Origin of the sequence: Cupriavidus cauae, assembly GCF_026210475.1 — a bacterium.
GTDB lineage: Bacteria > Pseudomonadota > Gammaproteobacteria > Burkholderiales > Burkholderiaceae > Cupriavidus > Cupriavidus cauae.
Genome location: NZ_CP080293.1, coordinates 509,547 through 622,807, shown reverse-complemented (window position 1 = coordinate 622,807; position 113,261 = coordinate 509,547). Strand labels below are relative to the sequence as shown.

Sequence of the window (113,261 nt, the reverse complement as noted above, 5' to 3'; positions counted from 1 at the left end):
CGCGCGGGAAATCGGTGCGCCCGATCGAGCCGGCGAACAGCACGTCGCCGACGATTGCCAGGCGGTGCGGCCGCGAGAAGAACACCACGTGGCCAGGCGTATGCCCGGGGCAATGGTAGACCTCGAGCGTTTCGTCGCCGAACTGCACCGTATCGCCCTGATCCAGCCAGCGATCGGGCTCGAACGCCTCCGCGTGGCCAAAGCCGAAGCGCTTGGTCTGCTCGGGCAGCTGGTCGATCCAGAACTGCTCGTCGCGATGCGGCCCTTCGATCGGCACGCCGAACTCGCGCGACAGCGCGGCGGCGCCGGCACAGTGATCCAGATGGCCGTGCGTCAGCAGGATCTTTTCCAGCGTCACGTCCTGTTCCTTCAGCGCGGCCTGGATCCGGTCCAGATCGCCGCCGGGATCGCAAACCGCGGCGCGCCCGGTGCGCTCGTCGATCAGCAGCGAGCAATTCTGTTGGAAGGGCGTGACGGGAATCAGCAGGACTTTCATCGTTGAGGGGTGTCGGACGATCGCCGGGGATGCGCGGCGTATGGGGTTGGATCGGCGTTCTGGTGGATGTGCCGGCCTATGTCGTCGCATTGTAGCGTCGGCCTTTGGTAGACATGGCGACGTACCAAATATGTGAACTGTGATGCCTTTTCGTTGCATCGACGTCAACGGCAGGGATAGTCCGGAGAATCGCCGCAATCCGTTGTCAGTTCGGGGATTGCGAGCAATTGCACGCCGTAGCCAGACAATTCGTAACAAAATCGCTGTAAATCGCGCGCGCGACCGATGTTAGACTCGCGCGATGCTTTGGCCGACCCACCCCCTTACCCATGCTCGCCGCGCGCTCCGCTACGGCTTTCACGCCGTCTGTGCGTTGACGCTGGCCGCCTGTGCGGTGTCGCCGAACGACGATCCCAACAGCGCCGCGGCCGATCAGAATGCGGCGCCGAGCGTTGCCACGCCCGCCGCAAAACAGGCACAGGCACGCAAGTCCAAGTCCGCGAACAACGACAACCGTGCCGACGCCCGCAACGAGGCGCCAGCTGTGGCAAGCACCGAGACGCCGGCCCCGACCGGCTCGTGGCGCCTGTTCAGCTGGGGCGACGACGACAGCAGCGACAGCGAATCGGCGTCCCGCGGCACGCCGCGCGGCTCGTCGCTGGAAGGCCTGCGCGCGGATATCGGCACGTTCGAGCAGCGCGGCACGGCGTCGTGGTACGGCAAGCAATTCCACGGCCGCAAGACCGCCAACGGCGAGCGTTTCGACATGGGCGCGATGACCGCCGCCCACCCGTCGCTGCCGCTGGACAGCTGGGTGCTGGTGCGCAATCTGCGCAACGACAAGGTGGCGGTGCTGCGCATCAACGACCGCGGCCCGTATCACGGCAACCGCGTGCTCGACGTGTCGTATCGCGCCGCCAAGCGGCTGGGCTTCGTCGACCGCGGGCATACCCAGGTCGAAATCCGCCGGCTGTCGCGTACCGAACTGGCCGCGCTGGGACCGCTGCGCGAGCCCGGCATGGACACGGGCGCCACCGACGGCGGCGGCGACGGTGTGGACGACGACGACACCGTGGCCAGGCCGGTCAAGGCCAAGCGCGTGGTACTCAAGACCCGCAAGACGGCCAGCAAGGCGAATGCGCGCTGAGGCCGGTTTCTCCTTCCTCGCCTCCTTCCTCGCGCATCGGCGCGACTCCGACTGCGCCGCAGTCAGAGCCATCGTCAGGGCCACGGTCCGAGCCCCTGCTGGAGCCACAGTCACCGCTCCAGTGAGCGGCTACACGGCCCGCTGCACAGCTCCCCGTTCCACCCGGCTTCCCCACCGGAGCGCCTGACCGGCGCCCACCCTGATGCCGGCGCGCATGGCTTCGCCCCGCATCTTCCCGGTCTGCATCGTTCCGGTCTTACTCCTGCTCGCGGCGCGCCAGCGCCATCGCATAGAGCGCCGCGGTATCGGCCCCGGTGATCGCCGCCGCGAGCTTGGCGGCGCGCTTGGCCGGCAACTCCTCCAGCAGCAGCGCCAGCACCCGCTGCGCGTTCGCGTCCAGCGCCGCCTCACCCTTTGCCGGTGCGCCTGCCCCTTCGATCACCAGCACGAACTCGCCCTTGGCGCGCGCCGGATCGGCCGCCAGCCAGGCCGGCGCGTCGGCGACCGCCATCGTCTGGGCCTGCTCGAACAGCTTGGTCAGTTCCCGGCCGATCAGCAGCCGGCGCGTCGGCGGCAATTGCTGCGCGAGTGCGGCCAGCGTGTCGGCAATGCGGTGCGGCGCTTCGTAGACGACCCAGGCATGCTCGAGCGTCGCCAGCGCGGCGATCGCCTCGGTGCGCGCCTTGGCCTTGCTCGGCAGGAAGCCGGCGAAGGTGAAGCGCCCCGCCCCGGTATCGAGCATCTCGCCGGCGACCGACAGCGCGGCCACCGCGGCGCTGGGACCAGGCAGCGGCACCACGCGATGGCCCGCCGCACGCACCGCCTCGACCAGCCGCGCGCCCGGGTCGGAGATGCCCGGCGTGCCGGCATCGGACACATAGGCGATGCGTTCGCCGGCGGCCAGCCGTTCGGCCACGCGCACGCCGGCCTCGCGCTCGTTGTGCTCGTGCACCGCCAGCAACGGCCGCTGCAGGCCCAGGCGCGACAGCAGCTGGCCGGTATTGCGGGTGTCCTCGCAGGCGATCGCGTCGGCAAGGCCGAGCACATGCAGCGCCCGCAACGTCAGGTCGGCAAGGTTGCCGATCGGCGTGGCGACGATGTACAGCGTGCCGGTGGGATAGGACTGGCCGGTTGCCAGCGAGATCCAGTCAGTCATGCTTGAGAACTTCCGTTGATGCGCACATTCAAAACCACGGCACGAGGCTCGGCACGCGACCTGGCGAAGGACTCGGCGAGGGATTCGGCGAGAGATTCGGCGAGAGATTCGGCGAGAGACACGTCGAACACCGGGACGAAGGACACGTCGAAAGCGCGCGGCGAACGCGCCGAGGCGCGGGCGCTGGCCTATCTGCAGGGCCAGGGTCTGGCGCTGGTGGTCCGCAATTATCGCTGCAAAGGCGGCGAGCTGGACCTGGTGATGCGCGCGCCCGACGGTACGCTGGTCTTCGTCGAGGTCCGCTCGCGCAGCAGCGACGCGTTCGGCGGCGCGCTGGCCAGCATCACGACGACCAAGCGCCAGCGCATCCTGCAGGCCGCCAATCACTATCTGGCGACGCTGGACCATGCGCCGCGCTGCCGGCTCGATGTGGTGGCGATCGGACCGCGACGGCTCGAATGGCTGCGCGATGCGTTCGGCGCGGGCGAGTCGGAATGACAGGACGGCGCCATCGACATCGAACCAGCGCATTCGCCAGGGGCCGCGGCCGCCAGGCTGTCCGTCATAATGCGCGTTGCCGCGAACGGCCAACTGGCATTGCCCTGGCGCGGCACAGGCTGCCCTGCCGACTGCCGATCCTCTTTCGCATTACCGCTACAGCAAGGAACGCATGAAGACTTCGCTTTTTTCGCGCGACGCGCTCGCTGAACCGACGCCGGTCCGCGCCCCCGCCCAGGCCCGTGGCGCCAGCCGGCTCGCCGCCATCGCCCGTGCCGCCGCCACCGCCACGCTGATGCTGACCGCCGCGACGCAGTTGAGCGGCTGCTTCCCGGTGATCGCCGGCGCCATGGGGGCCGGCGTGATGAGCGCCACCGACCGCCGGCCGACGTCGATCCAGGCGGTCGATCGCGGCCTGCAGCTCGAGATCGAGAACACGCTGGCGACGCGCTACAGCGGCGCCGCTCGCGTCAACGTCACCGTGTTCAACAAGAAGGTGCTGCTGACCGGCGAGGTCAAGGACGCCAATCTGCGCCAGCAGATCGAGCAGTACGTGCGCGGGCTGCCGAACGCGCGCGAGGTCATCAACGAGCTGGAGGTGGTGTCGTCGCCGTCGTTCGCCCAGCAGAGCCAGGACGCCTTCGTGACCAGCAAGGTCAAGACGATGCTGATGACCGCCGAAGGCGTGCCGTCGAATTCCACCAAGGTCACCACCGAACGGGGCGTGGTCTATCTGATGGGCCTGGTCACCCGTCCCGAGGGCGATCGCGCCACCGAGACGGCACGCAATGTCGGCGGCGTCAGCAAGGTGGTCAAGGTGTTCGACTACATCGACGAGGCCGAGCGCGCCCGCCTGGACGCGGCCGCATCGTCGCAGAACGCCGCGCCGGGCGAACCGGTCGGCGGCACGCCGGCGCCGGTGCAGAGCACCCCTGGCGCCGCGGTGCCGACCAACTCGACCCCCGCGCCCATCGGCCCCGATCTGTCTTCGCCGGTGACGGCGCCGACGACGGCACCGACGACCGCGCCGGTGCCCGGTGCGGTCGGCCTGCCTCCGGGCCGCAACCTGCCCTGATCCGCTCGCTCCGTCTCCCGACGTTCAGGCGCGCCGGCCATCCGGCCCGGCGCGCCTCCCATGCTCCCTCCACCCGCCTGCCGCTCCCCCGCGTCTTCCTCGCTCCCACCCGTCTGCCGCGCCCTCCGCGTCTTCCTCGCTCCCACCCGCCGGCCGCGCGCTCCTCGCCTTCCTTCCTCCACCGTCCGGCTGCTCCCGCCTTGCCCGCGGCTGACCTACGCTGATGTTGCGGCGGCCCAATGGCGTTCGCCGTCCGACCATCTGCGAAAACCGCAGTACGCCCGCGCCGGCCGATGTGATAGGGTTGCCCTGCCTTGCGCGTCACTCACGCGCCCTGGCCGGTCGCTCGTCCGGTCCGCGCCGTACGGCCGATCGATGCGCCGAAGTGCCGATCCCAGCGAGGAGCGAGACCATGAAAAACAACAATCCCCTGCGAAGCGCCGCGGCTGGTGTGGCCGCCCTCGCGATGTTCGTCATCGCGCCGGCCAGCGCCGCCGATCCCACCACCGAGCAGGCGCGCAACTGGGCCGCGGCCTGCGCCAGCTGCCACGGCCCCTCCGGCCGGGCGCCCGCCGGCAGCCCGGTGCCCGGTCTGGCGGGCCGGCCGCAGTCCTATCTGATCGAGCAGATGCAGGCGTTCAAGACCGGCAAGCGCGAGGCCACGGTGATGCACCAGATCGCCAAGGGCTATACCGACGAGCAGATCGCGGCGATGGCGAAGTGGTTCGCCGCGGTCAAGTAATACGCACAAGTCATGCGGTCCAGGGAACGCGATCCAGCGATGCGATCCAGTAGTGCGATCCAGTAGTGCGGTCAAACAAGCGAGGGGAAGCTGACATGCAACGACGCGAATTTCTCGGCGCGGCCGCGGCCGCCGCGGCCATCTGGCCGGCGGCCGTCGGCACGCTGCTCGGCGGCTGCGCCAGCGCCGGCACGGCGCGCGCCAGCGGTGGCAAGGTGGTGGTGGTCGGCGGCGGCTACGGCGGCGCGACCGCCGCGCGCTATCTGCGCGAATGGAGCGACAACACCATCGACGTGACGCTGGTCGAGCCAAATCCGACTTTCATCTCCTGCCCGCTGTCGAACCTGGTGCTCGGCGGCAGCAAGCGGATCGAGGACCTGACGGTGTCCTACGATGCGTTGAGCCGGCGCCACGGCGTCAAGGTGGTCCGTGACACCGTCGCCGCGATCGACCCGTCGAAGCGCCAGGTACGGCTGGCCGGCGGCGGCACGCTGCCGTATGACCGGCTGGTGCTGTCGCCGGGCGTCGACTTCATGCCCGACGACGTGCCCGGCCTGAAGCGGCCCGGCGGCGACCAGATCCTGCACGCATGGAAGGCCGGCCCGCAGACGGTGGCGCTGCGCCGCCAGCTCGAAGCGATGCGCGACGGCGGCACCTATGCGCTGACGGTGCCGCTGGCGCCCTACCGCTGCCCGCCGGGGCCGTACGAGCGCGCCTGCCAGGTGGCGCACTATTTCAGCCAGGCCAAGCCGCGCAGCAAGGTGCTGATCCTCGACGCCAATCCCGACGTGACATCGAAGGCCGCGCTGTTCAAGCAGGTGTGGGCCAGCAAGTACAAGGGCATCGTCGAATACCGGCCGCAATACCGCACCGTCGATATCGATCCCGCCACGCGCACGCTGAAGTTCGAGGTCCAGGACGACGAGCGGGTCGACGTCGCCAACGTGGTGCCGGCCCAGCGCGCCGGCGCGATCGCCGTCAACACCGGCCTCGCGACCGCCAATGGCCGCTGGTGCGAGGTCGACTTCCTGACCTTCGAATCGAAGGCCGTGCCGAACATCCACGTGCTCGGCGACGCCATCCAGATCGCGCCGCTGATGCCCAAGTCCGGACACATGGCGAACCAGCACGGCAAGATCGCGGCGGCGGCAATCGTCGCGCTGCTGTCCGGCCGGCAGCCCAATCCCGAGCCGCTGTACAACAACACCTGCTACAGCTTCACTTCCGATCGCGAGGTGATCCACGTCGCCAGCGTGCATCGCTACGACGCACAGAAGAAGACCATGGTGACGGTGCCGGACTCCGGCGGCGTGTCGACGGCGCCCAATACGCTGGAAGCGACCTACGCCTTCGCCTGGGCCAATGCGATCTGGGCGGACGCGCTGGGGTAAGCAATGACTCGGCAAGGCCGGCGTCAGGCCACCGCAAGCGACCGTGCCGCTGCCGCGGAACGACGCGGTGCGCTCCCCGCATCGGCCGGAATCTCCTCGCGTGCGCCATAGCGACTGGTCCATGCCCGGCCCCATGTGCCGATGACGGGCGAAATACGGCAGTACTGCGCGACGTAGGTCTTGTTCGGGTGCGTCCGCAGTAGCGGCTGCAGCGGTCTGATGTCGCCGCCGGCCGCCAGGGTGTCCCGCGCCGTCCGGTCGATGGCCGTCGCGATGACCGAGTGGCCCCAGACCAGCTGCAGCGCACTGCGCGACAGTATCGTGCCCGGTTGCGCCTGCTGGTCCACGGCAGTGCCCATCAGGAATGCCGCTACCTTGCGCCCGTTTTCCGGGCTGATGCGCCAGCCGTCGTCGGGCGGATTCATGTGGAGCAGGTCCAGCAGGGACAGCCGTATCCGATGGATGGCCGACTTGTCCGACAGCACGAAGTTCATCGCGCGGTGATATGCCCCAAGGCCGCAGGCGACGTGATCGTTCGCCAGGATGGCCGCGTCCTCGCTCGTCGCCACGGTGTCGCGCAGTGCGATCCACAATTGCGGAACGCGGTCGCGGCCCGCGCGATCCCTGGCAAAGGAGCTGTACCGCCCCTGGATCATGAAGGACAGCACCCGCTTGCGGGCATCGTGGAACGACATGCCGCGGATTTCGTTGGCAAGTGTGTCGGCGATGCACTGGACGGTGGCATCGTCATCGAGCATGCGGCTGAAGCCCGCCACGGCGCTCCCCTGGTGCATCGGATCACCGGTTCCCGCGAGGCAGAGGATGTCCCGGCTGGTGCCGCACAACGCCACGAGCCGCCGAATGGTGCCGGGGTCGCGCCACGCTGCCTCGGCGACGACCGGCACGGAGATCGACAGGGCGATACCCTGCAGCGCCGATTGATCGCCCTTTCTGGCGGCCGTCCGAATTCGCGCCAATGCCGCCGATGCATTCCTGAAGACCTCCATCGAGGAAGCCATGAACGCAATGTCCTCGCTTGCCTCGGCCCACTTCTGTTGCCCGAGCCAATTCACCGCAGTGTCATAGAGGCCGTCCACGTAGCGGAACGCGTGGAACTGTGTCTCGCTCAGCGATACCTGGCCGTCCAGGCCGATGCCACGAAACACCTTGTCGAACAGCTTCCTGCAGAGGCTGCGCTGCTTCTGCACCGCTTCGTCGAGCTCTGCAATCGCGCGCGTGGGCCGATTGGCACGCGGTGGGGTCAGATAGCGCAGATGGCCCGAATAGGGACCGATCTGCACGGAGCCCGTTGCTTCGAAATATGGCGCCGCGCAACGCATCGCGCCAGCAGCGTCCCTGGCCGCGGCCGCGCCTTCGGCGGCTGCCATCAGCGCCTTGTGGGAACAGAGGGTAGGAAAAACCGAGGCCATGCTTCGTTGCTCCTTCGTCGTGGTGGAGGGACGCAATGTATGGGCGCGGGCTATCCCGGCTCGATCGTCTAACGGCGCGGACTTTAGCAAGGTTGCGTGGGTGGCTCGCATTCTCACGTCGCTGCCAGGCGGCGCCAGACATGACGCCGACAGGACGCCGACAGGACGCCGACAGGACAGCGGCATGGCTCGACATGGTGCGATTTGGCGAGCGTGGCCTGCGCGCCGTCGTTGCCCGGAGCCGGGGGTAAACGATATATGCGTCCTCACGCATATACGCATATAGTGAATCGCATGAACGAACTGGATCGCGTCTTCGAACAGGTGTCGCACTACTTCGCGCTGCTCGCCGAGCCGACGCGGCTGAAGATCCTGCACGCGCTGTGCGACGGCGAGAAGCCGGTCGGGGCCGTGGTGGAGACCGTCGGCTCGTCGCAGGCCAATGTGTCGCGGCATCTGAACGCGATGTTCCGCTCCGGCGTGCTGGCGCGGCGCAAGGAAGCGAACCTGGTGTACTACGCGATCGCCGACCAGAGCGTGGTGGAGCTGTGCCGGACCGTGTGCGTGCAGGTGGCCGCGCGGATCGAGGACGACGCACAGCAGGTCGCGATGGTGGACCGCTTCATGCCCACCGAGCCGAAGCGGCGCAGCGCGTCGCCGCGCAAGACGGGCGGAGCCGGCGCGGCGCGCTGACAGCAGCACGAAGCGCGCATCGGTCGCCACCGGCGCGCGCTGAACCAGCAGCACGAAGCGCGCAGCGGTCCTCACCGGCGCGCGCCCCAATACGAACAGGCATGCCGACCGCGCCCGCACGGGAGCGCGGCGAGCGGCCGGAGGAGACCGAACGTGCCGGACCGCAGTCGCCCGGGTCGCATCGTGCCCGCGCCGGAACACTTCGTCAGTGCCGACCTGCGGCAGCAGATCGGGCGCCACGGCATCGACAGCCGCCGGCGCGATCTGCTGCGCGGCAGCTTTCTTGCGGCGGCGGGCGCCACCGCGGCCGCTGTGGGGCTGGTCAAGCCGGCCCGCGCCGCGACCGGCAATGCCGCGGCCTCTACGGCAACCTCTACGGCAACCCATACCGCCGCCGACGGCGATCCCGCGATCCTGAAACCCCAACCCTGGGCGACCTCGCTCGGCCAGCCGGTTGCCGCGCGCCCCTACGGCCAGCCCTCCAGCCACGAAACCGCGCTGGTGCGGCGCGAATCGCCGGGCTTGACGCGCGTGTCGGCGGCCTCGGTCAGCTTCGCGCCGCTGCAGGGCCTGTTCGGCATCATCACGCCCAACGGCCTGCATTTCGAGCGGCATCACCAGGGCTGGCACGACATCGACCCGACCCGCCATCGGCTGATGATCAACGGCCTGGTCAAGGCGCCGCGCGTCTATACGATGGACGAGCTGATGCGGCTGCCGTCGGTGTCGCGCATGCACTTCATCGAGTGCGGCGCCAATACCGGCATGGAATGGGGCAATGTCGCGGTGCCGACGGTGCAGTACACCCACGGCATGCTGTCCTGCTGCGAATTCACCGGCGTGCCGCTGCGCGTGCTGCTCGACGACGCCGGCGCCGACCAGCGCCGCGGCCGCTATCTGCTGGCCGAAGGCGGCGACGGCTCGGCGATGACGCGCACCATCCCGATGGAACTGGCCGACGAGATCATCGTCGCCTGGGGCATGAACGGCGAGATGCTGCGGCCCGAGAACGGCTACCCGTTGCGGCTGGTGGTGCCCGGGGTGCAGGGCGTGTCGTGGGTCAAATGGCTGCGCCGGCTGGAGCTGGGCGACCGGCCCTGGAACGCCAAGGACGAGACGCTGCACTACGTCGACATGATGCCGGACGGCATGCTGCGCCAGTACACGTCGATCCAGGAGTGCAAGTCGGTGATCACCACGCCGTCGGGAGGCCAGCGGCTGACCAGCAAGGGCTTCTACAACGTCAGCGGGCTGGCGTGGTCGGGCCGCGGCAAGGTGCGCCGCGTCGATGTCTCGGTCGATGGCGGGCGCAACTGGCGCACCGCGCGGCTGGAGACGCCGGTGCTGTCCAAATGCCTGACCCGCTTCAATCTCGACTGGGTCTGGGACGGCTCTCCGGCAATCCTGCAAAGCCGCGCGATCGACGAGACCGGCTACGTGCAGCCGACCATCGCGCAACTGCGCGCGGTGCGCGGCACGCGTTCGATCTACCACAACAACGCGATCCAGAGCTGGCTGGTCGCGGCCAGCGGCGAGGTGTCCAATGTCCAGGTGCGATAGCGGCGATGAGGGCGATCGCGGCAAGCGCGGCAATCGCGCCAGCGCCGGCGCCCGCCCGGGCCGGCGCCGTGGCGCCATGCTGGCCGGCCTGCTGATCGGCATCGCGGGCGGGGCGGCCCTGTCGATTCCGGCGGTGCGTGCCGCGCAGGCGGGTTCCAATGCCGCGGTCCAGGACGCGGCGCTTTCCGGGGGCGCCCCGGTCTCCAAGGGCACCCCGGTCTCCAGGGACGCCGCGGTTTCCAGGGACGCCAAGGCCGCCCGCGCCCAGCTCGGCCGCACCGCCACCTCCGCCGAAGTGAAAGCCTGGGACATCGACGTCCGCCCCGACTTCCAGGGCCTGCCGCCCGGGCGCGGCACCGTCGCGCAGGGCCAGACCGTCTGGGACGCGCGCTGCGCCTCCTGCCACGGCGACTTCGGCGAATCGAACGCGGTCTTCACGCCGATCGCCGGCGGCACCACCGCGGCCGATATCGCCAGCGGACGCGTCGCGGCGATGACCGGCTCCCAGCCCTACCGCACCTCGCTGATGAAGCTGAGCACCGTCAGCACGCTGTGGGACTACATCCACCGCGCGATGCCGTGGGACGCGCCAAAGAGCCTGACCGTCGACGAGGTCTACGCGGTGACCGCCTACATCCTGAACCTGGGCGACATCGTGCCGGCCGACTTCACGCTGTCGGACGCCAATATCGGCGAGGTCCAGCGCAAGCTGCCGAACCGCAACGGCATGACCACCGAGCACGGCCTGTGGCCGGGCCGCGGCAAGCCGGACACGCGCAATACCGCCTGCATGACCAATTGCGCCGGCAAGGTCGAGGTCAGTTCGCTGATCCCGGAATACGCGCGCGGCACGCATGGGGACCTGGCGGCGCAGCAGCGCGGCTTCGGCCCGGTGCGTGGCGTCGCGACCGGGTCGCCGGAGGACGAGGCGAAGGACAAGCCGGAGGGCAAGGCCGCGGCCGCGACTGTAGGCAACGCGGCGGCCAACCCGGCGGGCACCGCCGCGGCCCAGCCCCTCGGCGCCAGGCTGACCGGCCAGTACCAATGCCTGGCCTGCCACGCGCAGGACCGCAAGCTGCTCGGACCGTCGTTCCACGAGATCGCCCAGCGTTACAAGGGCAAGGACGCGCACGGTCCGCTGGCGCAGAAAATCCGCAGCGGCGGGCAGGGCGCGTGGGGGCCAGTGCCGATGCCGCCGCAACCGCAGGTTCCAGAATCGGATATTCAAGCCATGGTGAAGTGGATACTTGAGGCAAAATAGCGTATTGGGCCGCCTGGCGCCCCCATCGAAGGGGCCGGGCCGGACCAATACGCCGCCGTGCCGGGCAGATTCGCTGCCACACGGCCGTGCCGTCCCCACGGCTCATTCCAGTTCGGAGAGGAGAACAATGAAGCAGTTCGTGATTGCAGCCATGATGCTGGCCGGTGCGGCCTCCGCCCACGCCGCCGTCGACGCGGCCAAGGCCCAGGAGATCGCCACCAAGAACGCCTGCATGGGCTGCCACCAGGTGGACAAGAAGCTGGTCGGGCCGGCCTACAAGGAAGTCGCCGCCAAGTACAAGGGCGACAAGACCGCCATGGCTAAGCTGACCGACAAGGTCAAGAAGGGCGGTTCGGGCGTCTGGGGCCCGGTGCCGATGCCGGCCAACCCGAATATCAGCGATGCCGATGTGAAGACCGTGCTGGAGTGGATCCTGGCGGGCGCACCGGCCAAGTAATGCCTGGTGACGGGCCGTCGTATCGGCGGCAATCGTGATTGCGCCGATACGCCGGCCACTGCAAGAGAGCAACAGCAGTCATTGCAGCAACAACAGCAACACCGGCAGTAAGCGGACGGTCCCGGCGCCTCGCGTCAGGGGCCGCTCACCGGGCGGCGATGCACCGCCCGCGCCAGGCCGGCCGGCCTGGCGACCAAAACGAATACCGCGGGGCGGGTAGAAGCAGGAGTGCAGGACACCATGAACATCACAAGACGAGAGATGCTGCGCGTCAGCGCCGTCGTGTCGCTGATGGCGGCCGCCGGCCTGATCGGCGAGGCGCAGGCGGCCGAATGGAACAAGGCGGCCTTCGAGGGCAAGAGCGTCAACGACGTCATCAAGGCCCTGGGCGGCGGTGCGCCCGAGAAGAGCGGCTCGATCGCCTTCAACGCGCCCGATATCGCCGAGAACGGCGCGGTGGTGCCGGTGGCGGTCACCAGCAATCTGCCCGACACCGAGCAGATCGCGATCCTGGTCGAGAAGAATCCCAATACGCTGGCCGCGGACTTCGTGATCCCGGCCGGCACCGAACCGTTCGTCTCCACGCGCGTGAAGATGGGCCAGACCTCCGTGGTGCACGCGGCCGTCAAGGCCGGCGGCAAGTGGTATGTCGCCTCCAAGGAGATCAAGGTGACGCTGGGCGGCTGCGGCGGCTGACAAGCCGATCGCAGGCACAGGCGCCGTGCTGACCGCCGCGGCGTCCCGCTTTCCCAGACTGCCCATCGCAACCATCGCAACAGGAGAACGTCATGGCAGACCCGATGCGCGTACGCGCCACCGAGAACGGCGGCGTGGTCGACGTCAAGATTCTGATGAAACACGATATGGAAACCGGCCAGCGCAAGGACGCGTCCGGCAAGACCATCCCGGCCTGGCACATCCAGACCGTGATCGCCCAGTGCAAGGGCAAGGAGGTCTTCCACGCCAACTTCGGCCCGGCGGTGTCCAAGGACCCGTTCCTGAACTTCAAGTTCAAGGGCGGCGCCAAGGGCGACAAGGTCACGGTGACCTGGGTCGACAATCGCGGCGACAAGCGGACCGACGAGGCCACCATCTCGTGATGCCGGCGCGGACGGCAGGTTGCCGGCCGCTCTGGTAAGGTGCCCCTTCGGTAGCCGGGTCGGCGGCCGCGCACGAGGCGCGGCGGACGCGGCGGAAGGAAGATCATGCGTCGAGCATTCTTTGCAAAGGCGGCCGCCGCGCTGGCGGCGGTCGGACTCGGTAGCCGGGCCGCGGCCCAGACGGCGGGCGCGCCGCGGAGCGGGGGCGGACGCCACCGGGTGGTGTACCAGCTGTCGGAAGGCAACGACCAGGCGGTGCGCGCGATCGGGAATCTGCGCAACCATCTGGCCGGCGCGCCCAATACCAAGATCGTCGTGGTCGCGCTCGGCTACGGCGTGGATTTCCTGGTCGAGGGCGCCCGCGACGCGCGCGGCAACACCTTCGACGCCGCGGTGGGCGCGCTGGCCGGCATGGGCGTCGAGTTCCGCGTCTGCCGCAACACGCTGACCGCGCGCCAGATTCCCGAGAACAAGCTGCTGCTCGAAGCCAAGGTGGTCCAGGCCGGCGTGGTCGAGATCGCGCGGCTGCAGCAGGACGAAGGCTACGCCTATATCAAGCCGTAGCGTGATGCGCGGCACGACCCGCGCAGGAAAGAGCCGCGCATGGAACGATTCGCGCATAGAACAACAGCGGCCCGCCTGGTCGGCGAGACCGAGAGGAGAAACCCCATGAGACCGAACCGACGCCGTCCTCGCTGGGCCGCGCTGGCGGCCGCCGGCGCCGTCGCGCTGACGGGCGCGATGGCCGTGCAGGCGCAGGGCGAAAGCAATACCACCGACGAAATCGCCAAGTACCGGCAGATGCTGGCCGAGGGCAATCCCGCCGAGCTGTGGGAAGCCGCCGGCGAGGAACTGTGGAAAAAGCCGGCCGGGCCGAAGAACGTATCGCTCGAGCGCTGCGACCTCGGCAAGGGCCCGGGCGTGACCAAGGGCGCCTACGCCGAGCTGCCGCGCTATTTCGCCGACGCCGGCAAGGTGATGGACCTGGAGCAGCGGCTGGTGTGGTGCCGCACGACGCTGCAGGGGCTGACCGAGCAGCAGGCCAAGGCGACGCCGTTCTCGTCCTCGGGCAAGCGTTCCGACATCGAGCGGCTGGTGGCCTTCGTCACCGGCGAGTCGCGCGGCGTCAAGATGAACGTCAAGCTGGACCATCCGGAAGAGAAGCAGGTCTACGCGCTCGGCCAGAAGATGTTCTATTACCGTGGCGGCGCCTACGACTTCGCCTGCGCGACCTGCCATGCGGTCGACGGCCAGCGCATCCGCCTGCAGGACCTGCCCAATCTGCTGACCGACAAGGGCGCCCAGGCGGCCTACACCACCTGGCCGGCGTACCGCGTCTCGCAGGGCGAGGTTCGCACGATGCAGCACCGGCTCTACGACTGCCTGCGCCAGCAGCGCTTCCCCGAGCCCGCCTACGGCTCCGATGTGATCACCGCGCTCACGATGTTCCTGGCGCGCAATGCCAACGGCGGCACCTACGACGGCCCCGGCCTGAAGCGCTGAACCAGGGGGAGAGCACGACATGATCGAGACAAAACAATCGCGCCTGCGCGGCGCCGCGGCCGTGGCGGTCAGCGCCGCGCTGGCAGTGATCGCGGCGCCGGCGATGGCCCAGGAGCGCGCCGCGTCCCCGCGCGCGGCATCGAAGACGCCGGCGAAGGTCGCCGACATCCCGTCGGTCAGCGACGCCGACATGATGCGGATGATTGCAACATCGTTCAGCTCCAAGGGGCCGGCGACGGTCCAGGGCGTCATCGAGCGCGACGACATGCAGAAGGTCTGCAGCGACTATCCGGACCGCAGCAAGGTGCCGGCCGCGGTGGCGAAGAAGGTCGAGGCCGCCGAACAGCAGAAGATCCGCTATCCGGCCGACAACCGCTGGCTCGGCGACTGGAAGGAAGGCGAGAAGGTGGCCCAGCTCGGCCGCGGCATGCAGTTCTCCGACCCGCCCGGCGGCGTCAACGGCGGCAACTGCTATGCCTGCCACCAGATGACCAAGGCCGAGATCTCCTTCGGCAACATCGGCCCGTCGCTGTATCAGTACGGCAAGCTGCGCGGCAACTCGGAAGCGGTGCTCAAGTACACCTGGGGCAAGATCTGGGACTCGAACGCCTTCGCCGCGTGCTCGAACATGCCGCGCTTTGGCCATAAGGGCATCCTGACCGAGCAGCAGATCCGCGACGTGATGGCGCTGCTGCTGGACCCGGCCTCGCCGGTCAACCAGTAAGAGGGCGGGATGCGGGCCGCGGCGGTGGTGACGGTCGGCTGGAGGCAGGGGCCGCATCGCGCGATGCGCGCCGCGGCGTCGGGCATCGTCGCGGCCATCGCGTCCACCGTGGCGCTGGCGTTGGCGTTGGCATTTCCCGCGCCGGCCGCCGCCCTCGAAGTCGGCGACACCGTGCGCCTGCCCGCGGTCCAGCTGCTCGACGGCCGCACCGTGCCGCCCGAGCACTGGGCCGGCAAGCCGCTGGTGGTGCAGATCTGGGCCTCGTGGTGCCCGTTCTGCGCGCTGCAGAACCCGCGCCTGCAGAAGCTCTACGACAGCACGCGCGGCACGCCGCTGCAGGTGCTGACCATCAGCATCGACAAGGACCAGAAGGACGCCGTCGGCTATCTGCGCCAGCGCGGCTATACCTTCCCCGCGGCGATGGACACGCCGGCGCTGCGCGCCGCGATCGGTCCGCGCAAGGGCCTGCCCGAGCTGTACGTGATCGACGCCAGGGGCAAGGTCGTACAGAAGGAAGTCGGCGAGATGCTGGAGGAGGAAGTCGCCGCGCTGGCCAAGTACGCCAGGCCCTAGCGCGGCGGCAAAGCGGCCCGTCCCGGTCCTGCACCGATCCTGCCCGGACCGCGCGGCCGCCATCGAGAGGAAGACGACAATGAACCGACGCGAGTTCCTGCAGGTGCTGGCCATCGCCAGCGCCGCGGGCATGGCTTTCCCCACGCGCGACGCGCAGGCGGCCCAGGCCGCCGCCAGGCTGTACGACGTGCCGCGCTTCGGCAACGTGCACCTGCTGCATTTCACCGACTGCCATGCGCAACTGCTGCCGGTCCATTTCCGCGAGCCCAGCGTCAACCTGGGCATCGGCGACTATGCCGGCAAGCCGCCGCACCTGGTCGGCCAGGCCCTGCTGAAGCATTACCGGATCGCGCCGAGCAGCGCCGAGGCGCACGCCTTCACCTATCTCGATTTCACCGAGGCCGCGCGCCGCTACGGCAAGGTCGGCGGCTTCGCCCATCTGGCCACGCTGGTCAAGCAGCTGAAGGCCAGCCGCCCCGGCGCGCTGCTGCTCGACGGCGGCGACACCTGGCAGGGCTCGGCGACCGCGCTGTGGACGCGCGGCCAGGACATGGTCGATGCCGCGCTCGCGCTCGGCGTCGACGCGATGACGCCGCACTGGGAAATGACCCTCGGCGCCGAACGCGTGCGCGAGGTGGTCGACCGCGACTTCAAGGGCAAGGTCGCCTTCCTGGCGCAGAACGTCAAGACGAAGGACTTCGAGGACCCGGTCTTCGAGGCCTACACGCTGCGCGAGATGAATGGCGTGCCGGTCGCCATCATCGGCCAGGCCTTCCCCTATACGCCCATCGCCAACCCCGGCTACCTGGTGCCCGACTGGACCTTCGGCATCCAGGAAGAGAACCTGCAGCGCATCATCGACGAGGCCCGCGCCAAGGGCGCGCAGGCGGTGGTGCTGCTGTCGCACAACGGCATGGACGTCGACCTGAAGCTCGCCTCGCGCGTGCGCGGACTCGACGCCATCCTCGGCGGCCATACCCATGACGGCGTGCCGGCCCCGGTGCGCGTGCGCAACGCGGGCGGTACCACGCTTGTCACCAACGCCGGCTCGAACGGCAAGTTCCTCGGCGTGCTCGACTTCGACGTGCGCGGCGGCAAGGTCGCCGACTTCCGCTACCGGTTGCTGCCTGTGTTCGCCGACTACCTGCCCGCCGATCCGGCGATGGACGCGCTGATCCGCAAGGTCCGCGCGCCCTACGAGCAAAAGTTGGGGGAGGTGCTGGCGGTCAACAAGGAACTGCTCTACCGCCGCGGCAACTTCAACGGCACCTTCGACCAGCTGATCCTGGACGGGCTGATGGACGTGCAGGGCGCCGAGATCGCGTTCTCGCCCGGCTTCCGCTGGGGCACCACGCTGCTGCCCGGCGAGGGCATCACGATGGAAAAGCTGATGGACCAGACCGCGATCACCTACCCGTACACCACGGTGACGCAGATGAGCGGCGAGACCATCAAGACCGTGCTCGAGGACGTGGCCGACAACCTGTTCAACCCCGACCCCTACTACCAGCAGGGCGGCGACATGGTCCGCGTCGGCGGCCTGCAGTACACGATCGACCCGGCCGCGCCGATGGGCAAGCGGATCACCGAGATGCGCCTGAAGGGCAAGCCGATCGAGGCCGGCAAGACCTACAAGGTCGCCGGCTGGGCCCCGGTCGCCGAGGAAGCCCGCCACAACGGCGGCCCGCCGATCTGGGACCTGATGGCCGGCTGGCTGCGCCAGCGCAAGGAAGTGGCCGCGGCGCCGCTGAACCTGCCGTCGGTCAAGGGAATGGGCGGAAACCCGGGCATGGCGGCTTGAGCTGGCGTGAGGTGGCTTGAGGGCCTTGAGGCGGCTAGAGGCGGCGTCATGGCTGGGTCGACGGCGGTCACGCTAACCCGCCGCGACGGCTTGAAATCGCCGCAAAGCTCGCGCTATAATCGCCCGCTACGGGCCGATAGCTCAGCTGGGAGAGCGCTGCGTTCGCAATGCAGAGGTCGGGAGTTCGATCCTCCTTCGGTCCACCAAGATTCAAAGGCCAGAGCGTGCGCTCTGGCCTTTTGCTTTTTGGGGCCTTTGGGGCCGCCAGAACGCAGAATGCAAGAACCGACAGCTTGCTGCAGCGTTGAAGTCGACGCTGTGCAGCAGGCATGCTGATATGCGTGCCATGAAGCGAACCTCTTGCACCGGGCTCCGGCCCGCCCCTATACTACGCGGCAACAAAACCCGCCAAGGCTATGCGCGCGAGCGTACCCTCAAACCGGCGGGTTACTTTTTTGTGCGGCAGAGTCTGGCCAGGGCTGCATCGGAACAACGATGAAAATCCCCTTTGGCAAGCCGGCTACGACTCACGCGCAGCAGGTGGCCTTGCTGCAACGGCGGGGCATGATGATCGACGATCCGGCGGAAGCAGAAGCCTGCCTGCGACATCTGAATTATTACTGCCTCGCGGCGTACTGGCTGCCATTCCAACAGGACCACACCAACCATATTTTCAGGCCCGGCAGCCGCTTTGCTGACGTGATGAATCTCTACGCATTCGATCGCGCCTTGCGGCTGCATGTCCTCGATGCCATCGAACGCCTGGAGGTTTCCATGCGCAGCCAGTGGGCCTATCAATTGGCTCACCGATACGGGCCTCACGCCCATCTCGATGTCGCATTGGCGTTCAAGCCCCACCTATGGCGACTGAACCTCGATAAGCTTGCCGAAGAAGTAGGCCGGTCCGACGAAGTGTTCATCAAACATTTGAAAGCGACTTACGCAGAGCCCTTGCCCCCAGTGTGGGCGGTCTGTGAGGTAATGACGCTCGGACTGCTTTCTCGCTGGTACAACAACCTCAAACCGATGCCGGCCCGCCGGGCCATTGCGATGGAATATGGGGTGGACGAGAAGGTATGGGAATCGTGGCTGCGTCACCTTTCATTGGTACGCAACACCTGCGCGCATCACTGCCGGCTCTGGAACCGGGAGTTCACGATTACCCCGGTTTTGCCTCGGAACAAGCCCGCTGCGCTGCGCGATGGATTCCAGCATGGCTCCCGTAAGCTCTACAACTCCCTTGTCATCCTGACGCACTGTATGCGGCGGATTTCGCCCAAGCAAAGCTGGTGTGCCGATCTCAAGAAGCTGATTACCCAATATGCCGTTCCGGTACAGGCAATGGGCTTTCCGCACGGCTGGGAACGCATGGAAATCTGGCGTGAAATAACAGCTTGAGGTCGAACGAGTCGGACCTACTATACTTTTCCCATTGGAGGACAAGCGATGAAAGCCACTGTCAGGAACACGGTCAAGCTGATCCGCAGCGATCCCGAGAGCGACAAGGCGCTGCGCGAGTTCATTGCCACCGGGAAGCTGAACTCCACCAGGACGTTCAAGATCCGGGACGCCGCCAAGGGCGTTGAGCGCGAGGTCAAGCTGAAGCTGATTCCCGCCCAGGGCTGACCTTGAACATCGCGCTGCCCGCGATCCTGCTGTTTTTCCTGGTCGCGCCGGGCTTCCTTTACCACCACTACAGCCAGGCCAGAGAGGCGCGCGAAGCCGACATGACGCCCTTCGGGGCGACGGCGATCAAATCCATCGTGCTGGCGCTGATCGTGGATGCCGTGGTCGGCCTCGTCGCCAGCGAGCATTTCGGTTACCAGCTTTATCTCGGCGACGCCTTGCGCATGCTGTCGGGCGGTGCGGCGGCAGCCAGCGTCCCGCCGCACCGCTATGAATGGCTGAACGAACACCCTTGGCCGGTGTTCGGCTTCTTCGCCGGGACGTTTGGCCTCGCCTTCGCGCTGGCCATGCTGCGCCGGTGGCTGGTCAGCCGGTTCCATCTGGACCACCCGAACAGCTGGGCGAGCGGCTTTTTCCGGCAACAGGCGCCCTGGTACTACCTCTTCAGCGGCATCGATTCGGGCATCAGCGACGGCGCCATGGTGGTCGTCAGCGCCGTGGTGCCGATGAAGGACCAGTCCTATCTCTACACCGGCCTGCTGGAGGATTTCGAGTTCAAGAGCGACGGGGAGCTGGAGCGCATCATCCTGTCGGCCGCGTCCCGGCGCAAATTGACCGACGACCGTGGGCGCGGCCTGGAGGAGCACGGGCGCTTCTACCCGATCGAGGGCAATCGGCTGGTGATCCGCTCCAGCGAGTGGACGACCTTGAACGTCAAGTTCCTGGTGGAAGAAAAGGCCGAAGCTGCGGCTACGGCCCTCGCGGACGATTAGCGCATCTGCCTGGCCGAAGCCTCGGCTCCGGCCCTCGCGGACGATCAGCGCATCTGCCTGGCCGAAGCTTCAGCTCCGGCCCTCGCGGACGATTGGCGCATCTGCCTGGCCGAAGCCTCGGCTCCGGCCATCACGGACGACTAGCGCATCTGCCTGGCCGAAGCCGCCACGACCGGCCCCGCCTCCCGCACCTCTCCCGATCCCGACGAGCGCCCGATCAACGCGGCCGACACTGCCGACACCAGCCCGGCGAACATCACGTACGCACAGATCTGCCAAGGCTTGCCCTCGCCCGACTTCAGCAGCGCGGTGGCGATGATCGGCGTGATCCCCGACGCGAAGATGCCCGAGAACTGGTAGACGAAGGAGATGCCGGTATAGCGGACCTTGGCGTCGAACAGCTCGCAGAACAGCGCCGCCTCCGGGCCGTAGACCGCGGCGTAGAAGATGCCGAACGGCACGATGATGGCCAGCCACAGCAGCATCACGTTGCCGCCGCCGTTGAACATCAGCCAGAACGCGGGGAAGGCCGAGCATGCGGTAATCAGCGATCCCCAGAAGTAGACGCGGGTGCGGCCGATGCGGTCCGACAGGTGGCCGAAGAACGGGATGAAGAAACACATCACGATGGCTGCGGCCATCACGCCGGTCAGCGCCTCGGTGCGGCTGATCTTCACCGTCTGGGTCAGATAGCTGATCGAGAACACGCCGAAGACATTGAAGAAGACCCCGTCGATATAGCGCGCGCCCATGCCCTTGAGGATATTGCCGGGGTAGCGCCGCATCATGTCGACGAAGGGAATGCGCGTCTCGGCGTTGCGCTGCTTGACCGCGGTGAACTCGGGCGTTTCCTTGATCGACAGCCGGATATACATGCCGACGAAGACCATGCCGGCGGACACCAGGAAGGCCACGCGCCAGCCCCAGCTGAGGAACTGCTCGTCCGTCAGCGTCAGCGACAGCAGCGCCACCACGCCGGAGGCCAGGCACAGGCCGATCGACAGCCCGATCTGGGGCAGCGAGGCATAGAAGCCCTTGCGGCCCGGCGGCGCGTATTCGTAGGCCATCAGCACCGCGCCGCCCCATTCGCCGCCGAGCCCGATGCCCTGCAGCACGCGCAGCAACAGCAGCAGGATCGGCGCCCACAGCCCGATGCTGTCGTAGGTGGGCACCAGGCCGATCAGGAAGGTCGAGATGCCCATGATCATCAGCGTGATCACCAGCATGCTCTTGCGGCCGACGCGGTCGCCGAAGTGGCCGAAGATGACGCCGCCGAGCGGCCGCGTGACGAAGCCCACCGCGAAGGTGGTGTAGGCCAGCATGGTGGCGACCACCGGATCGCCGGCCGGGAAATACAGCTTGTTGAACACGATGCCGGCGACGACGCCGTACAGGAAGAAGTCGTACCACTCGATGGTGGCGCCGATCACCGATGCCATCGCGACCTTGCGTACCGCCTGCTCGTTGGGGCTTGCCATGCTTGTCTCCTTTGGATTGACGGCGCCCTTGGTGGAATGAGTATGCGGGCGCGCGCGCTGCTGGGCTCGGCCGTGGGTGGCGCAGCGAACCGAGCCCGGGTTCGCTGCCGCTATGCGTTGGCGGGGCGATGGCGGGCCGGGGTCAGACCGGCTCGGTGATGCCGCGCTCGGGTTGGTGAGGGGCCTGGTGCCGGGCCTGGTGCTCGCCTTGGCCCTCGGTATCGCGCTCGGTTTGGTGCTCGGTCTCGCGTGCGGTTTGTCGCTCGGTCTCGCGCTCGGTCTCGCGTTCATCCTGAACCGGCCCTACCGCCCCCGCGCCGACGATCTCGCCGACCGTCTCCGCGCGCGCATCCTCGCGAATGAAGTCCGCTGCGCGCTCGGCCATCATCACGACCGGCACATTGGTATTGCCCGACACCAGCGTCGGCATCACCGAGCAATCGACCACGCGCAGGCCCGCCACGCCATGCACGCGCAGCCGCTCGTCGACCACCGCGAACGGATCGCTGGCCGGCCCCATCTTGGCGGTGCCAGACGGATGGAAGATGGTGGCGCCGTACTCGCGGCAGAAATGCAGGATCTCGTCGTCCGACTGCACGGCGTCGCCGGGCCGGAACTCGGCCTGCATCAGCGAGCGCATCGGCTCGGTCTGCGCCACGCGGCGGGCGAAGCGGACCGAGGCGATCGCGCTGCGCCGGTCCAGCTCGGCCGAGAGATAGTTCGGCTGCATCGACGGCGGCGTGAACGGATCGGTCGAGCGGATCCGCACCGTGCCGCGCGACTCCGGCCGCAGCTGGCAGACCGAATACGTGCAGCCCGAGAACGGATGGACCTGGCCGCCCGCCATGTCGGCCGACAACGTGGCGAAGTGAAACTGCGTATCGGGCGTCGCGCTCTCCTGCGGCAGCACGCGGCAGAACATCGCGCCCTGGTTGATGCCGATCGCCAGCGGTCCCTGCCGCCACAGCAGCCATTCGAGCCCCATGCGGGCCTTGCCGAACAGCGAGCGCAACTGGTCGTTGGTGGTGATCGGCCGCGCCACCTGGTAGATCAGCCGGATCTGCAGATGGTCCTGCAGGTTCTCGCCAACACCGGGCAGCGCGTGCACCACCGGCACACCGAACTCGCGCAGCAGGCTCGCCGGTCCGATCCCGGACAGCTGTAGCAGCTGCGGCGACTGCAGCGCGCCGGCGCACAGCAGCACCTCGCGGCGCGCGCGCAGCACGTGCTGGCGGCCGTTCTGCATATAGCGCACGCCCACCGCGCGCCGCCCTTCGAACAGGATCGCGGTCGTATGCGCGCCGGTCTCGATGCGCAGATTGGGACGCGACTGCGCCGGCCGCAGATAGGCCACCGCGGTCGAGCAGCGCCAGCCCTTGCGCGTGGTCAGCTGGTAGTAGCCGACGCCTTCCTGGTCGCCGGTATTGAAATCGGCCTTGCGCGGCAGGCCGAGCGCTTCGCCGGCCTCGATGAAGGCATCGACCAGCGGATGACGCCGATCGATCGAGGTCGCGTTCAGCGGTCCATCGGTGCCGCGCGTCGGGCCGGGGCCGAGGTCGTTGTTCTCGAGCTTGCGGAAGTAGGGCAGGCAGTCGTCCCAGCTCCAGCCGCGATTGCCGAGCGCGGCCCAGTGGTCGTAGTCCTCGCGCTGCCCGCGCACGTAGATCAGGCCGTTGATGGCGCTGCTGCCGCCCAGCGTGCGGCCGCGCGGCCAGTAGATGCGCCGGTTCAGCATGTTCGGGTCGGGGTCGGTATGGAAGCCCCAGTTGACCTCCTTGTGAAACATCGTCTTGCCGTAGCCGATGGGGATATGGATCCACGGATAGCGGTCCGGCGGTCCGGCCTCGAGCAGGCACACCGCGTGGCGGCCGTCCTCGCTGAGCCGGTTGGCCAGCACGCAGCCGGCCGAGCCGGCGCCCACCACGATGTAGTCAACGGTTTGCGACATCGTCGCTGTCTCCTGATCGGGTGTTGCGGGCAGGGTTTGTCCGGGGCGCATTGGCCGCGGGTCCTGTCAGCAACGTTCTTATAATGGAACGACTTGTCCCGATTTTATTTGCCGACCCGGGAATGAAAAGGTAATACGCGTGGAGGCGCGGAAAGTGAAACAGAACGTGCAAATTCCGTTTCAGAATCGCAGTGCAGCAGAGAGTCCGGCAGACCCGCGGGTGACCGACGAGGACGCGCGCAGCCTGCGCGTGCTGATGGTGCTCGATGCGCTCGCCCGCGCCCAGCATCCGCAGACCCTGGCGCAACTGTCGCAGCGCCTGCACGTGCCGAAGACCACGCTGATGCGCCTGCTGGCGGCGATGGAGAGCGCCGGGTTCGTACTGCAGATGCCGGCCGAACGCGGCTTCGTGCCGGGACCGCGGGCCGCCGGGCTGGCGCTGCAGACGTTGCGCAGCCCGCCGGTGCTGCGCGAATGCCGCGCGATCCTGGGCCGGCTGGTGGCAGCCCTGGGCGAGACCTGCAATCTGACCGCGCTGGACGGCGATCGCGTGCTCTACGTCGAACGCGTCGAAACGCACGAGCCGCTGCGGCTGCAACTGTCGCCGGGCATCCATGTGCCGCTGCATTGCACCGCCAGCGGCAAGCTGTTCCTGTCGGCGATGAGCCGGCTGGAGCGGCAGCAGACGCTGCAGCGTCTGGTGCTGACGCGCAATACGCCGCGCACGCTGGCGGACCTGTCGCTGCTGGAGGCCGAGCTCGATCGGCTCGGCGCGCGCGGCATCGGTGTCGACAACGAGGAATTCGTGCGCGGCATGACCGCGGTGGCGGTGCCGGTGCGCGAGCTGGGGCCGGAGGCCAACGGTACGGCGGCGGCCAACGCGCGCCCGGTGCTGGCGGCGATCGCCTGCCACGCGCCGACCGCGCGCGTGCCGCTGGAAGGGCTGCTGCGCGCGGTGCCGGTGCTGCAGGAGGCGGCGCAGCAGATGGCGAGGGTATTACGGACCGAATGACCAGCGCCCAATGACGCGCGCGCCGAATGAACAGTGCGCAGAGGACCAGCGTCACGGGAGCAGGGTACCCGACGACGGGCGCCCCCAAACGACCAGCGAACGGCTACACACCCCCCTGCCGCGGCACCCACACCGTGAAGGTCGTTCCCGTCCCCTCGCGCGAAACGACTTCGATATCGCCGCCATGCAGCATCGCCAGCTCGCGCGCGATATGCAGGCCCAGCCCCAGCCCCTCGGATTCGGTGGCCGAGCGCCCCGAGCGGAAGGCGTCGAACAGATGCGGCAGCAGGTCAGGCGGGATCGCGCCGCCGTTGCTGACCGCCACCGTCACGCGCTCGTCCGTGCCCTCGACACGCACGCGCACCGGCACTGCCGGGTCGCCATGCTGCAGCGCGTTGCCGATCAGGTTGGCCAGCACCTGCGACAGCAGCCCGGGGTCCACCGTCGCCACCGTATCGCCGAAACGTTCCAGCAGCAGCCGGCCCTTGCCGTGCCGGCTCTCGTGTTCGTCGACGATCGCCGCGCACAGCGCATGCAGGTCCTCGCGCTGCACCGCGGGCTGCATGCGGCCGCCGTGCAGCCGTGCGACGTCGAGCAGCTGATCGACCATCCGCACCATGCGCGTGCCGCTGCGGCGGATGCGCTCGACCGCGGGCGCGGTTTTCTGGTCGTGGCAGAAGCGCTCAAGGAACGAGGTCGAAGCCAGGATCGCCGACAGCGGCGTGCGCAGGTCGTGCGCCAGCACCGCCATCAGCATCTCGTTGGCCTTCAGCAGCCGCTGCGTGGTGGCGAGCTGCTCGGCCAGCTGCTGCTTCTGCCGGGCCAGCTGCACGAACACATCGACCTTGGCGGCGAGGATGTTGGCGTCCAGCGGCTTGTAGAGGAAATCGACCGCGCCGGTCGCATAGCCCTTGAACGTGCGCTGGCTGTCGTAGCCGGCCGCGGTCAGGAACAGGATCGGGATATGGTTGGTTCGGGTGCTGCCGCGCATCAGCTCGGCCAGCTCGAAGCCGTCCATGCCCGGCATGTGCACGTCGAGGATGGCCAGGCCGAACTCGTGCTGCAGCAGCAGGTCCAGCGCCTGCGGGCCGGAGTTGGCGTGCACCAGTTCGACATCGGGTCGCGCCAGCACCGCATCGAGCGCGGTCAGATTGCTGGCGATGTCGTCGACGGTCAGGATCTTGATGGGATCGGACATGGCAAGGTTTCAGTGGACGGCGCGCCGCAGCCGGCTGCCGATCGCTTCCAGGGTCAGCACCTCGTCGACCGCGCCGCGCGCGATCGCCTCGGCCGGCATGGTCTCGGCCGACGCGGTGTCCGGGGCCTGCACCCAGGTTCGTCCGCCGCAGTGGCGGATGGTCTCGAGCCCGCGCGCGCCGTCGTCGTTGGCGCCGCTGAGCAGGATGCCGAGCAGCGCCTCGCGCCAGGCATGCGCGGCGGACTCGAACAGCACGTCGATCGACGGGCGCGAGAAGCGCTCGGGCGGATCGACCGACAGCGCGAAATGCACGCCTTCGGCGCGCTCGCTGCCGAGATTTCCAACGGGAGTACCGACGTGACTGCCGGAGTAAGCGCCACCGTGGCGGCTGTCGCGCTCGACCAGCAGGTGATAGTCGGGCGGCGCCAGGTACAGGTGGCCGTGCCGCACCGGCATCTTGTCCTCGGCCTCGCAGACCGGTAGCGCGCAGCGCAGCGAGAACAGCTGCGGCAGCAGGCTTGGCGTATCCGGCCGCAGATGCAGCACCACGATCAGCGCCGGACGGAAGGCCGCCGGCAGCATCGGCAGCAGCACGTTCAGCGCCTCGATGCCGCCGGCCGAGCCGCCGATGACGACGGCGTCGGGCGCGGGGGACGGGTTGGCGATGGAGGCGTTCATGCGGCGATAAGTCGTGTCAATGCGGTGGAGTCAATGCGGTGGTGTCAATGCGTCGATGTCAATGCGGTGATGTTGATATGGCGATGTCGATAGAGCGATGTCGATGCGGCGATGCCGGCGCGACTTCACCGCTTGCGATACAACCGGTCCGACGGCATCACCGCCTCGAACGCCTCGGCGTGCGCGCTGAACTGCAGCGTTTCCTTGCTGCCCAGCCCCAGAAAACCGTGGCGCACCAGCGCGTCGCGGAACAGCCCGAGCGCGCGGTCCTGCAGCGCGCGATCGAAGTAGATCAGCACGTTGCGGCACGAGATCAGTTGCGCTTCCTGGAACACGCTGTCGGTCGCCAGGCTGTGGTCGGCAAACACCGCGCGCGAGACCAGGCCGGCATCGAACTTGGCCTTGCCATAGGCGGCGTGATAGTAGTCGCCCAGCGAATGCCGGCCGCCCGCGGCGAGGTAATTGCGGCCGAAGCCGCGCAGCCGGCCGGCGTCGTAGACCCCGGCGCGCGCTTCGGCCAGGGCCGCCGGGTTGATGTCCGTCGCATAGAAGGTGGTGCGCTCGTGCAGGCCCTCCTCGGCGAACAGGATCGCCAGCGACCACAGCTCCTCGCCGGTGCTGCAGCCGGCGACCCACACCGTGATCGACGGATAGGTCTTGAGCACGGGCGCCACATGTTCGCGGATCGCGCGGAAGTACGAGGGATCGCGGAACATCTCGCTGACCTGCACCGTCAGGTACTGGAACAGCCGCCCGAACAGCGCGGGATCGCGCAGCATGCGGTCCTGCAACTGCGACAGCGTGTCGAGCCGCAGGTCGCGCAGCGCCTGCGACAGCCGGCGCCGCAGCGAGGCGCGCGAATAGCCGCGGAAATCGTGCTGGTACTTGCGGAAGATGCCCTCGAGCAGCAATTCGAGCTCGATCTCGAAGTCGTCGGCGGGCACGGCCGCGAAGGCGTCGTCGGCCGGCATGGGGCCGGTCGAAGGGCGGGCGGGAGGGGTCAGCGCGCGTGCAGCCATACCCGGCACAGCGAAAGCAGCTTGTCGATATCGATCGGCTTGGCGATGTAGTCGTTGGCCCCGGCCAGCAGGCAGGCCTCGCGATCGGACGACATCGCCTTGGCGGTCAGCGCGATGATCGGCAATTGCGCGTGGCGGCCATCCTGGCGGATATGCCGCATCGCGGTCAGTCCGTCCATCTCCGGCATCATGATGTCCATCAGCACCAGGTCGATATCGTCGCGGCCGTCGAGAATTTCAAGGGCCTGGCGGCCGTTGCGCGCGATCTCGACCTGCGCGCCGAGCGGTTCGATGACCTTGGACAGCGCGAAGATATTGCGCGCGTCGTCCTCCACCAGCAGCAGCCGGCGGCCCTCGAAGGCATCGTCGCGGCTGCGTACCGCGCGCAGCATGCGCTGGTGTTCCGGTGGCAGCGCCGATTCGACGCTGTGCAGGAACAGCGTGACCTCGTCGAGCAGCCGCTCGGGCGAGCGCGCGCCCTTGATGATGATCGACTTGGAATGGCGGCGCAGCTGCTGCTCGTCCTCGGCCGACAGCTGACGGCCCGTGTAGACGATCACCGGCGGCATCGAATACGAGGCATCGGCCGCCATCTGCTCGAGCAGGTCGTGGCCCGAGCCGTCCGGCAGCGCCAGGTCCATCACCACGCAATCGAAGCGGCGTTCCGACAGCCGCGCCAGCGCCCCCGACACGGTGTCGGCGGTGACGATGTCGATGTCGGCCGATTGCAGCAGCGCGCGGATGCTCTCGCGCAGCGTGGCGTCGTCCTCGACCACCAGCACCGTGCGCATGCCGCCTCGCGCCATGCGCGCTTCCAGTTCGCGGATCACGCTGGCGAGGTCGTCGCGGCCGCTCGGCTTGAGCGTGTAGCCGATCGCGCCGCGGTGCAGCGCCGCCTCGGCATGGTCGCTGATCGACACCAGGTGGGTCGGGATATGCCGCGTGGCCGGGTCGCGCTTGAGCCAGTCGAGCAGCGTCAGCCCCGAATGGTCGGGCAGCGCGACATCGAGCAGGATGCCGCAGGGCTGGTATTCGCGCGCCAGCTCCAGCCCCTGCTGCGCGGTGGTCGCGTGCAGGCAGTCAAAGTCGAGTTCGTGCGCCAGGTCGTAGAGGATCCGCGCGAAGGCGACGTCGTCCTCGATGACCAGGATCAGGCGGTTGCCGCGCGAGCGCCGGTCGCGGTCGTCGTCGATCGGCGCCGGGCCGAGCATGGTGTGCAGCGGCGGCGCGCTGATCGTGATCGGAGACGCGCTCTGCGCCGTGGGCGTGGTGTGCGACATCTGCGCCGTGTGCCCTTGTCTTGCGCCGGCGGCATGCGTCGGCGCGGACATCGCGGCGACCGCCTCGGGCACCGGCGCGGGTTGCGGCGAGGTCAGCGCCTCGGTCACGTCGATGCCGCCTTCGGCCGCGACCTGGGCCGCCGCTTCGAGCACCGCCGCCGGGGCAGGGGGGACCGACGAGACGGCCGCGGCCGGCGCGGCCGGTCCGATGAATTCCAGCGGCAGCGTCAGCGTGAAGGTGCTGCCGGCCCCTGGTTCGCTGTCGACCGTCAGCGTGCCGTTGAGCAGTTGCGCCAGCTGGCGCGAGATCGACAGGCCCAGGCCCGTGCCGCCATAGCGCCGGCTGGTGGTGCCGTCGGCCTGCTGGAAGGCCTCGAAGATGATGGCCTGCTTGTCGCGCGCAATGCCGATGCCGGTATCGCGCACGGCGAAGCGCATGCCGTCGTGGCCATCGCGCGTGACCGACAGCGTCACCTCGCCGCGCTCGGTGAACTTGAAGGCGTTGGACAGCAGGTTGCGCAGGATCTGCTGCAGCCGCACGTTGTCGGTCACCAGCGTCGCGGGCAGGTCCGGCGCGCGCTCGATGCGGAACTGCACCGACTTCTGCGCGGCGATCGGCGCGAAGCCTTGCGCGAGGCCGCCGACCAACGCCTCGATGTCGACCGGCTCGGGCTGCACCGTCAGATGGCCGGCCTCGATCTTGGACAGGTCGAGGATGTCGTTGATCAGGTTCAGCAGGTCGGTATTGGCCGAATGGATGGTGGCGGCATAGCGCACCTGCTCGGGCGTCATGTTGCCTTCCTTGTTGTCCTGCAGCAGCTTGGCCAGGATCAGCGCGCTGTTGAGCGGGGTGCGCAGCTCGTGCGACATGTTGGCCAGGAACTCGGACTTGTACTGGTTGGCGCGCTCCAGCGCCCGCGCGCCGGCGGCCAGCTCGGCCTGGTATTGCAGCAGGTCGCGCTTCTGCGCCTCCAGCAGCTGGGTGTGTTCCTCCAGCTGGACGTTGCTCTGCTCGAGCTCGGCCTGCTGCGTCTCGAGCCGCGCCTGCGACTCCATCAGCGCGCGTCCGCGTTCCTCCAGTTCTTCGTTGGAAACGCGCAGCTCCTCCTGCTGGACCTGCAGTTCCTCGGCCTGGCGCTGGGTCTGAGCCAGCAGCGTCTCCAGACGCGCGCGATAGGCGGAGGCGGTCAGCGCCACGCCGGCCGCCTCGGCAACGCGCCCGATCAGTTCGACGGCATCGTCCAGCTTCGGCTGCGCGCTGGCGAAGGCCAGCTCCACCACGCCGACCACATGGCCGTCCGAGGTCAGCGGCGCGGCCAGCACCGCCTGCGGCACGTCGCGCCCCAGCGCCGAGCCGATGCGCAGATAGTGCGAGGACAGCCCGCGCGCCAGCAGCGGCCGGTTCTCGCTGGCGGCCTGTCCGGCCAGCGTCTCGCCGAGCGCCAGGTTCTCCGGCGTGTCCGCCGGCGCGGCCCAGCCCGCCAGCCGCTTCAGGCTGGCGTCCTCGAGCCGGTAGACCACGCCGGCCTGGGCCTGCACCAGCGGCACCAGCGCGCGCAGCAGCGCGGTGCCGACCTCGGCCGGCGTATCGAGTCCGCGGGTCTGCTGGACCACGCGTACCTGGCCCTCCTGCAGCCAGACGAAGCGGCGCATCTGCAGCTGGCTCGCGATATAGCGGTAGATCGCCGCGGCGAGGAACCACATCACCACGGTGCCGCAGAGGCGGTTGATCAGGCCGATGGTCGGATCGCCCCCGCCCGGCGAGAAGATATAGCCGGCCGCCATCAGCAGGGTCGCCCCGGCGGCCGTCCATAGCGGCATCATCGGCCGGTCGACGAACACGCACAGGCAGATCGGCAGCAGATAGAAGATCCACTCGGCGACGCCGAGCGGGGTCAGCAGGTCCGCGACAAGAAGCGCCGCAAGCAGCAGGGGAATGACGAGCGTACGCAGCAGATCGCTGCGCGCAAGGGTTTGGGGCATGGGCGACCGGGTGGAATTGGGGAGAGGCGGGGGCGCCGGCGCAACAGCCGCCCGGTGCCTGCGCATGACGCCCCATGCTACAGATCCAAGTGACGTAAAAAAATCAGACAAAATCCGACATGCCCGCCATGCTGGAAGCGGGAGCGGCTATGGCAGTATGGCGCGATGGCGGCGCCACTCGCGGTCCCGGCCGCGGCCCGCGGCGCCTTGCCGATTCTCCAACCCCACAGGAGCCCGAACCATGCCGAGTTTCGATCGCCGTACCGTTGCAGGCCAGCTGCTGCAGGGAGGCCGCTGAGATGGCCGGTGCCAGCCTGCTTGCGCTGCTCGACGATATTTCGACGATCCTCGACGACGTCGCCACGATGAGCAAGGTCGCCGCGCGCAAGACCGCGGGCGTGCTCGGCGACGACCTCGCGCTGAACGCGCAGCAGGTGACCGGCCTGAAGGCCGAGCGCGAGCTGCCGGTGGTGTGGGCGGTGGCGCTGGGTTCGCTGCGCAACAAGGTGATCCTGGTCCCGGCGGCGCTGGCCATCAGCGCCTTCGCGCCGTGGGCCGTGACGCCGCTGCTGATGATCGGCGGCGCCTTCCTGTGCTACGAGGGCTTCGAGAAGCTTGCCCACCGCTACCTGCCCGGCCACGCCGAACCGACCGAGCGCGCCCGGGAGGCGGTCGAGCGCGCCGCGCTGCGGCAGGCGGCGGCCAATCCCGCGGTCGACCTGGTCGCGCTGGAGAAGGAAAAGATCAAGGGCGCGGTGCGCACCGACTTCATCCTGTCCGCCGAGATCATCGTGATCTCGCTCGGCACGGTCGCCAACGCGCCGTTCGGCACGCGGCTGGCGGTGCTGACCGCGATCTCGCTGCTGATGACGGTGGGGGTCTACGGGCTGGTGGCGGGCATCGTCAAGCTCGACGATGCCGGGCTCTATCTGAGCGGCCGCGGCAACGGCTTCGCGCGCCGCATCGGCGATGGCCTGCTGCGGCTGGCGCCGATCCTGATGAAGACGCTGTCGGTGGCCGGCACGATCGCGATGTTCCTGGTCGGCGGCGGCATCCTCGTTCACGGCCTGCCGTGGGCGCACCATCTGGAAGAGACCGCCGCGCAATGGCTCGCGGCCATCCCCGGCGTCGGACCCTTCCTGTCCTGGCTGGGGCCGCTGCTGATCAATCTGGTCGGCGGCGTGATCGCCGGCGCCATCGTGCTGGCCGGCGTGATGCTGGTGCAGCGCGGCCGGCGGGCGTTGCGGCCGAGTTCGCACTGATCCGCGCAAGGCGTTTTCACGGCGCCCTGGGGATAACTCCGGGGACAACCCTGTGCCCGTCCTGTGCGCCGCACAAGGGACAAGCGCTGGGCAGCCTGTGGGGCGCCTGTGGACCGGACGAACAAGTCCGGTGCGTTCCGAACCCGTTTCCGCGAGGGCATCGGGTTATCCCGTATACGTCGGGTTTTCCCCTAAGCCTTATACACTCCGCCAGCCCTTGTGCCGCAAGGGCGCGGCGGCCTTATCCACTGTGGAGGGCGCCGTTTACCTACTACTACTATCTACGTATACGTAAACAATCTTTAAAGACCATGGGGCACCGTTGCGCGGAGCGGCGGCTGGATGTGCGTTTACGTACGTAGGTACGTAGGTACGTAGGTACGTAGGCACGTCGGGCAGGTTGGGCACGTTCGGCAGGTCGGAGACGCCATGCCCCTTGGGACGTCCATGCGTCCCAGGCACGCAGCCTGGCCGCCCCAACCGCCCCAACGGCCCCGACGGCCGCGACGGCCCCGACGGCCCCGACCGCGCTCCTGCTACCGCGGCACCTTGAACGCCGCTCGTTTACGTTGCGCTTCCTCGCGCGCCCAGCATCCCTGCTGGTGGTCGTTGACCATGCCCATCGCCTGCATCAGCGCATACATCGTGGTCGGCCCCACGAAGCGCCAGCCACGTTTCTTCAGGTCCCTGGACAGCGCGGTGGCTTCCGGGCAGGTCGTCATCGTGCGCAGTACCTCCGGCGTCAGCACGGCAGGCCGGCTCTTCGGGTCGGGCTCGTAGCGCCACAGATAGGCGGCCAGCGAGGACTCGGTCTCCAGCAGTTCGAGCGCGCGCTGGGCGTTGTTGATCGCCGCCTCGATCTTGCCGCGGTGGCGCACGATGCCGGCATCGCCGAGCAGCCGCTCGATGTCTCGCTCGCCGAAGCGGGCCACCTTCTCGACGTCGAAGTTGGCGAATGCCTTGCGGAAGGCCTCGCGCTTGCGCAGGATCGTCAGCCAGCTCAGGCCGGCTTGGAAGCCCTCGAGGCACAGCTTCTCGAACAGGCGGCGGTCGTCGTCGACCGGATAGCCCCACTCGTTGTCGTGATAGTGGCAATAGTCCTCGAGCGTGCCGCACCAGCCGCAGCGCACCAGCGGCGTGTCGGGCGCCGGTGCGGCCTGCTTGGGTCGGGTGGTGGCGGGCATGGTGGTCATCGTGTCTCCGTTGTCTCGATTGGGGCCGGGGGGCAGGGTTGGGGCCGGTTTGGGCCGGTTTGGGCCACGTTGGGCCGGGTTGAGCCAAGTGGGGCTGGGTGGGGCCAGGTTGGGACGAGGTCGCGACCCCGCAAGCAAGCCGCCATGTTAGTGCGAGTTCGCCGCCGCTTGCAGGGGACAACGCCGCAACGCTGAATTTCAAAATATTTGACCGAGGCGTCCGCAACGCTTGACGCCGCGACGGTGGGGATTTGTCAAACTAGGCCCGTATTCCCCGCATCCACGCTGTCGAAGAAAGGATCCCCATGTTGCCCGCGCTCTATGTCTCCCACGGTTCGCCGATGCTGGCGATCGAACCCGGCCCGGTGGGCCCGGCGTTCGATGCGCTGGGCGAGCGGCTGCGCGCCTTGCGCCCGCGCGCGGTGCTGGTGATCTCGGCGCACTGGATCTACAGCACGCTGGCCGTGACGACGGCCGAGCGCCAGCAGGCCTGGCACGACTTCGGCGGCTTCCCGCCGGAGCTCTATGCGCTGCGCTACGACGCGCCAGGTTCGCCGGCGCTGGCCGGGCGCGTCAAGGCGCTGGTCGAGGCCGCCGGCATCCCGGGGGCCGGCTTTGTCGCGCTGGACGATGCCAGGCCGCTCGACCACGGCGCCTGGCTGCCGCTGCGGTATTTCTTCCCTGATGCCGACGTGCCGGTGGTGCAGCTGGCGCTGAATCCCTACCTGGACCCGGCCGTGCAGATCGAGATCGGCCGCGCGCTGGCGCCGCTGCGCGACGAGGGCGTGCTGGTGGTTGGCTCGGGCAGCTTCACGCATAACCTGCGCGAAGTGTTCGGCGGGGAACGGCCCGTGCAGCACGGCGGCGCGACCGAGCCCTATGTCGAGGCGTTTCGCGGCTGGATGGCCGGCGCGCTGGACGAGGCGCTGCGCACCGGCGATACCGCGCGCATTTCGCGTTATCGCAGCGAGGCGCCGCATGCGCGCCGGGCCCATCCGACCGACGAGCATCTGCTGCCGTTCTTCGTCGCGCTGGGGGCGGCGCTAGGCCCCGCGGCGGGAACCGCCGGCGCGCCTGTGCCGGCCAAGGCGGCCGAGGTGGCAGAGAAGGCAGAGAAGGCAGAGAAGGCAGAGAAGGCAGAGACGGCAGAGACGGCAGAGACGGCCGAGGTGGCAGAGGTGGCACAGGTCGCCAAGGTCGCCGGGGCCGCCAAGGTCGCGCGTGCGACCGATGCGGTCACCTACGGCGTACTGGCGATGGATACCTTCGTCTTCGAAGGCATGGGCGCGGCCGCCGCGGCGTGAGTCCGGCGGGGTACAGCTAGGCGGCCGCCGGCGGCGCCCCCAGCATGCCGCGCCGGCGCAGCGCATAGGCGAAGGCGCCGAGCGCCGCGATGGCCAGCACCACCATCACCCAAAGCATCAGCCAATAGCCGCCGGCCGCCGTCCACATCAGCGCGCCGAGCCACGGCGCGATCGCCTGCATCAACAGCACCGGCGTCATCATCAGCCCGTTCAGCGTCGCATAGTGGTGCCGCGAGATCAGCTCGGGCATCGCCATCGCACGCAGCATCGTGTTGATGCCGTTGGCGCAGCCGTAGAGCACCGCCGCCAGCATCAGCCATTTGCCGTGGCCCAGCGCCAGCGTCAGCAGGCCGAGGCTCATCACCAGATAGACCGGCATCGCGATCCGCACCGGCTGGCGCGACGGCATGCGTGCCATCGCCAGGCGGCCGATGACCTGCGCCGGGCCGATCAGCGCCGCCACCATCAGCTGCTCGCCGACCGGCAGGCCCTTTTCGTTGAGCATCGGAATCAGGTGCGCGCCCAGCAGCGAGGCTACCACCGCCAGCGCGGTGAAGGCCAGCACCACCGCCCAGAACACCGGATCGCGCAGCGCCAGCGTGGCGATGCCCGGGGAGCCGCCGCCCAGCGGCGCGACCGGCTGCACGCTGGCATAGGTCGGATGCGGCGTGAAGCGCAGCCGCGCATGCAGCGGCGCGCAGACCAGCAGGTTCAGCGCGGCGAAGATCAGCAGCGTGCCGCGCCAGCCGATATGCAACACCAGCCATTGCGCCAGCGGAATGAAAATGGTGCTGGCGAAGCCCGCCACCAGCGTCACGATGACGATCGACTTCTGGTAGCCGTCGCCATAGGCCTGGCGCAGCACGACGAAGGCCGGCTCGTACAGCGTGGTCGCCATGGCCAGGCCCAGCGGCACCCACATCAGCAGGAACAGCGTCGGGTTCGGCGTCCAGGCCCACAGCATCAGTCCCAATCCCGCCAGCACCGAGCCGGTGCCCATCACCCACCGCGCCGGCGCCCGATCGAGCAGCCGGCCGACGGCGAACGAGCACAGCGCCCAGACCAGCAGGCCGAGCGAATAACCGCCCGCCAGGAAGGGCTTGCCGTAGCCGAGCGTGCGGCTCATCGGCTCGATGAAGACGGTGAAGGCGAAGTACAGCGTGCCCCAGGAAATGGTTTCGGTCAGACCGAGTACCCAGGCCAGATGGCGGGGCGGTTCGGACCAGGGGGCGGATTGGGACTGTGGTTCGGTGGGGCCGGCGGCGTCGCTGTCGGCCGCCATGCCGGGGGCGGAGCCGGCGGTGTCGGGGCGGGGACCGGAAGAGAGGTCGGGTGTCGTCATGGCATGCGCCGGGAAGGCCGGCGCCGTGGCCGCCGATGCGATGCCGGCGGCGCATGGTTTGGGGAATCCCGATTGTAGCGGCGGCTCGCCGCCGCGTGCGCGGGGCGTTGCGCGGCGGCATCGCGCGCTCACCGGGCTTCGTGCCTTCCCCACGTATTCACACTTCCCGCGGGGCGTTGGGCCTTCCCCGGCCCTTCGCACTTCCCCCGGGGCTTTGGGCCTTCCCCGAGCTTTCGCGCTTTCCCGGAGCCGTCCTCCGGGCCTTCGCCCCTTCCCCCTGCCGGGCCTACACCCTGGCGTCGGGCGGTCCCTTCAGCTCGACCACATTCCCATCGGGATCGCGCAGGTAGATCGACGGCCCCGTGCCTTCGGCGCCGTAGCGCGATTCGACCGGCCCCGCCTCGACGCCGTGCGCGCGCAGATGGGCGGCGATGGCCTGCGCATCGAAGGGCTCGACGCGCAGGCAGAAGTGGTCCAGATTGCGGCCCTCCGGACCCGGTCCCGCGCCGCCCGCCTTGCCGAGCGGGCCGTCGAGCGTGACCAGATCGATCAGGCTCGCGCCGGCGCGCAGCTGCGTCAGCCCCAGCTTCGGCTGCTCGCGCTCGAGCGTGCAGCCCAGCACGTCCACGTAGAAGCGCAGCAGCGCGGGCACGTCGGCGCTGCGCAGCACCAGATGATCGATACCCCGGATCGACAGCATGGCGTCGGCTTGGCGGCGTTACAGGCGCCGCCCGTCGAACGGGATGACCTTCAGCTTGTCCAGGTCGATCCCCTCCAGGCAGCGCGCATTGACGGCCGCCGTCGGCTGGCCTTTCGGATCGATGGCTTCGCCGAACGGCCCGCAGCCGCACACCGGACAGAAATGGTGGGCGATCTTCATGGTGTGGAAGCGGTAGGTCGAGTAGTCGGACTCGGGCGTCTTCAGGTGGAACCGGTCGCGTGGCACGAACCACAGCAGATGGCCGCGCCGCTGGCAGATCGAGCAATTGCACGACAGCACGGCCTCGATCTCGCCCTCGACTTCGAATGCAATGCGGCCGCAGTGGCAGCTGCCCTGGTATGACATGGTGTTCTCCTCGGTTCGGTGGAAGGTGCCGCCGGTGCTCCAAGGGGGATGGCTTCGGCGCCTTGGCTTCGGCGACTTCGCTTCAGCGGGTTGGCTTCAGACTGGGGTTTGCTTCAGTATCCTGCCGGCGACTGTCGGTATCCTGACAGTGTAGCGGCATCAACCGATGTCACAATGCCGCAATCCCCAGAGCGCATCAGCGCCGACCCCACCAGGAGACCACCATGAGCGAATCCCACCCCGCGCCGCGTGCGCGCTTCAGCCATATGGAACAGGGCACCCGCGAGGACTGGGCCGCAATCTCGGCCGAGTTCATGCCCTATGCCGCGGCGCTGCCGGACCGCGTGCTGGCCCATCTGCGGCTGCTCGACGGCGACTGCGGCGGCTTTCCGGTCGACCGGCTGACCCACAGCCTGCAGACCGCCACGCTGGCCCACCGCGACGGCCGCGACGAGGAATACGTGGTCTGCGCGCTGCTGCACGATATCGGCGACACGCTGGGCAGCTACAACCATCCCGACATCGCCGCGGCGATCCTGAAGCCCTTCGTCAGCGCCGAGAACTTGTGGATGGTGGAAAAGCACGGCGTATTCCAGGGCTACTACTTCTTCCATCACCTGGGCCTGGACCGCAACCTGCGCGAGCAATTCCGTAGCCAGCCCGAGCTGTTCGAGCGTACCGCCGAGTTCTGCGCGAAGTACGACGCCGCGGCCTTCATGACCGACTACGACACGCTGCCGCTGTCGTTCTTCGAGCCGATGGTGCGGCGCGTGTTCGCGCAGCCGAAGAACTCGATGTATGTGAAGAAGGGCGAGGACAAGCTGGCGCAGGTGGAGTAGGGCGGCAAGCTGACTCGGAGAATAGGCGCCCCTCTCCCGCTGTGCGGGAGAGGGCAGCACACCGCAGGCGAGATCAGCCTTTCAAACTCACGCCGCCTGCTGCCCCGCCTGCGGATTCCTGAACTGCGCCAGCAGCGTCTGCCAGCGCGAGCGCGCCGCCTTCAGGTTGTTGGCCTTGACGTGGCCGAAGCCGCGGATGTCGTCCGGCAGATTGGCCAGCGCCACCGCGGTGCCGTGGTTGGCGGCATTGAGTCCCGCCACCAGTTCGTCGAGCAGCGCCCGGTATTCGCCGATCAGCGCGCGCTCGGTGCGGCGTTCCTCGGTCTTGCCGAACACGTCCAGCGGACCGCCGCGCAGTCCCTTCAGTCTCGCCAGCAGCTTGAAGATCGTCATCGTAGACGGGCCGAAGCGGCGCTTGATCAGGCGGCCCTGCTCGTCGTGCTTGGCGATCATCGGCGGCGCCAGCCAGAAGTTCAGCTGGTAGTCGCGGCCCGGCTCGCCCTCGAACTGGTTGCGCAGCTTGTCGAGGAAGACCGGATCGGTATAGAGCCGCGCGACCTCGTACTCGTCCTTGTAGGCCATCAGCTTGGCGAGGTTGCGCGCTACCGCCTCGGTCAGCGGCAGCGGCTTGCCGCTGCCCACCAGCGCGCTCTCGGCCGCGCGCACGCGGTTGACCGCGTCGCGATAGGTCTGCGCATAGGCGGCGTCCTGGTACGCGGTCAGGTGCTCGGCGCGATGGGCGATCAGCTTCTCCAGCAGCGCCCCCGACGAGGTCGGCAGCTTGACCACGTCGGCGCCCTCGGCGGTGCGCTTGAGCTCGCCGGTCAGCGACAGCACATGCTCGGGGTCATGCGCCATATGGCGGCCCCATTCGAACGCGGCCTTGTTCTTGTCGACCGACACGCCGTTCAGTTCGATCGCTCGCACCATCGCGTCCAGCGACAGCGGCACCCAGCCCTTCTGCCACGCATAGCCGAGCACCAGCGGGTTGGTGTAGATCGCGTCGCCGAGCAGCGCCACCGCCAGCGCGCTGGCATTGATGAAGTCGCATTGCTCGCCGACCGCGTTGCGCACGTCCTGCTCGGCCGACAGCCCGGGGAACTGCCACTTCGGATTGCGGATGAACTCGGCGGTCGGGGTTTGCGCGGTATTGACGATCGCGCGCGTGCGGCCCGCCTGCGCCTTGGACAGGACCTCGTCGGTCGCCGACACGATCGCGTCGCAGCCGATCACCAGGTCGGCCTCGCCCATCGCGATGCGCGTGGCGTGGATATCCTCCGGCCGCGCGGCGATCTGCACGTGCGACAGCACCGCGCCGCCCTTCTGCGCCAGGCCCGCCATGTCGAGCACGGTGACACCCTTCTGCTCCAGGTGGGCCGCCATGCCGAGCAGGCCGCCGATGGTCACCACGCCGGTGCCGCCGACGCCGGTCACCAGCACGCCGTACGGCCGCTGCAGCGCGGGCAGCGCCGGCTGCGGCAGCGGCGGCAGGTTCGCCATCGACACGCCGTGCGCCTCGGGCTTGCGCAGCTGCGCGCCTTCGGCGGTCACGAAGCTGGGGCAGAAGCCGTTCAGGCAGGAGAAGTCCTTGTTGCAGGACGACTGGTTGATCTTGCGCTTGGTGCCGAGCTCGGTTTCCAGCGGCTCGACCGACAGGCAGTTGGACTTGACCGAGCAGTCGCCGCAGCCTTCGCACACCGTGTCGTTGATGAAGACGCGGCGCGCCGGATCGGGGAAGCTGCCGCGCTTGCGGCGGCGGCGCTTCTCGGTGGCGCAGGTCTGGTCGTAGATCAGGATGGTGCAGCCCGGCACCTCGCGCAGTTCGCGCTGGATGCGGTCCAGCTCGTCGCGATGGTGAACCGTGACGCCCTGCGGCAGCTTGATCGCGCCGCTGTATTTCTCGGGCTCGTCGGTGACGATGTCGATCCGCTTGGCGCCCTCGGCGGCGACCTGGAAGGCGATGTCCTGCACCGACAGCTGGCCGTCGACCGGCTGGCCGCCGGTCATCGCGACCGCATCGTTGTACAGGATCTTGTAGGTGATATTGACGCCGGCCGCGATCGACGCGCGGATGGCGAGCAGGCCCGAATGGAAGTAGGTGCCGTCGCCGAGGTTGGCGAACACGTGCTTGTCGCCGGCGAACGGCGCCTGCCCGATCCACGCCACGCCTTCGCCGCCCATCTGGCTGAAGGTGCTGGTGCTGCGGTCCATCCAGACCGTCATGTAGTGGCAGCCGATGCCGGCCAGCGCGCGCGAACCCTCGGGCACGTTGGTCGAGGTGTTGTGCGGGCAGCCGGAGCAGAACCACGGCTTGCGCTCGGCGGCCACGCGCGGTGTGGCCAGCGCGCGCTCCTTGGCCTCGATCACCGCGATGCGCGCGGCGATGCGGGCGCGCACGTCGCTGGGCAGGTCGAACTTGTCCAGGCGCGTGGCGATCGCCTTGGCGATGATCGCCGGCGACAGCTCGTAGTGCGCCGGCAGCAGCCAGTTGCTCTGCGGAATCGACCATTCGCCGCCGGCATTGTCCTTCTCGTCGAACTTGCCGTAGACCTTGGGCCGGACGTCGTCGCGCCAGTTGTACAGCTCTTCCTTCAGCGCGTACTCCATGATCTGGCGCTTTTCCTCGACCACCAGGATTTCCTGCAGGCCCTCGGCGAAGGCGCGCGCGCCCTGCGCTTCCAGCGGCCAGACGCAGCCGACCTTGTACAGCCGGATGCCGATGCGTTCGCAGGTCTCCTTGTCCAGGCCCAGGTCGGTCAGCGCCTGGCGCGTATCGAGGTAGGCCTTGCCGCCGGTCATGATGCCGAAGCGCGCGTGCGGCGAATCGATTTCGATGCGGTCGATGCGGTTGGCGCGCACATAGGCCAGCGCCGCGTACCACTTGTAGTCGAGCAGCCGCGCTTCCTGTTCCAGCGGCGGATCGGGCCAGCGGATATTGAGACCGCCCGGCGGCATCGCGAAGTCCTGCGGCAGCGCGATCTGCACGCGGTGCGGATCGAGTTCGACCGAAGCCGACGATTCGACCACGTCGGTGACGCACTTCATCGCCACCCACAGGCCCGAGTAGCGGCTCATGGCCCAGCCATGCAGCCCGTAGTCGAGATATTCCTGCACGTTGGCCGGGAACAGCACCGGCAGCCCGCAGGCCTTGAAGATGTGTTCGGACTGGTGCGCCAGGGTCGAGGACTTGGCCGAGTGGTCGTCGCCCGCGAGCACCAGCACGCCGCCGTGCTTCGACGAGCCGGCCGAGTTCGCATGCTTGAAGACGTCGCCGGTGCGGTCCACGCCCGGGCCCTTGCCGTACCACATGCCGAACACGCCGTCATACTTGGCGCCCGGGTACATGTTGACCTGCTGCGAGCCCCACACCGCGGTCGCGGCCAGGTCCTCGTTCAGGCCCGGCTGGAACACGATGTTGTGGCCGGCCAGGTGCGACTTGGCCTTCCACAGCGCCTGGTCCAGCGCGCCGAGCGGCGAGCCGCGATAGCCCGAGATGAAGCCGGCGGTATTGAGGCCGGCGGCGCGGTCGCGTTCCTGCTGCAGCATCGGCAGACGAACCAGCGCCTGCGTGCCGCTGATGTAGATGCGGCCGCGTTCGAGCGTATATTTGTCGTCCAGGGTAACGTTTGCGAGCGCGCGACGGATGGCGTCGCTGACCGGGGCGGTCAGGGGGGCATTCATATGTGCTCCTCTTCGGGCATGTTGTCGGGATCGCCGACACACTTCAGTGGTGGGCAGCCGCGCAGGCCTCTTGTGAAGGCGGAAGCGACCGTGTCTCTGCCCGGCATGGTAGCACCGGCGGCGTTGACACGGCACCCTGCGGCGCAGCATCCCGGGCCCCCTCCGGGTCGGCGATTTCCCGAATGGACAAGCCCTGGCGTGTACACTGCACTGCATCCAAGCCCGGCAGCGGGCGGCGTCCAAGGGATGCCGCCCGGGCCGCGGTGGTGCAACCCCCCCACTGCTGGAGCGAGCGCTCCCCCAGGACAACCGATGAATACCAATCCCCGCCAGGGCACCGCGACCCTGGCCGTTCTGATCGACGCCGACAATGCCGCTCCCGGCATCGTCGAAGGCCTGCTGGCCGAAGTGGCCAAGTACGGCGTGGCCGCCGTCAAGCGCATCTATGGCGACTGGACCAAGCCCAATCTGGCCGGCTGGAAGGAGTGCCTGCTGTCGCATTCGATCCAGCCGATCCAGCAGTTCCGCTATACGGTCGGCAAGAATGCCACCGACAGCGCGATGATCATCGACGCGATGGACCTGCTGTACTCCGGCCGTTTCGACGGCTTCTGCATTGTCTCCAGCGACAGCGATTTCACGCGGCTGGCCTCGCGCATCCGCGAGCAGGGCCTGACGGTCTATGGCTTCGGTGAACGCAAGACGCCCAAGCCCTTCGTCACCGCCTGCGACAAGTTCATCTACTCGGACCTGCTGCGCGGCGACGTCGGCAGCGACGAAACCGACGAGGCCAGCGCGCCGGCCCGCCGCCGCAGCGGCGGCGAGCTGCGGCAGGACACGCGCCTGGTGCGGCTGCTGCAGTCGGCCGCGCAGGCGGTCTCCGACGAGGAAGGCTGGACCACGCTCGGCAGCATGGGCACCCACATCGCCAAGCAGGCGCCCGAGTTCGATTCGCGCAACTACGGCTACGGCAAGCTGTCGGAGCTGGTCGCCGCGACCGGCCTGTTCGAGGTCGAGACCCGCAACGGCGGCAACAACAAGACCATCTGGGTCCGGCTCAAGCGGCGCGGCGAACAGCGCGGTGGCGAGCAGCGTGGTACCGAACAGCGTGGTACCGAACAGCGTGGCGGTGAGCAGCGTGGCGGTGAGCAGCGTGGCGGCGAGCAGCGAGGTGCCGAGCAGCGCGGTACCGAACAACGAGGTGCTGAGCAGCGCGGTAGTGAGCAGCGAGGCGTCGAGCAGCGCGGTAGCGAGCAGCCAGGTGGTGAACAGCGCGGAAGCGAGCAGCGGGGCGACAGACAGGACCACGCGGGGCAGGGTGGCCAGCGTCAAGGCGGTCAGGGCCAAGGTGGCCAGGGGCGGGGCGGTCAGCGCGGACGCGGCAACGCGGCTCCGGCACCGGAACCGGCCGAAGCGGTGCCGGCCGTCAGCGAACCCGTGCCTGCGCCCGAGCCGGTGCAGTTCGACGAGCCGGCGGTAGCCGCCGCGGCCGAGCAGCCTGGCCATGGCGCCCATGGCAATCCCGAACCCGCCGCGCCGCCGCGCTCCTCGCGCGGCCGCCGCGCCTCGCGCCGTCCGGACGTGAAGCTCAGCGACACGCCATGGCCGATCGACAGCACGGTGTTTGCGGCACCGGCCGCGGCGAGCGAAGCGCTGGAGGTGCCGGGCGCGGAAGCGCCGGCGATGGCGGAGCCGGAAGAACCGGTGGAAACCGCCGAAGCGGTGCAGGCCGCCGAGGCCGCGCCGCCGGCACGCAAGCGCCGCAGCCCGGCTCCGCGCAAGCGCACGGCGAAGAAGACGGCGGCAGCGGAATAAGCAGTTCGGGGGCGAGCGCCGCTTGCCCTCTCCCCGGCCCTCTCCCGCGGACCTCTCCCGCGGACCTCTCCCTTCAGGTGGATCGGGAGACGGGGTTGCCCCGCGCTACCGCACCAGCTGATTGATCTCGATGATCGGCATCAGCACCGCCAGCACGATCAGCAGCACCACCACGCCCATCGTCAGGATCAGCAGCGGTTCGAGCAGGCTGGTCAGGAACAGCGTGCGCCGTTCCAGCTCCTGCGCCTCGCCCTGCGCGGCGCGCTCCAGCATCGTCGGCAGATTGCCGGTGGCCTCGCCCGAACGGATCAGGTGCACCAGCACCGGCGGAAACTGGTTCTGCGCGGCCAGCGCGCGGGCCAGCGACGAGCCCTCGCGCACGCGTGTGGTGGCGTCCTCGACGTTGGCGCGCAGCGCCTCGTTGCCCAGCGTTTCTCCGGCCGCCTGCAGGCTGCGCAGGATCGGCACGCCGGCCGACACCAGGATCGCCAGCGTGCTGGCAAAGCGCGCGGTGTTGTAGCCGCGGATCAGCTTGCCGGCCAGCGGCGCGGTCAGCAGCCAGCGATGCCATTCGAGCCGCACGCCGGGCTGGCGCAGCAGCGCGCGGATCGCCATCACCGCCAGCGCCAGCACGATCAGCGCGGCCCACCACCATTGCCGCACGAAGTCCGACAGCGCCAGCATCACCACCGTCAGCATCGGCAGCTTCTGCTTGGTGTTGGCGAACACGCTGACGACCTGCGGCACCACGTACGACAGCAGGAAGATCACGATCGCGAACGCCACCACCGTGACGATGGCCGGATAGGTGAAGGCCAGCCGGATCTTGGCGGTCAGCGTGTTGCGGGTCTCGATATAGCCGGCCAGCCGTTCCAGCACCAGGCCCAGATGGCCCGAGTGTTCGCCGGCCGAGACCAGCGCGCGATAGATATCGGGAAAGTCGCGCGGATGCTGCATCAGCGCGACCGACAGCGAACTGCCGCCCATGACCTCGGCGCGCACGCCGGCCAGCAGCTCGTGCACATAGGCGCGCTCGGCCTGGTCGGCCAGCGCCGCCAGCGCCTCGTCCAGCGGCAGGCCGGCGACGATCAGGCTGGCGAGCTGCCGCGTGAACAGCGCCAGCTCCTGCGTCGACAGCCGGCGGCCGAAGCCCACCGCGCTGCCGCCACGCGCGGCCTGCGCCGCGCTGCCGAGCGCGTCGACGGTCAGCGGGGTCAGCCCGCGGGTGCGCAGATGCGTGCGGGCCTGCTTCGGGCTGTCGGCCTCGATCACGCCGCGGTCGGTCTTGCCGGCGGCGTCGACGGCTTCGTAGCGATAGGCTGGCATGGCTCAGGTCACGGGGCTCGGTGGCGCGGAGTCCGGCACGGAACTCGACGGCACGTGGATCGAGGGCACGGAGGTCGAAGGCAGGGGGGCGAAGCCACGGAGGTCGAAGGCACGGAACCCGGCACGGGGCGCGATCGCAAGCGTTCCATCCCGGCTTCAATCGCGCGTCACGCGCAGCACCTCTTCCAGCGAGGTCGCGCCGCTGTCGATCCAGCGCTGCGCATCGCCGCGCATCGTATGCATGCCGTTGGCCAGCGCGGTCTGCTTGATTTCCGATTCGGGCGACTGGCGATGGATCATCGTGCGGATGCGGTCGTCGACCACCAGCAGCTCGTAGACGCCCATCCGCCCCTGGTAGCCCGACTGCCCGCACTTGTCGCAGCCGACCGGGTGCCACAGCTTCTGCAGCGGCTTGCCCTCGGCCAGCAGCGTGTCCGCCTCGGCGGGCGTCACCGCGATGGTTTCCTCGCGCTTGCAGTGCGGACACAGCCGCCGTACCAGCCGCTGCGCCAGCACGCCCAGCAGCGACGACGACAGCAGGAAGGGCTCGATCCCCATATCGACCAGGCGGGTCACGGCCGAGGCGGAGTCGTTGGTGTGCAGCGTCGCCAGCACCAGGTGGCCGGTCAGCGAGGCCTGCACCGCGATCTGCGCGGTCTCCAGGTCGCGGATTTCGCCGATCATCACCACGTCCGGATCCTGCCGCAGGATCGCGCGCAGCGCCTTGGCGAAGGTCATGTCGATGCGCGCGTTGACCTGGGTCTGGCCGATGCCGTCGAGGTCGTACTCGATCGGGTCCTCGACCGTCATGATGTTGGTGGTGCGCGCATCGAGCCGCGACAGCGCCGCGTACAGCGTGGTGGTCTTGCCCGAGCCCGTCGGGCCGGTCACCAGCACGATGCCGTGCGGCTGGCGGATCAGGTCGTCGAAGGCGGTCAGCGTGCCGGGCGCCATGCCCAGCTTGGCCAGGTCGAGCCGGCCGGCCTCCTTGTCCAGCAGACGCAGCACCGCGCGCTCGCCATGGCCGGTCGGCAGCGTCGACACCCGCACGTCTACCGGCCGGCCCCCCACGCGCAGCGTGATGCGGCCATCCTGCGGCAGCCGCTTCTCGGCGATATCGAGCTGCGCCATGATCTTGATGCGCGAGATCAGCGCGCCATGCAGCGCCTTCTTCGGCCGCACCACGTCGCGCAGCGTGCCGTCGACGCGAAAGCGCACCACCGAGGCCGATTCGAACGGCTCGATGTGGATATCCGAGGCGCCTTCGCGCGCGGCCTGCGTCAGCAGCGCGTTGATCATGCGGATGATCGGCGCGTCGTCTTCCGATTCGAGCAGGTCCTCGACCGCGGGGATGTCCTGCATCAGCCGCGACAGATCGACCTCGCCCTCGACTTCGCCGACCACCTGCGCGGCGGTGCCGTCCTGGCGGTTGTAGGCGTCGGACATCGCGTGTTCCAGCGCCTGCGGGTCAAGCACGCGCAGATGCAGCGGTCCGTGCACGCGCGCCAGCTCGGCCAGCGCCGCCGGCGAGGTCGAACGGCTGACCCAGACCTCGAGCCCGTCGGCGCGCTGATGCGCGACCAGCAGCTTTGCCTCGCGCGCGAAGCCGTAGGGCACCAGGCGCGCGGCGATCGGCGAGGACAGCGGCGTTTCGGCAACGGCAGCGGCAACTGCAGCGCCACCGGCACCGGCACCGGCACCGGCAAGCGTGCCCCCCACCGTGCCGGCCGGGGTATCGCCGAGGATATCGCCCGAAGTTGCGCCGGAAGCCATGCCGGAAGCTGCGCCGGGAAGGGAGGAGGGCAGTGTCGCCATCGTGGTTTGCCTCTGTGGTCGAGCCCGCCGCTCAGGCGCCCTCGCCCTGGTTGGGCGCGCGCGAGGTCGGGCCCGGCGGCGGCAGCGTCTGCTCGAGCGGCAGCGGACCGGGCACCGGGCCGTTGTTGCGCGGGTCGACGAACGGCGCGGTGGGCGCCTCGGCCGGCGGCAGCACCGGCGTCTGCGTGTCGCGCATCATCATGTTCGGCGAGACGAAGCCCTGCTGCTCGCCGCGGATATAGCCATAGCGGTCCTGCGTGATGCGGTCGGTCGCGCCGGAGGTGCGCATCACGTAGGGGCGCAGGAAGACCAGCAGGTTGGTCTTCGCGCGCGACTTGTTCTCGTAGCGGAACAGCCCGCCGATCCACGGCAGGTCGCCCAGGCCCGGCACCTTCTGCACGCCGTCGCCGTAGTTGTCCTCGATCAGGCCGCCCAGCACGATGATCTGCCCGTCATTGACCAGCACATTGGTCTCGATCGAACGCACATTGGTGGTCGGACCCTGGATCAGGTTGGTCGTGCCCGGCACCACCGACGACGACTCCTGGTAGATCTGCAGCTTGACCAGCCCACCGTCGGTGATCTGCGGCTTGACCCGCAGCGTGATGCCGACATCCTTGCGGTCGAACGTGTTGAACGGCGTGCCGCCGCCGACCGCGTTGTTCTGCGCGTACGAGCCGGTCGTGATCGGAATGTTCTGGCCGATCAGGATCTTGGCTTCCTCGTTCTCCAGCGTGATCAGGTTCGGCGTCGACAGCAGGTTGACGCTGCCCTGGCTGCCCAGCGCGCGCAGCAACGCGCCCAGGCCGAGCGCGCGGTTGACCACGCCCAGGTTCAGGCCGCCGATGTCGGGCACCAGTTGGGCCGCCCGTTCGATCCCCGCCGCGCCGTTCTGCGAGATGTCGTAGACCGCGCCGCTCAGGTTGATGATGTTGCTGCCGCCGGTGCCGAAATTGGTGCCGGCGAAGAAGTTGTTGTTGCCGCCCGAGGAGCTGAGGATGCCTTGCCACTGGATGCCGAGCTCGGCCGCCTGGGTCGAGGTCACCTCGACGATCATCGATTCGATGTAGACCTGCGCGCGGCGCGCGTCGAGGTCGTCGATCACCGCGCGCAGGCTGCGGTAGACCGCCTCGCTGGCGGTGATGATCAGCGAGTTGGTCGACGGATCGGCCTGGATGATGCCGCCGGTGGTCGGAATCTGGTTCGGCGCGAACGAGGCCGAGAAGGCCGAGCCGGTCCCGCCGGTGCCGCCGCCGAAGCCGCCGCCGGTGCTGCCGGTGCGGCCGTAGCCGCCCATCCCGCTGGTGCCGCCGGTGAACTGCCCGGTCGGCGCCGCGATGTTCTGCGTGCCGGCCATGCCGGCGGCCCCGCCCACGGCGCCCGCGATGCCGCCGATGCCGCCCTGGCCCTGCTGCGCGACATTGAAGCTGGCGTCGGCGGCGACGATCGCGCGCAGCGTCGGCGCCAGCTTGACCGCATCGGCGTTCTTCAGCGGCACCACCCAGATGTTGCCGGGGCGCGCGTGCGGCTGGTCCAGCTTCTCGATCAGCTGGCGCGCCTGCTGCAGGCGCGCCCGGCTGGTGGCGCGCACCAGCAGCGCGTTGCTGCGCGGCTCGGCGACCACCGAGGTGCGCAGGCTGGCATCGACGGCGGGGCCCGCCGCGCCGCCCGGCGCGCCGCCGGCCGCGCCCGGATCGAGCAGGCGCTGCAGCACCACCGCGGCGTCGCTCGCGATCGCGTACTTCAGCGGGATCAGCTCGACCTCGCCCGACGCGGGCGCATCGATCGCCGCGATGATCCGCGCGATGCGGCGCAGGTTGTCGGCATAGTCGGTGATCACCAGCGTGTTGTTGGCCGGATAGGCCGTGATGGTGTTGTTCGGCGCGATCATCGGCCGCAGCACCGGCACCAGCGCGTTGGCCGACTCGTAGTTCAGCCGGAACACCTGCGTCACCACCTGGCCGCCGCGGCTGGCGCCCGCGCCGACCACGGTGGGCGAGCCCTGCAGCTTGGCGTCGGCCTCGGGCACGACCTTGGTGAAGCCGTTGGCCTCGACCATCGCATAGCCCTGCATCCGCAGCACCGAGCCCAGCGTCTCCAGCGCCTGCGCCCGCGACACCGGCGCCTCGGTCACCAGGTTGACGGTGCCCTTGACGCGCGGGTCGATCACGAAGTTCTTGCCGGTGGCCTGGCCCACGGCGCGCACGACCGCCTCCAGATCCGCGTTGACGAAGTTGAGCACGACCTGGTCGCGGTTGCGCGGCGTGACGTCGGGCGGCGCCGGCACGGCGGGGCTCGCCGGTCCGGGTGCCTGCGCCCAGAGCGGGGCCGGCGCCATCAGCGACAGGGCGCACAGCGCCGTGACGGCGCGCGCGCAGGCGGTAGGCAGGATGGGGCGTCGGTCTGTTGTCGTCATAAGCTCGGTTGGTTGCGCGTTCCGGTGCTTGGCGGTGCCTTGCGCCGGGTCAGAAGCGCAGCCTGGTCACATTGTTCTCACGTCTTCCCAGCAGGCTCAATAGGGAGGCCAACTGATTGGCGGCGTCCGGGTCCGCGTGGGCGGTGCCCTCGAAGCGCGCCTGGCGGCCCAGCGGTCCGCCGCCCTCCAGGTGCAGCGGGCCGGCCACGGTCGACAGTCTGAGCATGCCGGTGGCGCCGCTCCAGTCGATTTCGGCGCGGTAGCTGCCGAGCGGCCGCAGCCGGCTGACGGCCGATGATACTTGGTCGATGCGAAGCGTCAGGTGGCCGTACATCCCCGCCGGCCGGCCGCCATCGGACTTGTCCCCGCGAAAGCGGCCCTCCAGCGCGCTCCAGTCCAGCCGCATCGCGCCGTCCGGGCGCAGCGTGTTGAACGGCGCGCCGATGCCCTCGAGCAGCGAGGCCGGCAGCCGCATCGAGCCCGACTGGGCGTGCCAGCCGGCCGGCGTCACCGTGACGGTGACCGGGGCGGGCATCGCCTCGGTGTGCTGCGCGACCAGCCGCAGCGAGCCGGTCAGCAGCGGCCAGAACGCGACCTGCCACTGCAGGCGGCCGGGCAGGACCGTGGCGGTGCGGCTGCCGGCGCCGGCCGACAGCGCCAGCGTGGCGCTGCCGCGCCAGAGCGAGCCGGCGGCATCGGCCAGCAGCACCCGGCCCTCGGTCCGGCTGGCGACGGTGTCGGCGATCCAGGCCGCCGGCAGCGCGGCGATCACCGTCACCGCGACCGTGGCCAGGCCCAGCAGCGCCCAGCGCAGCATGCCGCGGCGGCGGGCAGGCCGCGGCTCGCGTCGCCGCAGGCGCAGGGCTTCCAGGCGCGCCATCAGCCACGTCCACCCGGACGTTCGGGCCCGGCGGCGGGTCCCTGCAAGGTGGCGGTGACGTTGACGACGGCGGTGGCGCCGACGTAGACAATGCGGGCGTCGGTGACCTTCAGCCGCTGCTGCTGCCGCACGTCCGACAGCCAGGCGGCCACCGCGCCGAACGGCACCTTGTCGAGCTGGACCTGCACCGTGTTGTCGCCGGTCGGCGCGACCCGGCTGGCGGTCAGGCCATGCTGGGACAGGCCGTCGCGCAGCGCCTGCACCAGCGCCTCGCCGCGCAACGCCGGCGCGGGGCTTGCCGACAGGCCGCGCGCCTCTTGCGCCAGCGTTTCCATCTCGGCCAGCTCGGCGCGCAGTTGCGGCAGGCTCTTCCGCAGCCGCTCGCGGCCTTCGGCGGCCGGTTCCCACAGCACGCTGTAGCCGATCGTCAGCGCCAGCAGCGCGCCGCCGACCGCCAGCAGGGTCTGCTCGCGCGGGTTGCGGGCGGTCCAGAAGGCCTCGGCCTGCTCGCGCCAGCGGGCGGGCACGCGCGGGCGCAGCTTGCCGAGCCGCGCGGCCAGGCCGGCGGTTGAGCGGGTCCGCGAGGCGGCGGCGGACGTGGGCCGATCGTGCGCGCGGTCGTTCATGGTGTTGCCTGGTGAGCGGACATGGCCGGGAGGGCGGCCATGGCAAAAAGGCCGGCCATCGCAAAAAGGCCGGACATGGCGCGGAGGCCGGGCATGGCTGGGATGGCGGACATGGCGGGGAGGGAGCAAATGGCGCGCATCACGACAGCGCTCCCGGCTTGATGATCCAGCGCGAGCCGGCGGGCGCGGGGCCGCCGCCGGAGCGGCCCGTGTCGGCCGGCGCGCGGTCCTCTTCCATCGACAGCCCGGCCTGGCGCGCGGCCTGGCGCAGCGCATTGGTATCGGTGCCCGGCTTGAGCGTCGCGTGCAGTGCGCGGCCGCGGTACTCGAGGGCCAGCAGCGCGTCGGGCGGCAACTGGCGGCCGGCCTGGGCGAAACGGTCGGCCAGCGGCAGGAAATCGTCGGGCGTGCTGCGGCCGCTGGCCAGGCGCAGCTGTTCGACCTGGCGGCGCATCTGCAGCGGCGGGTCGACCACCACCGGCATGCGCGGGAAGGCGCTGCGCAGCAGCTGGGTCTGGGCCTGCTGCAGCCGCGCCTGTTCGCCGCGCAGCATCAGCCAGTGGATGTTCAGCGCGACCAGATGGACGACCAGCAGCGCGGCGGCCAGCGCCAGCGGTGCACGCCAGGCGCGCAGGTTCCAGCGGTCGGCGCGGCCCTGCGCGAAGTCGAACTGCGCCAGATCCAGCGAGGGCTCGCGCAGGCTCGCCTGCGCCCCTTCGATCCAGACCGGCCAGCCGAGCGGGCGTACCGAGGTCAGCGTCGGCAGCGCGGCCGCCTCGCGGTCGCCGTACCAGATGCCGGCCGGCGCCAGCGCCTGCCAGGCGGCCAGTGCGTCGTCACTGAGCAGCAGGCCGTAGCCCTGATAGCGTTCGGTGCGCACGGTCAGTTGCCAGAACGGCGCGGCATGGCCGGTGCCGGCGCCGGTGCCGTCGGTGCCCATTTCCCCTTCGAGCAGGGGCGCGGCAGCGGCCAGTGCGCTGGAGGCGGCTTCGAGCGCCAGCGTGGCGGGCGGCTCGGACGGGGAGGCGGCTTCGGGCGCAGCCGAGGGCTCGGCCGGACCGGATGCGTTGGCCGGGACCGCCGTGCCACCGCCCTCGGACTCGCTATCAGCCAGCGGCAGGCAGAACTGCGCGGGCAGCAGATGGCGGCGGCGATGGCGGTGTTCGGCGAAGGCGTCGAGCACCGCGCGCAGCCAGGCGCGTTCGGTCACCATCAGCAGGCGGCGGCGCGGACCGCGCGCGGCGGCTGCGGCGCTGGTGGCATCGGCGCCGGCTTGCGGGGCCTCAGGCCCGACCGCGATATGGCAGGCCTGCGCATCGGCCGCCAGCGAATCCTCGACCAGGTTCGGCAGCGCGAGCTTGAGCCGGTTTGGCGCCAGCGGCGGCACCGCGGCGGCGGTCACCAGCACGTCGGCGGCGGCGACGATCAGCACCAGCCGGTCGGCCGGCGGCAGCTCGGCGATCGGCGCGTAGCCCTCGCGCAACAGGTGGCCGGTGGCCGGGGTCCGCTCGCGCCGGCCCTGGGCGGCCGCGGCATCGCGCACCAGCGCGAACGGCAGCGCCCCGAAGCGCCAGGGCTGCGGTTGATCGTGGGGGCGATGCGGCAGGCGGACGAACAGGGTGGTGCTCAAGGTTTCCTTGGGGCTGCGCGGCAGTAAAGATGGACGGCGGAATCGTCGACGGCCCGGGGGCGCGTCTGCAAGCTGGTCCGGTTTCGTGCGAAGGCACGGGCCGGTCCGGTGTCGGCGGTGCCCGCTGTGCCGGCGGCGATCGCCGTGCCACAGCCGGGTGCCGGTAAATGCCTTTCCGCCAAGGCATCAGCATACCTTGCCTTTGTGGCGGATTCGCGTCAACCGTTTCGGCAGGGTGCGGCGGGCCGCAGTGCCGGCGGCGCGGGCGTTCCGGGCAAGGGATGTCGATCGGTGCCATCGCTTTCGTCGCCTTCATCGCCCCGCTCGTCGCCCGGTCGCCGCCCCGGTCGTCGCCCCGGTCGCCGCCCCGGTCGTCGCCCCGGTCGCCGCCCTCATCGCGCTCATTGCCATCATCGCCCTCATCGCAACTCCGGCATCCGCTCGAGGTCGCGCGTCCAGACCACCTGCGTCGCCTGGGCGCTGCCCAGGACCGCCGCGCGCCGCACCAGCGAGACCTGCATCCGGATCGCCCGCTCGTGGCGGATCAGGCCGTAGATCAGGAAGTAGTGCGAGCGCGTTTCCAGCGCGGTGCCGACGCTGGCATCGGCCTGCGGCGCGATCGCGCGCAACTGCGTCTGCAGGTCGCCCACGTTGTTGAAATAGGCACGATCGCGCTGGCGCACCAGTTCGCGGGCGCGGTCCAGCGGCAGCTTGTCGATGACCGCGGCCAGCACTTCCGGGTCGGCGGTGTTGGCGTTGACCGGCGTGCGGTCCGGCAGCAGGTCGACGAAGGGCTCGAGCACCGGCAGCATGTCGGGCTCGTAGCCGGGGATGGCCATCAGGTCCGCCAGGCTGTCGGGCGGCCGCAGCCCGGCGCGGCCGGCGCCGGCCCGCTCGGCCTGGAGCAGATGGCGCGCGGTCGCCTCCGCCAGCCCCTGGTTCAGGCCCAGCACGCGCAGCAGGCGCCGATAGGCCGCGAGCCCGGCCGGGTCGATGGTCACCGAGATGCCGCCGTTGGCGCCCGCGGTGGTGGTGATCAGATTGCGCAGGTTGAAGCGGGCCTGCGCGTCGAGGATGCGGCCGGACAGGAAGGAGGTCTCGCCGGCGCGGTCGGTGCGCAGCGCGGAGCCGAGGAAGTCCGACAGCCGCGTCTCGGCGATCGGCACGGCCCACGGCTCGCCGAGATGGTCGACGTTGGAGCGGCGCAGGTCGTCGCGCAGGATCAGCCGCGCCCAATCCACCGCGGCACGTTCGATCCAGGCGGCCTGGGCCACCAGGCGCTGGTTCTCGACCGAGCGGATCTGCACCTGCTGGCGCCAAAGCAGGCCGGACACCACCACCACGGCCAGCGTGACGATCAGCAGCGCGGTGACCACGGCCGCGCCGCGCTGGTGGCCGGCCCGCGGCCGGAGGGAAGGGAGGCGGGGGCTGCCGTTCATGGCGCGCTCATGCTCACTGGCCCGTCATGCACAGCTTGTCGAAGCGGCGCGGCGCGTCGCCGTCGCCCATCCGCGCCAGCACCACCAGCTCCAGCCCGCGCAGCGCGCCGGCCGGGACGCCGATCTGCGCATTGCTGGCCGGCACCGCGCTGGCCGCGCCGATCCGCAGCGCGGCGCGCAGCTCGCCGCTGGTATCGCGCCAGCCGCCGGGCTCGACCCAGGCGCGCGCGACCAGCCCTTCCGCGTCCGGCACCAGCGGCCGCACCAGCTCGCCGCCGCCGCCCGGCTGGCGCAGCGCGATCAGCGCCGCCTGCACGCCCTGGCGGTTGTCCAGCGGCGGGGAAGCGGCGCGCACCACGGCGCCGTTCTCGACCCGGTAGGCCACCACCTGCCAGGCGCCGGGCAGCCCCGGCTCGCGGCGGTCGCGCACCAGCAGCAGCCGGCCGTCCTCGAGTTCGACCGGGCTTTGCTGCAGCGCCTCGGGACGGGCCAGGTTCTCGCAATCGGTCTGGAACTGGCCGTACAGCAGCTTGAGCGCATCGAGCCGCTGGTCATGGTCGACCAGGCGCTCGCGGCCGCGCGTCATTGCGTCGAGACCGCGCCAGCCCATCACCGCCATCACGGCCAGCAGCGTGATGGCGACCAGCATCTCGATCAGCGTGAAGCCCCGCGCTTCAGAGCAGGTTGCGCGTTTCATTGGGGACGATGGTGACCAGCCAGGCAAGCCGCACCGAGCGGTCCTCGGCGGACGGATAGACCGCGATCTCGACGCGGCGGAAGGCGGGGTTCGGCGTCGGCGCGACGGTCTGCTCGCAATAGAGCACGATGCCGCCCTGCGGGCAGGGCGCGCCGCGCGTGCCGGGCTCGGGCCAGGTCTTGGTCAGGCGCAGCGCGACCAGCTGGTTGTCGGCGCTCCAGCCGGCCAGCATGCGCTGCTGCAGCGAGCCGCCGGCCTCGATCATCGAGCCCATCGCGCGCATCGCGGCGGTCAGCGCGACCGCCAGGATGGTCAGCGCGACCAGTACCTCGATCAGCGTGAAGCCGCGCGGGCGGCGGCTTGGCGTTCCCGCGCGAAGGCGGGCGCGGCGGTGCGGAGTCATTGCGCGCTGGCGAAATAGCGGCCGGTGCCGTCGCCGGTCACCTCGACACGGATATTGCCGCGTACCAGCACCAGCTGCCGCGGCGCGTCGATCCACTCGCGGCCGAATACCAGCCGGGCGCCGCCCTGGCCGGCGGCGCCGGCGGTCACCGCGACCTGGTCCAGCGGCAGCCGCCACTGGCCCGGCGCGAAGACGTCGTCGAGCAGCGGCATCCAGCCGGACGGCGTGGCCTCGAGGAAGCGCCAGCCCTGCGGATCGGCTTCCCAGGCCAGCGGCCGGGCGCGCAGCTGCGCCTCTTCCTGCGCGAGTTCGAACAGGCGGGCGACCTTTTGGCCATCGTCGAGGATGCGGCCGCGCTCATTGGGCGTGGCGTTGATCGCCACCATCGACACCACGATGCCGGCCAGCACCATCACCACCAGCAGTTCGAGCAGCGTGAAGCCGCGCGAGCCCTTCCGCGATGCACCCCGCGCACGGGATGCCCCCGCTAGGCACGGTGGTGGCGATGGATGCGAGCGGTGCGCGCCGGTGGCCATGATGAAGACGGGCGTCAGCCGGCGGCGGGACGCTTAGTCCCAGTTGCCGATATCGGCGTCGTTGCCGTTGCCGCCGGCCTGGCCGTCGGCACCGAAGCTGAACACGTCGATCTCGCCGCGCACACCGGGGTTCAGATACTGGTACGGCTGGCCCCAGGGGTCGCGCGGCAGCTTTTCCAGATAGCCGCCGCCCTTCCAGTTGTTGGGGATCGGCTCGGTGGTGGGGCGGGTGACCAGCGCCGCCAGGCCCTGTTCGGTGGTCGGGTAGCGGCTGTTGTCGAGGCGGTACAGCTTCAGCGCCTGCATGATCGACGAGATGTCCTGGCGCGCCGCGACGATGCGCGCTTCGTCCGGGCGGCTCATGATCTTGGGCACGACCAGTGCCGCCAGCACGCCGAGAATCACGATCACCACCATGATCTCGATCAGCGTGAAGCCGGCACGGCGGCGGCGCAGGCGGGCGGCGCCGGCGGGTTGGCTGGGTCGGGCGAGGGCGGAGCTGGACGGAGTGTTTCTGCGCATCGGGTTTTCAGGCCTAGGTTGTCGACGGAGTCGAAGCCGGCGCGGCGACCGCGTCGCGCACCGGTGGATGGTCGTCCAGTATACCCGCGGCTTGTGACGCCTCGGTACCGGACGAGCACCGACATCGCCGCCCCGTCGGCGGCCACGTTGGTTGCCGTGTCGGCTGCTACGTCGTTGCGGCCGCCGGCTGCCACGTCGGCTGCTGCGTCGTTGCCCCGCCGGCTGCCACGTCGGCTGCTGCGTCGTCGCCCCGCCGGCTGCCATGTTCGTTGCCGCGCCGGCCCCGACGGCCGCGGCCGCCGCCGTCATGCGGGTTGCAAGACAATCGCCATGACGCTCTGTTACGCTTGCCGCCATCGACAACCTGCGGCGGCCATCCCGGTCCGCCCGACGCGACCTCGTGCCACTGTCCCTGCCATCCGCTTTCCGTTTCGATGCCGGCGCCGCCTGGCTGCCGCGCATCGCCACGCTGCTGCTGTTCGTCGCGCTGTGCGCGCTGGCGACGCGATGGGTGCTGACCTTCAGCGCGATGGACACGATCCCCGTGCCGAAGACCGCGCGCGTGGCGCAGACCGAGGCGGTCGAGACCGGCGCCATCGCGACGCTGTTCGGCGGCAGTCCGCAAGCCGGCGTGCGAGACGTGCAGCTGCTTGGCGTGATCGCCGACCCGGTGGGCGGCGGCGCGGCGGTGGTGTCGATCGACAACGGTCCGCCCAGGGCGCTGCGCGCCGGCGCCGCGCTGTCGCCGCAGATCCGGCTGGTCGAGATCCGCGACCGCGCGGTCGTGATCGAGCGCGACGGCGCGCGCCAGACGATTGCCTTGCCGGCCCGGCCGCTGGCGGCGCGCGGTACGCTGCCGCGGGCGACGCCGGCGCCGTTGGCGACCCCGCCGTCCGGCGCCGCGGCCCCGCTGTCGACGCCGGCCACGCCGCCGATGCCGAATCCCGCGGCGAATCCCCCGGCCACCGCCGCGGCCCCCGCGGCGACCCAGCCGCCGGCCGGCATGGCGACGAATCCGGGCGTGGCCGCGCACGTTCCGCCGCAGCAGGCGCCCAATCCCGGCGCCAATCCCGGCTACAACCCGGGGGCCAATCCTGGCTACAACCCCGGCGCCAATCCCGGCATGAACCCCGCAGTGAACCCCGGCATGAATCCGGGCATGAGCCCAGGCATGGACCAGGGCGACGACGGGGCGATGATGTCCAAGGGCTGAACCGGGCTGAACGGGGCTGAACGGGCTGAACGGGCTGAACGGGCTGAACGGGCTGAACGGGCTGAACGGGCTGAACGGGCTGAACGGGGCTGAACGGGCGAAGGCGCGATGCGAACCGGCTTGCGGCGTTCTGTATCGCTTTCGTACCGTCCCCGTATTGGTCGCGTATTGCTCCCGTATTGCGGCCGTTTACAGCCCGGGGCCGTTTCTGTGAGCCGCGTAACATCCTATTAATCCGGCCAACTTCCCGCCATCGTCTGCGTTCTAATCGGTACATGGTCAATCCGACCAGTCGACCGAAACAAGGAAAACAGACATGTCACGAAACACCATCAAGCCGCGCCCTGTTCACCAGTTGCTGGCCGCTTCGGCGGTGTTCCTGGCGATCGGCGGCAGCGCGATCGCGCAGACTCAGGCACCGGCCCCCGTCACCCAGGCCGTGCCGCAAGCAGCCGCCGCTGCCTCCGCGGCGGAAGGCAAGCCGGCGCACAAGGGTCACCGCGCCGACGGCCACCACCACCGTCATCATCGCCACCACGGCCACCACGGCGGCATGTCGCTGCGCGCGGCCGATACCGACCGCGACGGCGCGATCTCGAAGGCGGAAGCCGATGCGATGTTCGCCCGCGTCGATGCCAACAAGGACGGCAAGATCGACCGGGACGAGATGCGCGCCTTCCACAAGGCCCAGCACGAGCAGCACCGCCAGCAGATGCGCGAGCGCTTCGATGCGCGCTTCAAGGCCGCCGACAAGGATGGCGACGGCGCGCTGAGCAAGCAGGAGGCCGAGGCTGGCATGCCGCGCCTGGCCAGTCATTACGACCGCCTCGATGCCAACAAGGACGGCAAGCTGACGCGCGACGAAATCGGCGCCGGCATGCGCCAGGCCCATCACCAGCGGATGGAGCGGATGCACCGCCACCACCACGGCATGAAGGGCGCACCCGGCGCGCCGGGGGCACCGGGAACCGCCGGCAATGCCGGCACCCCGCCGACGCAGCCGAACAACCCCGCGGTGCCGTCGACCGAGGGCGGTTGAGCGGTAATTCCCCGGCGCTCCCCCGGCGTCCCGCCGCAGCGCGGTGAGGCCGATACGGGGCAATAAGAAGCGCGCGGTCCGAAAGGCCGCGCGCTTTGTCGTTGGCGTTCGCCGGCGGCCGTACTCGGCCGACTCGCGGCGTGCTCGGCCGAGCCGTGCATTCGTCCGGCCGTCGTGGAATGGCGGCGGCTCGGCGCCGGAGGACACGTCATCTCACAAAAAATTGCAACCTTGTGCCCGTCTTGCTAAATTTGCGCAAAAAAATTGCTGGCTGTCTTATTGCGGAGCAACAATATCGTGAGCAAGGTGGAGCTGGACAAGATCGACCGGAAGATCCTCGAGGTCCTGCAGACCAACGGGCGGTTGACCAATCTCGAAGTCGCGGAGCGCGTCAGCCTGTCGCCTAGCCCATGCCTGCGGCGCATCCGCCGGCTGGAGGAGATCGGCGTGATCCGGCAGTACGCGGCGCTGCTGGAGCCGGGCAAGATCGGGCTGGGACTGCTGGCCTACATCAACGTACGCCTGGAAAAGCACGGCGGCGCGCCCAAGGGCAAGGCGCCGCTGGACCTGTTCCGTGCCGCCATCGCGATCTGGCCGGAGGTCGCCGCCTGCCATGCGATGACGGGCGAGATGGACCTGCTGCTGAAGGTCTACGTCGAGGACATGGACCACTTCGCCCGCTTCATGAAGGACCAGCTGCTGGCCCATCCGGCGGTAATCGATGTGCGCTCGAGTTTCGCGCTCGAATCGATCAAGGACACCACGGCGCTGCCGGTGGTTGGCGGCTGAGCAACCGAGCGGCCGAGCGAGCGGCGGACACACCGAGCGGCACGCCCCCGGGCAGCCAAGCGGCGGAGCGCCTTGACGACCGACCGGCCCGGCGGCGTTGCCCTGGCAGGCCCCAAACGAAAAACGGCGCGCCAGTCGGCGCGCCGTTTCCCTGTCGGCGGGTGTCGATGCCGATCAGGCCGTGCTCTTCTGCGGCATGATCGAGCGCCAGAAGCGCTGGCCGAAGCGGCGCGCGTCGCGCAGGTTGCGGCGCACCACGTAGTCCAGGTCCGCGACCTGTTCGTCGATCGCCTCGGTCAGGCGGCTGACCGTGTCCGCCGGCGGCAGCTCCAGGTAGGCATCGGCCTCGCCGTAGGCGTACTGGACCTTCATGCCGGCCTTCTTGGCGATGTGCATCATCGCGGCGTTGCGCGACAGGCAGTGCATGTACAGCGTGCGCACGTTCGTGTTGCGGCCATGGATGGCGGCGCGCTCGAACAGCGCGCTGCCGATGCCGCGCCCGCGCGCGCTCTGCGACACCGATACGCCGAACTCGGCCACGCGGCCCTGGGCGTTGTCGCGCAGGTTGGCGAAGTGGCCGACGCCGACCAGCTCGATATGCTCGTCGTAGACGCCGAACACCGTGTCGTGGTCGAAGTCGATGCTGTCGACATAGGCCTCGATCACGTGGTCGCCCACCGACTGGCCGAAGCGGAGCAGGCGATCTTCCTCCCCAAGGGCGAGAAAATGCTTCAGCAGGCGCGAGCGATGCTGGGCCCCCAGCTCGCGCACCAGAGTGGTCGGGCGCTGGGCGGCCTGCGAGGCTGCGGCTGCTTTGCGAAGATCTTCGTCGGTGAAGGCACCGACCGCCTTGCTCAGTTCGAGCGGATTCACTTTCTGTTCCTTGGGCGATTCAGGGTATAAACGTCACATCGCGGCAAGCAGACTTGTCAAAGTAGACCATCACAATGCAATTTCCTAATGGATGGGGCAAATCCTATCTTGCGGCAACGCGAAAAGTATTGTAGCGCATTTGTCAGTTTGGCGTAAGCATGGTGCGTCGCAGAGCGCCGGACGGCCGGACTGACATTCCAGTAATCCCTTAAAAATCAATATCTTGCTTGCCTATCCGGTGATTCCCGGGTGTGGAAATGTTGCAACGCCGCAGTCTGTTGCGGCGTTCCGCGCCATCCCGCCCTGCCGTTGAAAGTAACGCCTGCTACACACCATGCCCGCCCGACCCATCGTTGTGATCTATGCCAATGCGCGCGCGAAGCGCTCGCATGTGAACCGGCCGCTGGCCGAGGCGCTCGCCGCGCTGCCCGATGTCGACGTGCGCGATCTCTATGCCCGCTATCCCGACTACGACATCGACGTGGTGGCCGAGCAGCGCGCGCTGTCGTGCGCCGACACCGTGGTGCTGCAGTTTCCGACCTTCTGGTTCAGCGTGCCGCCGCTGCTGAAGCTGTGGATGGACGAGGTGCTCGAGCGCGGCTGGGCCCACGGCCCGGGCGGCACCGCGCTGCGCGGCAAGTCCTGCCTGGTGGTGGCCAGCACGCGCGGCACCGAGGAGGCCTACTCGGCGGAGGGCGTGCACCGGCATCCGCTGTCCTCGTTCCTGTTGCCGCTGGAGCAGATGGCGCTGGAATGCGGCATGACGTGGCGCGCGCCGATCGCGATCCACGACGCCTACCGGCTGGACGAGGCCGGTGTGCAGCGCGTGATCGCCGAGGTCATGGCCGCGCTGGGCCACGGCGACGAAGGCGGCTCGACCAAGGCGGCCACTGCGGCCACCGCGGCCGCCCGGCTGGAGCTCGCATGAATCCGCATGATGCGCTGCGCGTGGTGCTGGTGTTCCTGGTCGCCGCGGTGGTGGCGGTGCCGCTGGCGCGCCGTTTCGGCCTGGGAGCGGTGCTCGGCTATCTGCTCGCCGGCGCGGCGATCGGGCCCTGGGCGCTGCGGGTGGTCACCGACGTCGAATCGATCCTGAGCTTCTCGGAATTCGGCGTCGTGCTGATGCTGTTCGTGATCGGCCTCGAGCTGGCGCCCACCAAGCTGTGGGCGCTGCGCCAGACCATCTTCGGCTATGGCGCCCTGCAGATGGCCGGCTGCGCGTTGCTGATCGGCGCGCTGGCCGCGGCCTTCGGCGCCAGCTGGCAGGTCGCGCTGGTGGCCGGGCTGGGCCTGGCGCTGTCGTCGACCGCGATCGCGCTGGCGACGCTGGGCGAGCGCAATCTGTTCGCCACGCCGGCCGGCAAGGCCAGCTTCGGCATCCTGCTGTTCCAGGACATCGCCGCGATCCCGATGATCGCCTTGCTGCCGATGCTGACGTTCGACGGATCGCAGCCGGCCTTGGCCACGCCTGGATCGGCGCGGCCAAGGCGGTGGCGGTGATCGCCGCGGTGGTCATCGGCGGGCGCTACCTGGTTCGTCCGGCGCTGCGCTTCATCGCCCGCACCGGCATGCGCGAGATGTTCACCGCCTTCGCGCTGCTGCTGGTGGTCGGCATCGCCGCGATGATGGAAGCGGTCGGCATGTCGATGGCGCTCGGCACCTTCCTCGCCGGCGTGCTGCTGGCCGACTCGGAATACCGCCACGCGCTGGAGGCCGACATCGAGCCCTTCAAGGGCCTGCTGCTGGGACTGTTCTTCATGGCGGTCGGCATGTCGATCGACTTCGGCGTGATGGCGCAGCAGCCGTGGCAGGTGCTGGGGATGGTCGCCGCGGTGGTTGGCGCCAAGGTGCTGGTGCTGCGGCTGCTGGCGCCCCGCTTCGAGATCGCGCGCGGCCAGCGCCTGCTGTTTGCGTTGCTGATCTCGCAGGCCGGCGAGTTCGCCTTCGTCGTGTTCGGCGTGGCGCGCTCGGCCGGGCTGCTGCCGCCGGACATCGCCGCGCTGCTGGTGCTGGTGGTGGCGCTGTCGATGGTCACCACGCCGTTGCTGCTGCTGGCTTACGACCAGATCGTCGCGCCGCGGGCCGGCAAGCTGCGCCAGCGGGCGGACGAGACCATCGAACCGCAGGACAACCCGGTGCTGATCGCCGGCTTCGGCCGCTTCGGCCAGATCGTCGGCCGTCTGCTGTATGCGCAGGGCATCGGCGTGACGGTGCTCGACCACGACCCCGATCAGATCGATTTCCTGCGGCAGTTCGGCTTCAAGGTCTTCTATGGCGATGCCACGCGCATGGACCTGCTCGAAGCCGCGGGCGCGGCGAAGGCGAAGATCCTGGTGGTCGCGGTCGACGGCATGGACGAGAGCCTGGCGCTGATCGACCGCGTGCGCCAGCGCTTTCCGCATCTGCGCATCTACGCCCGCGCCCGCCATGTGTCGCACGTCTATCTGCTGAAGGACCGCGGCGTCGAGTTGTTCGAGCGCGAGATGTTCGAGGGCTCGCTGATGCTCGGCCGGCGCGTGCTCGAGGGGCTGGGGCTGGACCCGTCCGAGGCGCGCGCCGCGGCGATGAAATTCCGCCGCCACAACATCGCCGCGATCGACCGCTTCTACCCGCACTACACCGACCAGAAGACGATGGTGTCGCTGGCGCGGCAGGCGCGCGACGAGCTCGAGGAAATGTTCAGGCAGGACCGCGAGCAGCGGCGCCGGCGCGAGGAGGCAGAGTGGTCGTGACCCGCGCCGGGGTCGCCGCCCTCGTCGGCGCCTTCGTTGTCACCCTCGCCGTCGCGCGTGTCTCTGCCCCCGCCGCCGCCGGTGTCGCGCGCGCCGCTACGACGACAGCTTCAGGCCGACGATGCCGGCCAGCACCAGGCCGGCGCTGAACAGCCGCCAGAAGCTGGCCGATTCGCCGAACAGCAGGATGCCGACCGCGAACGAGCCGACCGCGCCGATGCCGGTCCAGACCGCGTAGGCGGTGCCGAGCGGCAGCGCGCGCATGGCGAGCGACAACAGCCAGAAGCTGACCACCATCGTCACGATGGTGAAGGCCGATGGCCACAGGCGGGAGAAACCTTCGGAGTATTTGAGGCCGGTGGCCCAGGCGATTTCGGTGAGGCCGGCGAGCAGAACGTAGATCCAGGGCATGGTGGGCTGCGATGGTGTCGAGGCATCGGGGCCGTCCCCGGTTGGTCGGGCGCCGCTGGATCGAATCTCGAAGCCGGAACGGCTTGCCGCGGCGGCGCGGGGTCGTCCCCGGCGCAGGCGGCATTCTATCGCGGGAGCGCCGCGGCGTCAGGCGCGCGCGTGTCCGGGCAGCCCGCCCGCCAGCAGGTCGATCACCATCTCGGCGAAGTCGGCGTAGGAGAGCTTGCCGCCCGGCTTGAGCCAGGTGAAGGTCCAGTTGATCATGCCGAACACCGTCATCGTCAGCGCGGTCTGGTTCTCGCGCGTGACCCGTTCCGGATAGGCCCGCCGCAACTGGCGCGAGAAGGCCGCGACCACATCGCGCTCGCGCTTCAGGATGATGTCCCGCTGCTCGGGCGCGAGGAACTTGACGTCGTTGATCAGCGCGATATGCCGGGTCTGCGAGGTCTCGTACTCGGCCAGGAAGGCGCGGATCAGATTGGCGAAGCTGTCGCGCTCGCTGTGGCCCTGGCGCTCGGCCTCGGCCTCGACCTCGGTGACGATCAGCATCAGCCGGCGCGTATAGCGATCGAGCAGGTCGAACAGGATCGCTTCCTTGCTCTCGTAGTAGTGGTACAGCCGCGCCTTCGACGTGCCGCAGGCCGCGGCCAGGTCGGCCATCGACGTGCTCGGATAGCTGCTGGCGGCAAACGCCGCCGCGGCCAGCTCGAGGATCTGTTCGCGTTGGGCCTCGAAGTCGGGCGCCTTGGTACGGGCCATCAGGAATCGGCCGTCAGGTTTCGCCGCAGCTCGCAGGTCTGCAGCGAATCGGCATTGCCACGCAGAACCATCTGGCCGGCGCCGATCAGTTCGCGGCAGCGCCAGAACACGAACCAGTCGCTGGCCAGCAGGCCTTCGATCGCGCCCATCACGCTGCCGACCACCTGGGCCGCGGGCGTCCATTCGAGCGGGGCGCGCTCCAGGATCACCTCGTCGACGGAGTGGTAGGCCGCCGGCACCAGCGTATTGCCCTTCCACAGCCGCACGTCGGCGTTTTCCTTGACGTTCTGCTGCCACTCGTAGCCGAGCCGGCCCAGCCGCAGCACCGAGACCGGTGCGATGGTGGAGAAGCGGCGCGCCAGCCGGGCGGCCGGATACATGCCGATCGCGGTCAGGTTGCCCTGGGTGGTGCCGTCGAGCTCGCGGCTGTCCATCGCGACCTCGTTGATCCGTTGCGGGCTCTGGTACAGGTGGAACACGACCCGGCGCAGCATCAGCTGGTCGGAGGCGCTCTGGCCGTGCCAGATCGCGACCTCGGGCTCGCTCTGGCGCAGGCCCTGCAGCTGGTCCAGCGCCTGGCGCATCTCGGCGGCGAAGTCGATCTCGCTGTGCGGGGCGACGCGCTGCCAGAAGCCGGAGCGGATCAGGCCGCTGCTGTCCACGTCGGCGATCGGGCCGACGGCCAGGTCGTCGCGCAGCACGACGACGGGGTCCGGACGGGCGGCTTGCGCCAGTGCCTGGCGCAGCGTGTTGCCCGCCATGTCACCGTTGACGACGTGGATGTATTGCATGGCCGTGATTGTATATGGATAAGACGGCTCAACAGCACCGCGCGGGCGGCGGGCGGCGCCGCATCCAGGCAGTATCCCGACACTATCCGGGCAGTATCTGGCCAGTATCCGGGCCGGGGCAGCGCGGTATCTGCGCGGGGGCGCCCGGGCGCGCGGTTTCAGGCAGCGGCCATTTTAACCATGCAGCGCGGCGGGACGGCGGCGGTGCGTGCGCCGCCGCGCGTTCGGCTCGTCCGGTCGCGCGTTTCGTCGCGCGCTGCATCCCGCGTTCGGCCGTGTTGGGTCACGGGGTTCGGCGGCGGCGCTGTCCCGCGGTCCCGCGGTCCACTTCCGGCCTATCGCTCGTCGTAGCTGACCACCACTCGCTCGGTCAGCGGCCGGGCCTGGCAGGTCAGCACGAAGCCCTTGTCCATCTCCCACGGCTCGAGCGTGTAGTTCTTCTCCATCTCGATCTTGCCCTCGAGCACCTTGGCGCGGCAGGTGCAGCAGACCCCGCCCTTGCAGGCATAGGGCAGGTCCAGCCCCGCGGCCAGCGCGGTGTCGAGCACGTTGGCGTCCTGCAGCGGGATGCGCATCGCGTGCTGCTTGCCGTCGAGCACCACCACCAGCTGCGCGGTGCCGGCCTCGTCCGTGGTCACCTTGACGGGCTGCCGGCGCGGCTGCGCCAGCGGCACGCCGAAGCGCTCGGCGTGGATCTTGTGCGGGTCCAGGCCGGCGTCCTTCAGCGCGGCCTCGACGTCGTCGATCATCGAGGCCGGGCCGCAGACGAAGGCGGCGTCGATGTCCTCGACCGGGATCAGCGTCTCGAGGAAGGCCTGCACCCGTGCGCGGTCCAGCCGGCCATGCAGCAGATCGACCTCCTGCGGCTGGCGCGACAGCACGTGGTACAGCGTCAGGCGCGACAGGTACTGGTTCTTCAGGTCGTCCAGCGCCTCGGCGAAGATGATGCTGTCGACATTGCGGTTGCCGTACACCAGCGTGAAGCGGCTGTTCGGCTCGACCGCCAGCGTGGTCCGGATCAGCGACATCACCGGGGTGATGCCGCTGCCGGCGGCGAAGGCCACGTAGTGGCGCGCCGCCTCGGGGTCGAGCGGGATATGGAAACGCCCGTCCGGCGTCATCACGTCGATCGTGTGGCCCGGCACCACCGCATCGTGCAGGAAGTTCGAGAACAGCCCGTCGTCGACCCGCTTGACCGCGACGCGCAACTCGCCCTGCTGGTCGTAGTCCTGCACGCCGCAGCAGATCGAATACGAGCGCCGTACCTCCTGGCCGTCGATCGACGTGCGCAGCGTCAGGAACTGGCCCTGCTTGAAGCGGTAGGCGTCGCGCAGCGCGGGCGGGACCTCGAAGGCGACGGAGACGGTGTCGGCGGTTTCGGGGCGGACCTGCGCCACGCGCAGCGGATGGAACTGAGGGGTCATGGCGGCGTGGGAACGGTGGGCCGCGGCGCGAGCCGGGCGGCCTGGCTGGTACGGTGGCTAGTACGGTTTGAAGTAGTCGAACGGTTCGCGGCAGGCGCGGCAGCGGTAGAGCGCCTTGCACGCGGTCGAGCCGAACTGCGACAGCGTCTCGGTGTCGGGGCTGCCGCAGTGCGGGCAGGTGACGTTGTCGGTGGCCCTGGCGCCCGTGGCACCTACGGCCCCCGTGGTACCTACGGCGCCCGTGGCACCTACGGCGCCCGTGGCACCTGCGGCGCCCGTAGCAACCCGAGCGCCCGTAGCGTTCGCAGCGCCAGTATCGCCGGGCGCGCGATGGCGCGGCACGAAGCGCAGCGGCCGGGTTGGCACACCCTGGTCGGCGCAGCGCGCCGGGGGCGCGATGCCGTAGGCCCGCAGCTTGTCGCGGCCCTCGGCGGTGATCCAGTCGGTAGTCCACGCCGGCGCCAGCACGGTGCGGATCTTCCACGGGCCAAGATCCGCCTGCTCGAGCGCGCGGCCGATGTCCTCGGCGATCTCCGCCATCGCGGGGCAGCCCGAATAGGTGGGCGTGATCACGATCTCCAGCGCGCCGTCGTCGGCGATCACCACCTCGCGCAGGATGCCCAGATCTCGGATCGACACCACCGGGATCTCGGGATCGGGCACCGCGTCGAGCACGGTCCAGGCGCGGGCCGCGCGCGCTTGCGCGTCGGCATCGGCGTGGACTGCGTGCAGGCGGGTGTCCGGGTGCCCGTTTGCGTGGGAATCCGCGTGGGAAGCCGCGTCGGAATCCGCGTGCATGCCCGGGAGGGTCAAGGTGGCTGGCATGGGATCGGCCTCGATATGCGCGGCGTCCGCCGTTACCAGTGCGCGCCGGGATGGGCGCGCGCCAGGCTCTGCATCTGCGCCAGCAGGTAGCTCATGTGCTCGGAGTGCAGGCCCTGCTTGCCGGTCGACACGAAACCGGTCGCGGCGGGCAGCGTCAGCGTGGCTTCGGCCACGGTCTGCTCGACGGTCGCCTGCCAGGCCGGCCGCAGTTCCGCGGTCGGCACCGCGATGCCCTGCGCCGCCGCTTCCTGTTCGACCGGATCCGGCACGAAGCATTCGTTCATATAGGGCAGCAGATGGTCCAGCGCGCGCTGGGTGCGCTCGTGCGACAGCTCGGTGCCGTCGCCCAGCCGCACCAGCCAGTCCGCGCCGTGATGCAGGTGGTAGCGCGCTTCCTTGATCGACTTCGAGGCGATCGCGGCCAGACCGGCGTCGCGGCTGCCTGCGAGCGCGCTCCACAGTTCGACCATCAGCGCGCTGTAGAGAAAGTTGCGCACGATGGTGACGGCGTAGTTGCGGTCCGACGAGGCGGTGCCGGCCAGCGGCCCGCTGTGCGGCAGCTCCAGCAGCGTCCAGTTGCGGAATTCTCGCTCGCCGCGCCAGTAGGCGTAGTCGTCCTCGTGGCGCGCCCGGCCGGTCAGTTCGGCCTCCAGTTCCCCGGCGCGCGCATAGAGCAGGCGCGCCTGGCCGATCAGGTCCAGGCTGATATTGGCCAGCGCGATGTCTTCTTCCAGTACGGGTCCGTGGCCGCACCACTCGGCGTTGCGCTGGCCGAGGATCAGCGCGTTGTCGGCCAGGCGCAGCACGTACTGCCAGCCGGCGGTGCGCGCCAGCGGCAGGTTGGACAGCAGCGGCGAAGGGGTGGGACTGAGCGTGGCGGTCATGCGCGGCCCTTCTTACATATGGTTGACTTCATCGGGCAGCTGATAGAAGGTCGGATGCCGGTAGATCTTGTCGGCCATCGGGTCGAACAGCTCCGCCTTCTCGTCGGGCACGCTGGCGGTGATCGCGGACGACGGCACCACCCAGATCGACACGCCTTCCTGGCGCCGCGTATAGACGTCGCGCGCCATGCGCAGCGCCTGGTGCGCGTCGGCCGCGTGCAGGCTGCCGCAATGCTTGTGTTCCAGGCCCTGCTTGCTGCGGACGAACACTTCCCACAGCGGCCATTCCTTTTGCGTCATCTTGCTTGTCTCCTGTCGGCGGCTTGCGGTCACTTGCCGGAGCCGTTGCGGCTCAGGCCGCGGCGCGGGCTTGCGCCGCTTCGCGCTGTGCCACCTTGGCGGCGTGGGCCAGCGCGGCCTCGCGTACCCAGGCGCCGTCCTCGTGGGCCTTGACGCGCGTCGCCAGCCGTTCGCGGTTGCACGGGCCGTCGCCGTTGATGACCCGCCAGAACTCGTCCCAGTCCAGCGGGCTGTAGTCGTAGTGGCCGCGTTCCTCGTTCCAGCGCAGGCCGGGGTCGGGCAGCGAGACGCCGAGTACCTTGGCCTGCTCGACCGTTGCATCGACGAATTTCTGGCGCAGGTCGTCGTTCGAGATCCGTTTGATGCCCCAGGCCATGGTCTGCGCGCTGTTGGTCGACGCCGCATCGGGCGGGCCGAACATCATCAGCACCGGAAACCACCAGCGGTTGACCGCGTCCTGCACCATCTCGCGCTGCGCGTCGGTTCCGCGCATCATCGCCAGCAGCGCGTCGAAGCCCTGGCGCTGGTGGAACGACTCTTCCTTGCAGATGCGGATCATCGCCCGCGCATACGGACCGTAGGAGCAGCGGCACAGCGGAATCTGGTTCATGATCGCCGCGCCGTCGACCAGCCAGCCGATCACGCCGACATCGGCCCAGGTCAGCGTCGGGTAGTTGAAGATCGACGAATACTTGGCCTTGCCGCGATGCAGGGCGTCGACCATCTCGTCGCGCGAGGTGCCCAGCGTTTCGGCCGCCGAATAGAGATAGAGGCCGTGGCCGCCTTCGTCCTGCACCTTCGCCAGCAGGATCGCCTTGCGCTTGAGCGACGGCGCGCGCGTGATCCAGTTGCCCTCGGGCAGCATGCCGATGATCTCGGAATGCGCGTGCTGCGAAATCTGGCGGACCAGCGTCTTGCGGTAGGCGGCAGGCATCCAGTCCTGCGGCTCGATCTTGCCGTCCGCGGCCAGGCGCGCATCAAACGCGGCCTGCGCCTCGGCGCTTTCGGCCGCGTTGCTGGGGGCATGCGCGCCTTCGTTGGCGGCGCGCTGCGCGTCGGCCGACAGGGGCTGTTGGGGCAGGTCCAGGCTTTGGGTGTACATAGCGCCTCCTCTGGCGGGTCCCGGCCGTGCGTGGGCCGGGCGGTAGGAAGCATTATATATAAACCGACCGTTCGGTCAATTAATTGGCGGGCGTGTTAGCGCCATGCCATTAGCGCGTCGGGATCAGGATTCGGGAACGAAGCGGACGTGCCCGCTGCGCAGCACGATATTGCGCGAACGGGTCATCTCGAACAGCGACTGCGCGATGCTTTCGATGCGTGGCCGATGGTCGGTGAAGGCACGTACCAGGTCTTCCTCGCGCGGCGAGCGCGCGCCGAAATGCGACTCGAGCGCTTCGGCGGTGATCGAATAGCGGGACGGTTGGCCGTTGACGGTGGCGGGGCACGACAGCGTCAGGCTGGCTGCGCAGTAGGTGGGGACGCTGCTGGGAAACAGGATCTCAGGCATGGCGTGCCTCGGCCGGAAAGGGACGGGAGTCACGACCATTCTAGGATATTGGGCGGCACACGCCAGCCGGGAGTCCTGGATCGGGATCCGGCCCCTGTTTCGCGTGCGGGCTTCCCTTCGATGGCGAGTGCTCGCTTACTTCATCGACTCGTTGATGCTGCAGCGCACCAACGCGTCGGAGCGGAGTAAGGCCGCCCCGCCAGGAAGCGCCGAAATGTGGACGAAAAAAAACCCGCGCAGGTTGTGCGCGGGCTGGAATCCACCGAGGTGGTGGAGGAGACAGACTTCACTATACGCGGCTTGTTGCGACGCACCAAGGTCCGCGTTCCAAAAAGCTGAAATCGGTACGATTTCGTTGTGTCAGTGCAACAGTAATCTGTCCCCGTAAGCCGCCAGCCCAGTCCTATCAATGGAAGAACAGGTAGGCGATGCCGATGGCGGCGACCAAGCCCACCGCATCGGCGAACAGTGCGCAGCCCAGCGCATGCCGGGTACGACGCACATTGACGCTGCCAAAGTAGACCGCCAGCACATAGAAGGTGGTTTCGGTCGATCCCTGGATGATCGCGGCCAGCTTGCCCTGGAAGGAGTCGACGCCGTAGGTCGTCATGACGTCGACCATCAGGCCGCGCGCGCCGGCGCCGGACAGCACCTTCATCAGGCCGACCGGCAGCGCCGGCACGAAGTCGGTATTCAGCCCGAGGCTGGCGACGGCGGCCGCCAGGCCTTGCATCAGCCAGTCCATGCCGCCGCTGGCGCGGAACAGCCCGATCGCGACCAGGATCGCCACCAGGTAGGGAATGATCTGCACCGCCACGCCGAAGCCTTCCTTGGCGCCGTCGACGAAGGCCTCATAGACGTTGACCCGCCGCGCCGCCCCGCACAGCAGGAACAGCACGATCAGGCCCAGGATAAAGAGGCTGCCCGCCAGCGCGGTCACGGTGTCGACTTGCGGCGCCGGCGCGCGGCGCAGCCAGACCGCCAGACCGCCGAGCGCGGCCACGATCGCCACCAGCGTGCCGAGGATGGCGGGTTTGAGCAGATTGAGCCGCTGAGTCCACGCCACCGCGACCAGCCCGGCGAGGCAGGACACGCCGGTCGCCAGCAGCGTCGGCAGGAAGATGTCGGCGGCGTTGAAGCCGACCAGACCCTGCTTCAGCGCGACCGCCTGCCGCATCGCGATCACCGAGGTCGGAATCAGCGTCAGCCCCGCGGTATTGAGCACGATGAACATGATCTGCGCATCGGTCGCGGTGTCGGGCTTGTCGCTCAGCGTCTGCAGCTCGCGCATCGCGTTCAGGCCCAGCGGCGTCGCGGCATTGTCCAGGCCCAGCATATTGGCCGAGACGTTCATCATCATCGCGCCCTGGGCGGGGTGGCCTTGCGGGACGCCGGGAAACAGGTGCCGCAGCACCGGATTGACCGCGCGCGCGAAGCCCTGCACCACGCCGCCACGCTCGCCGACCCGCATGATGCCGAGCCAAAGCGCCATGATGCCGGCCAGGCTCAGCGAGATCTCGAAGGCGGTGCGGGCGCTGTCGAACAGGCTCGCCAGCATGGCCGGAAAGATGGCGGCATCGCCATGTGCCAGCCGCACGCAGCCGATGGCGAAGGCGGACAGGAAAAAGGACAGCCAGACCAGGTTCAATGCCATGGGCGTAGTGGCAAATAAGCGGGCAAATAAGCGGGCAAGTCAGCGGGCAAGTCAGCGGGCAAGTCAGCGGGCAAATAAGCGGGCAATAAGCGGACGGATCAACGTACGGATCCGCGGGACCCGTGGGCGCAGCCCGCATGGCGAGTCGCAAAGAACGGCGTGGTGCGCAAGGCGCCTATCATAGCGTGGCCGCTGGCCGCTGGCCGCTGGCCGCTGGCCGCTGGCCCTTGGCCGCGGCTGCTCTAGGGCTGCCCGCCGTCACCGCAGTCCGCGCGGCGTGCCGCCGCTCTCGCCGCTTACCGCGGTCCCCGCCGCTCCGCACCGGCTCGGCCACTCCGCACCGGCTCCACCGCTTTGGCGTCGCGGGCCGCCAGCCTCCTTCAGGGAGACGACCTAGGCGAACGCCGCGCCGCGCTTGGCCAGCAGCTTGCGCAGGATCGACCGGTGGCAGCGCTGTTCGTCCTCGCAATAGCAGCCGATCGCGAAATTGGTCTGGTGCGACAGCGCGGCCAGCAGGTCGAGCGTGCGGCTGGCCTCGGGTTCGGCCATTTCGGCCTGGAAGCGCCGCTCGAAATGGCGCCAGGCCTTGTCGTCTTCCTCTTCCTGGGCATGCTTGGCTTCGGCGACCAGTTCCGGAGAGGGCGACAGCAGCGGGAACCAGACATCGTAGAAGTCCCGGCTGGCGTATTCGCTGCGCGGCACGCCGCGCGGCGGCCTGCGCACCGTGCCGATGCGCAGGCCTTCGCCGGCGCTGCGCGGGGTTCCGAGCCTGACGATGTGGACGGCCATGGCGGGCGCTCCTGTCTGCGGTCTGCGGTGGGGACGGCGGCAGCCGACGCCGAAGCGCCGGCCGTCACGGCGCAGCGAACGGTCAGGCGGTCGCTGCCGGCTCGAGCCCCAGTTCGCGAATCATGGTCTCCCGCATCACGAACTTCTGCACCTTGCCGGTGACCGTCATCGGCATGTCGTCGACGAAACGAACATAACGCGGGATCTTGTAGTGGGCAATCTGGTCGCGGCAGAACGCGCGGATCTCGTCCTCGGTCGCGCTCTGCCCGGGTTTGAGCACGATCCACGCGCACAGCTCCTCGCCATACTTGGGATCGGGCACGCCGAATACCTGCACTGCCTGCACCTTCGGATGGCGGAACAGGAATTCCTCGATCTCGCGCGGGTACAGGTTCTCGCCACCGCGGATCACCATGTCCTTGACCCGGCCGACGATATTGCAATAGCCCTGCTCGTCGAGCGTCGCCAGGTCGCCGGTATGCATCCAGCCGTCGCGGATCGCCTCGCGCGTGCGCGCGTCATCCTCCCAATAGCCCAGCATCACCGAATAGCCGCGGGTGCACAGCTCGCCGGTGGCGCCGACCGGCACGACCTGTCCGGTTTCGTCGACGATCTTGCACTGCAGATGCGGCTGGACGCGGCCGACCGTCGCCACCCGCTTTTCCAGCGGATCGTCCGTCGCGCTCTGGAAGGAGACGGGGCTGGTCTCCGTCATGCCGTAGGCGATGGTGACTTCCGCCATATGCATGTCCTTGACCACGCGCTTCATCACCTCGATCGGGCACGGTGCGCCGGCCATGATGCCGGTGCGCAGCGAGGTGAAGTCGAAGCGGGCGAAGTCGGGATGGTCGAGCTGCGCGATGAACATCGTCGGCACCCCGTGCAGCGCGGTGCAGCGTTCGTCGTGCACGGCCTGCATGGTCGCCAGCGGGTCGAAGGCTTCGCCGGGGAAGATCATGCGCGCGCCGACGCTGACGCAGGCCAGCACCGACAGGACCATGCCGAAGCAGTGGTACAGCGGTACCGGAATGCACAGCGAATCGCGCTCGGTCAGCCGCATCGCCATCGCCACGAAGCGGCCGTTGTTGACCACGTTGTGGTGCGTCAGCGTGGCGCCCTTCGGGTTGCCGGTGGTCCCGCTGGTGAACTGGATATTGATCGGGTCGTGCGGGCCGAGCGCCGAACCGATGGCGTCCAGCCGGGCGGTATCCGGCGTGGACAGCACTTCGGCATAGCGGACCATGCCGGCGGTTTCTTCCTCGCCCATGCGCACCACCCATTGCAGCGTGGGCAGCCGTGCCGCGCGCAGCGCGCCCGGCTGGCTGGTGGCCAGTTCCGGCGCCAGTTTCTGCAGCATCTCGATATAGTTGCTCGACTTGAAGCGCGCGGCGGTGATCAGCATCCGGACACCGGCCTTGTTCAGCGCGTACTCGAGCTCGGCCAGCCGGTAGGCCGGATTGATATTGACCAGGATCGCACCGATGCGGGCGGTCGCGAACTGGGTCACCAGCCACTCCTGCCGGTTCGGCGACCAGATGCCGACGCGGTCGCCGCGCGCGATGCCGCGCTGCAGCAGGCCGGTGGCCAGGCGGTTGACCTGCTCGCTGAACTGGCGCCAGGTCCAGCGGATGCCTTGTTCGCGGAAGACGACGGCTTCCGCGTCGGGGTGGGCCGCCACCGTGGCGGTCAGCAGTTCGGCGATGGTCTGGTCCGACAGCGGCACATCGGTGGCGCCAGTGACCAGCGACAGGCCGGCGTTCGGGATCAGCGTCATGGTTGTCTCCTTCGACTGATTGACTGGATCGTAGTCAGGGGTGTTCTTATCGGTATGGGCCGCCAGCTTAGGGGAAGCGTTCCGGCGAAGCTGTCACCGCTGCGACATTTGTTGTCTTTGAGGCACTTCAAGGCCGAATTCGGGTTTTTACTTAATTTGCTTGCCTTCGGCGGCGCCGTCCCTTAATATTCGCCCCCTCGCAGCCGAACGGCGGCGGGGTTGGCGGGGTTGGCGGGGAAGGCGAAGGCGCTGCGGTGCTGGAGCCGCAGCAAAAAAGTGCTGACAACCTGTTGACGAGAAGCGAAATGTTCTGCATAATCTCGTTTCTCTGCTGCTGACAACGCAGCGACGCGAACGGCAAAGCCGGCGCGTGAGTTCTTTAACAAACGAACAACCGATAAGTGTGGGCGCTCGATAGCGGCAGTCACAGTCGATTCTTCGGGATCGGCGACAGCTCAAAAGTTATCAAGTGCTCGCACAGCAAAACGTGGCTTCATCGGCGTCAAGACGATGGAGCCAGTCAGTTTTCTGAGAGTGAGCGACCGCTCGAAAGAGCGAGATCCTTCGGGATCACAAGGATTTGAACTGAAGAGTTTGATCCTGGCTCAGATTGAACGCTGGCGGCATGCCTTACACATGCAAGTCGAACGGCAGCGCGGGCTTCGGCCTGGCGGCGAGTGGCGAACGGGTGAGTAATACATCGGAACGTGCCCTGTTGTGGGGGATAACTAGTCGAAAGATTAGCTAATACCGCATACGACCTGAGGGTGAAAGCGGGGGACCGGTAACGGCCTCGCGCAATAGGAGCGGCCGATGTCTGATTAGCTAGTTGGTGGGGTAAAGGCCTACCAAGGCGACGATCAGTAGCTGGTCTGAGAGGACGATCAGCCACACTGGGACTGAGACACGGCCCAGACTCCTACGGGAGGCAGCAGTGGGGAATTTTGGACAATGGGGGCAACCCTGATCCAGCAATGCCGCGTGTGTGAAGAAGGCCTTCGGGTTGTAAAGCACTTTTGTCCGGAAAGAAATCGCGCTGGCTAATACCTGGCGTGGATGACGGTACCGGAAGAATAAGCACCGGCTAACTACGTGCCAGCAGCCGCGGTAATACGTAGGGTGCGAGCGTTAATCGGAATTACTGGGCGTAAAGCGTGCGCAGGCGGTTTTGTAAGACAGGCGTGAAATCCCCGGGCTCAACCTGGGAATGGCGCTTGTGACTGCAAGGCTAGAGTGCGTCAGAGGGGGGTAGAATTCCACGTGTAGCAGTGAAATGCGTAGAGATGTGGAGGAATACCGATGGCGAAGGCAGCCCCCTGGGACGAGACTGACGCTCATGCACGAAAGCGTGGGGAGCAAACAGGATTAGATACCCTGGTAGTCCACGCCCTAAACGATGTCAACTAGTTGTTGGGGATTCATTTCCTCAGTAACGTAGCTAACGCGTGAAGTTGACCGCCTGGGGAGTACGGTCGCAAGATTAAAACTCAAAGGAATTGACGGGGACCCGCACAAGCGGTGGATGATGTGGATTAATTCGATGCAACGCGAAAAACCTTACCTACCCTTGACATGCCACTAACGAAGCAGAGATGCATCAGGTGCCCGAAAGGGAAAGTGGACACAGGTGCTGCATGGCTGTCGTCAGCTCGTGTCGTGAGATGTTGGGTTAAGTCCCGCAACGAGCGCAACCCTTGTCTCTAGTTGCTACGCAAGGGCACTCTAGAGAGACTGCCGGTGACAAACCGGAGGAAGGTGGGGATGACGTCAAGTCCTCATGGCCCTTATGGGTAGGGCTTCACACGTCATACAATGGTGCGTACAGAGGGTTGCCAACCCGCGAGGGGGAGCTAATCCCAGAAAACGCATCGTAGTCCGGATCGTAGTCTGCAACTCGACTACGTGAAGCTGGAATCGCTAGTAATCGCGGATCAGCATGCCGCGGTGAATACGTTCCCGGGTCTTGTACACACCGCCCGTCACACCATGGGAGTGGGTTTTGCCAGAAGTAGTTAGCCTAACCGCAAGGAGGGCGATTACCACGGCAGGGTTCATGACTGGGGTGAAGTCGTAACAAGGTAGCCGTATCGGAAGGTGCGGCTGGATCACCTCCTTTCCGAGCACGACTTGCTCAAGTCGAGCGTTCACACTTATCGGTTGGTTCGAGTGTTACAGCCAAGGGTCTGTAGCTCAGGTGGTTAGAGCACCGTCTTGATAAGGCGGGGGTCGTAGGTTCAAGTCCTACCAGACCCACCAGTCTTAGATGAGGGGGATTAGCTCAGCTGGGAGAGCACCTGCTTTGCAAGCAGGGGGTCGTCGGTTCGATCCCGTCATCCTCCACCACCCGCCTGACAGCAAGCATTGCTGTTGGTGCGAGCCAGACCTGGCAGTCGTCAAAGGCAAGCGCTTGACTTGAGCGTTTGCCTTTGGCGTTGGCCAAGACGATGTGCGCATGCACGTTGGCTGTTCTTTAACAAAATGGGATGTAGTAAAGGTGTCGCGACGCGTTGATGAGGCGCGTAGACGATCGATTCTGATCGCGCGATACCGGGTTGTGATTGTATCAACCAAAGTATTTAAGTGATCGAAAGATGACTTGGAATACGGCACAAATGCGAGAACTCAACCTGTAGCGTAGGCGTTGTAGACGCACTCGTTATAGGGTCAAGCGAACAAGTGCATGTGGTGGATGCCTTGGCGATCACAGGCGATGAAGGACGCGGTAGCCTGCGAAAAGCTTCGGGGAGCTGGCAAACGAGCTTTGATCCGGAGATGTCCGAATGGGGAAACCCGGCCCGTATGGGTCATCCCACACTGAATCCATAGGTGTGGGAAGCGAACGCGGCGAACTGAAACATCTAAGTAGCTGCAGGAACAGAAATCAACCGAGATTCCCAAAGTAGTGGCGAACGAAATGGGATGAGCCTTGTACTTTTTAGCAGTGTGGTTAGCAAAACGGGATGGAAAGCCCGGCCATAGCAGGTGATAGCCCTGTATGCGAAAACCGCGTTGTGGAACTAGGGGTACGACAAGTAGGGCGGGACACGTGAAATCCTGTCTGAAGATGGGGGGACCATCCTCCAAGGCTAAATACTCGTGATCGACCGATAGTGAACCAGTACCGTGAGGGAAAGGCGAAAAGAACCCGGGAGGGGAGTGAAATAGATCCTGAAACCGCATGCATACAAACAGTCGGAGCCTGGAAACGGGTGACGGCGTACCTTTTGTATAATGGGTCAGCGACTTACATTCAGTGGCAAGCTTAACCGGTTAGGGAAGGCGTAGCGAAAGCGAGTCCGAATAGGGCGATTGAGTCGCTGGGTGTAGACCCGAAACCAGACGATCTATCCATGGCCAGGTTGAAGGTGCGGTAACACGTACTGGAGGACCGAACCCACTAACGTTGAAAAGTTAGGGGATGAGCTGTGGATAGGGGTGAAAGGCTAAACAAGTCTGGAAATAGCTGGTTCTCTCCGAAAACTATTTAGGTAGTGCCTCGTGTCTCACCTTCGGGGGTAGAGCACTGTCATGGTTGGGGGGTCTATTGCTGATTACCCCGCCATAGCAAACTCCGAATACCGAAGAGTGCAATCACGGGAGACAGACATCGGGTGCTAACGTCCGGTGTCAAGAGGGAAACAACCCAGACCGCCAGCTAAGGTCCCCAAGATTGGCTAAGTGGGAAACGAAGTGGGAAGGCTAAAACAGTCAGGAGGTTGGCTTAGAAGCAGCCACCCTTTAAAGAAAGCGTAATAGCTCACTGATCGAGTCGTCCTGCGCGGAAGATGTAACGGGGCTAAGCCAGTCACCGAAGCTGCGGACGCGCCTTGTGCGCGTGGTAGGAGAGCGTTCCGTAAGCCTGTGAAGGTGTCTTGTAAAGGATGCTGGAGGTATCGGAAGTGCGAATGCTGACATGAGTAGCGATAAAGGGGGTGAAAGGCCCCCTCGCCGTAAGCCCAAGGTTTCCTACGCAACGTTCATCGGCGTAGGGTGAGTCGGCCCCTAAGGCGAGGCAGAGATGCGTAGCTGATGGGAAGCAGGTTAATATTCCTGCACCGTCGTATGATGCGATGGGGGACGGATCGCGGAAGGTTGTCCGGGTGTTGGAAGTCCCGGTCCCTGCATTGGAGAAGGCGCTTTGGCAAATCCGGGCGCGGAATTCAAGGATGTGGGGCGAGCGGCCTAGTGCTGCGAAGCAATCGGAAGGGGTCCCAAGAAAAGCCTCTAAGCTTCAGTCATACGAGACCGTACCGCAAACCGACACAGGTGGGCGAGATGAGTATTCTAAGGCGCTTGAGAGAACTCGGGAGAAGGAACTCGGCAAATTGGTACCGTAACTTCGGGATAAGGTACGCCCTGGTAGCTTGACTGGCCTGCGCCAGAAGGGTGACGGGGTTGCAATAAAATGGTGGCTGCGACTGTTTAATAAAAACACAGCACTCTGCAAACACGAAAGTGGACGTATAGGGTGTGACGCCTGCCCGGTGCCGGAAGATTAAATGATGGGGTGCAAGCTCTTGATTGAAGTCCCGGTAAACGGCGGCCGTAACTATAACGGTCCTAAGGTAGCGAAATTCCTTGTCGGGTAAGTTCCGACCTGCACGAATGGCGTAACGATGGCCACACTGTCTCCTCCCGAGACTCAGCGAAGTTGAAGTGTTTGTGATGATGCAATCTCCCCGCGGCTAGACGGAAAGACCCCATGAACCTTTACTGCAGCTTTGCATTGGACTTTGAACCGATCTGTGTAGGATAGGTGGGAGGCTTTGAAGCGAGGACGCCAGTTCTCGTGGAGCCGTCCTTGAAATACCACCCTGGTTTGTTTGAGGTTCTAACCTAGGCCCGTGAATCCGGGTCGGGGACAGTGCATGGTAGGCAGTTTGACTGGGGCGGTCTCCTCCCAAAGTGTAACGGAGGAGTTCGAAGGTACGCTTGGTACGGTCGGACATCGTACCTAAAGTGCAATGGCAAAAGCGTGCTTAACTGCGAGACCGACAAGTCGAGCAGGTGCGAAAGCAGGACATAGTGATCCGGTGGTTCTGAATGGAAGGGCCATCGCTCAACGGATAAAAGGTACTCTGGGGATAACAGGCTGATACCGCCCAAGAGTTCATATCGACGGCGGTGTTTGGCACCTCGATGTCGGCTCATCTCATCCTGGGGCTGTAGCCGGTCCCAAGGGTATGGCTGTTCGCCATTTAAAGAGGTACGTGAGCTGGGTTTAAAACGTCGTGAGACAGTTTGGTCCCTATCTGCCGTGGGCGTTGGAATCTTGACGGGGGCTGCTCCTAGTACGAGAGGACCGGAGTGGACGTACCGCTGGTGTACCTGTTGTCTCGCCAGAGGCATCGCAGGGTAGCTATGTACGGAAGAGATAACCGCTGAAAGCATCTAAGCGGGAAACTCGCCTGAAGATGAGGATTCCCTGGAGCCTCGAGCTCCTTGAAGGGTCGTTCAAGACCAGGACGTTGATAGGCTGGGTGTGGAAGCGCAGTAATGCGTTAAGCTAACCAGTACTAATTGCCCGTAAGGCTTGATCCTATAACCAGTGCGTTTCAATCCGCTGGTGTTGCCGCATACGTGCCATACAGCACAACCCGACGCTACATCCCAATACGCCAGATTGGCCTCAAGCCAGTCCGGCAACCCTTTATGCCTGGTGACCATAGCAAGTCGGAACCACCCCTTCCCATCCCGAACAGGACCGTGAAACGACTTCGCGCCGATGATAGTGCGGACTACCCGTGTGAAAGTAGGTCATCGCCAGGCTCTCCATCCCCAGAACACCCCAGATCTCCCAGGTCTGGGGTGTTTTGCTTTGCGGCGGCGGAAAGCGGGCCGGTCCACCGCGCTCCCAGGTAGCTCAACCGCCATATCCCGGCTGCTGTGGACGCGTTCCAGGCCGTTTTGCGGGCCCCTATAGGGTGAGAGGACATCGTTTCCGATGTTCGCGAAGATGGTTCGCCACGGGCCGCCGCAGCCCGTTTCCGCCGATGATCGAACAAAGCCGTTTTCCTGGCAAAGCAGAGGGAAAGCGCTTGACAGGCGGGGGCGATTACACCATAATCGCAAGTTCTCTGCGGAGAGGTGCCCGAGTGGCTAAAGGGGGCAGACTGTAAATCTGTTGGCTTACGCCTACGTTGGTTCGAATCCAACCCTCTCCACCAGAATGCAATGCAGCAGCAGTCCGGCAATGTCGGTGAAGTGAAGTAACCCGGGCGGGTGTAGCTCAATGGTAGAGCAGAAGCCTTCCAAGCTTACGACGAGGGTTCGATTCCCTTCACCCGCTCCAGCAGGATTGCTGCAACGCAGTCATCAAGTTTCGCCCATGTGGCTCAGTGGTAGAGCACTCCCTTGGTAAGGGAGAGGTCGGCAGTTCGATCCTGCCCATGGGCACCAAATACCGCACTGGCAATATCGCTACCGAGACAGGAGTCGCGAAATGGCAAAGGAAAAGTTCGAGCGGACCAAGCCGCACGTGAACGTTGGTACGATTGGTCACGTTGACCACGGCAAGACGACGCTGACGGCGGCGATTGCGACGGTGCTGGCTTCGAAGTTCGGCGGTGCCGCGAAGAAGTACGACGAAATCGATGCGGCGCCGGAAGAGAAGGCACGCGGTATTACCATCAACACCGCGCACGTCGAGTACGAGACGGCCAACCGCCACTACGCGCACGTTGACTGCCCGGGCCACGCCGACTACGTCAAGAACATGATCACCGGCGCTGCGCAGATGGACGGCGCGATCCTGGTGTGCTCGGCCGCTGACGGCCCGATGCCGCAGACGCGCGAGCACATCCTGCTGGCCCGTCAGGTCGGCGTGCCGTACATCATCGTGTTCCTGAACAAGTGCGACATGGTGGACGACGCCGAGCTGCTCGAGCTGGTGGAAATGGAAGTGCGCGAGCTGCTGTCGAAGTACGAGTTCCCCGGCGACGACACCCCGATCATCAAGGGTTCGGCCAAGCTGGCGCTCGAAGGCGACAAGGGTGACCTGGGCGAAGAGGCGATCATGCGCCTGGCCGAGGCACTGGACACCTACATCCCGACGCCGGAGCGCGCCGTGGACGGCACGTTCCTGATGCCGGTCGAAGACGTGTTCTCGATCTCGGGCCGCGGTACCGTGGTGACCGGCCGTATCGAGCGTGGCGTGATCAAGGTCGGCGAGGAAATCGAAATCGTCGGCATCCGCCCGACGGTCAAGACCACCTGCACCGGCGTGGAAATGTTCCGCAAGCTGCTGGACCAGGGCCAGGCTGGCGACAACGTCGGTCTGCTGCTGCGCGGCACCAAGCGTGAAGACGTCGAGCGCGGCCAGGTGCTGTGCAAGCCGGGTTCGATCAAGCCGCACACGCACTTCACCGGCGAGGTGTACATCCTGTCGAAGGACGAAGGTGGCCGTCACACCCCGTTCTTCAACAACTACCGTCCGCAGTTCTATTTCCGTACGACCGACGTGACCGGCTCGATCGAGCTGCCGAAGGACAAGGAAATGGTCATGCCGGGCGACAACGTGTCGATCACCGTCAAGCTGATCGCCCCGATCGCGATGGAAGAAGGCCTGCGCTTCGCCATCCGTGAAGGCGGCCGCACCGTCGGCGCCGGCGTCGTCGCCAAGATCCTGGACTAAGCAGTCACGACAGCAAACGCGGCACCAACCGGCCGCGTTTGCCGCCAGTGGGGTTGGCTCCAGCCGACCCCAAAGTTGTTTTAGGGGTATAGCTCAACTGGCAGAGCGTCGGTCTCCAAAACCGAAGGTTGGGGGTTCGATTCCCTCTGCCCCTGCCAATTCAATCAGCCGCGTCGGGCGGATCCACAGAGGATCCATCGTGACGCGGCTTAGTCTCGTTTGCGAAACATGGCCAATCCCAACGTCGAAACCGTCAACACCTCCAGTGGCAAGTGGCTGCTGGGCGTGGCCGTGCTGCTCGTGGTGGCCGGCGTGATCGGTTTCTACGCGCTGGCGCAGCAGCCTGCCTACGTGCGCGGCGCCGCGCTGTTCGCGGGCCTCGTGCTCGGCGTGATCGTCGCGCTGGTGTCCGCACCGGGCAAGGAATTCGTGGGGTTCGCCAGGGAATCGTACCGGGAAGTCCGCAAGGTGGTGTGGCCGACCCGCAAGGAAGCCGGACAGATGACGGGCCTGGTGTTCGTCTTCGTCGTCGTGATGGCGCTGTTCTTGTGGTCTGCCGACAAACTGATCGAGTGGGTGATCTTCTCCCTCGTGCTGGGCTGGAAATAAGGGAAAGGACATGACGGACGACGCAAAGCAGGAATCCACTCCTACGCAGCCGCCTTCGAAGAAGCGCTGGTACGTGGTCCACGCTTACTCCGGCATGGAGAAGAGCGTGCAGCGCGCCTTGCAGGAACGCATCGAGCGCGCGGAGATGCAGGACAAGTTCGGACGCATCCTGGTGCCGTCCGAGGAAGTGATCGAAATGAAGGGCGGTCAGCGTTCGGTGACCGAGCGGCGCTTCTTCCCGGGCTATGTGCTCGTGGAAATGGAGATGACCGACGAGACGTGGCACCTGGTGAAGAACACCAGCAAGGTGACCGGCTTCGTCGGCGGCGCGCGTAACCGCCCGAGTCCGATTTCCCAGAAGGAAGTCGACAAGATCATGACGCAGATGCAGGAAGGCGTCGAAAAGCCGCGGCCCAAGACGCTGTTCGAGGTGGGCGAAATGGTGCGCGTCAAGGACGGCCCGTTCACCGACTTCAACGGCAACGTGGAAGAGGTCAATTACGAGAAGTCGCGCCTGCGCGTCTCGGTGACCATCTTCGGTCGCGCCACCCCGGTCGAGCTCGAGTTCGGCCAGGTCGAGAAGGTCTGATCGTCACAGGATTCGCAGGGTCGCGCCGCCTTCGGCAGTGCGACCAGCGACGCCCCGCAAGGGGCACAAGAGGAGCGTGAGGCCAGGTCCGCCACCGGCGGCCGGCGACAGCGCGTTACGACTCAACAGGATCGACTGCCTGACGTGCAGCGGTCCGGATTGGAGTAAAGATGGCCAAGAAGATTATTGGCTTTATCAAGCTGCAGATCCCGGCTGGTAAAGCGAACCCCTCCCCGCCCGTGGGCCCGGCACTGGGTCAGCGTGGCCTGAACATCATGGAGTTCTGCAAGGCGTTCAACGCGCAGACCCAGGGTATGGAACCCGGCCTGCCGGTGCCGGTGGTGATTACCGCCTACGCCGACAAGAGCTTCACCTTCGTGATGAAGTCGCCGCCGGCCACCGTGCTGATCAAGAAGGCTGCCGGCATCACCAAGGGTTCGGCCAAGCCGCACACCGACAAGGTTGGCAAGATCACCCGCGCCCAGGCTGAAGACATCGCCAAGGCCAAGAACGCCGACCTGACCGCCGCCGATCTGGACGCGGCAGTGCGCACCATCGCGGGCTCGGCCCGTTCGATGGGTATCACCGTGGAGGGTCTGTAAATGGCTAAGGTTTCGAAGCGCGTAGCGGCCAACAAGGCCAAGATCGAGCGCACCAAGTTCTACCCGATCGACGAGGCGCTGGGCCTGGTCAAGGAATGCGCGTCGGCCAAGTTCGACGAGTCGATCGACGTCGCCGTGCAGCTGGGCATCGACGCCAAGAAGTCGGACCAAGTGGTCCGTGGCTCGGTGGTGCTGCCCGCCGGTACCGGCAAGTCGGTCCGCGTGGCGGTGTTCGCCCAGGGCGAGAAGGCTGAAGCGGCCAAGGCCGCCGGCGCCGACGTGGTCGGCATGGAAGACCTGGCCGAGCAGGTCAAGGCCGGCAACCTGAACTTCGACGTCGTGATCGCTTCGCCGGACACGATGCGTATCGTCGGTACGCTGGGCCAGATTCTCGGCCCGCGCGGCCTGATGCCGAACCCGAAGGTCGGTACCGTGACCCCCGACGTGGCCCAGGCCGTGAAGAACGCCAAGGCCGGTCAGGTCCAGTTCCGTGTCGACAAGGCCGGTATCATCCACGCGACCATCGGCCGCCGTTCGTTCGAGGACGCCGCGCTGAAGACCAACCTGTCGGCGCTGATCGACGCGCTGGTCAAGGCCAAGCCGGCCACCAGCAAGGGCGTCTACCTGCGCAAGATCGCGGTCTCCTCGACCATGGGCGTGGGCGTTCGCGTCGATCAGGCTTCGCTGGCCGCCTAAGCGGCTGGCCATACGCGGTCAATTGGCCGACCGGACCCGATAACACCGGTCGGCAAAGCATTCGAGGTTTCGGCACTGCGCCGGGACCGGCCCGCCAGGGCGGGCCAGAGAAAGGCTTTGGGCAGTGGTGCCGGCGCCAGCCGCCGGTCCCGCTGGTTATCAAAGACCGCTGGCGGTCATGTTCGCGCTTCGGTGCGGCATGGCCTTAATTGGTGGGACCGTACACGGCAACAAGGTGACGGCACCCCGCCCGCCAGCGTAGATGGCGAACCCGAAGGTTGGAATGGTCCGGGGCGAGATCCCCGGGTGATTCGGGCCAATCGGACGCCGTTCGTTTGGACTGATGCAAGGTCCTCCGTCGCCGGAGCACCGCGCATCGTTTTGGAGCTTAACCGTGCCACTCAATATTGAAGATAAGAAGGCCGTCGTTGCTGAGGTGTCGGCGCAAGTCGCCAAAGCCCAGACCATCGTCGTGGCCGAATATCGCGGCATCACGGTTGGCGATCTGACCAAGCTGCGTGCCACCGCCCGCGAGCAAGGCGTCTACCTGCGCGTTCTGAAGAACACGCTGGCTCGCCGCGCCGTGGAAGGTACGCCGTTTGCCGCGCTCGCGGAGCAATTGACCGGTCCGCTGATCTACGGGATTTCCGAAGATGCAGTGGCCTCGGCCAAGGTTCTGAACGACTTCGCCAAGACCAACGACAAGCTGGTCCTGCGCGCCGGGTCGTTCGACGGCAAGGTGCTCGACGTCAACGCCGTCAAGGCGCTGGCCTCGATCCCGAGCCGCGACCAACTGATTGCTCAGCTGCTTGGCGTCATGCAAGCGCCGGTGTCGGGCTTTGCCCGCCTGCTGGCCGCGCTGGCCGAGAAGAAGAGCGAAGGTGCCCCCGCCGAGGAAGGCGCCGCGGCCTAAGGCCAGGCTCGTCCCGATCGCAATACCGATACCGAATCAAATCTAGGAGTATTTCCAAATGGCAATCACCAAAGACGACATCCTCGAAGCCGTTGGCGCGATGTCCGTGATGGAACTGAACGACCTGGTCAAGGCGTTCGAAGAGAAGTTTGGCGTGTCCGCCGCCGCGATGGCCGTGGCTGCCGCTCCGGGCGCTGCTGGCGCTGGCGCTGCCGCCGAAGAGAAGACCGAGTTCAACGTCGTGCTGGCTGAAGTCGGCGCGAACAAGGTTGGCGTGATCAAGGCCGTTCGCGAAATCACCGGCCTGGGCCTGAAGGAAGCCAAGGACCTGGTCGATGGCGCACCGAAGCCCGTCAAGGAAGGCGTGGACAAGGCTGCTGCCGACGAGGCCAAGAAGAAGCTGGAAGACGCCGGCGCGAAGGTCGAAATCAAGTAAGCAGTTTTCGCGTGCCCTCCGGCACGCGAGTGGGGCTGGCAAAGGGGAAATCCCGGCGCCAGCCTTTTTGCGCTTCTGTGATGTGTGTTTTATTGGACACTCATTCGCGCGAGAAGTGATGCATTGCCTACTCGGCGTCGGGGTGAACCTCCGGGCCGCAGCAGAGGCCAAACATCAGTGGCACACTAAGCGGTTGCTGCTGATGTTTGTCTTCTGAACCGACTGCAGAAGACAAGTTTGGTCGGGTGTTCCCCGGACCGGCGCGCGTGGATGATGGCGCCGGTTCGCAGCGTGCGGACACCGTCAGCCAGAGGTTGGTAGCGGCCAACCGCCAAATCCCCTCCCAGTCGCTGAACACCTCAGGCGCCGGTCAGGTCCAGCCAGCCCTGCGATGATTCGGAGATCCCATGGCGTACAGCTTCACCGAAAAGAAGCGCATTCGCAAAAGCTTTGCGAAGCGCGCGACGGTTCACCAGGTTCCATTCCTGCTAGCCACCCAGATCGAATCGTACACCCAGTTCTTGCAAGCGGATACGCCACCCGCGCGTCGCAAGAGCGAAGGCCTGCAAGCGGCCTTCAACGCAATTTTCCCCATCGTCTCCCATAACGGGCTCGCCCGTATGGAGTTCGTGTCGTATCACCTGTCCAACCCGCCGTTCGACGTCAAGGAATGTCAGCAGCGTGGCCTGACCTTCCATTCGGCCCTGCGCGCCAAGGTTCGCCTGATCATCAACGATCGCGAGAATCCGGGCAAGGTCAAGGAGGTCAAGGAGCAGGAAGTCTACATGGGCGAGATTCCGCTCATGACCTCGACCGGCTCGTTCGTGATCAACGGCACCGAGCGCGTGATCGTCTCGCAGCTGCACCGTTCGCCGGGCGTGTTCTTCGAGCACGACAAGGGCAAGACGCACAGCTCGGGCAAGCTGCTGTTCTCGGCACGGATCATTCCGTACCGCGGCTCGTGGCTGGACTTCGAGTTCGACCCGAAGGACATCCTGTACTTCCGCGTCGACCGCCGCCGCAAGATGCCGGTGACGATCCTGCTGAAGTCGATCGGCCTGACGCCGGAACAGATCCTCGCGCACTTCTTCGTGTTCGACAACTTCACGCTGCAGGCCGAAGGCGCGCAGCTGGAGTTCGTGCCCGAGCGCCTGCGCGGCGAAGTCGCGCGCTTCGACATCGCCGACAAGAACGGCCGTGTCGTGGTCGAGAAGGACAAGCGGATCAACGCCAAGCACATCCGTGACCTGGAGTCCGCCGGCACCAAGCTGATCAGCGTGCCGGAAGACTATCTGCTGGGCCGCGTGCTGGCCAAGAACATCATCGACCCGGATACCGGCGAGGTGATCGCCAACGCCAACGACGAGCTGACCGAAACGCTGCTCGAGTCGCTGCGCGAAGCCGGCGTCAAGCAGATCCAGACGCTGTACACCAACGATCTGGACCAGGGTCCGTACATCTCGCAGACCCTGCGCACCGACGACACCGCCGACCAGACCGCGGCCCGTATCGCGATCTACCGGATGATGCGCCCGGGCGAGCCGCCCACCGAGGACGCCGTCGAAGCGCTGTTCCAGCGCCTGTTCTACAGCGAGGAGTCGTACGACCTGTCGCGCGTGGGCCGCATGAAGGTCAACAGCCGCCTGGGCCGCCCGAGCGGCGAGGGCAGCATGGTGCTGCAGGACGAGGACATCCTCGAGACCATCAAGATCCTGGTCAACCTGCGCAACGGCAAGGGCGAAGTCGACGACATCGACCACCTGGGCAACCGCCGCGTGCGTTGCGTCGGCGAACTGGCCGAGAACCAGTTCCGCGCCGGCCTGTCGCGCGTGGAGCGCGCCGTCAAGGAACGTCTGGGCCAGGCCGAGACCGAGAACCTGATGCCGCACGACCTGATCAACTCGAAGCCGATCTCGTCGGCGATCCGCGAGTTCTTCGGTTCGTCGCAGCTGTCGCAGTTCATGGACCAGACCAACCCGCTGTCCGAGATCACGCACAAGCGCCGCGTGTCCGCTCTGGGCCCGGGCGGTCTGACGCGCGAGCGCGCGGGCTTCGAAGTCCGCGACGTGCACCCGACCCACTATGGCCGCGTGTGCCCGATCGAAACGCCGGAAGGTCCGAACATCGGTCTGATCAACTCGCTGGCGCTGTACGCCCGCCTGAACGAATACGGCTTCCTGGAAACGCCGTACCGCAAGGTCGAGAACGGCAAGCTGACCGACCAGGTCGACTACCTGTCGGCGATCGAGGAAGGCAAGTACGTGGTGGCGCAGGCCAACGCGACGGTCGACGCCGAAGGCAACCTGATCGACGAACTGGTGTCGGCGCGCGAAGGCAGCGAGCGCGAGACCCGCATGGTCACGCCGGACCGCGTGCAGTACATCGACGTGGCGCCGTCGCAGATCGTGTCGGCGGCAGCCTCGCTGGTGCCGTTCCTCGAGCACGATGACGCGAACCGTGCACTGATGGGCGCGAACATGCAGCGTCAGGCCGTGCCTTGTCTGCGTCCGGACAAGCCGCTGGTCGGCACCGGCATCGAGCGCACCGTCGCGGTCGACTCGGGCACCGCCGTGCAGGCGACCCGTGGCGGCGTGGTCGACTATGTCGACGCGAACCGTATCGTGATCCGCGTCAACGACGACGAAGCCGTGGCCGGCGAAGTCGGCGTGGACATCTACAACCTGATCAAGTACACGCGTTCGAACCAGAACACGAACATCAACCAGCGTCCGATGGTCAAGGTGGGCGACCACGTGGCCCGCGGCGACGTGATCGCCGATGGCGCCTCGACCGACCTGGGCGAGCTCGCGCTCGGCCAGAACATGCTGGTCGCGTTCATGCCCTGGAACGGCTACAACTTCGAAGACTCGATCCTGATCTCGGAACGCGTCGTTGCCGAAGACCGCTACACCTCGATCCACATCGAGGAGCTGTCGGTCGTCGCCCGCGACACCAAGCTCGGACCCGAGGAAATCACGCGCGACATCTCGAACCTGGCCGAAGCGCAACTGGCCCGTCTGGACGAGTCCGGCATCACCTACATCGGTGCCGAGGTCGAGGCCGGCGACGTGCTGGTCGGCAAGGTCACGCCCAAGGGCGAGACCCAGCTGACGCCGGAAGAGAAGCTGCTGCGCGCGATCTTCGGCGAGAAGGCGTCCGACGTGAAGGACACCTCGCTGCGCGTGCCCTCGGGCATGAGCGGCATCGTGATCGACGTGCAGGTCTTCACCCGTGAAGGCGTGACCCGCGACAAGCGCGCGCAGTCGATCATCGACGACGAGCTCAAGCGCTACCGCCTGGACCTGAACGACCAGCTGCGTATCGTCGAGGGCGATGCCTTCCAGCGTCTGGAACGCCTGCTGATCGACAAGACGGTCAACGGCGGTCCGAAGAAGCTGGCCAAGGGCGCGAAGCTGACCAAGGAGTACCTGGACGATCTGGACAAGTACCACTGGTTCGACATCCGTCCGGCCGACGAGGAAGTCGCGGCCCAGCTCGAGGCGGTCAAGGAAGCCATCGAGCAGAAGCGCCACGAGTTCGACCTGGCCTTCGAGGAAAAGCGCAAGAAGCTGACCCAGGGCGACGAGCTGCCCCCGGGCGTGATCAAGATGGTCAAGGTCTACCTGGCCGTCAAGCGCCGCCTGCAGCCTGGCGACAAGATGGCCGGCCGTCACGGCAACAAGGGCGTGGTGTCGAAGATCGTGCCGATCGAGGACATGCCCTACATGGCGGACGGTACCCCGGCCGACATCGTGCTGAACCCGCTCGGCGTGCCGTCGCGGATGAACGTGGGTCAGATTCTCGAGACCCACCTGGGCTGGGCCTCGCGTGGCCTGGGCCAGCGTATCGGCGCGATGCTGAAGGCGCAGGCCAAGGCGCAGGAAATCCGTGCGCTGCTCGCTCAGATCTACAACGAGAGCGGCAAGCCGGAAGACCTCGACAGCCTGAGCGACGCCGAGATCCTGGAGCTCGCGGAGAACCTGAAGAAGGGCGTGCCGTTCGCGACCCCGGTGTTCGACGGTGCGCACGAGCAGGAGATCCGCCGCATGCTGGATCTGGCCTACCCGGACGACGTGGCCAAGGAGATGGGCCTGACGGCGTCGAAGCAGCAGGTCACGCTGTACGACGGCCGCACCGGCGAGGCGTTCGAGCGTCCGGTCACGCTGGGTGTGATGCACATGCTGAAGCTGCACCACCTGGTCGACGACAAGATGCACGCCCGTTCGACCGGTCCGTACTCGCTCGTCACCCAGCAGCCGCTGGGCGGCAAGGCGCAGTTCGGCGGCCAGCGTTTCGGCGAGATGGAAGTGTGGGCGCTGGAAGCGTACGGCGCCTCCTACGTGCTGCAGGAAATGCTGACGGTCAAGTCCGACGACGTGAACGGCCGTACCAAGGTGTACGAGAACATCGTCAAGGGCGAGCACTCGATCGATGCCGGCATGCCGGAGTCGTTCAACGTGCTGGTGAAGGAAATCCGCTCGCTGGGTATCGATATCGACCTGGATCGCTATTGATCGACAGATCGGAACGGAGGCGGCAGTCACGCCGTCTCCGGCGGATTTCCCACAGGATGAATGCCGGCGGCCCGTTACCTCGGGCCGGCGGCGAAACAAGGAGTTGCAATGAAAGCATTGCTCGATCTCTTTAAGCAGGTTCAGCAGGAAGAGCAGTTCGACGCGATCAAGATCGGGCTGGCCTCGCCCGAGAAGATCCGCTCGTGGTCGTACGGCGAAGTCAAGAAGCCGGAGACCATCAACTACCGGACGTTCAAGCCCGAGCGCGACGGTCTGTTCTGCGCCAAGATCTTCGGTCCGATCAAGGACTACGAGTGCCTGTGCGGCAAGTACAAGCGCCTGAAGCACCGTGGCGTGATCTGCGAGAAGTGCGGCGTCGAAGTGACGCTGGCGAAGGTGCGCCGCGAGCGCATGGGCCATATCGAACTGGCCGCGCCGACCGCGCACATCTGGTTCCTGAAGTCGCTGCCGTCGCGTCTGGGCATGGTGCTCGACATGACGCTGCGCGACATCGAGCGCGTGCTGTATTTCGAAGCGTTCGTGGTGCTCGAGCCCGGCATGACTCCGCTCAAGAAGAGCCAGATCATGTCCGAGGACGACTACATCGCGAAGTGCGAGGAGTACGGCGAGGGCGAATTCGTGGCGATGATGGGTGCCGAGGGCATCCGTGAACTGCTGCGCGGCATCGACATCGAGAAGCAGATCGAACAGATCCGCGCCGAGCTGCAGGCCACCGGTTCCGAAGCCAAGATCAAGAAGTACGCCAAGCGCCTGAAGGTGCTCGAGGCCTTCCAGCGTTCGGGCATCAAGCCCGAGTGGATGATCCTCGAAGTGCTGCCGGTGCTGCCGCCCGAGCTGCGTCCGCTGGTGCCGCTGGACGGCGGCCGCTTCGCGACCTCGGACCTGAACGACCTGTATCGCCGCGTGATCAACCGCAACAACCGGTTGAAGCGCCTGCTCGAGCTGAAGGCCCCTGAAATCATCGTGCGCAACGAAAAGCGCATGCTGCAGGAAGCGGTCGACTCGCTGCTGGACAACGGCCGTCGCGGCAAGGCGATGACCGGCGCCAACAAGCGTCCGCTGAAGTCGCTGGCCGAGATGATCAAGGGCAAGGGCGGTCGTTTCCGTCAGAACCTGCTGGGCAAGCGCGTCGACTACTCGGGCCGTTCGGTCATCGTGGTCGGCCCGACGCTGAAGCTGCACCAGTGCGGCCTGCCCAAGTTGATGGCGCTGGAGCTGTTCAAGCCCTTCATCTTCCACAAGCTGGAAACGATGGGCATCGCCACCACCATCAAGGCGGCCAAGAAGGAAGTCGAAAGCCAGACCCCGGTCGTGTGGGACATCCTCGAAGAGGTGATCCGCGAGCACCCGGTGATGCTGAACCGCGCGCCGACGCTGCACCGCCTGGGCATCCAGGCCTTCGAACCGGTGCTGATCGAAGGCAAGGCGATCCAGCTGCATCCGCTCGTCTGCGCGGCGTTCAACGCCGACTTCGACGGTGACCAGATGGCCGTCCACGTGCCGCTGTCGCTGGAAGCGCAGATGGAAGCCCGCACGCTGATGCTGGCCTCCAACAACGTGCTGTTCCCGGCCAACGGCGATCCGTCGATCGTGCCGTCGCAGGACGTGGTGCTGGGCCTGTACTACACCACCCGCGACAAGATCAACGGCAAGGGCGAGGGCATGACCTTCGCCGACGTCAGCGAGGTGATCCGCGCCTACGAGAACAAGGAAGTCGAACTGGCTTCGCGCGTGAACGTGCGCATCACCGAGTATGAGCTGGTCGACAAGGACGCCGAGGGCGACGCGCGCTTCGCGCCGAAGATCACGCTGCAGGCCACCACGGTCGGCCGCGCGATCCTGTCCGAGATCCTGCCGAAGGGCCTGCCTTTCTCGGTGCTGAACAAGCCGCTGAAGAAGAAGGAAATCTCGCGCCTGATCAACACCGCGTTCCGCAAGTGCGGTCTGCGCGAGACGGTGATCTTCGCCGACAAGCTGCTGCAGTCGGGCTTCCGCCTGGCCACGCGCGCCGGTATCTCGATCGCGATCGACGACATGCTGGTGCCGCCGCAGAAGGAAAAGATCATCGCCGACGCCGCGGCCAAGGTGAAGGAATACGACAAGCAGTACATGTCGGGTCTGGTGACGGACCAGGAGCGCTACAACAACGTCGTGGACATCTGGGGCGCCGCCGGCGACCAGGTCGGCAAGGCGATGATGGAGCAGCTGCAGCACGAGGACGTGGTCGACCGCAACGGCAACACCGTCAAGCAGGAGTCGTTCAACTCCATCTACATGATGGCCGACTCGGGCGCACGGGGTTCCGCGGCGCAGATCCGTCAGCTGGCCGGCATGCGTGGCCTGATGGCCAAGCCGGACGGCTCGATCATCGAGACGCCGATTACCGCGAACTTCCGCGAAGGCCTGAACGTTCTGCAGTACTTCATCTCGACCCACGGTGCACGTAAGGGCCTGGCCGATACCGCGCTGAAGACGGCGAACTCGGGTTACCTGACCCGTCGTCTGGTCGACGTGACGCAGGATCTGGTGGTGGTCGAGGAGGATTGCGGCACCACCAACGGCGTCGCGATGAAGGCGCTGGTGGAAGGCGGTGAAGTCATCGAAGCGCTGCGCGACCGTATCCTGGGCCGCGTGACGGTGTCGGACGTGGTCAACCCCGAGACGCAGGAAACCGCGATCGAGGCCGGCACGCTGCTGGACGAAGACCTGGTCGACCTGATCGACCAGATCGGCGTGGACGAGGTCAAGGTCCGCACCCCGCTGTCGTGCGACACGCGCTATGGCCTGTGCGCCAAGTGCTATGGCCGCGATCTGGGCCGCGGCACGCTGGTCAACACCGGCGAAGCGGTCGGCGTGATCGCCGCGCAGTCGATCGGCGAGCCGGGCACGCAGCTGACGATGCGGACGTTCCACATCGGCGGTGCGGCATCGCGTGCGGCGGTCGCCTCGAGCGTCGAAGCGAAGGCCACCGGTACGGTGCGCTTCACCGCGACGATGCGCTACGTGACCAACGCCAAGGGCGAACTGATCGTGATCTCGCGTTCGGGCGAGGCGCTGATCACCGACGACCACGGCCGCGAGCGCGAGCGCCACAAGATCCCGTACGGCGCCACGCTGCTGGTGCAGGACGGTCAGGCGATCAAGGCGGGCACGCAACTGGCGACCTGGGACGCGCTGACGCGCCCGATCGTGTCGGAGTACTCGGGCACGATCAAGTTCGAGAACGTCGAAGAAGGCGTGACCGTCGCCAAGCAGATGGACGAGGTTACCGGTCTGTCGACGCTGGTCGTGATCGACGCCAAGCGCCGTACGGCTGCCACCAAGGGCCTGCGCCCGCAGGTGAAGCTGCTCGATGCCAACGGCCAGGAAGTCAAGATTCCGGGCACGGACCACTCCGTGACCATCGGCTTCCAGGTCGGCGCGCTGATCACCGTCAAGGACGGCCAGCAGGTGCACGTCGGTGAAGTGCTGGCGCGTATCCCGACCGAGTCGCAGAAGACCCGTGACATTACCGGTGGTCTGCCGCGCGTGGCCGAGCTGTTCGAAGCGCGTTCGCCGAAGGACGCCGCCGTGCTGGCGGAAGTCACCGGTACCGTGTCGTTCGGCAAGGACACCAAGGGCAAGCAGCGTCTGGTCATTACCGACCTCGACGGCAATGCGCACGAGTTCCTGATCGCCAAGGAAAAGCAGGTGCTGGTCCACGACGGTCAGGTGGTGAACAAGGGCGAGATGATCGTCGAGGGTCCGGCGGATCCGCACGACATCCTGCGCCTGAAGGGCATCGAGGAGCTGGCGCACTACATCGTCGACGAGGTGCAGGACGTCTATCGTCTGCAGGGCGTGAAGATCAACGACAAGCACATCGAAGTGATCGTGCGTCAGATGCTGCGCCGTGTGCAGATCGTCGATGTCGGCGACACCAAGTTCATCCCGGGTGAACAGGTGGAGCGCTCGGAGCTGTTGGACGAGAACGACCGCGTGATCGCGGAAGGCAAGCGTCCGGCAACCTACGAGAACCTGCTGCTCGGTATCACCAAGGCGTCGCTGTCGACCGACAGCTTCATCTCGGCGGCATCGTTCCAGGAAACGACGCGCGTGCTGACCGAAGCCGCGATCATGGGCAAGACCGACGACCTGCGTGGTCTGAAGGAAAACGTGATCGTGGGTCGCCTGATCCCGGCCGGTACGGGCCTGGCCTACCACCGCGCCCGCAAGGCGCGCGAGGCGGCCGAGCGCGAACGCGCGCAGGCGATCTCCGAAGAAGAGCAGTCGCTCTTCATGGAGCCGTCGGAGGTGCATGCCACCACCGAGAACGGCGGCGATACGCCGGCGGTCTGAGGCCGATGCGGTAACGCTGCGGTAAAGAGGCTGTAGCGAGGCCGCTGTAGTACGGTCGCTGTAGTATGGCCGCTGCAGTACGGCCGCAGCAGCAAGCCAGTAGTGAAAAGCCCGGTGCGAGAAATCGCACCGGGCTTTTTTTTGGCCGCCTGGGGTTGGAGTCAACGCCAGGACCAAACGCGCGATGCCGCTTACACGTAGGCGCGCGCCGCGACGGTGACCGCCGCCGACTGCGCGGGGACCGCGTCGCCGGCGGCGAAGCCCCCCGGCTTCTCCAGCGTCTTCATGATCAGGTCGGACAGCACGCCGAACTCGCGCGAGCCCAGCTTCTGGCCATATTGCTTCAGGAGGGCATCGATCGGCACGCCCGCGTTGCGCAGCGACTTGATCTCCGAATCGCTCAGCGTCGCGGTTTCGTAGTTGCCGCTCTGCTGCGACAGCTTCGCCAGTTCATCGGCCTTTTCGCGGTAGAACTTCGCGGCGGCGAACAGGTCCAGGTCGCCGCCGGCGCTGACGGCAGCCGCCTCGGCGGCGCCGACGAGGTTCGACTCCTGCGCCGCGGTCGCGAGCGGCTGGACCGGGTGTTGGGGATGGGAAATGGGCGAGACAAGCATGGGAAAGCTCCAGGAAACTCCAAAAGGCCGCGTCCAAAAGACCGCGTCCAAAACACTGCGATGGTTCTGATCGTCGTCATCGTTGCTTGAACAACGATTGGACGAGGCAGATCTTCGTCGTCGCAACGGGGCGCTGTCTTACGGTTTCCGGAGCCGACTTGGGATTCTCGAATACATCACCGTCCGCCACGCAAGCACCAGACGAAAATCGAAAATCCGCGACGTTGGGGTGTGATACGGCGAAGACCTGATTCCGGCGGCCGTATCCACGTGGCAGCCGACGCGCGCGGCAGGGGCGCGGCAGGGGGCGCGGCAAGAGCACGGCCGGGGGCACGGCAGGAGCACGGCAGGAGCACGGCAGGAGCACGGCAGGAGCACGGCAGGAGCACGGCAGGAGCACGGCAGGAGCACGGCAGGGGCACGGCAGGAGCACGGCAGGGGCACGGCAGGAGCACGGCAGGAGCACGGCAGGAGCACGGCAGGAGCACGGCAGTGGCGCAGCAGTGGCGCAGCAGGGCGCGGCGAGGCGGGATGCCACGCCGGCGCGGCGATGGCCGACGATGGCGGGCGCCGTCACGATTCGAAGCGATCGGAAGCCGGTGCGGTGGTATGGTTACGCCTTTCCGACACCTTGCCCCGTTTCCGCAGTTGCTATGTCCCTTGCCCTGGCGATTCTGAAGGATGTTTTCGGCTATCACGCCTTCCGCGGCCGCCAGGCGGAAATCATCGAGCACGTGGCCGAGGGCGGCGATTGCCTGGTGCTGATGCCGACCGGCGGCGGCAAGTCGCTGTGCTACCAGATTCCGGCGCTGCTGCGCCAGCGTGCCGGCCACGGCGTCGGCATCGTCGTGTCGCCGCTGATCGCGCTGATGCAGGACCAGGTCGCCGCGCTGACCGAAGCCGGCGTGCGGGCCGCGGTGCTGAACTCCACGCTGACCGGCGCGGAGGCGTCGGCGGTCGAGCGCGACCTGCTGGCCGGGCGCCTCGAGATCCTGTACGTCGCGCCGGAGCGGCTGATGACGCCGCGCTTCCAGGACCTGCTCGACCGCACCCGCGTGGGCCTGTTCGCGATCGACGAGGCGCACTGCGTGTCGCAGTGGGGCCACGACTTCCGGCCGGAATACATCCAGCTGTCGGTGCTGCACGAGCGCTTCCCGCAGGTGCCGCGCATCGCGCTGACCGCGACGGCGGATGACGTGACGCGGCAGGAGATCGTCGAGCGCCTGGCGCTGGACGATGCGCGCGTCTTCCTGTCGAGCTTCGATCGTCCCAATATCCGCTATCGCATCGTCGAGAAGGACAACGCCCGCCAGCAGCTGCTGGCCTTCATCAAGGCCGAGCACATGGCCGCGGACGGCACGCACGACAGCGGCATCGTCTACTGCCTGTCGCGCCGCAAGGTCGAGGAGACCGCCGACTGGCTGCGCGGCCACGGCATCAATGCGCTGCCGTACCACGCCGGCATGGACGCGGCCGTGCGGCAGCAGCACCAGGCGCGCTTCCGCGACGAGGAAGGGCTGGTGATGGTGGCCACGATCGCCTTCGGCATGGGCATCGACAAGCCGGACGTCCGCTTCGTCGCCCACCTCGACCTGCCCAAGAGCATGGAGGGCTATTACCAGGAGACCGGCCGGGCCGGGCGCGACGGCCTGCCGGCCAATGCCTGGATGGCCTATGGCCTCGGCGACGTGGTGCAGCAGAAGCGGATGATCGACGAATCGGAGGCCGACGAAGCGCACAAGCGCGTGTCGTCGGCCAAGCTCGACGCCTTGCTGGGCCTGTGCGAGACCGCCGGCTGCCGGCGCGTGCGCATCCTCGCGTATTTCGGCGAGGCGAGCGAGCCCTGCGGCAACTGCGATACCTGCCTGGAGCCGCCGGCCACGTGGGACGGCACGCGCGAGGCGCAGATGGCGCTGTCCTGCGTCTACCGCACCGCCCAGGCCAGCCGCGTGCACTTCGGCGCGACGCATCTGATCGACGTGCTGCGCGGCAACGCCACCGAGAAGATCCGCCAGTGGGGCCACGACAAGGTGTCGACCTTCGGCATCGGCGCGGACCGGTCGGTGTCCGAATGGCATGCCATCTTCCGCCAACTGATCGCGCACGGCCTGCTGGTGATCGACCATGGCGGCCACGGGGCCCTGCTGCTGGGCGAATCGGCGCGCGCGGTGCTCAAGGGCGAGACCAGCATCACGCTGCGCCGCCAGGTCAGCAAGCCGGCCCGCGGCGAGCGCGGCAGCACCGGGCGCGGCAACCGCGTCGACCATACCGCGCAGATGGACGAACAGGCGCTGGCCAACTGGGAGGCGCTGCGGCGCTGGCGCGCCGAAACCGCGCGGGAGCACGGCGTGCCGGCCTATGTGATCTTCCACGATGCGACGCTGGCCCAGTTGGCGCGCAGCGCGCCCGACAGCATGGCGGAACTGGCGGAGGTGCCGGGTATCGGCGCGGCCAAGCTGGAACGCTATGGCGACGAGCTGCTGGAAGTGCTGCAGAAGGCATGAACTGCGGCCCGGCCGCAGGCGGGTTGCCGGATCCCGGAGGTCCTACACGACACCGGCGGGGGCGGCCGTCTCATAAAGCGATTTGCTCCAGGTAAACCGCTTGACCGCTGATCGGTGCGCTGCTAGCATGCCGGATTCGAGTTTTTGGCTTCGGATTTCGCTCGCGCGTCGTTTGGTGGCACCCAGTGTCCGGCGATCGCCCCGGCAGACAGGTCATCGCCGACCTGGCCGGCCCAGCGGGATCCCAGGCGAGCTCGCGCTCTTTGGCAAGTCTGGTTGTTCACACAGTCCCGTCCCAGAGCGTTCTGCTCACCTGCTCCCGCCCAAAACCCGTCCTACCGTTTCGTCGATCGTCGTCGCGCTTGCTGGCGTGCCGCCGGTTCGTCGCCGAAGCGGTGTTTTTTTGTAAAACCAAGCTGGATTGAACAATGCCAACTATCAACCAACTGGTTCGCAAGCCGCGCGTCTCTGAAGTCATCAAGAGCAAGAGCCCGGCGCTTGAGAACTGCCCCCAACGCCGTGGCGTGTGCACCCGCGTGTACACCACCACGCCGAAGAAGCCGAACTCGGCACTGCGTAAGGTCGCCAAGGTGCGCCTGACCAACGGTTTCGAGGTCATCTCGTATATCGGCGGTGAAGGCCACAACCTGCAGGAACACTCGGTCGTGCTGATCCGCGGTGGCCGTGTCAAGGACTTGCCGGGTGTGCGTTACCACATCGTGCGCGGCTCGCTCGACCTGCAAGGCGTCAAGGACCGCAAGCAAGCGCGTTCGAAGTACGGCGCGAAGCGTCCGAAGGCTGCCTGAGCCTGCAACACAAGCGATGGTGGCTGGCGCCCAGCGTCATGTTGCTGTCAACAAGCGGCGGTACAACGGCCAGTTTGCTGCGCCGTGCCGTCGAGTAAGTGGTCCACCCGGCGAATTTGCCGCGCCCCTGGCGCAGGAAGGCAAGCTAGTTGGTGGCCAGAGCGCGGAAGAACCCGCACTCAACTGAATCCTAAGGAAAGAAGATGCCACGTCGTCGTGAAGTCCCCAAGCGGGAAATCCTGCCTGATCCGAAGTTCGGTAACGTCGAAGTTGCCAAGTTCATGAACGTGCTGATGCTGGACGGCAAGAAGTCGGTTGCCGAGCGCATCGTTTATGGCGCGTTCGACCAGATCGAAAAGAAGGCAGGCAAGGCCCCCATCGAAGTGTTCTCCGTTGCGATCAACAACGTGAAGCCGGTGGTGGAAGTGAAGAGCCGCCGCGTCGGTGGCGCCAACTATCAGGTTCCGGTCGAAGTCCGTCCGTCGCGTCGTTTGGCATTGGCGATGCGTTGGCTGCGTGAGGCCGCGAAGAAGCGTAGCGAGAAGTCGATGGCGCTGCGCCTGGCTGGCGAACTGCTTGAGGCAGCGGAAGGTCGTGGCGGCGCGATGAAGAAGCGCGACGAAGTGCACCGCATGGCCGAAGCCAACAAGGCGTTCTCGCACTTCCGCTTCTAAAGCGCGCGGGATTCGCAGTTGGTTGCCGGGCGGGCTGTGTTTTTACACATCTCGCCCGTTTGTGTTAGGGGCGTAGGCCAAGAGATGCCGGCGCCTCACTGACGAATTAGAGGATTAAAGTGGCTCGTAAGACTCCCATCGAGCGTTACCGCAATATCGGTATCTCGGCTCACATTGACGCGGGTAAAACCACCACCACCGAGCGCATCCTGTTCTACACCGGTGTGAACCACAAGATCGGTGAAGTGCACGATGGCGCCGCCACGATGGACTGGATGGAGCAGGAGCAGGAGCGTGGTATTACCATCACCTCCGCTGCCACCACCGCCTTCTGGAAGGGCATGGCCGGCAACTACCCCGAGCACCGCTTCAACATCATCGACACCCCGGGCCACGTGGACTTCACCATCGAGGTGGAGCGTTCCATGCGCGTGCTGGACGGCGCCTGCATGGTGTACTGCGCCGTGGGCGGCGTGCAGCCGCAGTCGGAAACCGTCTGGCGTCAGGCCAACAAGTACGGCGTGCCGCGTCTGGCCTTCGTCAACAAGATGGACCGTACCGGTGCCAACTTCTTCAAGGTCTACGAGCAGCTGAAGACCCGCCTGAAGGCCAACCCGGTGCCCGTGGTGGTGCCGATCGGCGCTGAAGACGGCTTCCAGGGCGTGATCGACCTGCTGGAAATGAAGGCGATCATCTGGGACGAAGCCAGCCAGGGCGTGAAGTTCGAATACAAGGACATCCCGGCCGAGCTGCAGGCGACCGCTGACGAATGGCGCGAGAAGATGGTCGAGTCCGCCGCCGAAGCCAGCGAAGAGCTGATGGAAAAGTACCTGGGCGGCGAAGAGCTGACCCGCGCCGAGATCGTCAAGGCGCTGCGTGACCGTACCATCGCCTGCGAAATCCAGCCGATGCTGTGCGGCACCGCGTTCAAGAACAAGGGCGTGCAGCGCATGCTCGACGCCGTGATCGACTTCCTGCCGTCGCCGGTCGATATTCCGCCGGTCAAGGGCGTGGACGAAAGCGACGACGAGAAGAAGCTCGAGCGCAAGGCCGACGACAACGAGAAGTTCTCGGCGCTGGCGTTCAAGATCATGACCGACCCGTTCGTCGGCCAGCTGATCTTCTTCCGCGTCTACTCGGGCAAGATCAATTCGGGCGACACCGTGTACAACCCGGTGAAGCAGAAGAAGGAGCGTCTGGGCCGTATTCTGCAGATGCACGCCAACCAGCGCGAAGAAATCAAGGAAGTGCTGGCCGGCGACATCGCCGCCGCGGTGGGCCTGAAGGATGCCACCACGGGCGACACGCTGTGCGATCCGTCGGCACCGATCGTGCTCGAGCGCATGGTGTTCCCGGAGCCGGTGATCTCGCAGGCGGTCGAGCCGAAGACCAAGGCCGACCAGGAAAAGATGGGCATCGCCCTGAACCGCCTGGCCGCCGAAGACCCGTCGTTCCGCGTGCGTACCGATGAAGAATCGGGCCAGACGATCATTTCGGGCATGGGCGAGCTCCACCTCGAAATTCTGGTCGACCGCATGAAGCGCGAATTCGGCGTGGAAGCCAACATCGGCGCGCCGCAGGTGGCCTACCGCGAAACCATCCGCAAGAAGGCCGAGGACGTCGAAGGCAAGTTCGTCAAGCAGTCGGGCGGCCGCGGCCAGTACGGCCACGCCGTGATCACGCTGGAACCGCAGGAGCCGGGCAAGGGCTTCGAGTTCGTCGACGCCATCAAGGGCGGTGTGATTCCTCGCGAATACATCCCGGCGGTCGAGAAGGGTATCAGCGACACGCTGCAGGCCGGTGTCCTGGCGGGCTTCCCGGTGGTGGACGTGAAGGTCACGCTGACGTTCGGTTCGTACCACGACGTGGACTCGAACGAAAACGCGTTCCGCATGGCCGGCTCGATGGCTTTCAAGGAAGCCATGCGCAAGGCCAGCCCGGTTCTGCTCGAGCCGATGATGGCCGTGGAAGTGGAAACGCCGGAAGACTACACCGGTACCGTGATGGGCGACCTGTCGTCCCGCCGCGGCATCGTGCAGGGCATGGACGACATGGTTGGCGGCGGCAAGATCATCAAGGCCGAAGTCCCGCTGTCGGAAATGTTCGGTTATTCGACCGCGCTGCGCTCGGCCACGCAAGGCCGCGCCACCTACACCATGGAATTCAAGCACTACGCCGAGGCACCGAAGAACATCGCCGAAGCAGTGATGGCGGCCAAGGGCAAGTAAACAGGCTGTATGCCGCTGCGCCCGCCAGGGCGTGGCGGCGTGATGAATCCACAAGACTGCATTCCATTAGGAGCTGAAGAAAATGGCAAAGGAAAAGTTCGAGCGGACCAAGCCGCACGTGAACGTTGGTACGATTGGTCACGTTGACCACGGCAAGACGACGCTGACGGCGGCGATTGCGACGGTGCTGGCTTCGAAGTTCGGCGGTGCCGCGAAGAAGTACGACGAAATCGATGCGGCGCCGGAAGAGAAGGCACGCGGTATTACCATCAACACCGCGCACGTCGAGTACGAGACGGCCAACCGCCACTACGCGCACGTTGACTGCCCGGGCCACGCCGACTACGTCAAGAACATGATCACCGGCGCTGCGCAGATGGACGGCGCGATCCTGGTGTGCTCGGCCGCTGACGGCCCGATGCCGCAGACGCGCGAGCACATCCTGCTGGCCCGTCAGGTCGGCGTGCCGTACATCATCGTGTTCCTGAACAAGTGCGACATGGTGGACGACGCCGAGCTGCTCGAGCTGGTGGAAATGGAAGTGCGCGAGCTGCTGTCGAAGTACGAGTTCCCGGCGACGACACCCCGATCATCAAGGGTTCGGCCAAGCTGGCGCTCGAAGGCGACAAGGGTGACCTGGGCGAAGAGGCGATCATGCGCCTGGCCGAGGCACTGGACACCTACATCCCGACGCCGGAGCGCGCCGTGGACGGCACGTTCCTGATGCCGGTCGAAGACGTGTTCTCGATCTCGGGCCGCGGTACCGTGGTGACCGGCCGTATCGAGCGTGGCGTGATCAAGGTCGGCGAGGAAATCGAAATCGTCGGCATCCGCCCGACGGTCAAGACCACCTGCACCGGCGTGGAAATGTTCCGCAAGCTGCTGGACCAGGGCCAGGCTGGCGACAACGTCGGTCTGCTGCTGCGCGGCACCAAGCGTGAAGACGTCGAGCGCGGCCAGGTGCTGTGCAAGCCGGGTTCGATCAAGCCGCACACGCACTTCACCGGCGAGGTGTACATCCTGTCGAAGGACGAAGGTGGCCGTCACACCCCGTTCTTCAACAACTACCGTCCGCAGTTCTATTTCCGTACGACCGACGTGACCGGCTCGATCGAGCTGCCGAAGGACAAGGAAATGGTCATGCCGGGCGACAACGTGTCGATCACCGTCAAGCTGATCGCCCCGATCGCGATGGAAGAAGGCCTGCGCTTCGCCATCCGTGAAGGCGGCCGCACCGTCGGCGCCGGCGTCGTCGCCAAGATCCTGGACTAAACCAGGCTGTCGGGACGGGTGGCCTCCGCCCGTCCCTGCTACCACCGGGCCGTGACGGCCCATCGCTCTTTTAAGGAAAAATCATGCAGAACCAGAAGATCCGTATCCGCCTGAAGGCTTTCGACTATCGCCTGATCGACCAGTCGGCCGCCGAAATCGTGGATACCGCCAAGCGCACCGGCGCGATCGTCAAGGGCCCGGTTCCCCTGCCGACCCGCATCGAGCGCTTCGACATCCTGCGTTCGCCGCACGTGAACAAGACCAGCCGCGATCAGTTCGAGATCCGCACCCATCAGCGTCTGCTGGACATCGTCGACCCGTCGGAAAAGACCGTCGACGCGCTGATGAAGCTGGACCTGCCGGCTGGCGTGGACGTCGAGATCAAGGTGTAATCGATCCGACGAGACCGGCCGCCCCGCGCGGCCGCTCTGCAGTGGAACGGCGAACGCAAGTTCGCCGTTTTCCTTTTTCGGCGCCGGAACGCCGAAATAGCGACGTATCAACCACGTTGCAACAGCAAAACCCCCATTTGCTGAACCCCTTGCCAGATTGCAGTTGCCCTTTCCAGGAGGCTGCGATATAGTGTAAGGCTACCCATCTATCTATGGGTATTGGGCTGGCCGTTTTGGCCGCGCGCCGTCTCTTTTGCGCAAGCCCCCGACACCAGAAACACTCAACACGTTTCGTGTATCAATCAGCCCCGGCCAATCGCAGCCGGGAATGGAGCAAACCATGAGCCTTGGCCTTGTAGGTCGCAAGGTTGGCATGACCCGTATTTTCACGGACGACGGTGAAGCAATTCCCGTGACCGTGATCGAGGTCGGCGACAACCGCGTGACGCAAATCAAGACGGACGAGACCGACGGTTATACCGCGGTGCAAGTCACCTTCGGCGCCCGGCGCGCAAGCCGCGTCACCAAGCCGCTGGCGGGTCATCTCGCCAAAGCCGGTGTGGAAGCGGGCGAAGTCATCAAAGAATTCCGCGTGGATGCAGCCAAGGCTGCCGAGCTGCAAGCCGGCGGCACGCTGTCGGTCGACCTGTTCGCGGTCGGCCAGAAGATCGACGTGCAGGGCGTGACGATCGGTAAGGGCTACGCCGGTACCATCAAGCGCTACCACTTCGCGTCGGGCCGTGCCACGCACGGTAACTCGCGTTCGCACAACGTGCCGGGTTCGATCGGTATGGCGCAGGATCCGGGCCGTGTGTTCCCGGGCAAGCGCATGACCGGCCACCTCGGTGACGTCACGCGTACCGTCCAAAACCTGGTCATCGCCAAGATCGACGCAGAGCGCAAGCTGCTGCTGGTCAAGGGCGCGATCCCGGGTTCGAAGGGCGGCAAAGTCATCGTTACCCCGGCCGTCAAGGCCAAAGCTGCGGCTTAAGGAGCGGACACATGGAACTTAAGCTCCTCCAGGACAACGGCCAGATCGGTGCAGGCGTCTCCGCCTCGCCCGAAGTCTTCGGCCGCGATTACAACGAAGCTCTGGTTCACCAGATCGTCGTCGCTTACCAGGCCAACGCGCGTAGCGGCAACCGGAAGCAGAAGGACCGCGAAGAGGTCAAGCACACCACGAAGAAGCCGTGGCGTCAGAAGGGTACGGGCCGTGCTCGTGCCGGTATGTCCTCGTCGCCGCTGTGGCGCGGGGGCGGCCGTATCTTCCCGAACTCGCCGGAAGAGAACTTCAGCCAGAAGGTCAACAAGAAGATGTTCCGTGCCGGCATGCGCTCGATCTATTCGCAGCTGGCCCGGGAAGGTCGTATCAACGTGGTGGAGGGTTTCTCCGTCGACGCGCCCAAGACCAAGCTGCTGGCCGACAAGTTCAAGGCCATGGGTCTGGACTCGGTGCTGATCATCACCGACAACCTCGACGAAAATCTCTACCTGGCTTCGCGCAACCTGCCGCACGTGGCGGTTGTCGAGCCGCGCCACGCCGATCCGCTGTCGCTCGTGCACTACAAGAAGGTGCTGGTGACCAAGGCGGCCGTCGCGCAGATCGAGGAGTTGCTCAAATGACGCAAGTAGCCAAGAACGATCATCGTTTGATGCAGGTGCTGCTCGCGCCGGTGGTTTCCGAAAAGGCAACCCTGGTCGCCGACAAGAACGAACAAGTGGTGTTCGAAGTCGCTCGCGACGCCAACAAGGCGGAAGTGAAGGCGGCGGTCGAACTGCTGTTCAAGGTCGAGGTGCAGTCCGTTCAGATCCTGAACCAGAAGGGCAAGCAAAAGCGTTTCGGTCGCTTCATGGGTCGTCGCAACCATGTGAAGAAGGCCTACGTGTCGCTGAAGCCGGGTCAGGAAATCAATTTTGAAGCGGAGGCCAAGTAATCATGGCACTCGTCAAGACCAAGCCGACTTCCCCGGGTCGCCGCTCGATGGTGAAGGTTGTCAACCGCAACCTGCACAAGGGCGAACCGTACGCGCCGCTGCTGGAAAAGCAATTCCAGAAGTCGGGCCGTAACAACAATGGCCACATCACCACCCGTCACAAGGGCGGTGGCCACAAGCATCACTACCGTGTGGTCGACTTCAAGCGCAACGACAAGGACGGCATCCCCGCCAAGGTCGAGCGCCTGGAATACGATCCGAACCGCAGCGCCAACATCGCGCTGGTGCTGTTCGCCGACGGCGAGCGCCGCTACATCATCGCCACCAAGGGCATGGTTGCCGGCCAGCAGCTGATGAACGGCGCCGAAGCCCCGATCAAGGCCGGCAACAACCTGCCGATCCGCAACATCCCGGTCGGTACCACGATCAACAACGTGGAAATGCTGCCGGGCAAGGGCGCCCAGATCGCGCGTGCCGCCGGCGGTTCCGCCGTGCTGCTGGCTCGCGAAGGCGTCTACGCCCAGGTGCGTCTGCGCTCCGGTGAAGTGCGCCGCGTGCATATCGAATGCCGCGCCACCATCGGTGAAGTGGGCAACGAAGAGCACAGCCTGCGCGTGATCGGCAAGGCCGGCGCGACGCGCTGGCGCGGTATTCGCCCGACCGTCCGCGGCGTGGTGATGAACCCGATCGACCACCCGCACGGTGGTGGTGAAGGCCGTACCGCTGCTGGTCGCGATCCTGTGTCGCCGTGGGGCACCCCGACCAAGGGTTACCGCACCCGCAGCAACAAGCGCACTGCCAGCATGATCGTGCAGCGCCGCCACAAGCGTTAATCGGTAGGTAGGAGCTAAACACATGACTCGTTCTGCAAAAAAGGGTCCTTTCTGTGACGCCCACCTGCTGAAGAAGGTGGAAACGGCTGTCAGCGGCAAGGACAAGAAACCCATCAAGACGTGGTCGCGCCGCTCGACCATTCTGCCGGAGTTCATCGGCCTGACGATCGCCGTCCACAACGGCCGTCAACACGTGCCGGTGTACGTCACGGAAAACATGGTCGGCCACAAGCTCGGTGAATTTGCGCTGACGCGCACGTTCAAGGGCCACGCGGCTGACAAGAAAGCGAAGAGGTAAGGTGCCATCATGGAAGTGAAAGCGATTCATCGCGGTGCCCGCATCTCCGCCCAGAAGACGCGCCTGGTCGCCGACCAGATCCGTGGTCTGCCGATCGAGCGCGCGCTCAACATCCTGGCGTTCAGCCCGAAGAAGGCCGCCGGGATCGTGAAGAAGGTGGTCGAATCGGCCATCGCCAACGCCGAGCACAACGAAGGCGCCGACATCGACGAGCTGAAGGTCAAATCGATCTACGTCGACAAGGCAACCTCGCTCAAGCGCTTCACCGCACGGGCAAAGGGCCGCGGCAACCGCATCGAGAAACAAACCTGTCACATCACTGTGACGCTCGGCAACTAAGGAGTCACGATGGGACAGAAGATTCATCCGACTGGCTTCCGTCTGGCCGTCAGCCGTAACTGGGCTTCGCGTTGGTACGCCAACAACACGAAGTTCGCCGGCATGCTGAAGGAAGACATCGAAGTTCGCGACTTTCTGAAGAAGAAGCTCAAGAACGCTTCGGTGGGCCGCGTCGTCATCGAGCGCCCCGCCCGCAATGCCCGTCTCACCATCTACAGCTCGCGTCCGGGCGTGGTGATCGGCAAGAAGGGTGAGGACATCGAACTGCTGAAGGCCGAGCTGCAGCGTCGCATGGGCGTGCCCGTGCACGTGAACATCGAGGAAATCCGCAAGCCGGAAACCGATGCTCAGCTGATCGCCGACTCGATCACCCAGCAGCTCGAGCGCCGCATCATGTTCCGCCGCGCGATGAAGCGCGCGATGCAGAACGCGATGCGCCTGGGCGCCCAGGGCATCAAGATCATGAGCTCGGGCCGTCTGAACGGTATCGAAATCGCACGTACCGAGTGGTACCGCGAGGGCCGCGTGCCCCTGCACACCCTGCGTGCCGACATCGACTACGGCTTCTCCGAAGCGGAAACCACCTACGGCATCATCGGTGTCAAGGTGTGGGTCTACAAGGGTGATCACCTCGGCCGCAACGATGCGCCGGTGGTGGAAGAGCCGCAAGACGAACGTCGTCGTCGCCCGGGTCGTCCGGACGGTCGCCGTCGTGACGGTGAAGGCCGTCCGGGTGGCAACCGCCGCGGTGGCGCTGGTGCCGGTCGCCGCGCTGCGCCTGGCGCAGACGCGAAGAGTGGAGAATAACGATGCTGCAACCGAAGCGCAGAAAATATCGCAAGGAGCAGAAAGGCCGCAACACGGGTAAGGCTACCCGTGGCAACGCCGTGTCTTTCGGCGAATTCGGCCTGAAGGCAATGGGCCGTGGCCGTCTGACGGCTCGTCAGATCGAGTCGGCACGTCGTGCGATGACCCGCCACATCAAGCGTGGCGGCCGCATCTGGATCCGGATCTTCCCGGACAAGCCGATCTCGAAGAAGCCCGCCGAAGTCCGTATGGGTAACGGCAAGGGCAATCCGGAATACTACGTGGCTGAAATCCAGCCGGGCAAGATGCTGTACGAAATGGATGGCGTGAGCGAAGAGCTGGCGCGTGAGGCGTTCCGCCTCGCGGCGGCCAAGCTGCCGATCGCGACCAATTTCGTGGTGCGCCAGGTCGGGACGTAAGGAGAGCAGGGATGAAAGCATCCGAACTTCGCGGCAAGGACGCCGCAGGCCTGAACCAAGAGCTCTCCGAGCTCCTGAAGGCCCAATTTAGCCTGCGCATGCAAAAGGCCACCCAACAGCTGCAGAACACCAGCCAGCTGAAGAAGGTGCGCAAGGACATCGCGCGGGTGCATACCGTGCTGAACGAAAAGGCGAACTCGAAATGACTGAAACTGCACAAACGGAATCGTCGCTTCGCCGTACCCTGGTCGGCCGCGTGGTAAGCGACAAGATGGACAAGACCGTGACGGTCCTGGTCGAAAACCGTGTCAAGCATCCGCTGTATGGCAAGTACGTCCTGCGCTCGAAGAAGTACAAGGCGCATGACGAAGCCAACCAGTACAAGGAAGGCGACAAGGTCGAGATCCAGGAAGGCCGTCCGATCTCGCGGACCAAGTCCTGGGTCGTTTCCCGGCTGGTCGAAGCAGCGCGCGTCATCTAAGAACCAACAGGTTCTCGGTTGACTTGCAGGTCCAGGGTTATGTGCTATAATCCTGGACTTCCGCTTTATTGCGGCCGTCTCTTGTAACACCACCCGGGCGGTCCGTTAAAGCGAACCCCAGGCCTAGCGGCTCCTGACTTGTCACATCGTTCAGACCGCCTGGCACACCGACTTCAAGTTGATCAACCCAAACGGTGACTGGCGCAATGCCGGTGGCCGACGGGACCAAGACTGACCGGCGGGCGTACCTTTTTCGTGGGCCCGGTGGATTAAGTTGGGAAGACAAACACCATGATTCAGACAGAAAGCCGGCTCGAAGTGGCCGATAACACGGGTGCGCGCGAAGTGCTGTGCATCAAAGTGCTGGGTGGGTCCAAGCGCCGCTATGCGAGCGTAGGCGACATCATCAAGGTGACCGTCAAGGACGCAGCGCCGCGCGGTCGCGTGAAGAAGGGCGATATCTACAACGCCGTCGTGGTCCGCACCGCCAAGGGCGTGCGCCGCGCGGACGGTTCGCTCGTCAAGTTCGACGGCAATGCCGCTGTCCTGCTGAACAACAAGCTCGAGCCGATCGGCACCCGTATCTTCGGGCCGGTGACTCGTGAACTCCGTACCGAGCGCTTCATGAAGATCGTGTCGCTCGCACCGGAAGTGCTGTAAGGAGCCGCCATGAACAAGATTCGCAAAGGCGACGAGGTCATCGTCCTGACCGGCAAGGACAAGGGCAAGCGCGGCAAGGTCCAGGCCGTGCTGGGCGACAAGGTCGCCGTCGAGGGCGTGAACGTCGCGAAGAAGCACGCACGTCCGAACCCGATGCTGGGCACGACCGGTGGCGTGATCGACAAGGTCATGCCCCTGCATATTTCCAACGTTGCGCTCGTGGATGCCAATGGCAAGCCGTCGCGCGTCGGCATCAAGCTGGTGGAAGGCAAGCGCGTGCGCGTGCTCAAGACCACCGGCGCCGTCGTCGCCGCTTGATTCTGGGCACGGATAGGAGTTGAGCATGGCAGCACGTCTGCAAGAGCAGTACAAAGAACAGGTCGTTCCGGCCCTGATGAAGAAGTTCGGCTACAAGTCGGTCATGGAGGTGCCCCGCATCACCAAGATCACGCTGAACATGGGTCTGGGCGAAGCCATCAATGACAAGAAGGTCATCGAACTGGCAGTGGGCGACCTGACCAAGATCGCTGGTCAGAAGCCGGTCGTGACGAAGGCCCGCAAGGCCATCGCCGGCTTCAAGATTCGCCAGGGCTATCCCATCGGTGCGATGGTGACCCTGCGTGGCGAACGGATGTGGGAATTCCTCGACCGTTTCGTCACCGTGGCCCTGCCGCGCGTGCGCGATTTCCGTGGTGTGTCCGGCAAGTCGTTCGACGGCCGTGGCAACTACAACATCGGTGTGAAAGAGCAGATCATCTTCCCCGAAATCGAGTACGACAAGATCGACGCGCTGCGCGGTCTGAACATCAGCATCACGACGACGGCGAAGAATGACGAGGAAGCCAAGGAGCTCCTCGCCGCATTCAAGTTCCCGTTCCGCAATTAAGGGGTAACCGTGGCTAAATTGGCTCTGATTGAACGTGAGAAGAAGCGCGCGAAGCTCGCGGCGAAGTACGCCGAGAAGCGCGCTGCCCTCAAGGCCATTATCGACGACCAAGCGAAGTCGGAAGAAGAGCGTTACGAAGCGCGCCTGGAGCTGCAACAGCTGCCGCGCAACGCCAATCCGACCCGCCAGCGCAATCGCTGCGCGATCACCGGTCGTCCCCGCGGTACCTTCCGCAAGTTTGGCCTGGCGCGTAACAAGATCCGCGAGATCGCCTTCAAGGGCGAAATTCCGGGTCTGACGAAAGCCAGCTGGTAATTACGCACAGGCTACAGGAGAAACAGTATGAGCATGAGCGATCCTATCGCCGATATGCTGACGCGCATCCGCAACGCCCAGGGCGTGCAGAAGGCGTCGGTTGTCATGCCGTCGTCGAAGCTGAAAGTGGCGATCGCCAAGGTCCTGAAGGACGAAGGCTATATCGACGACTACGCTGTCGCCGAGGAAGGCGGCAAGGCACAACTGACCATCGGTCTGAAGTACTACGCCGGCCGTCCGGTGATCGAGCGCATCGAACGCGTGTCGAAGCCCGGTCTGCGCGTGTACAAGGGCCGCAGCGAAATCCCGCAAGTGATGAACGGCCTGGGCGTCGCGATCATCTCGACCCCCAAGGGTCTGATGACCGATCGCGCGGCACGTGCCACGGGCGTGGGCGGCGAAGTCATCTGCTACGTCGCGTAAGGAGTAACCATGTCCCGTGTAGGTAAGGCTCCCATCGCGCTGCCGAAAGGCGCGGAAGTGAATGTGGCGGCCGGCGTGCTCACCGTCAAGGGCCCGCTCGGTACGCTGTCCCAGCCGATTCACAGCCTGGTCAAGGTCAACGTCGAGAACGACACGCTGACCTTCGCCGCCGCTGACGAATCGCGCGAAGCAAACGCTCTGCAGGGCACCATGCGTGCTCTGGTGGCCAATATGGTCAAGGGCGTGACCACCGGTTTCGAGCGCAAGCTGACCCTGGTAGGCGTGGGCTATCGTGCCCAGCTGCAAGGCGCTGCGCTGAAGCTCCAGCTTGGTTTCTCGCACGACGTGATCCATGAGATGCCGGAAGGCGTGAAGGCGGAAACGCCGACGCAGACCGAGATCATCATCAAGGGTGCGGACAAGCAGAAAGTCGGTCAGGTTGCCGCGGAAGTCCGCGCGTACCGTCCGCCCGAGCCCTACAAGGGCAAGGGTGTTCGCTACGCAGACGAGCGCGTCATCCTGAAGGAAACCAAGAAGAAGTAAGGGGTGCAGTGATGAACAAGAAAGACGCTCGTTTGCGCCGTGCACGTCAGACCCGCGCCAAGATTGCCGAGCTGAAGGTCAATCGTCTGACTGTGTTCCGTACGAATACGCATATTTACGCTCAGGTCTACTCGCCGTGCGGCACCCAGGTGGTGGCGTCGGCTTCGACCGTCGAAGCAGAAGTGCGCAAGGAACTGGCCGGCAGCGGTGCCACCACCGCTGCTGCCACCGTGGTCGGCAAGCGCATCGCCGAGAAGGCGAAGGCTGCCGGCGTGGAAACCGTCGCGTTCGATCGCGCCGGCTTCCGCTTCCACGGTCGCGTGAAGGCCCTGGCTGACGCTGCCCGCGAAGCCGGCCTCAAGTTCTAAGCGCTTAAGAGAGATACGTCATGGCAAAGATGCAAGCAAAAGTCCAGCAGGACGAACGCGACGACGGCCTCCGCGAGAAGATGATCTCGGTCAACCGCGTCACCAAGGTGGTGAAGGGCGGCCGGATCCTCGGTTTCGCTGCGCTGACCGTGGTCGGTGACGGCGATGGCCGCATCGGCATGGGCAAGGGCAAGGCGAAGGAAGTGCCGGTGGCCGTGCAGAAGGCAATGGACGAAGCCCGTCGCAAGATGGTCAAGGTCCCGCTGAAGAACGGCACGCTGCAGCACGAAGTCGTTGGCAAGCACGGCGCCGCCAAGGTGCTGATGATGCCGGCGAAGGAAGGTACCGGCGTGATCGCCGGCGGCCCGATGCGCGCGATCTTCGAGGTGATGGGCGTGACCAACGTGGTCACCAAGTCGCACGGCTCGACCAACCCGTACAACATGGTTCGCGCCACGCTGGACGGTCTGCAGAAGATGAGCACGCCGGGCGAAATCGCCGCCAAGCGTGGCAAGTCTGTCGAAGACATCCTCGGTTAAGGCAGGTGAACGAAATGTCGCAGAAAACCGTAAAAGTGCAACTCGTGCGCAGCCTGATCGGCACGCGCGAGGATCATCGCGCCACCGTTCGTGGTCTTGGCCTGCGCCGCCTCAACTCGGTGTCGGAACTGCAGGATACGCCGGCCGTGCGCGGCATGATCAACAAGGTCTCGTACCTGGTGAAGGTCATCGGCTGAGCCTGGGCCAAGATCGGGATATGGAGAGCAATATGCAACTGAACAACCTGAAACCGGCCGCCGGTTCGAAGCACGCCAAGCGTCGCGTCGGCCGCGGTATCGGCTCCGGCCTGGGCAAGACCGCCGGTCGCGGTCACAAGGGTCAGAAGTCGCGTTCGGGCGGCTTCCACAAGGTGGGCTTCGAAGGCGGCCAGATGCCGCTGTACCGTCGTCTGCCGAAGCGCGGCTTCACGTCGCTGACCAAGGCGTTCACCGCCGAAGTCACGCTGCGTGATCTGGAGCGCCTGGAAGCGGCCGAAGTCGACCTGCTGGTTCTGAAGCAGGCCGGTCTGGTCAGCGACCTGGTCAAGAGCGCCAAGGTCATCAAGGCCGGCGAGCTGACCCGCAAGGTGACGATCAAGGGTCTGGGCGCCACCGCTGGCGCCAAGGCAGCGATCGAAGCCGCGGGCGGTCAGATCGCGGAGTAAGTAAGCAGATTTCGCAGCATAGGCGAGTCACAAGTCGGAGCATCGTTTGGCCACGGCGAAACCCAATGCAAGCGCACAGGCCAGGAACACGGCGAAGTACGGCGATCTCAAGCGCCGGCTGATGTTCCTGGTGCTGGCCCTGATCGTCTACCGCATCGGTGCGCATATTCCGGTGCCGGGAATCGATCCGGAGCAACTGGCGCAGCTGTTCCAGAGTCAGTCGGGTGGCATCCTCGGGATGTTCAACCTGTTCTCGGGAGGCGCGCTGTCGCGCTTCACCGTGTTCGCGCTCGGCATCATGCCGTACATCTCGGCGTCGATCATCATGCAGTTGCTGACGATCGTGCTGCCGCAGCTGGAATCGCTGAAGAAGGAAGGGCAGGCCGGACAGCGGAAGATCACCCAGTACACCCGTTACGGGACCGTGCTGCTGGCGACCTTCCAGGCGTTCTCGATCGCGGTCGCGCTCGAGTCGCAACCGGGCCTGGTGATCGACCCCGGCATGATGTTCCGCGCTACCGCGGTGATCACGCTGGTGACCGGCACGATGTTCCTGATGTGGCTGGGTGAGCAGATCACCGAGCGCGGACTGGGCAACGGCATCTCGATCATCATCTTCGGCGGTATCGCGGCGGGCTTGCCCAATGCGATCGGCGGGCTGTTCGAACTGGTTCGTACCGGCTCGATGAGCATCATCGCGGCGATCTTCATCGTGGCGATCGTGATCGCGGTGACGTTCGCGGTGGTGTTCGTCGAACGCGGCCAGCGCAAGATCCTGGTGAACTATGCCAAGCGTCAGGTCGGCAACAAGGTGTACGGCGGCCAGTCGTCGCACCTGCCGCTGAAGCTGAACATGGCAGGGGTGATTCCGCCGATCTTCGCATCGTCGATCATCCTGTTCCCGGCGACGATCGCGGGCTGGTTCACGTCGGATTCGACCGGCGCCGTGGGCAGGTTCATCAAGGACCTGGCCGCGACCCTGTCGCCCGGCCAACCGGTGTACATCCTGCTCTATGCTGCGGCAATCGTGTTCTTCTGCTTCTTCTATACGGCGTTGGTGTACAACAGCCGGGAAGTCGCGGACAACCTGAAGAAAAGCGGTGCCTTCATTCCGGGCATCCGTCCTGGCGAGCAGACGACGCGCTATATCGACAAGATTCTGGTGCGACTGACGCTGGCTGGTGCGATCTACATCACACTGGTCTGCCTGTTGCCGGAATTCCTGGTGCTGCGCTGGAACGTGCCGTTCTATTTCGGCGGAACTTCGCTACTGATCATCGTGGTCGTCACGATGGACTTCATGGCCCAGGTTCAGTCCTATGTCATGTCGCAGCAGTACGAGTCGTTGCTGAAGAAGGCCAATTTCAAAGGTAACCTGACTTTGCGCTGAGCCGGGTCAGGACAGGCTAGGTATGGCTAAAGACGACGTCATCCAGATGCAGGGTGAGGTAATCGAAAACCTGCCCAATGCGACCTTCAGGGTGAAGCTGGAAAATGGCCATGTCGTACTGGGCCATATCTCCGGGAAGATGCGGATGCACTACATCCGCATCCTGCCGGGGGACAAAGTTACGGTCGAATTGACGCCATACGATCTGTCACGCGCGCGCATCGTCTTCCGGACGAAGTGAGCCGAAACAGGAATTGAAGGAAGAGGAAAATCATGAAAGTGCTGGCTTCTGTTAAGCGCATTTGCCGCAACTGCAAAGTTATCAAGCGCAACGGTGTCGTGCGCGTGATCTGCTCGTCG

103 protein-coding genes, 7 tRNA genes, 3 rRNA genes and 3 pseudogenes (2 of these 116 cut by a window edge) are annotated in these 113,261 nt (G+C 66.7%); 77 read left to right on the top strand and 39 right to left on the bottom strand.

Translation table 11 applies throughout. The features are described from left to right. On the bottom strand, window positions 1-496 hold the 5' portion of the coding sequence (locus tag KZ686_RS02880; protein ID WP_150082001.1) for an MBL fold metallo-hydrolase. It extends 155 nt beyond the left edge of the window; only the first 496 of its 651 coding nucleotides appear in the window; it begins with the start codon at window positions 494-496; its stop codon lies beyond the left edge, outside the window. Window positions 497-797: 301 nt separating this feature from the next. On the opposite strand from KZ686_RS02880, the gene KZ686_RS02875 reads away from it, so the two are divergent. Further along, on the top strand, window positions 798-1,643 hold the full coding sequence (locus KZ686_RS02875; RefSeq protein ID WP_265632970.1) for a septal ring lytic transglycosylase RlpA family protein: 846 nt from the start codon (window positions 798-800) through the stop codon (window positions 1,641-1,643). A 256-nt stretch (window positions 1,644-1,899) separates the two neighbouring features. Here KZ686_RS02875 and rsmI read toward each other — a convergent pair whose 3' ends face one another. After that, a complete protein-coding gene (gene rsmI / locus KZ686_RS02870; RefSeq protein WP_265632969.1) occupies window positions 1,900-2,799 on the bottom strand; it encodes a 16S rRNA (cytidine(1402)-2'-O)-methyltransferase in 900 nt (299 codons plus the stop codon). 18 nt (window positions 2,800-2,817) lie between these two features. Here rsmI and KZ686_RS02865 point away from each other — a divergent pair, with 18 nt between their 5' ends. The 4 genes from KZ686_RS02865 to KZ686_RS02850 all read left to right on the top strand — a co-directional run bounded on the left by KZ686_RS02865 (window position 2,818) and on the right by KZ686_RS02850 (window position 6,505). After that, the gene (locus KZ686_RS02865) at window positions 2,818-3,297 is read left to right on the top strand and encodes a YraN family protein (protein WP_226107747.1); all 480 of its coding nucleotides are present in this window, start codon (window positions 2,818-2,820) and stop codon (window positions 3,295-3,297) included. 172 nt (window positions 3,298-3,469) lie between these two features. After that, on the top strand, window positions 3,470-4,372 hold the full coding sequence (locus KZ686_RS02860; RefSeq protein WP_149317528.1) for a BON domain-containing protein: 903 nt from the start codon (window positions 3,470-3,472) through the stop codon (window positions 4,370-4,372). Between the two features lie 412 nt (window positions 4,373-4,784). Beyond that, entirely contained in the window at window positions 4,785-5,114 is a 330-nt protein-coding gene (locus KZ686_RS02855; RefSeq protein ID WP_370639543.1) for a c-type cytochrome, read from the top strand. Window positions 5,115-5,209: 95 nt separating this feature from the next. Then, the gene (locus KZ686_RS02850; protein WP_265632968.1) at window positions 5,210-6,505 is read left to right on the top strand and encodes an NAD(P)/FAD-dependent oxidoreductase; all 1,296 of its coding nucleotides are present in this window, start codon (window positions 5,210-5,212) and stop codon (window positions 6,503-6,505) included. 23 nt (window positions 6,506-6,528) lie between these two features. Here KZ686_RS02850 and KZ686_RS02845 read toward each other — a convergent pair whose 3' ends face one another. Next, window positions 6,529-7,893: a hypothetical protein gene (locus tag KZ686_RS02845; RefSeq protein ID WP_265632967.1), complete on the bottom strand. Its 1,365-nt coding sequence runs from the start codon at window positions 7,891-7,893 to the stop codon at window positions 6,529-6,531. A 336-nt stretch (window positions 7,894-8,229) separates the two neighbouring features. Here KZ686_RS02845 and KZ686_RS02840 point away from each other — a divergent pair, with 336 nt between their 5' ends. The 15 genes from KZ686_RS02840 to KZ686_RS02770 all read left to right on the top strand — a co-directional run bounded on the left by KZ686_RS02840 (window position 8,230) and on the right by KZ686_RS02770 (window position 20,006). Further along, a complete protein-coding gene (locus KZ686_RS02840) occupies window positions 8,230-8,628 on the top strand; it encodes an ArsR/SmtB family transcription factor (protein WP_265632966.1) in 399 nt (132 codons plus the stop codon). A gap of 153 nt (window positions 8,629-8,781) precedes the next feature. Continuing rightward, window positions 8,782-10,188 carry a sulfite dehydrogenase gene (soxC, locus tag KZ686_RS02835; protein WP_265632965.1) on the top strand — a complete coding sequence of 469 codons (1,407 nt, stop codon included), beginning with the start codon at window positions 8,782-8,784 and terminating at the stop codon, window positions 10,186-10,188. Beyond that, window positions 10,172-11,449: a c-type cytochrome gene (locus KZ686_RS02830; protein WP_265632964.1), complete on the top strand. Its 1,278-nt coding sequence runs from the start codon at window positions 10,172-10,174 to the stop codon at window positions 11,447-11,449. The genes soxC and KZ686_RS02830 overlap by 17 nt, the downstream gene beginning before the upstream one ends. A 127-nt stretch (window positions 11,450-11,576) precedes the next feature. Next, window positions 11,577-11,906, top strand: a complete 330-nt coding sequence (locus KZ686_RS02825; protein ID WP_149317535.1) for a c-type cytochrome — start codon at window positions 11,577-11,579, stop codon at window positions 11,904-11,906. A 240-nt stretch (window positions 11,907-12,146) separates the two neighbouring features. Next, the gene (gene soxY, locus KZ686_RS02820) at window positions 12,147-12,602 is read left to right on the top strand and encodes a thiosulfate oxidation carrier protein SoxY (RefSeq protein WP_149317536.1); all 456 of its coding nucleotides are present in this window, start codon (window positions 12,147-12,149) and stop codon (window positions 12,600-12,602) included. 92 nt (window positions 12,603-12,694) lie between these two features. Continuing rightward, window positions 12,695-13,006 carry a thiosulfate oxidation carrier complex protein SoxZ gene (gene soxZ / locus KZ686_RS02815; protein ID WP_149317537.1) on the top strand — a complete coding sequence of 104 codons (312 nt, stop codon included), beginning with the start codon at window positions 12,695-12,697 and terminating at the stop codon, window positions 13,004-13,006. Window positions 13,007-13,111: 105 nt separating this feature from the next. Then, the gene (locus tag KZ686_RS02810) at window positions 13,112-13,570 is read left to right on the top strand and encodes a DsrE family protein (RefSeq protein WP_265632963.1); all 459 of its coding nucleotides are present in this window, start codon (window positions 13,112-13,114) and stop codon (window positions 13,568-13,570) included. 105 nt (window positions 13,571-13,675) lie between these two features. After that, on the top strand, window positions 13,676-14,509 hold the full coding sequence (soxA, locus tag KZ686_RS02805; RefSeq protein WP_265632962.1) for a sulfur oxidation c-type cytochrome SoxA: 834 nt from the start codon (window positions 13,676-13,678) through the stop codon (window positions 14,507-14,509). A 19-nt stretch (window positions 14,510-14,528) separates the two neighbouring features. Then, complete coding sequence (soxX, locus tag KZ686_RS02800; RefSeq protein ID WP_149317540.1) at window positions 14,529-15,233, top strand: sulfur oxidation c-type cytochrome SoxX; 705 nt, start codon at window positions 14,529-14,531, stop codon at window positions 15,231-15,233. 63 nt (window positions 15,234-15,296) lie between these two features. Beyond that, a complete protein-coding gene (locus KZ686_RS02795; protein WP_265633392.1) occupies window positions 15,297-15,806 on the top strand; it encodes a TlpA disulfide reductase family protein in 510 nt (169 codons plus the stop codon). 79 nt (window positions 15,807-15,885) lie between these two features. Further along, on the top strand, window positions 15,886-17,607 hold the full coding sequence (gene soxB, locus KZ686_RS02790) for a thiosulfohydrolase SoxB (protein WP_265632961.1): 1,722 nt from the start codon (window positions 15,886-15,888) through the stop codon (window positions 17,605-17,607). Window positions 17,608-17,737: 130 nt separating this feature from the next. Continuing rightward, window positions 17,738-17,813, top strand: a tRNA-Ala gene (locus tag KZ686_RS02785). A 289-nt stretch (window positions 17,814-18,102) separates the two neighbouring features. Then, on the top strand, window positions 18,103-19,005 hold the full coding sequence (locus tag KZ686_RS02780; RefSeq protein WP_265632960.1) for an Abi family protein: 903 nt from the start codon (window positions 18,103-18,105) through the stop codon (window positions 19,003-19,005). Window positions 19,006-19,053: 48 nt separating this feature from the next. After that, window positions 19,054-19,233 carry a hypothetical protein gene (locus tag KZ686_RS02775; protein ID WP_238509542.1) on the top strand — a complete coding sequence of 60 codons (180 nt, stop codon included), beginning with the start codon at window positions 19,054-19,056 and terminating at the stop codon, window positions 19,231-19,233. Between the two features lie 2 nt (window positions 19,234-19,235). Beyond that, on the top strand, window positions 19,236-20,006 hold the full coding sequence (locus KZ686_RS02770; protein ID WP_265632959.1) for a DUF6338 family protein: 771 nt from the start codon (window positions 19,236-19,238) through the stop codon (window positions 20,004-20,006). Between the two features lie 140 nt (window positions 20,007-20,146). On the opposite strand, the gene KZ686_RS02765 is transcribed toward KZ686_RS02770, so the two are convergent. Together KZ686_RS02765 and KZ686_RS02760 are read right to left on the bottom strand one after the other, a co-directional pair. Then, window positions 20,147-21,484: an MFS transporter gene (locus tag KZ686_RS02765; protein ID WP_265632958.1), complete on the bottom strand. Its 1,338-nt coding sequence runs from the start codon at window positions 21,482-21,484 to the stop codon at window positions 20,147-20,149. A 340-nt stretch (window positions 21,485-21,824) separates the two neighbouring features. Then, window positions 21,825-23,432, bottom strand: a pseudogene (locus tag KZ686_RS02760) (GMC family oxidoreductase); the annotation flags it as partial. 154 nt (window positions 23,433-23,586) lie between these two features. Between KZ686_RS02760 and KZ686_RS02755 the strand changes: the two are divergent. Then, a complete protein-coding gene (locus tag KZ686_RS02755) occupies window positions 23,587-24,444 on the top strand; it encodes an IclR family transcriptional regulator (protein WP_149317548.1) in 858 nt (285 codons plus the stop codon). Window positions 24,445-24,547: 103 nt separating this feature from the next. Here the strand turns inward: KZ686_RS02755 and KZ686_RS02750 are convergent, their stop codons facing one another. The 4 genes from KZ686_RS02750 to KZ686_RS02735 form a co-directional block, all read right to left on the bottom strand. Then, the gene (locus KZ686_RS02750) at window positions 24,548-25,642 is read right to left on the bottom strand and encodes a hybrid sensor histidine kinase/response regulator (protein WP_150081970.1); all 1,095 of its coding nucleotides are present in this window, start codon (window positions 25,640-25,642) and stop codon (window positions 24,548-24,550) included. 9 nt (window positions 25,643-25,651) lie between these two features. Continuing rightward, the gene (locus tag KZ686_RS02745; RefSeq protein WP_149317550.1) at window positions 25,652-26,320 is read right to left on the bottom strand and encodes a chemotaxis protein CheB; all 669 of its coding nucleotides are present in this window, start codon (window positions 26,318-26,320) and stop codon (window positions 25,652-25,654) included. 125 nt (window positions 26,321-26,445) lie between these two features. Further along, window positions 26,446-27,291 carry a CheR family methyltransferase gene (locus KZ686_RS02740; protein WP_226107726.1) on the bottom strand — a complete coding sequence of 282 codons (846 nt, stop codon included), beginning with the start codon at window positions 27,289-27,291 and terminating at the stop codon, window positions 26,446-26,448. A gap of 29 nt (window positions 27,292-27,320) precedes the next feature. Beyond that, window positions 27,321-30,602 (bottom strand): hybrid sensor histidine kinase/response regulator, encoded by a 3,282-nt coding sequence (locus KZ686_RS02735; protein WP_265632956.1) that lies wholly within the window; start codon window positions 30,600-30,602, stop codon window positions 27,321-27,323. A 299-nt stretch (window positions 30,603-30,901) separates the two neighbouring features. On the opposite strand from KZ686_RS02735, the gene KZ686_RS02730 reads away from it, so the two are divergent. Beyond that, window positions 30,902-31,864, top strand: coding sequence for a DUF808 domain-containing protein (locus KZ686_RS02730; RefSeq protein WP_149317553.1), 963 nt, complete (start codon window positions 30,902-30,904; stop codon window positions 31,862-31,864). Window positions 31,865-32,400: 536 nt separating this feature from the next. Here the strand turns inward: KZ686_RS02730 and KZ686_RS02725 are convergent. Then, window positions 32,401-33,048, bottom strand: coding sequence for a DNA-3-methyladenine glycosylase I (locus KZ686_RS02725; RefSeq protein ID WP_226108150.1), 648 nt, complete (start codon window positions 33,046-33,048; stop codon window positions 32,401-32,403). A gap of 314 nt (window positions 33,049-33,362) precedes the next feature. Here KZ686_RS02725 and KZ686_RS02720 point away from each other — a divergent pair, with 314 nt between their 5' ends. Continuing rightward, window positions 33,363-34,361, top strand: coding sequence for a DODA-type extradiol aromatic ring-opening family dioxygenase (locus KZ686_RS02720; protein WP_265632955.1), 999 nt, complete (start codon window positions 33,363-33,365; stop codon window positions 34,359-34,361). Between the two features lie 16 nt (window positions 34,362-34,377). Here the strand turns inward: KZ686_RS02720 and KZ686_RS02715 are convergent, their stop codons facing one another. From KZ686_RS02715 to KZ686_RS02705, 3 genes are all read right to left on the bottom strand, one after another. Then, the gene (locus KZ686_RS02715) at window positions 34,378-35,703 is read right to left on the bottom strand and encodes an MFS transporter (RefSeq protein ID WP_226107723.1); all 1,326 of its coding nucleotides are present in this window, start codon (window positions 35,701-35,703) and stop codon (window positions 34,378-34,380) included. 286 nt (window positions 35,704-35,989) lie between these two features. Further along, window positions 35,990-36,403 (bottom strand): VOC family protein, encoded by a 414-nt coding sequence (locus KZ686_RS02710; protein WP_149317556.1) that lies wholly within the window; start codon window positions 36,401-36,403, stop codon window positions 35,990-35,992. A gap of 18 nt (window positions 36,404-36,421) precedes the next feature. Next, window positions 36,422-36,769 (bottom strand): GFA family protein, encoded by a 348-nt coding sequence (locus KZ686_RS02705; protein ID WP_265632954.1) that lies wholly within the window; start codon window positions 36,767-36,769, stop codon window positions 36,422-36,424. 224 nt (window positions 36,770-36,993) lie between these two features. Here KZ686_RS02705 and KZ686_RS02700 point away from each other — a divergent pair, with 224 nt between their 5' ends. Further along, complete coding sequence (locus tag KZ686_RS02700; protein WP_226107722.1) at window positions 36,994-37,608, top strand: HD domain-containing protein; 615 nt, start codon at window positions 36,994-36,996, stop codon at window positions 37,606-37,608. Between the two features lie 87 nt (window positions 37,609-37,695). On the opposite strand, the gene KZ686_RS02695 is transcribed toward KZ686_RS02700, so the two are convergent. Beyond that, window positions 37,696-41,289, bottom strand: coding sequence for an indolepyruvate ferredoxin oxidoreductase family protein (locus KZ686_RS02695; protein ID WP_150081964.1), 3,594 nt, complete (start codon window positions 41,287-41,289; stop codon window positions 37,696-37,698). Between the two features lie 312 nt (window positions 41,290-41,601). On the opposite strand from KZ686_RS02695, the gene KZ686_RS02690 reads away from it, so the two are divergent. Further along, complete coding sequence (locus KZ686_RS02690) at window positions 41,602-43,104, top strand: NYN domain-containing protein (protein WP_265632953.1); 1,503 nt, start codon at window positions 41,602-41,604, stop codon at window positions 43,102-43,104. A 105-nt stretch (window positions 43,105-43,209) separates the two neighbouring features. Here KZ686_RS02690 and gspF read toward each other — a convergent pair whose 3' ends face one another. The 11 genes from gspF to gspG form a co-directional block, all read right to left on the bottom strand. Beyond that, a complete protein-coding gene (gene gspF / locus KZ686_RS02685; protein WP_150081958.1) occupies window positions 43,210-44,430 on the bottom strand; it encodes a type II secretion system inner membrane protein GspF in 1,221 nt (406 codons plus the stop codon). Window positions 44,431-44,586: 156 nt separating this feature from the next. Beyond that, window positions 44,587-46,203, bottom strand: coding sequence for a type II secretion system ATPase GspE (gspE, locus tag KZ686_RS02680; protein WP_265632952.1), 1,617 nt, complete (start codon window positions 46,201-46,203; stop codon window positions 44,587-44,589). Window positions 46,204-46,276: 73 nt separating this feature from the next. Continuing rightward, the gene (gene gspD / locus KZ686_RS02675; RefSeq protein ID WP_149317561.1) at window positions 46,277-48,661 is read right to left on the bottom strand and encodes a type II secretion system secretin GspD; all 2,385 of its coding nucleotides are present in this window, start codon (window positions 48,659-48,661) and stop codon (window positions 46,277-46,279) included. A gap of 49 nt (window positions 48,662-48,710) precedes the next feature. Beyond that, window positions 48,711-49,541: a type II secretion system protein N gene (locus tag KZ686_RS02670; protein ID WP_150081953.1), complete on the bottom strand. Its 831-nt coding sequence runs from the start codon at window positions 49,539-49,541 to the stop codon at window positions 48,711-48,713. Then, entirely contained in the window at window positions 49,541-50,167 is a 627-nt protein-coding gene (locus KZ686_RS02665) for a type II secretion system protein M (RefSeq protein ID WP_265632951.1), read from the bottom strand. The genes KZ686_RS02670 and KZ686_RS02665 overlap by 1 nt, the downstream gene beginning before the upstream one ends. Before the next feature lie 139 nt (window positions 50,168-50,306). Then, the gene (gene gspL / locus KZ686_RS02660; protein WP_265632950.1) at window positions 50,307-51,797 is read right to left on the bottom strand and encodes a type II secretion system protein GspL; all 1,491 of its coding nucleotides are present in this window, start codon (window positions 51,795-51,797) and stop codon (window positions 50,307-50,309) included. A 419-nt stretch (window positions 51,798-52,216) separates the two neighbouring features. Next, entirely contained in the window at window positions 52,217-53,236 is a 1,020-nt protein-coding gene (gspK, locus tag KZ686_RS02655) for a type II secretion system minor pseudopilin GspK (RefSeq protein ID WP_226107715.1), read from the bottom strand. Window positions 53,237-53,249: 13 nt separating this feature from the next. After that, window positions 53,250-53,933, bottom strand: coding sequence for a PulJ/GspJ family protein (locus tag KZ686_RS02650; RefSeq protein ID WP_226107713.1), 684 nt, complete (start codon window positions 53,931-53,933; stop codon window positions 53,250-53,252). Then, window positions 53,911-54,336 (bottom strand): type II secretion system minor pseudopilin GspI, encoded by a 426-nt coding sequence (gene gspI, locus KZ686_RS02645; protein WP_149317567.1) that lies wholly within the window; start codon window positions 54,334-54,336, stop codon window positions 53,911-53,913. Before gspI ends, KZ686_RS02650 begins: the two co-directional genes overlap by 23 nt. Next, window positions 54,333-54,872 carry a prepilin-type N-terminal cleavage/methylation domain-containing protein gene (locus tag KZ686_RS02640; protein WP_226107711.1) on the bottom strand — a complete coding sequence of 180 codons (540 nt, stop codon included), beginning with the start codon at window positions 54,870-54,872 and terminating at the stop codon, window positions 54,333-54,335. Before KZ686_RS02640 ends, gspI begins: the two co-directional genes overlap by 4 nt. A gap of 33 nt (window positions 54,873-54,905) precedes the next feature. After that, complete coding sequence (gspG, locus tag KZ686_RS02635; RefSeq protein WP_149317569.1) at window positions 54,906-55,394, bottom strand: type II secretion system major pseudopilin GspG; 489 nt, start codon at window positions 55,392-55,394, stop codon at window positions 54,906-54,908. Between the two features lie 400 nt (window positions 55,395-55,794). Between gspG and KZ686_RS02630 the strand changes: the two genes are divergently transcribed. From KZ686_RS02630 to KZ686_RS02620, 3 genes are all read left to right on the top strand, one after another. Next, window positions 55,795-56,607, top strand: coding sequence for a type II secretion system protein N (locus KZ686_RS02630; RefSeq protein ID WP_265632949.1), 813 nt, complete (start codon window positions 55,795-55,797; stop codon window positions 56,605-56,607). A gap of 316 nt (window positions 56,608-56,923) precedes the next feature. After that, a complete protein-coding gene (locus KZ686_RS02625) occupies window positions 56,924-57,646 on the top strand; it encodes an EF-hand domain-containing protein (protein ID WP_265632948.1) in 723 nt (240 codons plus the stop codon). A gap of 297 nt (window positions 57,647-57,943) precedes the next feature. Next, window positions 57,944-58,435 (top strand): Lrp/AsnC family transcriptional regulator, encoded by a 492-nt coding sequence (locus tag KZ686_RS02620; RefSeq protein ID WP_150082551.1) that lies wholly within the window; start codon window positions 57,944-57,946, stop codon window positions 58,433-58,435. Window positions 58,436-58,609: 174 nt separating this feature from the next. Here KZ686_RS02620 and KZ686_RS02615 read toward each other — a convergent pair whose 3' ends face one another. Then, window positions 58,610-59,308 carry a GNAT family N-acetyltransferase gene (locus KZ686_RS02615; RefSeq protein ID WP_149317573.1) on the bottom strand — a complete coding sequence of 233 codons (699 nt, stop codon included), beginning with the start codon at window positions 59,306-59,308 and terminating at the stop codon, window positions 58,610-58,612. A 334-nt stretch (window positions 59,309-59,642) separates the two neighbouring features. On the opposite strand from KZ686_RS02615, the gene kefF reads away from it, so the two are divergent. After that, window positions 59,643-60,236, top strand: coding sequence for a glutathione-regulated potassium-efflux system oxidoreductase KefF (gene kefF / locus KZ686_RS02610; protein ID WP_223819509.1), 594 nt, complete (start codon window positions 59,643-59,645; stop codon window positions 60,234-60,236). Beyond that, window positions 60,233-62,040: pseudogene (gene kefC, locus KZ686_RS02605) on the top strand (glutathione-regulated potassium-efflux system protein KefC). Before kefF ends, kefC begins: the two are co-directional and overlap by 4 nt. A gap of 96 nt (window positions 62,041-62,136) precedes the next feature. Here the strand turns inward: kefC and sugE are convergent. The 12 genes from sugE to KZ686_RS02545 all read right to left on the bottom strand — a co-directional run bounded on the left by sugE (window position 62,137) and on the right by KZ686_RS02545 (window position 73,161). Further along, window positions 62,137-62,451 carry a quaternary ammonium compound efflux SMR transporter SugE gene (gene sugE / locus KZ686_RS02600; protein WP_006578904.1) on the bottom strand — a complete coding sequence of 105 codons (315 nt, stop codon included), beginning with the start codon at window positions 62,449-62,451 and terminating at the stop codon, window positions 62,137-62,139. A gap of 147 nt (window positions 62,452-62,598) precedes the next feature. Continuing rightward, window positions 62,599-63,210: a TetR/AcrR family transcriptional regulator gene (locus tag KZ686_RS02595; protein ID WP_149317575.1), complete on the bottom strand. Its 612-nt coding sequence runs from the start codon at window positions 63,208-63,210 to the stop codon at window positions 62,599-62,601. Continuing rightward, on the bottom strand, window positions 63,210-64,001 hold the full coding sequence (locus tag KZ686_RS02590; protein ID WP_149317576.1) for a DUF1835 domain-containing protein: 792 nt from the start codon (window positions 63,999-64,001) through the stop codon (window positions 63,210-63,212). Before KZ686_RS02590 ends, KZ686_RS02595 begins: the two co-directional genes overlap by 1 nt. Before the next feature lie 335 nt (window positions 64,002-64,336). Continuing rightward, entirely contained in the window at window positions 64,337-65,425 is a 1,089-nt protein-coding gene (gene paaE, locus KZ686_RS02585) for a 1,2-phenylacetyl-CoA epoxidase subunit PaaE (protein WP_265632947.1), read from the bottom strand. A 57-nt stretch (window positions 65,426-65,482) separates the two neighbouring features. Then, entirely contained in the window at window positions 65,483-66,250 is a 768-nt protein-coding gene (gene paaD / locus KZ686_RS02580) for a 1,2-phenylacetyl-CoA epoxidase subunit PaaD (RefSeq protein ID WP_265632946.1), read from the bottom strand. Between the two features lie 32 nt (window positions 66,251-66,282). Then, window positions 66,283-67,134: a 1,2-phenylacetyl-CoA epoxidase subunit PaaC gene (gene paaC, locus KZ686_RS02575; protein ID WP_265632945.1), complete on the bottom strand. Its 852-nt coding sequence runs from the start codon at window positions 67,132-67,134 to the stop codon at window positions 66,283-66,285. Between the two features lie 12 nt (window positions 67,135-67,146). Further along, the gene (gene paaB / locus KZ686_RS02570; RefSeq protein ID WP_006579224.1) at window positions 67,147-67,434 is read right to left on the bottom strand and encodes a 1,2-phenylacetyl-CoA epoxidase subunit PaaB; all 288 of its coding nucleotides are present in this window, start codon (window positions 67,432-67,434) and stop codon (window positions 67,147-67,149) included. Window positions 67,435-67,486: 52 nt separating this feature from the next. Then, the gene (gene paaA, locus KZ686_RS02565; RefSeq protein ID WP_226107699.1) at window positions 67,487-68,536 is read right to left on the bottom strand and encodes a 1,2-phenylacetyl-CoA epoxidase subunit PaaA; all 1,050 of its coding nucleotides are present in this window, start codon (window positions 68,534-68,536) and stop codon (window positions 67,487-67,489) included. A gap of 123 nt (window positions 68,537-68,659) precedes the next feature. Beyond that, the gene (locus tag KZ686_RS02560) at window positions 68,660-68,944 is read right to left on the bottom strand and encodes a DUF1488 family protein (RefSeq protein WP_053822693.1); all 285 of its coding nucleotides are present in this window, start codon (window positions 68,942-68,944) and stop codon (window positions 68,660-68,662) included. 406 nt (window positions 68,945-69,350) lie between these two features. Further along, window positions 69,351-70,598 carry a nucleoside recognition domain-containing protein gene (locus tag KZ686_RS02555; RefSeq protein ID WP_226107697.1) on the bottom strand — a complete coding sequence of 416 codons (1,248 nt, stop codon included), beginning with the start codon at window positions 70,596-70,598 and terminating at the stop codon, window positions 69,351-69,353. Between the two features lie 393 nt (window positions 70,599-70,991). Further along, window positions 70,992-71,387, bottom strand: coding sequence for a DUF488 domain-containing protein (locus tag KZ686_RS02550; protein ID WP_149317581.1), 396 nt, complete (start codon window positions 71,385-71,387; stop codon window positions 70,992-70,994). An 82-nt stretch (window positions 71,388-71,469) separates the two neighbouring features. Beyond that, window positions 71,470-73,161, bottom strand: coding sequence for an AMP-binding protein (locus tag KZ686_RS02545; RefSeq protein WP_265632944.1), 1,692 nt, complete (start codon window positions 73,159-73,161; stop codon window positions 71,470-71,472). Window positions 73,162-73,743: 582 nt separating this feature from the next. Between KZ686_RS02545 and KZ686_RS02540 the strand changes: the two genes are divergently transcribed. The 18 genes from KZ686_RS02540 (at window position 73,744) to rpoC (ending at window position 93,512) form a co-directional block, all read left to right on the top strand. Beyond that, window positions 73,744-75,277 (top strand): 16S ribosomal RNA (locus tag KZ686_RS02540). 63 nt (window positions 75,278-75,340) lie between these two features. Further along, window positions 75,341-75,417: transfer RNA gene (locus KZ686_RS02535), tRNA-Ile, on the top strand. An 11-nt stretch (window positions 75,418-75,428) separates the two neighbouring features. After that, window positions 75,429-75,504: transfer RNA gene (locus KZ686_RS02530), tRNA-Ala, on the top strand. Window positions 75,505-75,823: 319 nt separating this feature from the next. Then, window positions 75,824-78,702 (top strand): 23S ribosomal RNA (locus KZ686_RS02525). Window positions 78,703-78,816: 114 nt separating this feature from the next. Further along, window positions 78,817-78,930, top strand: a 5S ribosomal RNA gene (rrf, locus tag KZ686_RS02520). Together the 16S, 23S and 5S rRNA genes with 5 tRNA genes alongside form the textbook arrangement of a ribosomal RNA operon. A 312-nt stretch (window positions 78,931-79,242) precedes the next feature. Continuing rightward, window positions 79,243-79,328: transfer RNA gene (locus KZ686_RS02515), tRNA-Tyr, on the top strand. A 51-nt stretch (window positions 79,329-79,379) separates the two neighbouring features. Then, window positions 79,380-79,453, top strand: a tRNA-Gly gene (locus KZ686_RS02510). Between the two features lie 32 nt (window positions 79,454-79,485). Beyond that, window positions 79,486-79,560: transfer RNA gene (locus tag KZ686_RS02505), tRNA-Thr, on the top strand. A 43-nt stretch (window positions 79,561-79,603) separates the two neighbouring features. Next, window positions 79,604-80,794, top strand: coding sequence for an elongation factor Tu (tuf, locus tag KZ686_RS02500; protein WP_053822680.1), 1,191 nt, complete (start codon window positions 79,604-79,606; stop codon window positions 80,792-80,794). Window positions 80,795-80,876: 82 nt separating this feature from the next. Then, a tRNA-Trp gene (locus KZ686_RS02495) sits at window positions 80,877-80,952 on the top strand. 70 nt (window positions 80,953-81,022) lie between these two features. After that, a complete protein-coding gene (secE, locus tag KZ686_RS02490) occupies window positions 81,023-81,403 on the top strand; it encodes a preprotein translocase subunit SecE (protein WP_149319755.1) in 381 nt (126 codons plus the stop codon). 10 nt (window positions 81,404-81,413) lie between these two features. Next, the gene (gene nusG / locus KZ686_RS02485) at window positions 81,414-81,992 is read left to right on the top strand and encodes a transcription termination/antitermination protein NusG (protein WP_006576494.1); all 579 of its coding nucleotides are present in this window, start codon (window positions 81,414-81,416) and stop codon (window positions 81,990-81,992) included. 170 nt (window positions 81,993-82,162) lie between these two features. Further along, on the top strand, window positions 82,163-82,594 hold the full coding sequence (gene rplK, locus KZ686_RS02480; protein WP_053822688.1) for a 50S ribosomal protein L11: 432 nt from the start codon (window positions 82,163-82,165) through the stop codon (window positions 82,592-82,594). Beyond that, on the top strand, window positions 82,595-83,290 hold the full coding sequence (rplA, locus tag KZ686_RS02475; protein ID WP_149319754.1) for a 50S ribosomal protein L1: 696 nt from the start codon (window positions 82,595-82,597) through the stop codon (window positions 83,288-83,290). A gap of 394 nt (window positions 83,291-83,684) precedes the next feature. Then, window positions 83,685-84,203, top strand: coding sequence for a 50S ribosomal protein L10 (gene rplJ, locus KZ686_RS02470; protein WP_023264956.1), 519 nt, complete (start codon window positions 83,685-83,687; stop codon window positions 84,201-84,203). 58 nt (window positions 84,204-84,261) lie between these two features. Further along, window positions 84,262-84,639 (top strand): 50S ribosomal protein L7/L12, encoded by a 378-nt coding sequence (gene rplL / locus KZ686_RS02465; protein ID WP_149319753.1) that lies wholly within the window; start codon window positions 84,262-84,264, stop codon window positions 84,637-84,639. Window positions 84,640-85,046: 407 nt separating this feature from the next. Further along, complete coding sequence (gene rpoB / locus KZ686_RS02460) at window positions 85,047-89,153, top strand: DNA-directed RNA polymerase subunit beta (RefSeq protein ID WP_149319752.1); 4,107 nt, start codon at window positions 85,047-85,049, stop codon at window positions 89,151-89,153. Window positions 89,154-89,261: 108 nt separating this feature from the next. Further along, window positions 89,262-93,512 carry a DNA-directed RNA polymerase subunit beta' gene (rpoC, locus tag KZ686_RS02455; RefSeq protein ID WP_149319751.1) on the top strand — a complete coding sequence of 1,417 codons (4,251 nt, stop codon included), beginning with the start codon at window positions 89,262-89,264 and terminating at the stop codon, window positions 93,510-93,512. A gap of 191 nt (window positions 93,513-93,703) precedes the next feature. Here the strand turns inward: rpoC and KZ686_RS02450 are convergent, their stop codons facing one another. Beyond that, the gene (locus KZ686_RS02450) at window positions 93,704-94,126 is read right to left on the bottom strand and encodes a hypothetical protein (RefSeq protein WP_265632943.1); all 423 of its coding nucleotides are present in this window, start codon (window positions 94,124-94,126) and stop codon (window positions 93,704-93,706) included. A gap of 653 nt (window positions 94,127-94,779) precedes the next feature. On the opposite strand from KZ686_RS02450, the gene recQ reads away from it, so the two are divergent. The 29 genes and pseudogenes from recQ to rpmJ all read left to right on the top strand — a co-directional run. Further along, complete coding sequence (gene recQ, locus KZ686_RS02445; RefSeq protein ID WP_150082628.1) at window positions 94,780-96,630, top strand: DNA helicase RecQ; 1,851 nt, start codon at window positions 94,780-94,782, stop codon at window positions 96,628-96,630. Between the two features lie 428 nt (window positions 96,631-97,058). Next, window positions 97,059-97,436 (top strand): 30S ribosomal protein S12, encoded by a 378-nt coding sequence (gene rpsL / locus KZ686_RS02440; protein WP_006576501.1) that lies wholly within the window; start codon window positions 97,059-97,061, stop codon window positions 97,434-97,436. A 203-nt stretch (window positions 97,437-97,639) separates the two neighbouring features. Beyond that, the gene (gene rpsG / locus KZ686_RS02435; RefSeq protein ID WP_006576502.1) at window positions 97,640-98,110 is read left to right on the top strand and encodes a 30S ribosomal protein S7; all 471 of its coding nucleotides are present in this window, start codon (window positions 97,640-97,642) and stop codon (window positions 98,108-98,110) included. 119 nt (window positions 98,111-98,229) lie between these two features. After that, window positions 98,230-100,338, top strand: a complete 2,109-nt coding sequence (fusA, locus tag KZ686_RS02430) for an elongation factor G (protein ID WP_149319748.1) — start codon at window positions 98,230-98,232, stop codon at window positions 100,336-100,338. Window positions 100,339-100,420: 82 nt separating this feature from the next. After that, window positions 100,421-101,610, top strand: a pseudogene (gene tuf / locus KZ686_RS02425) (elongation factor Tu). 83 nt (window positions 101,611-101,693) lie between these two features. Next, window positions 101,694-102,002 (top strand): 30S ribosomal protein S10, encoded by a 309-nt coding sequence (rpsJ, locus tag KZ686_RS02420; RefSeq protein WP_006576248.1) that lies wholly within the window; start codon window positions 101,694-101,696, stop codon window positions 102,000-102,002. A 340-nt stretch (window positions 102,003-102,342) separates the two neighbouring features. Further along, complete coding sequence (gene rplC / locus KZ686_RS02415; RefSeq protein ID WP_006576247.1) at window positions 102,343-102,993, top strand: 50S ribosomal protein L3; 651 nt, start codon at window positions 102,343-102,345, stop codon at window positions 102,991-102,993. Between the two features lie 11 nt (window positions 102,994-103,004). Then, a complete protein-coding gene (rplD, locus tag KZ686_RS02410; RefSeq protein WP_149319747.1) occupies window positions 103,005-103,625 on the top strand; it encodes a 50S ribosomal protein L4 in 621 nt (206 codons plus the stop codon). Continuing rightward, a complete protein-coding gene (rplW, locus tag KZ686_RS02405; protein ID WP_006576245.1) occupies window positions 103,622-103,936 on the top strand; it encodes a 50S ribosomal protein L23 in 315 nt (104 codons plus the stop codon). The genes rplD and rplW overlap by 4 nt, the downstream gene beginning before the upstream one ends. 2 nt (window positions 103,937-103,938) lie before the next feature. Continuing rightward, entirely contained in the window at window positions 103,939-104,769 is an 831-nt protein-coding gene (gene rplB / locus KZ686_RS02400) for a 50S ribosomal protein L2 (RefSeq protein ID WP_149319746.1), read from the top strand. Window positions 104,770-104,791: 22 nt separating this feature from the next. Then, window positions 104,792-105,067, top strand: a complete 276-nt coding sequence (gene rpsS, locus KZ686_RS02395; RefSeq protein WP_006576244.1) for a 30S ribosomal protein S19 — start codon at window positions 104,792-104,794, stop codon at window positions 105,065-105,067. Window positions 105,068-105,076: 9 nt separating this feature from the next. Beyond that, a complete protein-coding gene (gene rplV / locus KZ686_RS02390) occupies window positions 105,077-105,406 on the top strand; it encodes a 50S ribosomal protein L22 (RefSeq protein WP_061956552.1) in 330 nt (109 codons plus the stop codon). Window positions 105,407-105,415: 9 nt separating this feature from the next. Next, the gene (rpsC, locus tag KZ686_RS02385; protein WP_023264853.1) at window positions 105,416-106,213 is read left to right on the top strand and encodes a 30S ribosomal protein S3; all 798 of its coding nucleotides are present in this window, start codon (window positions 105,416-105,418) and stop codon (window positions 106,211-106,213) included. 2 nt (window positions 106,214-106,215) lie between these two features. Then, window positions 106,216-106,632: a 50S ribosomal protein L16 gene (gene rplP / locus KZ686_RS02380; protein ID WP_006576240.1), complete on the top strand. Its 417-nt coding sequence runs from the start codon at window positions 106,216-106,218 to the stop codon at window positions 106,630-106,632. A gap of 11 nt (window positions 106,633-106,643) precedes the next feature. After that, complete coding sequence (rpmC, locus tag KZ686_RS02375) at window positions 106,644-106,838, top strand: 50S ribosomal protein L29 (protein ID WP_006576239.1); 195 nt, start codon at window positions 106,644-106,646, stop codon at window positions 106,836-106,838. Next, window positions 106,835-107,113, top strand: a complete 279-nt coding sequence (gene rpsQ / locus KZ686_RS02370; protein WP_149319745.1) for a 30S ribosomal protein S17 — start codon at window positions 106,835-106,837, stop codon at window positions 107,111-107,113. The genes rpmC and rpsQ overlap by 4 nt, the downstream gene beginning before the upstream one ends. 291 nt (window positions 107,114-107,404) lie before the next feature. After that, window positions 107,405-107,773 (top strand): 50S ribosomal protein L14, encoded by a 369-nt coding sequence (rplN, locus tag KZ686_RS02365; RefSeq protein WP_006576237.1) that lies wholly within the window; start codon window positions 107,405-107,407, stop codon window positions 107,771-107,773. 9 nt (window positions 107,774-107,782) lie between these two features. After that, a complete protein-coding gene (gene rplX / locus KZ686_RS02360; protein WP_006576236.1) occupies window positions 107,783-108,091 on the top strand; it encodes a 50S ribosomal protein L24 in 309 nt (102 codons plus the stop codon). 25 nt (window positions 108,092-108,116) lie between these two features. After that, window positions 108,117-108,659 (top strand): 50S ribosomal protein L5, encoded by a 543-nt coding sequence (gene rplE / locus KZ686_RS02355; RefSeq protein ID WP_006576235.1) that lies wholly within the window; start codon window positions 108,117-108,119, stop codon window positions 108,657-108,659. A gap of 9 nt (window positions 108,660-108,668) precedes the next feature. Next, on the top strand, window positions 108,669-108,974 hold the full coding sequence (gene rpsN / locus KZ686_RS02350) for a 30S ribosomal protein S14 (protein ID WP_006576234.1): 306 nt from the start codon (window positions 108,669-108,671) through the stop codon (window positions 108,972-108,974). Window positions 108,975-109,001: 27 nt separating this feature from the next. Next, on the top strand, window positions 109,002-109,397 hold the full coding sequence (gene rpsH, locus KZ686_RS02345) for a 30S ribosomal protein S8 (RefSeq protein ID WP_006576233.1): 396 nt from the start codon (window positions 109,002-109,004) through the stop codon (window positions 109,395-109,397). Window positions 109,398-109,406: 9 nt separating this feature from the next. After that, complete coding sequence (gene rplF / locus KZ686_RS02340) at window positions 109,407-109,940, top strand: 50S ribosomal protein L6 (RefSeq protein ID WP_149319744.1); 534 nt, start codon at window positions 109,407-109,409, stop codon at window positions 109,938-109,940. Window positions 109,941-109,951: 11 nt separating this feature from the next. Next, the gene (gene rplR / locus KZ686_RS02335) at window positions 109,952-110,308 is read left to right on the top strand and encodes a 50S ribosomal protein L18 (RefSeq protein ID WP_149319743.1); all 357 of its coding nucleotides are present in this window, start codon (window positions 109,952-109,954) and stop codon (window positions 110,306-110,308) included. Between the two features lie 20 nt (window positions 110,309-110,328). After that, the gene (gene rpsE, locus KZ686_RS02330) at window positions 110,329-110,847 is read left to right on the top strand and encodes a 30S ribosomal protein S5 (RefSeq protein WP_006576230.1); all 519 of its coding nucleotides are present in this window, start codon (window positions 110,329-110,331) and stop codon (window positions 110,845-110,847) included. A gap of 14 nt (window positions 110,848-110,861) precedes the next feature. Beyond that, window positions 110,862-111,044 (top strand): 50S ribosomal protein L30, encoded by a 183-nt coding sequence (gene rpmD, locus KZ686_RS02325; RefSeq protein WP_006576229.1) that lies wholly within the window; start codon window positions 110,862-110,864, stop codon window positions 111,042-111,044. Window positions 111,045-111,076: 32 nt separating this feature from the next. Beyond that, a complete protein-coding gene (gene rplO, locus KZ686_RS02320) occupies window positions 111,077-111,511 on the top strand; it encodes a 50S ribosomal protein L15 (protein WP_006576228.1) in 435 nt (144 codons plus the stop codon). Window positions 111,512-111,557: 46 nt separating this feature from the next. Next, entirely contained in the window at window positions 111,558-112,901 is a 1,344-nt protein-coding gene (gene secY, locus KZ686_RS02315; protein WP_149319742.1) for a preprotein translocase subunit SecY, read from the top strand. Between the two features lie 22 nt (window positions 112,902-112,923). Continuing rightward, window positions 112,924-113,142: a translation initiation factor IF-1 gene (gene infA, locus KZ686_RS02310; protein WP_006577442.1), complete on the top strand. Its 219-nt coding sequence runs from the start codon at window positions 112,924-112,926 to the stop codon at window positions 113,140-113,142. A 32-nt stretch (window positions 113,143-113,174) separates the two neighbouring features. Beyond that, window positions 113,175-113,261 carry the 5' portion of a 50S ribosomal protein L36 gene (gene rpmJ, locus KZ686_RS02305; RefSeq protein WP_006160433.1) on the top strand. The gene runs 30 nt beyond the window's last position, so only the first 87 of its 117 coding nucleotides appear in the window; it begins with the start codon at window positions 113,175-113,177; its stop codon lies beyond the right edge, outside the window.

Coding starts and splice junctions, on each gene's coding strand:
- KZ686_RS02860 (WP_149317528.1), top strand. CDS start 3,470: ATGAAGACTTCGCTTTTTTCGCGCGACGCGCTCGCTGAACCGACGCCG.
- KZ686_RS02730 (WP_149317553.1), top strand. CDS start 30,902: ATGGCCGGTGCCAGCCTGCTTGCGCTGCTCGACGATATTTCGACGATC.
- KZ686_RS02700 (WP_226107722.1), top strand. CDS start 36,994: ATGAGCGAATCCCACCCCGCGCCGCGTGCGCGCTTCAGCCATATGGAA.
- rplP (WP_006576240.1), top strand. CDS start 106,216: ATGCTGCAACCGAAGCGCAGAAAATATCGCAAGGAGCAGAAAGGCCGC.
- rplX (WP_006576236.1), top strand. CDS start 107,783: ATGAACAAGATTCGCAAAGGCGACGAGGTCATCGTCCTGACCGGCAAG.
- gspD (WP_149317561.1), bottom strand. CDS start 48,661: ATGACGACAACAGACCGACGCCCCATCCTGCCTACCGCCTGCGCGCGC.
- rpmD (WP_006576229.1), top strand. CDS start 110,862: ATGTCGCAGAAAACCGTAAAAGTGCAACTCGTGCGCAGCCTGATCGGC.
- KZ686_RS02840 (WP_265632966.1), top strand. CDS start 8,230: ATGAACGAACTGGATCGCGTCTTCGAACAGGTGTCGCACTACTTCGCG.
- KZ686_RS02695 (WP_150081964.1), bottom strand. CDS start 41,289: ATGAATGCCCCCCTGACCGCCCCGGTCAGCGACGCCATCCGTCGCGCG.
- rplR (WP_149319743.1), top strand. CDS start 109,952: ATGAACAAGAAAGACGCTCGTTTGCGCCGTGCACGTCAGACCCGCGCC.
- infA (WP_006577442.1), top strand. CDS start 112,924: ATGGCTAAAGACGACGTCATCCAGATGCAGGGTGAGGTAATCGAAAAC.
- rpsQ (WP_149319745.1), top strand. CDS start 106,835: ATGACTGAAACTGCACAAACGGAATCGTCGCTTCGCCGTACCCTGGTC.
- gspI (WP_149317567.1), bottom strand. CDS start 54,336: ATGACTCCGCACCGCCGCGCCCGCCTTCGCGCGGGAACGCCAAGCCGC.
- recQ (WP_150082628.1), top strand. CDS start 94,780: ATGTCCCTTGCCCTGGCGATTCTGAAGGATGTTTTCGGCTATCACGCC.
- KZ686_RS02795 (WP_265633392.1), top strand. CDS start 15,297: ATGCGCGCCGCGGCGTCGGGCATCGTCGCGGCCATCGCGTCCACCGTG.
- KZ686_RS02625 (WP_265632948.1), top strand. CDS start 56,924: ATGTCACGAAACACCATCAAGCCGCGCCCTGTTCACCAGTTGCTGGCC.
- KZ686_RS02845 (WP_265632967.1), bottom strand. CDS start 7,893: ATGGCAGCCGCCGAAGGCGCGGCCGCGGCCAGGGACGCTGCTGGCGCG.
- KZ686_RS02865 (WP_226107747.1), top strand. CDS start 2,818: ATGCGCACATTCAAAACCACGGCACGAGGCTCGGCACGCGACCTGGCG.
- KZ686_RS02825 (WP_149317535.1), top strand. CDS start 11,577: ATGAAGCAGTTCGTGATTGCAGCCATGATGCTGGCCGGTGCGGCCTCC.
- KZ686_RS02725 (WP_226108150.1), bottom strand. CDS start 33,048: ATGCCCGCCACCACCCGACCCAAGCAGGCCGCACCGGCGCCCGACACG.
- tuf (WP_053822680.1), top strand. CDS start 79,604: ATGGCAAAGGAAAAGTTCGAGCGGACCAAGCCGCACGTGAACGTTGGT.
- KZ686_RS02855 (WP_370639543.1), top strand. CDS start 4,785: ATGAAAAACAACAATCCCCTGCGAAGCGCCGCGGCTGGTGTGGCCGCC.
- rpmC (WP_006576239.1), top strand. CDS start 106,644: ATGAAAGCATCCGAACTTCGCGGCAAGGACGCCGCAGGCCTGAACCAA.
- KZ686_RS02640 (WP_226107711.1), bottom strand. CDS start 54,872: ATGGCCACCGGCGCGCACCGCTCGCATCCATCGCCACCACCGTGCCTA.
- rplA (WP_149319754.1), top strand. CDS start 82,595: ATGGCTAAGGTTTCGAAGCGCGTAGCGGCCAACAAGGCCAAGATCGAG.
- KZ686_RS02595 (WP_149317575.1), bottom strand. CDS start 63,210: ATGGCCCGTACCAAGGCGCCCGACTTCGAGGCCCAACGCGAACAGATC.
- KZ686_RS02670 (WP_150081953.1), bottom strand. CDS start 49,541: ATGGCGCGCCTGGAAGCCCTGCGCCTGCGGCGACGCGAGCCGCGGCCT.
- KZ686_RS02690 (WP_265632953.1), top strand. CDS start 41,602: ATGAATACCAATCCCCGCCAGGGCACCGCGACCCTGGCCGTTCTGATC.
- KZ686_RS02715 (WP_226107723.1), bottom strand. CDS start 35,703: ATGACGACACCCGACCTCTCTTCCGGTCCCCGCCCCGACACCGCCGGC.
- KZ686_RS02775 (WP_238509542.1), top strand. CDS start 19,054: ATGAAAGCCACTGTCAGGAACACGGTCAAGCTGATCCGCAGCGATCCC.
- KZ686_RS02560 (WP_053822693.1), bottom strand. CDS start 68,944: ATGCCTGAGATCCTGTTTCCCAGCAGCGTCCCCACCTACTGCGCAGCC.
- KZ686_RS02875 (WP_265632970.1), top strand. CDS start 798: ATGCTTTGGCCGACCCACCCCCTTACCCATGCTCGCCGCGCGCTCCGC.
- rplO (WP_006576228.1), top strand. CDS start 111,077: ATGCAACTGAACAACCTGAAACCGGCCGCCGGTTCGAAGCACGCCAAG.
- KZ686_RS02850 (WP_265632968.1), top strand. CDS start 5,210: ATGCAACGACGCGAATTTCTCGGCGCGGCCGCGGCCGCCGCGGCCATC.
- KZ686_RS02740 (WP_226107726.1), bottom strand. CDS start 27,291: ATGCCGGCCGACGACGCCTTCGCGGCCGTGCCCGCCGACGACTTCGAG.
- rpsS (WP_006576244.1), top strand. CDS start 104,792: ATGACTCGTTCTGCAAAAAAGGGTCCTTTCTGTGACGCCCACCTGCTG.
- gspF (WP_150081958.1), bottom strand. CDS start 44,430: ATGCCAGCCTATCGCTACGAAGCCGTCGACGCCGCCGGCAAGACCGAC.
- KZ686_RS02590 (WP_149317576.1), bottom strand. CDS start 64,001: ATGCAATACATCCACGTCGTCAACGGTGACATGGCGGGCAACACGCTG.
- KZ686_RS02720 (WP_265632955.1), top strand. CDS start 33,363: ATGTTGCCCGCGCTCTATGTCTCCCACGGTTCGCCGATGCTGGCGATC.
- paaA (WP_226107699.1), bottom strand. CDS start 68,536: ATGTACACCCAAAGCCTGGACCTGCCCCAACAGCCCCTGTCGGCCGAC.
- soxA (WP_265632962.1), top strand. CDS start 13,676: ATGAGACCGAACCGACGCCGTCCTCGCTGGGCCGCGCTGGCGGCCGCC.
- sugE (WP_006578904.1), bottom strand. CDS start 62,451: ATGCCCTGGATCTACGTTCTGCTCGCCGGCCTCACCGAAATCGCCTGG.
- soxX (WP_149317540.1), top strand. CDS start 14,529: ATGATCGAGACAAAACAATCGCGCCTGCGCGGCGCCGCGGCCGTGGCG.
- rpsG (WP_006576502.1), top strand. CDS start 97,640: ATGCCACGTCGTCGTGAAGTCCCCAAGCGGGAAATCCTGCCTGATCCG.
- rpsC (WP_023264853.1), top strand. CDS start 105,416: ATGGGACAGAAGATTCATCCGACTGGCTTCCGTCTGGCCGTCAGCCGT.
- rsmI (WP_265632969.1), bottom strand. CDS start 2,799: ATGACTGACTGGATCTCGCTGGCAACCGGCCAGTCCTATCCCACCGGC.
- soxB (WP_265632961.1), top strand. CDS start 15,886: ATGAACCGACGCGAGTTCCTGCAGGTGCTGGCCATCGCCAGCGCCGCG.
- rplB (WP_149319746.1), top strand. CDS start 103,939: ATGGCACTCGTCAAGACCAAGCCGACTTCCCCGGGTCGCCGCTCGATG.
- rpsJ (WP_006576248.1), top strand. CDS start 101,694: ATGCAGAACCAGAAGATCCGTATCCGCCTGAAGGCTTTCGACTATCGC.
- rpsE (WP_006576230.1), top strand. CDS start 110,329: ATGGCAAAGATGCAAGCAAAAGTCCAGCAGGACGAACGCGACGACGGC.
- paaB (WP_006579224.1), bottom strand. CDS start 67,434: ATGACGCAAAAGGAATGGCCGCTGTGGGAAGTGTTCGTCCGCAGCAAG.
- KZ686_RS02650 (WP_226107713.1), bottom strand. CDS start 53,933: ATGAAACGCGCAACCTGCTCTGAAGCGCGGGGCTTCACGCTGATCGAG.
- rplW (WP_006576245.1), top strand. CDS start 103,622: ATGACGCAAGTAGCCAAGAACGATCATCGTTTGATGCAGGTGCTGCTC.
- nusG (WP_006576494.1), top strand. CDS start 81,414: ATGACGGACGACGCAAAGCAGGAATCCACTCCTACGCAGCCGCCTTCG.
- KZ686_RS02450 (WP_265632943.1), bottom strand. CDS start 94,126: ATGCTTGTCTCGCCCATTTCCCATCCCCAACACCCGGTCCAGCCGCTC.
- KZ686_RS02545 (WP_265632944.1), bottom strand. CDS start 73,161: ATGACGCTGATCCCGAACGCCGGCCTGTCGCTGGTCACTGGCGCCACC.
- KZ686_RS02665 (WP_265632951.1), bottom strand. CDS start 50,167: ATGAACGACCGCGCGCACGATCGGCCCACGTCCGCCGCCGCCTCGCGG.
- KZ686_RS02555 (WP_226107697.1), bottom strand. CDS start 70,598: ATGGCATTGAACCTGGTCTGGCTGTCCTTTTTCCTGTCCGCCTTCGCC.
- KZ686_RS02710 (WP_149317556.1), bottom strand. CDS start 36,403: ATGCTGTCGATCCGGGGTATCGATCATCTGGTGCTGCGCAGCGCCGAC.
- gspE (WP_265632952.1), bottom strand. CDS start 46,203: ATGGCTTCCGGCGCAACTTCGGGCGATATCCTCGGCGATACCCCGGCC.
- paaC (WP_265632945.1), bottom strand. CDS start 67,134: ATGACCGCCACGCTCAGTCCCACCCCTTCGCCGCTGCTGTCCAACCTG.
- gspK (WP_226107715.1), bottom strand. CDS start 53,236: ATGAACGGCAGCCCCCGCCTCCCTTCCCTCCGGCCGCGGGCCGGCCAC.
- rpoB (WP_149319752.1), top strand. CDS start 85,047: ATGGCGTACAGCTTCACCGAAAAGAAGCGCATTCGCAAAAGCTTTGCG.
- paaE (WP_265632947.1), bottom strand. CDS start 65,425: ATGACCCCTCAGTTCCATCCGCTGCGCGTGGCGCAGGTCCGCCCCGAA.
- KZ686_RS02765 (WP_265632958.1), bottom strand. CDS start 21,484: ATGGCAAGCCCCAACGAGCAGGCGGTACGCAAGGTCGCGATGGCATCG.
- rplC (WP_006576247.1), top strand. CDS start 102,343: ATGAGCCTTGGCCTTGTAGGTCGCAAGGTTGGCATGACCCGTATTTTC.
- rplV (WP_061956552.1), top strand. CDS start 105,077: ATGGAAGTGAAAGCGATTCATCGCGGTGCCCGCATCTCCGCCCAGAAG.
- KZ686_RS02810 (WP_265632963.1), top strand. CDS start 13,112: ATGCGTCGAGCATTCTTTGCAAAGGCGGCCGCCGCGCTGGCGGCGGTC.
- KZ686_RS02550 (WP_149317581.1), bottom strand. CDS start 71,387: ATGGCCGTCCACATCGTCAGGCTCGGAACCCCGCGCAGCGCCGGCGAA.
- secE (WP_149319755.1), top strand. CDS start 81,023: ATGGCCAATCCCAACGTCGAAACCGTCAACACCTCCAGTGGCAAGTGG.
- gspG (WP_149317569.1), bottom strand. CDS start 55,394: ATGCGCAGAAACACTCCGTCCAGCTCCGCCCTCGCCCGACCCAGCCAA.
- KZ686_RS02745 (WP_149317550.1), bottom strand. CDS start 26,320: ATGAACGCCTCCATCGCCAACCCGTCCCCCGCGCCCGACGCCGTCGTC.
- rplF (WP_149319744.1), top strand. CDS start 109,407: ATGTCCCGTGTAGGTAAGGCTCCCATCGCGCTGCCGAAAGGCGCGGAA.
- KZ686_RS02830 (WP_265632964.1), top strand. CDS start 10,172: ATGTCCAGGTGCGATAGCGGCGATGAGGGCGATCGCGGCAAGCGCGGC.
- KZ686_RS02735 (WP_265632956.1), bottom strand. CDS start 30,602: ATGCCCCAAACCCTTGCGCGCAGCGATCTGCTGCGTACGCTCGTCATT.
- soxY (WP_149317536.1), top strand. CDS start 12,147: ATGAACATCACAAGACGAGAGATGCTGCGCGTCAGCGCCGTCGTGTCG.
- rplN (WP_006576237.1), top strand. CDS start 107,405: ATGATTCAGACAGAAAGCCGGCTCGAAGTGGCCGATAACACGGGTGCG.
- rplL (WP_149319753.1), top strand. CDS start 84,262: ATGGCAATCACCAAAGACGACATCCTCGAAGCCGTTGGCGCGATGTCC.
- rpsL (WP_006576501.1), top strand. CDS start 97,059: ATGCCAACTATCAACCAACTGGTTCGCAAGCCGCGCGTCTCTGAAGTC.
- rplD (WP_149319747.1), top strand. CDS start 103,005: ATGGAACTTAAGCTCCTCCAGGACAACGGCCAGATCGGTGCAGGCGTC.
- KZ686_RS02705 (WP_265632954.1), bottom strand. CDS start 36,769: ATGTCATACCAGGGCAGCTGCCACTGCGGCCGCATTGCATTCGAAGTC.
- KZ686_RS02750 (WP_150081970.1), bottom strand. CDS start 25,642: ATGTCCGATCCCATCAAGATCCTGACCGTCGACGACATCGCCAGCAAT.
- soxZ (WP_149317537.1), top strand. CDS start 12,695: ATGGCAGACCCGATGCGCGTACGCGCCACCGAGAACGGCGGCGTGGTC.
- paaD (WP_265632946.1), bottom strand. CDS start 66,250: ATGCCAGCCACCTTGACCCTCCCGGGCATGCACGCGGATTCCGACGCG.
- rplK (WP_053822688.1), top strand. CDS start 82,163: ATGGCCAAGAAGATTATTGGCTTTATCAAGCTGCAGATCCCGGCTGGT.
- KZ686_RS02780 (WP_265632960.1), top strand. CDS start 18,103: ATGAAAATCCCCTTTGGCAAGCCGGCTACGACTCACGCGCAGCAGGTG.
- rpoC (WP_149319751.1), top strand. CDS start 89,262: ATGAAAGCATTGCTCGATCTCTTTAAGCAGGTTCAGCAGGAAGAGCAG.
- rplE (WP_006576235.1), top strand. CDS start 108,117: ATGGCAGCACGTCTGCAAGAGCAGTACAAAGAACAGGTCGTTCCGGCC.
- kefF (WP_223819509.1), top strand. CDS start 59,643: ATGCCCGCCCGACCCATCGTTGTGATCTATGCCAATGCGCGCGCGAAG.
- rpsH (WP_006576233.1), top strand. CDS start 109,002: ATGAGCATGAGCGATCCTATCGCCGATATGCTGACGCGCATCCGCAAC.